Origin of the sequence: Flavobacterium poyangense (genome assembly GCF_011751075.1) — a bacterium.
In the GTDB taxonomy this organism is placed as follows: Bacteria; Bacteroidota; Bacteroidia; order Flavobacteriales; family Flavobacteriaceae; genus Flavobacterium; species Flavobacterium poyangense.
Window position 1 is genome coordinate 173,015 of record NZ_JAALLN010000005.1, and the last position, 99,853, is coordinate 272,867.

Consider the following 99,853-nt stretch of genomic DNA (forward strand, 5'->3'; position numbering starts at 1 on the left):
GTTTACCTTCTAATTGTTTTTCTAAACTTTCAAGATTGATGGGGCTCTTTGAAAGGGCAATAGTATTTTTCATTTATAACAAAATCAATTTTTATCAGGTATACTGTAGCTATATTTCTAGAAAAAGAGTTCTATAATTCGCTTAATGCCTGATCTAATAAAGCTACCATTTCATCTGCATTTTGTTTGTTAAAAGGCATCGGTGGTTTTATTTTTAAAACATTATGTAAAGGGCCATCTGTACTTAACAAATATCCTTTTTCTTTCATTTTTTCAACTATACTGTCAATTTCAGCAAGTGCAGGTTCCATTGTAGTTCTGTCTTTTACCATTTCTGCACCAATAAACAAACCATGACCTCGAACATCGCTGATAATCGGATATTTAGCCATTAGTTCTCTCAGGCCATTCATTAGATGATTTCCGACCTCCAGAGCATGTTGTTGCATTTCTTCTTCCTGAATAACATCTAAAACTGCCAAACCTGCTGTCATAGATACAGGATTACCGCCAAAGGTGTTAAAGTATTCCAGACCATTGTTAAAGGCATCAGCAATTTCGTTGGTAACAATTACGGCTGCCAGAGGATGACCGTTTCCTATTGGTTTTCCCAAGACAACAATATCGGGAACTACATCCTGTAGTTCAAAACCCCAAAAATGGTCACCAATTCGTCCAAAACCAACCTGAACCTCATCAGCAATACAAACGCCTCCCGCTGCTCTGACAGATTGATAAACTGTTTTTAAATAGTTTTCAGGAAGCGGAATCTGCCCCCCAACACCTAAAAGAGTTTCGCAAATAAAAACAGCCGGAGCTTTCCCTTGGGTTTTTAAATCTTCAATAATGCGTTGTACATCGGCTGCATATTTCTCACCTGCATTTGCATCTCCGTATTGATATGGACCACGGTATAAATCGGGATTAATAGCTTTATGGATCCATGGCATTTGGCCAGAACCGCCTTTACTGTCAAATTTGTAAGGGCTCATTTCCATAGCAACAGTAGAAGTTCCGTGATAGGCATGATCTAAAACAATCAGGTCTTTCTGTTTGGTGTAATGACGACTCATACGAATCGCAAGGTCATTGGCTTCACTGCCGGAATTCACAAAATAACAAACACTTAGAGCAGGAGGTAAGGTTGCTGTAAGCTTTGCTGCATATTCTATAATAGTATCATTTAAATAGCGGGTATTGGTATTTAAAGTAGCAATTTGTTTTTGCATTCTTCGAACAACTACTGGGTGACAGTGTCCTACGTGTGAAGGGTTATTTACACAATCAACAAAAGTTCTTCCCTGATCATCATAAAGGTATTGCAAGGCTCCTTTTACAATTTTTAGTTTGTCTTTGTAGCCAATACTCAAATTGCGACCAATATTTTCCTGACGTGCCTTTAAGAGATCGCTATAATCATTTTCTTTAATACTACCTTCAAAACCACAAGCTTTTCTAAAAGTGTCCTGTGCTTTGATCGGGTTAATTTTGATGAGCTGATACAGTAAATCCCAAGCCGGTCTTTCGGTAATAAAATGATGTTCATTGTTACTGTCCAAAGAGGCATTATAGGCAGATTGTGTAACGCTGATGCAAAGTCTTCCGGCTATTAAATAATACAATAAATCGGTTTCTGTTTCCGTAAGGGCGTATGCTTTATGATAGCCTTCCACAATTAAAGCAGCGCATGCCAATGGATCTTTTTGATCCAGCATAGCATAAGTACAGGCGATCGCAAGATTGTTGATCAGAGCGGTAAAAACCATATCTCCAAAATCAATTAGCCCGCTTATCTGATCGTTCTGTACAAGTACATTGTAATCATTGGCATCATTGTGAATGTAGGCATGACGTAACTGATGTATTTTAGGAGCAACTTCGGTATCAAACTGTAGCAAGAAATAAGAAGCGATACGTCTTTTTTCGTGATTTAAAATGTATTTTAGACTATCATTTGCTTCACTGGCACGACTGATATCCCAGATATAACTGCGATGCATTGCCGGGTGTGAAAAATCCTGAAGCGCTTTATCCATGCTCCCTAAGAAGGAACCTAAATTAGAAAATAACTGATTTGATTTGTTCTCCTTTTCAACCCAAAAAGTGCCTTCCAGAAAATTTAAAATTCTCAGGTAATAGATTTTAGAATCTTTTTCAATTCTGGTCAGTTCTTCTCCATCTTTATTGAGGGAAAAATGTTGAAACAGAGGCGCTATATTACTTTTAGACAAATGTCTGATAATTTTGACCTGAGCTTCCAAAAAGGGAAAGGAATGACTTTCGTTGGATATTTTTAGAATGTATTTTTCATTTTGATCATTAGACAGTAGAAAATTTAATTCATCATATCCATTTAATGATTTTACACTAACGTTTAATCCGTAATGTTCCTTTACTAAGGTTTGAATAGCTGCTTCTGAAAAAGTCATCATTTTAGTATTTATTTTAACGCATTGGGTGTATGTGTAAAATATAATTTTTATCATTTACACCCAACAAGTTTATTTTTATATTTCTTTTTATTGGTCCCGCAAGTAATAATAAGCACACACTTTAGTTTTTTTTGCCACAGATTAAAGGATTAAAAAGATTTAATCTGTGGGAATCTGTGCAATCAGTGGCATTTTTTTTAACTGTGTTGACTCTAACTTGTTAGTTCAGACTAAACGGGTTTATTTCCAAATTACCGCTTGTGCCGGTTGTAACGGGTTTTGACCAACGAGTATTTTACTACCTTGCGGAATAGGTAAAGTAACAGCTTCGTTGGTATAATTTACACCTACATAAAAACCGTCTCTCCATTCAATAAAAACACCTTTTGGCAAATTCTCGATCGCGATATTGGCACGGGAATATACGTTGCGGACAATTTCTCTTTCTAAGTTTCCATCATTGCTTTCAACACCAATGTAGGTTATGGTTCCTTTACCCAGTTTTCTTGTTACGACCGCTGCTTTTCCTTTATAAAATTGATCATCATAGGTTGCTAAAACTTCTGTCCCTTGTTTTGGTGTAAGCACATCAGCCCAGGTATTCCATTGAAAAGTGGTGTTTCCTGCTTTTATTGCTCCATTTACGTCCGTAACCAGCATATCAAAGAAATCCACGTCAGCACCTATTAACGGTACGATAGGGGCATTCCAGTTGGCTTCAAAAAAATGTCCGTTTCTGTCTTTTTGCCCTGTACGACAAGATAAGATTAGGTGGCCCCCGTTTTCAACATATTTTTGCCATTTAGCAACTAACTTTTGGTCTACTAGCTGATAAGCCGGTGCAACAATCACCGGATAGTTGTCAAAATTGTCCTCTTCGGTAATAAAATCCATCGGAGCTCCGGTTGATTTTATAGCGGCTGTGTATGTATTTCTATGTTTCCAGGTATTCCAGTATTTGGTTTGTTTTTGGTTTTCTAAATCCCAAAGATTGTCATGGCTCCATAAAAAACCTGTTTTTCTTTTTGCCAGATTTTGAGGTTGTACCGCTTTAGGATCGTATTCCTTGCGCAAGAGTTTCATATCCTGTATCGACTCAACAAATTCTTTTCCTCCTTGAGTAAGTGTGACACCATCTGTTCCCACTATACCATCGTGATACATTTCACTGCTTCCCAGCGGATGTCTGTATCGGTACGTACAAGTAAAGGAGCAGTTACCACCAAATGCCTGAGAAAGCCACATGTGCACCGTTCCCGGCAATAATTGCGGATTGATACCGGCCCAGTTTACTTGTCCCGGTTGCAGCTCCATAACCCCTGTAACACCATTTATAGAACGATAATAATCGTTTGCTTCATAAATTTTACTAGGATTACCCATTCTGAAATTTTGACCACCGAGCTGATTTTGCCCGCTTACAGGATACATGGTGTAGGTAACGAAGTCCATTTTGTTGGCACTGCGAGGATCAGCATCATAAATTACATTGGTAAAGTTTGTGGTGATCCATTGTTTCGGATCAACATATTTGCGCAATATTTCAGCTTGTCTGTTTAGATAATTGGCTTGTGCATCTGAAGTAAATCGTTTGAAGTCTAAAACCGCATGCGGACTTAGTTTGTCTTCAAAATAAATTTCGGCATTCGGTAAAACGATTTGTTCGAAGTTCGAATAGCGTGTACTCCAAAAACTACCAACCCATTCTGTATTTAATTTTTCGATCGTACCATATTTTGCTTTTAACCAAATTTGAAAAGCTTTGCGGGCGGAAGGACTAAAATCGGCTGTAGCCAAAGGCTCATTATCGATTTGCCAACCCATGATATTTTTGTTTTTACCATAACGTTTTCCCAATTCAGCTACAATCTGATCGGTAAATTCGCGGTATTTTTCGTTGGTTACAGATACATTGGCTCTATTACCGTGTTCTCTGCGACGACCATTTGCATCGGTCAGATAGATCTCAGGATATTTGTCACCCATCCATGCCGGTGGGGTTGGGGTTGGGGTGCAAAGGATCACTTTTAAACCTTGTTTTTCGGCTATTGCCAAAGCATCGTCAAGCCATTTAAAATCATATTTACCTTCTTCAGGTTCCATATAAGTCCAGGCAAATTCGGCAAAATGGGTAAATTCAAAACCTAATTTTTTAATGTTTTTTAAATCGCGTTCCCATTGTTCCCTTGGCCATTGTTCGGGATAATAATAAACTCCGATCTGCATTAAATCAGATTTGGTAAAAAAGCGTTTTGGGTCTGCTTTTTCTGTCACCGGAGTTTTCTTTTCCTGCGCGAATAAGGAAGTTGAGCAACCTCCCGATAGCAGTACTATTGATGCTATAAACGTAGTTAATTTCGAACTGTAATGATTCATTTCTTAATTGGTTTTATCAATTTTATATTGTTGTCGTGTTTTGGACGCGGATGATACTGATTCGCTATCGCGAAGACGCGGATGGACGCGGATTTTATTATTATTTTTTACTTCAATTTTTTATTGTGACTGAATTTCAGACTAAGATAGAAACAGATTAAGCTTAAAAAGTGTTTTTATCTGAGATACATTCTATAAAATCATACAAGTACTTTTGAATAGCTAGTATTGCTTAGTTTCAATTTTTATTTGTAAAAAATTTTAACCGCACCAATAAAAACATCCAGTATAAAAAAAAATCCGTTTTTTTTCCGCGTCTTCGCAATAGCGAATCCGCGCAATCCGCGTCCCATTCCGCATGTTCTTTATACCTTATTCGTCTAAAAGTAAAAGTAAGTAATGTGCCGCAGACCAGCTGAAATTTTCTGATTCTAATCCTTTCCCCGTCAATGGGTGGTAATTCTCACGAATTGATTTTCCTTTTTCGAAAGCGCCTTCTGCATTGTGAATAAGTTTATCCGAAAGTTGATTGGCTTCGTTCACATATCCATATTTTAGTAATCCATCAATTCCAAAGTAACTTTGATCGAGCCAGTTTGGACCTCTCCAGTACCCATTGTCGGGTTTGAATTTAGGATGATTTGCAGCTAAAGTCGGTAACGGAACAAAAGTATTGAAAGATAGGGGGTCTAATAAGTTGTTTTTTATAGCTTTTGCCTGTTCGTTGGTTGCTGCTTGTACCCAAAGAGGTAAATAGCCTTCACAGCCCATATCTTTCACAAAATTCTTTCCATCGATTGTGGTGTCATAAAACCAGCCTGAGCTGGCATCCCAAAATTGAGTTTGAATCTGAGTTTTTAATTTATCGCTTTCCGATTTCCAGTTTTTCTCTTCGTCTGCCAATTTTAAAACTTTAGCCATCAGAGCCAAATAGTTTTTTTCGGCGTATAAAAAAGAGTTTAAATCAACACTTTCCTGATCGATAGAATAGGCATTTTCGCCGTTTTTTAATATTTTACTGTTGTCAAATCGTACGGCATTGTCCATACCGCTTTCCCACTTCCCGGCAATTAAAGTACCGTCTGTAGAGCCAAATTCACAAATTCCATCCTGATCATGATCGCGTTCTTTGTACCACCAAGCGTGATATTTTTTTAATTTAGGATAAAATTCTTTGATAAATTTAGCGTCCTTAGTCTGTTTGTAAATTTCCCAAACTGCCCAGGCAGCAAGTGGAGATTTGGTATTTCTGTAATTATTAGGCTCGATTAAAGTATCTCTGTAAATACAATCCGGAATAAAACCATTTGGCTTTTGGTAATCGAATAAAGCACGCATTTGATTTTTGGCTAATTCGGAGTCAAAGTGGGCTGCCGCTGCGGCATGTTTCCAGCTGTCCCATGCCCAGAATCCATGAAACCATTCGTAATGATAACTTGGAAATATACCTTCATGTTTTAATCCTTCGGCTGCAATTCGGGTATTGTTTTGTAAAGTTAGAACTAGTTTTGCAAGGAAAACAGAATAATCGGCTCCTTTATATAGTGGTCTCTTTTTCGAAATTAACTGAGTCAGTTGTTTTTCTTTCTCGCGTTTTGTATTTTCTAAAAGGGTATTGAATTTTATTTTTAATAAATTTTCCTTTTCTTTTTTCCAATCGTATTGTGGAAAAATATAGGTTTGGGAAACTACGATTTCTTTAGTTTCATTTGGTTTTAAGGTGAGTTCAGCTGATTTTGCAGAAAAACCATTTTTTGTGATTTCAATGGTGTTTTTTTCGTTAAGAAACTGAATATGTCCTATAGCATTACTTTTTGAAGAAACAATTTGGATTGCATTTTCTTCAGCACTTAGTTTTAGATTATCGAGATATAGTGTAGAATGAAAAACCGGAGTAAGAGTAATTGTTTTTGATGATCGATTTTTGATTGTTGTTTTTTGAATAGCTGATTGACCGGATGCAAACACTAATTCTTGTGTAACGTCCAGGTTATCGTTTTGAAATTGTTGTTCTAAATGACTGTTGTAACTATTTTGATTTTTTAAAGCAGTTTTCCAGTCGATAAGCTCTTGTTGTTTGTTGTCAAGAAGGTGTAAAGAAATAAAAGAAGCACTTAACCAAACTCCGTTTTGCTCCGTCATTAAAAAAGGGCCTGAGAATCCACCTTGGGCTGCAGCGGGTTCCAGAAAGCCAAATCCAAACCAGGCTCCTTTATCAGAAAAGGCTAATGCTTTACGATCGGTTGCATTTTTTGGGTCTCCTTTGTAGTCCAGACTATTTTTGCTCGCTTCTAAGTTGGTGTATTTATTTTGAGCAAAAGTACTCTGCATCAGTAAAAAGAACAAAAAAATATAAAATGCTTCTTTTTTGTACATGATATATAAGTTATTTGGTGTTTTTGAAATAATTACCCTGAAAGATTTTAGTAATGCTTTCAGGGTAAAAATAAGTCTAATTATTTTGTATTTCCGTTAAAGGAACAGGATAAAAGTTATTTTTTGCAGCATCAAAATTGTTGCGTCCAACAGCATCAAGAGCCGCTTTGGTTTTCCCCCAACGACGTAAATCGTAAAAACGGAAGTTTTCTAAAGGAAACTCAATGATTCTTTCGTGTTCAATTTGAGCTTTTACAGCATCATAAGTCGTACCGGTCATGTTTGGCATGTCTGCACGCTCACGAACTGTATTGATAAACGGGATTGCTTCAGCCGGACGTTGTAATTCGTTTAAGGCTTCTGCTTTCATCAAAAGAACATTCGAATAACGCATTAAAGGAACGTTAAGCCCTAAAAACTCGGTATCCATTTGTTCCTGAGTAGGAGGCAGGTATTTGCGGAAAACCGGTTTGTCTAAAGTACCAAATTTTTGATCATAGGTAGCTCCAAAGATTCTTGGATTGGCAGCATCATTAAAATAAGGATCTTTGAAGAAAATAGTAGCGTATAAACGTGAGTCGTAATTTCCAGTAGTGGCAATTTTTCCTTCTTTTTTAAATTCGTTCATCAACATGGTTGTTGGCAGGATTTCATCCCAGCCTCCTAATTCGCTGGCAGCCATCCAGAAGTGTAATGCCGTACGATAGAAAGCACCATTAGAAGTGTTCTCTGTAAACTGAAGTTCAAAAATAGACTCTTTAGAGTTTTTATTTGTTCCGTTAAACATACTCACATAATCCTTTACAAGATCATAACCCTGAACTTTATTTAAAGCAGCAAGTGATTCCGTAAGAAAGGTTTGTTTTTGTGCTGTTTCTTCATACGCTCTGGTCAAATAAGCAAAACCAAGATAGCTGTTTGCTGCTCCACTTGTTGCACGACCTGTTTTTTCTGCCGGTTGTGTTGCCGGAAGGATGGCAGCAACTGCTTTTAGTTCGCCAATAATAAAATCCCATGCTTCTGCACGTTCAGAAATCGGAATGCTAATTTGATTCTGATCGGTGATGTACTTGTTTCTGATTTTAATTTTTTCCCAGTTCAAAATTAATTTTAAATGGTAATAAGCTCTTAGAAATCGTGCTTCTGCAATAATTTGGTTTCTGTCTGCATCGTTGATAGAGGAAGAGGACATTTCACCAACTTTAGTGATAACCTGATTGGCATTACTAATACCACGGTAGTTGTATTTCCAATAGCTTGTAAACTGAGTATTACCATTGGTGTAGGTAAAATCAGCAAGTTCTACCCAACTTTGATAGTTAAGGGCATCGCTTCCTAGTTTGCAAATGTCTTCGCGATAAGCTTCTACTGGCCATTTAATTTCAGAGAAGGCGTATTCGTCGATTGACGCTTCCAGGAAGGCATAAGTAGCTGAAAGACCCGCTTCTGCATCTGCTTTATTTCTCCAAAATGTAGAAGAGTTTAATTGATCCGGTGATTGTTGTTCCAGGAAATCATTACTACATGCTGTTACTGTTAGTAAACCTAAAACAGTAAAAAATTTGAATATCTTTTTCATGATTGTTTCTTTATAAATTTCTTAAAATACGTACTGTACACCAAAAATGAATGATCTGGTAAACGGGTACACAAAACGGTCTACTCCGGTATTTAATAGTTCACGTCTTGAGAATTCAGGATCAGTACCGGTATATTTAGTGATGGTAAATAAGTTTTCAGCACTGATGTAAAATCTTAATTTATCTATTTTAGCAGTTTCTAACAATTCTTGTGGTAAAGAATACCCGATTTGTAACTGACGCATACGAACGAAATTTCCACTTTCAAGAAAACGATCTGACTCTCTGCTGTTTCCATTTGGATCTCCAAGTACGGCACGTGGCGTGTTGCTGCGGTTTTCCGGTGTCCAGGAGTTAAGAGTAGAAGCCAGCATATTGGTTCCTGAACTCATAGATTCGTAAAAATAGCGGTTTCCGTTGTACAGTTTATTACCCCAGCCACTTCCAATTAAAGCACTGAAATCAAAACCTTTGTAGCTGGCTCCTAAAGTTAAATTGGCTTCTACTTTTGGTAAACCTGTACCGGTGTATTCTTTGTCTTTTTCATTAATTACACCATCATTGTTTAAATCTTTAAACCTGATATCTCCGGGTTTCGCATTTGGCTGAATCAGATTGCCATTATTAGTATAACTGTTTACCTCAGCCTGAGATTGGAAAATTCCATCGGTGCGGTACAAATAAAAGGCACTGATCGGAGTACCAACACGCGCTTGAGTAGGGAAGTGTTCGGCGTTAAATTTAAGACCTTCTCCGTAGATCGCCTGATCAGCGTTGGCAAGAGATTCAACATTATTACGAAGAGTTGACAAATTAAAACCTACGTTGTATTTGAACTCATTACTTTGTTCGCTGTAGTTAATTTCGAATTCAAATCCGCTGTTACTTACTTTACCTACGTTAAGAATTGGATCATCGATTCCTGCTGAAGGAGCCAGTCTTTTTGTAATTAACAAGTCGTTAGTAACGTTGCGATAGTAGTTGATAGAACCGCTAATTTTTCCGTTTTTAAGGGTGTAATCAATACCAATGTTTTTAGAGTCTGTAGTCTCCCATTTTAATTTTCTGTTTTCCAATGTTGTGGCAATACTTCCCGGCCATGGATTACCTCCGGTTCCTTGTACATAACCCGAATTTAAATAATTTCCAGAAGTAATTAAAGAACTTGATGCATAGTAACCTAAAGCGGCTTCATTACCCAATTGTCCCCAGCTGGCACGTAATTTTAATTTAGAAACAAAGAAATCTTCCGGGAAGAAATTTTCTTTATCAATTTTCCAACCTAATGCAACAGATGGGAAGGATCCCCAACGGCTGTCTTTTCCAAATTTTGATGAACCGTCATAACGCAAAGTTGCCTGAGCTAAATAACGATCTTTGTACGAGTAGTTAACACGACCGTAATAAGAAAGTCTGTTGTATTGGTATTTAGATCCGTCAGCAGAATACGTTCCGCCTTTTCCGGCTCCAATAGTTTCGAATCCGGGATCCAAGAATCCTGAAGGACGTTCTGTAGAGACAAGTTGCCCGTTTTCTACAGTATGATCAATTGTTTTTCCTTCTGCTAAAATATCGTTCCAGTTGGAAGAAGAAGGGTTGATGGTAGCACCCAAAAGTAAATCAAAAGAATGATCTCCAAAAGTTTTTGCTACTGTAAGGGTATTTTCGAAAATCTGCTCATCCCAGAAAGCTCTTCTTTCTCTGTGTACTGTATATTTTTCCGGTGCTTGTATGTTGGCAATAAAAGGCGGATTGTGAGCCTCAAGCTGTGTATTTATTTCATGATAAGAATAAGCTGTTTTGAATTTTAACCAAGGAGCCAGATTAGCCGTTATCGAGATATTAGCCGTTAAATCCTGTGCTTTTACAACTCCGCTTCTAAAATGCTCGTCTGCTACCGGGTTAGTGTTAAATGGCAGACCGTCTTTGTTGGTTAAACCGTAACCGTATGTTTCATTTGAATCGTAAACAGGTACTAATGGCGAAATTGCATAAACTTCTTTTAATTGAAAGTTTGGCTGTTCGTTTTTAGTATTAAGGTAAGATAATTTGGTATCAACATCAAAGATTGATTTTTTGAAATTTACTCTGGCACTTGCATTTCGTTGTCCAAAGTTATTATCAATAACGATTCCTTTTTCGGTAGAGTAGTTTCCATAAAGTGCAAATTTCACTACTCCTTGACGGCCTTGAACACCTAAACCGTAATTCTGAGCCAGTCCCGAACGGAAAACCTGATCCTGCCAATCTGTATTGTATTGTCCCGGTTTTGTAATATAAGCCGGTAAAGCAACAGGAGTATTAGCATATTTATTGTACTCATCGTACATTCTTTTGTGTACGGTCTGATAACCTTGAGCATCTAATAAATCAAGTGTTTTAGCCGTTGAAGTACCTTTCACAAAAGAAGTAAAATCAACTTTTATTCCTTCTTTCTGACCGCCTTTAGTAGTCACGATAATTACTCCGTTGGCAGCAACAGATCCGTAAATAGCAGCAGCAGCGCCATCTTTAAGAACTTCCATCGATTCGATGTTCGTTGGATTTACAGAGGCTATATCTCCCTGAAAACCATCAATAATGTAGAGCGGTTCAGTGCTTCCAAAAGTATTGATACCACGAATTTTAACCTTTACGGTCGCTCCGGCGGTTCCTCCACTTTTTTGAACATTTACCCCGGCTACTAAACCTTGCAGGGCTTCTGCGGCGTTGTTAGTACCTCTGGTTTCGATACTTTCTTTCTTTACAGAAGAAATCGCTCCGGTAACATTACCTTTTTTAATGGTACCGTAACCGATGACCACTACTTCGTCTAATTTATTGTTTTCTTCCTGCATTACAATACTTAGTTCTTTGTTTGTATTTGCAGGCACTGTTATACCGGTAAAACCAATGTAAGAGAAGGTTAAAGTCGGTGTTTTTAAATCTGAAGGAATTTGTAAGGTGAATTTTCCGTTTTCATCACTGTTTGTGCTGATGTTAGTGGCGTCTAAGGTTACATTTACGCCCGGAAGCGTATTGCCTTTGTTATCTGTTATTTTACCGGAAACGCTTTTTTGCGCCTGATTCGCTTGTGCAAAACCGATAGCTGGTAGCCACAAGCATAGAAATAAGACGATATAGCTTATTTCTCTACTTAATAAAATTGGTTTTTTCATTTGATAGTGGTTTTAGTTAATTTTTTTTGATGATTTATAGGTCAAATTTAATTCCCTGAGCCAGTGGAACGCTGGTGGTATAATTGATGGTATTGGTTTGACGTCTCATGTAGATTTTCCAGGCATCAGATCCTGATTCGCGACCGCCTCCGGTTTCTTTTTCGCCACCAAAAGCACCTCCGATTTCAGCTCCCGAAGTCCCGATATTGACATTGGCAATACCACAGTCAGAACCTGTTACAGATAAAAATCTTTCGGCTTCACGCAAATTATTAGTCATAATAGCTGATGATAAGCCTTGTGCAACTCCATTCTGAAGCGCAATAGCATCCTCTACGTCGCCTGAGTATTTTAGTAAGTATAAAACCGGAGCAAAAGTCTCGTGTTGTACAATTTCAAACGAATTTTGCGCTTCGGCAATGGCAGGTTTTACATAACAACCGCTCTCGTAGCCTTCTCCCGAAAGTACGCCACCTTCTACCAAAACAGTACCTCCTTCAGCTACTACTTTCTGTAAAGCCTGAGTGTACATTTCGACAGCATGGGTGTCAATTAGTGGTCCAACGTGATTGTTCTCGTCCAATGGATTACCGATGCGCAATTGTTTGTAAGCAGCCACTAAGGCATCTCTAACTTTATCGTAAATACTTTCGTGAATAATTAATCTTCTGGTTGATGTACAACGTTGCCCGGCTGTACCAACGGCACCAAAAACAGCACCGATAACAGTCATTTTTATATCAGCATCAGGAGTCACGATAATCGCGTTGTTTCCTCCTAATTCCAGTAATGATTTTCCTAAACGTCCTGCAACGGTTTGTGCTACAATTTTCCCCATACGAGTTGAACCTGTAGCAGAAACTAATGGAATACGAGTATCGGCAGTCATTAACTCGCCAATTTTATAATCTCCATTGATCAGGCAGGAAATCCCTTCCGGTAAATTATTTTCTTTAATAACCTGTGCCATGATGTTTTGACAGGCGACACTACAAATAGGTGTTTTTTCTGAAGGTTTCCAAACACAAACATCACCCGAGATCCAGGCTAGTGCTGTATTCCATGCCCAAACGGCAACCGGAAAATTAAAGGCAGAAATGATCCCTACAATTCCTAAGGAATGATATTGTTCATACATACGGTGACCCGGTCTTTCAGAATGCATAGTCAATCCGTGAAGCTGACGTGATAATCCAACCGCAAAATCGCAGATGTCAATCATTTCCTGTACTTCACCATAACCTTCCTGAAGGGACTTACCCATTTCATAAGAAACCAATTTACCAAGTGCTTCTTTGTTCTCACGTAATTTTTCTCCAAACTGACGTACAATTTCGCCACGTTGCGGAGCCGGAATCAATCGAAATGTTTTGAAAGCTTCTGTTGCAGATTGCATTACTTTTTCATAATCGGCAGCGGTTGACATTTTTACAGAAGCAATTAATTTTCCGTCAACCGGAGAATAGCTTTCTAAAATACCTCCTGACGAAAAGTTTTGCAAACCTGTAGATGTTCCTTCGTTTATTGCTTTGATGCCCAATTTTTCCAGAGCTTCATTCATGCCAAATTGCGATGTTATTGATGTCATGTTTTGTATGTGCTTTATAATTTAAAAGAAAGAGGAGTGGAATAAAATCTTCTTTTAAAGTATATTATTATTTATTGTGTTGTAATTGTACGTCTGTACTTTCAAATATTTTGTCGGCAGAAGATGCGACAAAGCCTTGGTACAATTCACCGTTTGCCATTGGATAACGAAGTGCAAATTCGTAATAACAAGACGGGATTTCTAAAGCACCTTCTTCAAAAGTAACGAGATGTAAATCTGCTAAAGTGCTGGATTGTTCTAACAATTGCTCAGGTGTTCCTTTAATTTTTCCTCCTGATGCATTCAATTTCCATCCATTTTCTTCTAAAAAGGCATTTAAATCCTGTAAAGTATCGAAGGCTTTTAAAGCGTTGGTGTTTATTGTAAAATGGTTGGCACGAAATCCGTACACATACATCCATGCTGCATATTCAGATTCGGCCAATAAAGATTGATAAGTAGCATGCGAATTAGCGTTCCATACAGTTCCGCTCAATACCAGTTCCGGATTGTCAAATAGCTTTTGATCACAGCTGTCTAAAATGTTTTTTACTGTTGCTTGTAATTCAGGAGAGCATTTTTCTAACTCCAATTCAGAAATGAAAATTCTGGGTGCATTTTTATCAGTAGCATGTTCGTAATGTTTGGCGAACAATTTTTTTGTTTCAAAATGATAGTCACCTTTTGCTTCGTAACCAAGGTTTACAAAAAGCTTTTCTAATACTGTAATATTTATTCTCTTATCATTGAATGTGCGGATCGCAATATGATCGTTTTTTATCTCTTCTCCTTTTTGTTCTAATAAGTCATGAATCTTTTTTGCTGATGGGGTAATTTCAGCGTATTGTTCCCATAATTTTGACAGTAATTGCGTCTTGTCCATCTGTAAAAAATTTTAAATGTTATTATTACACAAATCTATATATATAACTGTTATGTTATTATTATTATGATACGATTATTTATAAATAAATGGATTAGCTGTTTTTTTTTGTAGATTTGACACTTATAAAAACAGTTTTAATCTTAAAGTTGTCAAAATAATAGAATCCGGTAAATCACTTGCAGCTATGTCAATCATAAAACACAACGAAAACACTGACTTTTTAGATCAGGAAATTTTACAAAAGCTTGATGAAAATGGTAGAATCCCTTTTTCTGAAATAGCAAAAGATTTAAATATTTCTAATTCATTAGTGCATTTGCGTGTTCGAAAAATGCAGGAATCGGGAATAATTAAAGGATTTTCTGTTAAATTAGACGCAAAAGGAATTGGTTTTGAAACCATAACTTACACCGGAATTTCAACTAAAGAAGCTCGTTTTGCCTATTCAATTTCGGAACAATTGGAGAAAATCCCTGAGGTGGTAGAATGCCATTGGGTTTCCGGTAAATATGCACTGTTTATAAAAATTGTTGCTGCTAATAATGAAGAGCTTCGCAAAATTTTATACGAGCAAATTCATCAGATTGAGGGAGTAGGAGGAACGGATTCTTTTATTTCATTCGGTTCGGCATTCGAGAAAAATCTTCCTGTGAAGTAAGTTTTTTTGCACGCAGATTTAGGAGATCGGGCCGATATTTTTGTTTTGCAATTGGATAAAAGCAATCTGCTAAATCTGCGTGAGACAATTTCTCGCAAAGTCGCCAAGTCGCTAAGTTTTTTTGCACGCAGATTTAGCAGATTGGGTTGATTTTTTTGTTTTGCAATTGGATAAAAGCAATCTGCTAAATCTGCTTGAGATAATTTCTCGCAAAGTCGCCAAGTCGCTAAGTTTTTTTGCACGCAGATTTAGCAGATCGGGCTGATATTTTTGTTTTGCAATTGGATAAAAGCAATCTGCTAAATCTGCGTGAGACAATTTCTCGCAAAGCCGCTAAGTCGCTAAGTTTTGTGATTGATTTTTTAAACTTTGCGCTTTTGCGACTTTGCGAGATTTTTTTTGCGTTACTAAAAACAGCTATTTACTTCTGTAATTGCTTAATAAACAATATTTCCATTGTGAATTAGAGAGCGTATCGGAGACATTCTGGATACAGCCTCAGCTGAGCAGCTCGCTTCTATCAATACTACATCTGCGGAATCACCTGCTTTTGGCCATTGCTGAATTCCTTTGTCATCTAGGGGTAACGGGCCAGCGGTCGCCAGTTTAAGCATTCGGGACAATCCAAATTCTGTGACTTGTCCGTACAATTGGGCTGCAAGATTGGCTTTTTGCAATACACTGCCGGTACCAAAAGTATTCCATTGATCAATTATACTGTCATTTCCGGTCAATACTTTTACGTCGTATTTCATTAAAGTAGGGATTGGCATTACAAGATTACCGAAAGGGACAGTAGAGACAATACCTATTTGAGCGGCAGCCAGTTTTTGTGCCATTTCTTCCTGCTTAGGTTTATCGAGTTTTCCAAGAATAAAACAATGGCTTACAAAGGTTTTTCCTTTCAGACTTGTATTTTCGTTAACTTTATCAATTAGATATTCAACGGTTTTTAGCCCCGATTCCCCTGATTCATGTAAATGAATATCAATTCCCTTGTTATTGTCCAATGCCAGTTGTACCGTAAAATCTATTGTTTTTTCGATCGAACCGTCAATCGTGAAGGGATCAACCCCTCCGATAAAATCAATATCCATTTTAGCCGCTTCTTTTAAATACGGAACGGTATCGGTATAAAAAACGCCATGTTGCGGAAATGCTACTATTTCGGCACCAAAGCCCTTTTTTTTATTTTCTAAAGCAAGCTGTAAGTTTTTTAACGATTGTAGCTTAGAAGTAGGTTCAATGTTTACGTGGCTACGGGCAAAAGAAGTTCCGTGTGATTGTAGCAGCTCGATTAGTTTTTCAGCTTTATAGGTTGATTTTTTTAGTATTTCGGGCAAGATTTGTTGCTCTAATGCAATCATGCCTTTTACGCCGCCACTTCTTTTTTTTACGGCTTGCCAATGATCGCCATAAAAGGTTTTATCTAAGTGAATGTGCATATCACGAAAAGCCGGTAGCATTAAAAGTCCTTTTGCATCGATGGCTTCAGAGTTGGGTTTATTTGGTGAAATGGCTTTGATTTTGCCATCACTAATTTCTACACAAAACAGGGCCGTTTTGGTGTGTACAATTTCTTCCTCTAGATAATCAAAACCTGTTTCTAATCTGACATTTTTTAGCATGTATGATTTACCTGCTGCTATTTTTATTTTAGAATCTGTAGAAAGAGGAGCGGCCTCTGCCGAATTTAAAAATCCTGAGCCAATCGCCAGTCCGGCAACGCTTAATGCTGAGTTTCTTAAAAAATCTTTACGGGATATTCCGGAGTTTTTCATGGTAGTTATAGTTTTTACAAATATAGACGGCATAGAGAATCCGAATGTGAAGGATTTATTCCAAGGCTTGTAAAATTTATAACAAATCCCTAAAATCGGTTGGTGTTGTTCCGGTGTGGGTTTTAAAGAAATTGGAAAAATAAGCGTGATCAACAAATCCCAGTTCAAAAGCAATTTCCTTAACAGAGATGGCGCTGGTTTTGAGAAGACGTTTAGCTTCCAATACGGTTCTTTGCTGAATTACTTGTGTCGCAGAAATTTTTAAATACTTTTTGCAGAGTATATTGAGATAGTTGGCTGAGATATGAAGTTTTGCGGCATAAAAGGAAACCAGTTTTTCTTCTTTAAAAGAAATATCAATCAATTGTTGAAATTTGACGATGCGGGGCTCAACTTGATAGTTGTTCAGATCGGTAAAAATTTTAGCAGCAGATTTACTTATAATAGAAGCAATGACGGCAGTACGGGAACTAATCAATTCTGAAAGAGAATCTACTGCTGCCAGTTCATTTTTAATCGCATCAAATTCGTAGCGGATCAGTTGGAAGGAATCCGGGTCGAGATCAATAACAGGCTGGTTGTGATATTCGACAGATGAAAACCTGAAACTGAGAGAAAAACGCTCAAAAAAATGTCGATCAATCATCAATTGATATCCTGTTGTATCGGGTTCGATACTCCAGGTATGAACCTGTCCGGGGAATAAAAGATGGATTTGTTGGTTGTCAATTTTATAGTCTTTAAAATCAATGGTGTGAATGCCTTTTGCCTGATCAAAAAGGACGATGATAAAAAAATCGTGTTGATGTGGTTTGTGGATGTGTCGTTCACCATGCAATTCATTAAACAAAAGCGGTTCTTTAGTATTGATCCGGTCTTTTCTAAATTCTTCTAAACCCAGTAGCGGAATATGTTTGTTTTTTTTATTTAGCATGATAGCTGGTTAACTTCCTTGTAAAGTTAATTATAATCAGGTGATTTTACAAAAGGGAATATAGTATGAATTGATTTTGTGGTTACCTTAAAAAATCAAAAATAAGGAGCAAAAAAAACCTGACAATTTTATTGTCAGGTTCATAACGCTTTCCTTTGAGGTTAAACCAAATAACAAATAATCAAATTCATAGCATTTATTTAAAATAAAAATTAAAAAAACTATTTTTAATCTAAAGGAACTTTCTTCTTAGTTTAAGAAGTTTAGCACTTTGAATGATTTTTTGTTTCCTGCTTTGTTTGTTACTACAACAATAAATAATTGTTTAGTTGAGAAACTGCGGTTGTGTAGCAGAATTTCTTTATTATTCATTATGTTTTTGTAATTGACTAAAGACTGTCCCAATATATTGAATACTTGAACCTGAGCAATGTCTACCATTTCGTTTGTGATCACTAATGCATTGTTTTTAAAGTAAACGAGGGTATTATTTTTTGCCTCAAATTTATCCAGAGACAGTTGTGAATTAAAATAATTGTGGTAAGCATCAGAGAACTCGTATCCTGTTGTACAAGCGGCATCCCAGTTGACAGACCAAGTCATAACTCCTCTCATATCAGGATGAGTACTACCTCTCAATGTATATTTTCTTCCTGGAAACGAAATACCTTTTTTTAAGTAATCAAAAGCCTGAATTCCTTTATCAGGAGGTAAATATCCTCCTGCCGGAGCTGCCAGACTACAAGCCGGGATTGCGATTACAACTTTAGAGGCTGGTAATGGCGCGAAATGATATCCGGTGTTCGCAACATTAAATCCCTTTAGTAGCATGTCCGACATGGATACTAAAAAATCAGGTGTTCCTTGAGAATAAGCAACGTTGTCAAGCGCGACTATAGATCCTGTATTGTACAATTGCACCATCAGGAGATCCAATTCATTACGTAAATTCTGAATTACAGGTAAGAAAGAACCAACTCCGCTTGCATAAGTATTGTAACCGGCCTGAACATAATAGGCTTCGGGAGCTGCGGTTAGGATAAATTCGTTTCCGTAATGCGCTTTCAATTCTTTAAAGGCATCTACAACATTTTTTAACTTTGGATAAGCCGAAATAGAGGCATAAGAGAAATCCTTTAGATTACCTGCGTCAAAATTCATTGATGATCCTTCAAAGTCAATATCAACACCGTCAAAATGATACTGGTCAACGATCGCTTTTACTCCGTTTACAAAAATATCTTTTTGAGCGGTCGTCTGTAATACAACGTGGCCATTTTGTCCTCCTATAGAAACCAGAACAGGAATTCCTTTATCTCTTAAGAATTTAATATCATTTTTTAGCAATTGAGGATCAAAAACGCCATTCGTCATATATCTGGGCTCGTTTACTACCAGGAGTGGTGTGAAGCCATCTCTGTTTTTGGTTTCTATGAAAGAATAAATAATGACATTGAATTTTTTATCTCCTAATTGATTGAAGTATAAAAAGGGTGCACTGGTGTTTTCCCAACCGTGAGTATACCCAACAATGACTTTGGGTGGTAGTTGATTGAAAATAGAATTAATAATAGTAATAGATTGATTTAAGGTGTTCTCACCACCGGAGTTATCTGTTGCTTTTACCACTATTGCATACGTTTTGTAGGCATTTGGGGTGAAAGTATAGCTGTAAACACTTCCATTACCTTTTGTCATTGGGTAAGAAACTCCGTCAATACTAATAGAAACAGTTGCGACTGTACCATCTTTATCTTTGACATCTACGCTAATCGGTATTGTCTTAAATCCGGAAACCTGATTGATAGTGTTTGACGTAGGGGTACCCCAGGTTATTTCCGGTACTACATTTGGGCAGTTTGCTCCTGAGCATTCTAAATAGAATGTTTTTGTGTTTTCTGCGGTAGTATTATTGGAGGCTGTTGCCGTTGCTTTTAGAGTATAATTTTTATTTAAATCTGCTAAGGTAGGTGTCCAACTGGCAGTATATTCTTTCCCTGTTGTATGTGTTCCTGTGATGTCCTTTCCATTAATAGTAAATACAACAGAAGAAATTGTTACTGCCGGATCTGAAAATGTTAAGTCGGCATTGGCTTTAAATTGAATAGCTGTTCCCGGTACAATCGGCACAGTTGCAGATGATGGACTAGTAATCGTAATTTGTGGTGCAACAGCACTTGAATTGAAATTATAAACTTGTGATGTTGCCGGAATTGGAAAGTTTGCCAAATCTGTTGGGAAATAAATAATTCCCTTATTTTCCCATTCGTTTAGTTTTAAAGATTCTACCCTTGAATAACCAGCGAGAACTGAATCGTCATAGCTGAAATTACCTTGAGCATCTGTGGTCGCGATTATGGATTGATAACCATGAGTGGAGTCTGTCCAGGGTAAAACCAGTTGAACTTTTGCTCCTGAAACCGGTATAGAACCATTTTTAACCGAACCACTAATTTTATTTGTAATAAGATTTTGTGTAAAGTGCAATGTTTTATCTTCATTAATTGCCGTATAGATGGTAGAAGCGGGAGCATAGGTCATTCCCGGTTTAGCAGCGATTACAAGATAATCTAGTCCTGCAACTAAATTTGGTATGGTGTAATTACCCGAAGCATCTGATGTCGCACTTAGGGACGTAGTTCCTGAAGTTGCCATAATAACAACTCCTGAAACCGGAGCTGTTCCATTTTTAACTGTTCCGCTAAGAGTGTGAGTAGGCAGTGCTGTTCCCTGAATCTCTACAGCGGTTTGACTAACTGTTACATTTGTTAATGTTACGGCTGTAAAAGTATAAGCCGGATGCGATGCTGTTAAGGTGTAATTTTGCCCGGGATTTACATTATTAAAAGTAAAAGTACCAGTTGGACTAACAGAAGCTTCCAAAACCACATCGTTTGAATCTCTTAATTCAACTATGACGTTAGTAATTAAATTTGTTCCGTTTTTTACAGAGCCGCTAATAGATACAGTTCCCGGTAAGATAGTTCCAAAAGAAGTATCGATCTGCTTTAATAAGGAATTTGTAATAGCACCTCTGGTATCTTGAGAAAGTTCCCAAATCATACCTCCGGCTAAGTTTTTGGATTTTAGATATTGTACTTTTAAGTCTATCGATTGTTTGTCTTCATAGCTTATAAACTGTTGTGTACGGGCATTATACAGGTAAGGGACTTTAGTTCTGTTGTCAAAATATCTTACCCATCCATCAGCTGCTGCTTTTGGTGTCACCAACATTGTATTTGGATCTAAATAAGGGTGTGGGACTGTTACCTGATTTCCTACTAAGTCACAAATTTCAATACTTCCTGAGTTCTCGCATCTGGCTCCGGTATCCCAAGTACCTAGAGGACTCTGAGGATTACAACCCGATACAGCATCTCTGGGAGCAGTAACAAATAGTCCCGGATAGTTTGGATCTGTTCCGTTGTTAGCAACATTATTAAAGATTTTACCATAAAATGGGATCCCCATGATTAATTTATTCGCGGGATATCCCACAACATTTAGATAGATATTGGTTAACTCATCTAGTGATTCCGATTGGGCTGCTCCATATAAGGGGGCGTTTGGGTTTTGGCTTGCATATAATGGTGCATTGTAACATGTTTTATCGTACCAGTTACCACCAAAATCATATCCAAAATAGGTGATATAATCGCAATAGGTCGAAATATCGTCAGTCATTCCAAATCGGGCTCTGTTTTTTGGGCCTATGTATTGGTCGGGTACATTTCTGACATTGTTCCCCAAGGCTGCCGTAACTAATTTATTGGGCATAGCCTGACGCATGTCTTTTAGTAAATACACTAAATTTTTGTGATCGTCCGGGCTGTGTAATTGGGCACGAACAGGACCTCCTTTTAGTATTTCAGTACCATCTGTACCTCCTTTAACAGGATATTCCCAATCAATATCAAACCCGTCTATGAAGGAATAAGTAGTCATAAATTTTACCATATCTGCAACTAAGGCCTTTCTGGATACAGGATTTGCTGCAATGGGAGAAAGATCCTGACCTTCTGTCCATCCACCAATAGAAATTAGAACTTTTAGATGCGGGTACTTTTGTTTTAACTTCATTAAATCATAGAAATTTCCTTTTACAGAAGCATCCCACGGTATTCCGCCTTCGGTATGATCAAAATCAGCATGCGGATCTAGGGATCGTAACTTTGTATTTTCGGGACGGGCAGGATCATAAGCTGTTCCGAAAAAGGCATAATTTAAATGCGTTAGCTTGTCTCCGTCTATTGCAGGAATATTGTAATTCCGATCATAAATAGACCATTGTGCATAATAGCCGACTACTTTTTTGCCGTGTGACGGTTGTGCTGAAATCAGTAAAGGAAATAGTAATAAAAAAACTAGTTGGTAATACTGTTTAATAAACTTGTAGTACTGTTTCATAAATTTAATTTTTGATTGTAAAAAAAATAAAAGGCTATTGATTTATTAGATGTAAGATGTGATCAATTAAAGAGGATAGATATCCTAAATCGTTTTGTAAATCGGTTCTGTACAATATTCGAGCGATTATAACTTCATATTATTGTCGATATTTTAATTATATTTTATGCAAAAATATTTAGTAAGAGCAGTAAAGGATTTGATTGATCTATATCTGTTATGTTTAAAATTATAATTGTAGGTGAAAAATATACTAGATCTAAAAATGATACACTGCAGAATTAAAAATTGCGAATGTTGTTATTGCCTTAGTAAGGAGTAGACGTTTTTTTGTGTGCTGGTAAATAGATTTACAGCGCAATACCTTTGATAAAAGAGGTTTTTTAGTTGCGAAATTTTTGTATAGGAAGAATTTATAAAATAAAAAAAACAGCTACAAGATTATTGTAGCTGTTTTTTAGTATTTAATCAGCATCATCTATTTATGAGCTGTCTTATGTTTGAAGTTAATTAGTTGTTCCTGCAGCACTTTTGTCTACCAGAAACAATAGTTCACCGCTAACAGGCTTAATTAACTGCATCGGATAGGTAGCAGGATTGTAATCTCCATGAAGGACTTCTTTCAATGCGTGTGCTTTTTTTTCTCCAAACGCCACTACGACAATTTGCTCTGCCTTATTAATCAAAGGAGCGGTTAGTGTAATGCGATGCATATTTTGAGATTCTAAACGGTAAGCAGCTACCCATTTTAGTTGTTCTTGTAAAACGGCTTCACCCGGAAAAAGAGAGGCGGTGTGTCCGTCATCTCCAAGGCCAAGTAAAATTAGATCAAATTTTCCGTCGGGTCCCAGTATTTCTCTTACGGCTTGTTCATATGCTACAGCATAGTCTTCCGCTGAAACACCATCTTTGTACATTGGAAAGATATTGTTTTGTGGTATAGGTACGTGGCTCAATAGGGTATCAAAAGACATTTTTGCATTACTGCGGTCATCCTCAAGAGGCACCCAGCGCTCATCACCCCAGAAAATATACACCTTGCTCCAGTCTATTTTTGATTGATAATCAGGAGAAGCTAAGAGTTTGTAAAGGCCTGCAGGTGAAGAACCACCGGTAAGTACTGCGGTAAATTTTCCTTTTTGCTGTATGGCTTTCTGTGCTGACACTACGAAAAGATCAGCAGCTTTACTATTGATTTCTTCTATGGTGTTAAAAATCTGTATCATTTTAATTTTCTTCTTTTACGATAGTTGATGTGTTAGAAACCCAGGCATGTCCCTGACGCGCCAATAGTTCGTCTGCGGCTTCAGGTCCCCAGCTTCCGGCTTTATAATTAGGGAAATTGGCCGGAGCATTGTTTTTCCAGAATTCCTGAATAGTATCGATAGCATCCCAGGCTTGTTCGACCTGATCCCAACGCATAAATAGGGTAGGATCTCCTGCTAATGCATCTGAAAGCAGGGTTTCATAAGCTTCCGGTGACATAGTAGAACATTGAAAATAGTCAAAAACCATTTCTGCAGGTCGCAAAGAAAGAGAAAGCCCCGGTTTTTTAGTCATAAACTGTAGTTTAATGTCCATTGCCGGTTGAATGTTTATGATAAGTCTGTTTGGTGTCATTCCTTCATTTCCGTAAGAGAAGGAGGAATGCGGTACCGGTTTGAACTGAATGACAATCGAAGACTGCTTTTCCTGCATTCTTTTTCCTGTTCTTAGATAAAAAGGAACACCTTGCCATCTCCAGTTGTCCAGATAAATTTTCATCGCTACATAGGTTTCTGTATTCGAATCCGGTGCGACACCTTTATCTTTTCGGTATTCCGGAACAGGATTTCCTTTTATAAATCCTGCATCGTATTGACCTCTTACGGTATAATGGTCGACTTCATTTGGTTTAATGCGACGAATAGAGCGCAGCACATCAGCTTTTCTGCTTCGGATATCATCAGCATCTAATGAGGCCGGTGCTTCCATCGCAGTCATACATAAAATTTGAAGCAGGTGATTTTGTATCATATCCTTCAAAGCTCCAACACCTTCATAAAATCCGCCACGATCTTCAACTCCCACTTCTTCGGCTACCGTAATCTGTACAAAATCAATGAAATTACGGCTCCATAATGGCTCAAACATCGAATTTCCAAAACGGAAAGCAAGGATATTCTGAACGGTTTCTTTACCCAGATAATGGTCAATACGGTAAATCTGTTCTTCTTTAAATGTTTGCGAAAGCATTTCATTAAGTTCAATCGCAGAAGTTTTATCGTATCCGAATGGTTTTTCGATAATAATGCGATCTTGTTTGGCATTGGCAGCAAGACCAATTTTCTTAATATTACTGGATATAGTAGTAATAAAAGAAGGCGCTATAGAAAGGTAAAAAAGACGATTGGCACGTAAACCAAAAGACTCATCGATAGCATTTAATTTCGAATCTAATTCAAGATAAGATTCTTCTTTGTCAATGTCATGTCTGAGATAACTTATATGTGAAATAAATTTTTGAGTGTCTTCAAGGGAAAGTCCTGATTTTCTCGAAAATTTGTTTAAATTTTCCAAAACATAACTGCGAAAGTCCTCATTCGTTTTTTCGGCTCTTCCCAGTGCTATAATCTGAAATTTTTCATCCATACGACCATCGAGATACAAATTTTGAAAGGCCGGGAAAAGCTTTCTTTTAGCTAAGTCACCCGAGGCTCCAAAAATAACAATGATCGTTGGGTTAATATTTTTAACAATACTCATTTTTCTTTTGCTTAAAGGTTCTTAATCATTCCATTGGGTATGAAAGATGCCCGGAGCATCAATACGTTCATAAGTATGCGCTCCAAAATAATCACGTTGCGCCTGTATTAGGTTGGTTGGAAGATTTTCAGACCTGTATGCATCAAAATAAGCCAGAGAATTCATTAGTCCGGCTGCAGGTAAACCATTTTGCACAGCAAATTGAATAATGGTTCTGATACCTTTCTGAGTTTCATTAAGTTTTGCCGCAATAGTGGAATCTAAAAGTATGTTTGGTAAGTCTGCATTCTGAGCAAATGCTTTTCTGAAATCTTCCAGTACCTCAGCACGAATGATACAGCCACCACGCCATATTTTTGTTACGATCTCTAAATTTAACTCATAGTTGTATTCTTTAGAAGCCGTTTTTAGCATTGCCAGTCCTTGTGCATAAGTGATTAAGGTAGAGAAGTATAAAGCAGACTTTAAAGAAGCAATTACTTCAGGGATGTTCACCGTAGTTTTTGTATGCTCCCAAATTAATTTTGTCGCAGCCTCAATTCTTTCCGGTTTAGTTTTAGACATATCACGCATTATTACTGCGGCATCGATAGTAGGAACAGGTACTTGCAGATCCATCGCATTTTGAGAGGTCCATTTTCCGGTTCCTTTAGATTTTGCCCAATCTGATATGTGATTGATTAGTCTTGAGCCATCCGGTTCTGTTTTTTTAAGAATGTGTGCAGTTATTTCGACTAAGAATGATTTAAGATCGCTCTCATTCCATTCTTCAAAAGTTTTTTGAATAGTGTCTTCATCCAGATTATAACCGCGTTTCATCAGGTCATAAATTTCTGAAATAAGTTGCATAATTCCATATTCGATTCCATTATGAACCATTTTCACATAATTCCCGGCTGATCCGTTACCCAGATATTCCACACAAGGCTCTCCATCAACTTTTGCTGCAATGGCTTCAAAAATCGGACGAAGTCTTTCGTAGGCTTTTTTATCTCCTCCCGGCATCATACTTGGGCCAAATCTTGCTCCTTTTTCTCCTCCTGAAATTCCCATACCAAAGAAATGAATTCCTTTTGCAGACAATTCAAGGAATCTTCGGTCTGTATCAGTAAAGTAGGTATTACCGCCATCAATCAGAATGTCTCCTTGATCTAAGTGTGGTAAAAGGCTTTGAATTGCGCTATCGACAGGCTTACCGGCTGGTACCAAAAGCATAATAGCTCTAGGGCGTTGGATAAGCTCCACAAAATGCTTAACGTCTGTTGTTGCTTCGAGTGTATGCTCCGCATCGGCTTCCTGCTGAAGGGAGTTAACTTTTTCGGCATCTAAATCTAAGCCCGCTGCGGCGAATTTTTGGCTGGCAATGTTTAAAAGTAGGTTACGGCCCATTACGCCGAGCCCAACAATGCCAAAATCAAATGTGTTCATAATTTTTAAGTAACTAAATGTTAGTGTGTTGTTGTTTGCAATACCACAAGGAAATGCTGTATTGTTAATGTCGCGCTAAATTAGTCAAAAAGGTTGGAATATTATAAAATAAACTCGGGGCTTTAAGGGTTTGCCACGAATTTCACGAATTTAATTTTAAAACGCAGAAATAATCGCTTTATTCATTTAAATCTGTGGCAAAAAAATGAACTGCCACAGATTTCACAGATTAAAAAGATTTTCTTTGGATGCTTAGATCGACGTAAAAAATAAAGCAATTCGTGAAAATTAGCGAAATTAGTGGCTAAAAAAAGTTGCCGCGAATTACACGAATTTTCCCGAATTTAATTTTAAAATGTAGAAATAATCACTTTAATCTGTGGAATCTGTGGCAAAACAAAAGAACAGCCACAGATTTCAGTAATTTATAAGGACTTCTTTTCTAACCTGCAGTTACGCTTCAACAATCAAAGTAAAAACAAAACAATTCGTGAAAATTCGTGCAATTAGTGGCAAAACACACACAGTTAAGAGTAAAAAAAATTAGTAAAAATCCGTGCAATTCGTGTTTGAATCAGGGTAGTGGTTTCGAACACAGATATTAATAAATCATTAAATGAATGCGTTGTTAAAATAAGGAAAGTCAGTTTAAGGTAATTTTGTAAGTATACCCTACACCTTTTAAAATTGCATTATGAATACCATTCTGATTACCCGATTGCGTGACGGAGACGACTCTTGTTTTAAAGAAATCTATGAGCTATATCATTTCAAAGTATATTGTTTTGTTAAAAAGTATGCTGCCCAGCCGGTAGATGCCGAAGATATTACACAGAATGTTTTTATTCATATTTGGAAATATCGCACCAAGATTGATCCAGCCATTCCTTTAGACTCGATTTTATTTAAAAGTAGTAAGCAGGAAATTTCAAAATGGTATAAAAAACAGAATGAAATGCTCTCACTTGAATATGAACAATTGGTAAAAGAATTAGATGAGACAGAAGAAGCAGAGGAGGCCGTTTCTTTAAATCTGGAAAAAATAGAAATACTATTGCAGCAGATTCCGGAGAAAAGAAGAAAAATATTCACCCTGCATAAGTTTGACGAGATGAGCTACAAGGAAATTGCGATCGAAATGGGAATGTCACAAAGCGCAGTAGCCAACCAGATCTCTAAAACGCTACAATATCTTAAGAAGAATTCTGTAAAGAGCCATGAACTTTATTGGTTTCTTTTGGTGTTTATCAACCACAATTAAATTTCGATTTTTCCGAATCCATCGAAAATAGAGATATGTTATAGAATTGCATCGGGTGTGTAAATTAAATGTAACTTATTTTTAGTTAGTTTTTTGTAATGAATTGTTTTTTAATTGGTTTAACTGTTTTTTGTTTTTTTAGGCATTAACAAATCGTTAAGTGTCTTGTACCCCCGTGATTTTTTGAAGTAGAATTATCTATTGTAGTCAGAAAGGAGAAATTTTTGAATTTTTCCTTAAATACTAATTTTTACTAAGAAAAAATGAAATCGTACAGACTACGCGAAGAATGGGATGAATTGCCACAAAAGGGATTATTTTCGGAGGAGGCAAAACTCAGAATGTGGAAAAATATTCTCCGTGCAACAAACAACAAACGTAGCCGTAATTATCAAAGAGCGATCGCGGCTTGTGCGGTACTTTTTATAGCCATTGCGGCGTATTTCTCTTTTCTGGCATCTGACTTCTCTAAGCAGCCGGAAATTATCACACAGACATTTCCTCAGGACATAAGACTATTGCGTCTGTCTGACGGTACCCGTGTTTGGGTAAATGAAAACACTCAGATTGAATACCCGGAACATTTTGCGGCTAATGAGCGTATTGTAAAATTAAAAGGAGAAGCTTTTTTTGAAGTGGCACGAGATACTACACGGCCTTTTATAATTAGTTCCGGTGATATAAAAACAACGGTTTTGGGAACGTCATTTAATGTAAAAGCATACGGGAAAATAGCAGAAGTAAATGTGAGAACCGGAAAGGTAAAAGTAGAAAGTACCGAAAATGCTGTTTTTTTAGAGCGGGGAGATGCGGCATTATTGGCTCCGGAAGATAATAAAGTTAGAAAACACAAAACGACGATGTTGGAACCGCAATGGAAAAAAGCATTGCTTGATGTTGATGGTTTAACGCTCGTTGCCGTGATGGAGAAACTTAAATCCGATCATGTTTTTGAATTGCAATATGCTACCGAAGATTTAAAACAACTCCAAATAAAAGGAACATTAGATACCAGACAAGGCATTTCAGAAATACTGCAGACAATTGCATTTGCTTTAGACGTAAAAATCAAACCAATTGGGGAGAATAAATTTTTAGTGAGCAAATAGGTCTTTATCCTCTAAAAAAAACATACGATTTCATATAACCTAATACACCATTAAAACAAACTATTTACTTATGAGTGATTTTTTTAGGCAATTTCCGATTGCCATACAAATTCTGTTTTTTAGCCTATTCCTCAGTACAACAAGTACCTATGCACAATCCGGCACTGTGTCGGTAGATTTTAAAAATGCTTCACCAAAAGAAATTTTCGAAAATTTAGAATCCCGAACCCCTTATCGTTTTATTTATCAAAAAGATACAGATTTTAGTAAACCGCTTATCAATCTCAAAAAAGACAATGTAACCATTGATGAAGTATTAAAAGAATTGCAGTTGCTCACCAATCTTAATTTTAGAAGAAACAATACCAATATTGCTGTTAATAAAAAGATGGCATCGACAAAAAAAGTTGGGGGTATTTCCGGGAAAATTGTCGACAAAAACGGTTTGGCTTTGCCGGGAGCTTCTGTAAAAGTGGTAGAAACAGCAAATGCTATTGTTTCTGATTTTGATGGGAATTATTCTTTTGCCTTAGAAGATGGATCTTACACCTTAGAAGTAAGTTATGTTTCGTTTCAAAGCCAGAAAATTACAGATGTAAAAGTGTTGGAAGGAGCAGAAATAGTATTGAATGTAGTACTTAAAGACGATGCTGAATCGTTGAATGAGGTTATCATTACACAAACCTATCAAAAAGCAACTGCTTCTACAGAGGGAATGCTGCTTCAACAAAAGAAAGCCGCTCAGTTTTCTGACGGAATTTCTGCCGAACAAATTGCCAGAACACCGGATAAGGATGTCGGAAGCACTTTAAAGCGTATTACGGGAGTAACCACAATTGATGATAAATATGTGGTCGTGCGTTCTATGGGTGAACGTTGGAATCAAGCTGTAATGGATGGGGTTAATTTGCCGAGTACAGATCCTAATGTGCAGCAGTTTAATTTTGATATTATTCCTACGGCAATGGTAGAAAGTGTTGTGGTTAGCAAAAATGCAACTCCGGATATGAATGCTAATTTTGCCGGGGGATATGTAGAAGTAAAAACAAAAGACATTCCAAAGAAAAATTTTATGTCCTTTAGCGTAGGAAGTTCTTATAATAGCAGAAGTACTTTTAAAGATCGTCTGACAAAACAAGAAGGTTCAAAGGATTATATCGGATTTGACGATGGTACAAGAGATTACCCATCGGGTTTGGTAAATATTGGAATACCTACTACAGAAGCAACATCAGGGCCATTTTTAGAGCAGTCAAAAAGATTTACCCAGGATAATTTCAGTACTTATAAAACCTACGCAGCTCCCGGAACTTCATTGCAATTTGCTGTAGGGAAGGTTTATGAATTGAAAGACAATAATAAAATTGGTTTCGTAGGCTCTGCTATTTTCAAAAACACTCAGGATCAGTTGCAAATAGACCACACCGAAAGGGGAACTTATATGACGAATTCGGAGTTTACTCCTGAAGCGGAAAATGGGTATTCGACCTTTAAAAAATACGGATTTAAAAATTCAGGAGCTTCTTATAACTTCAATTCTACCCTGGGCGGAATGTTTAATGCCGGTATTCAACTGGGAAATCATAAAATCGCCATTCGCAATACGTACATGCATATGTATGACAATCAGCTTACTCAAATCACGGGTTGGAATTTCTATGCCGGAAATGTAGAAGGAATTGTAAACGGCAGTTATTTGCCTTTTACCAAAGAAACGGATTATCCGGTTTATCAGACTTTTATTCAGAATAAAATAGAAGGAAATCACCGTTTTGAGAATTTTGAGATCAATTGGTTTGGTGCTTTCGCTAGTACATCAAAAGATACTAAAGATGCTACTTTTCTAACAAGTTATAGAAGAAAAGTAGGAAGTGATGTTCAGTTGTATCAGCAGATCTACAATGCTGATCCGGATGCTTTTAAAAGATCAAATTTTAAAAACAGCCAGAAAGATTATAATGTGGGGATCAATTTTAATTATGCTTTTGATTTTGGTGAGACGTTCAAAAACAATGTAAAAGCCGGTTATTTCGGGACGTATAAAAAAGCAACCAATCAACAGGAGTCATCCGCTCTGAGTGTTGTTGGACAAGGTTCGGATAAGGCTATTGTTGATTTCCCTATTTCGCAATTGTTGGATGGATCTTATTATCGCTGGGGCGGTTATGGCTGGAACAGGATTACGACTTATGGTAATGAATATGTGGGAGATGTCAAAATTCATTCTCCTTTTTTAATGCTTGATAATAAAATTTCTCAGTACGTAAGATTGGTTTGGGGACTGCGTGCCGAAAGTTATGTGTACACCCAGATTGCCAGTCAGTCTGATAATTCAGGTAGTTTTGAGACGGCACAAAAAGATGATGATGTATGGCAATATCTGCCTTCTGCAAATCTGACTATTAGTCCAACGAATAAAATGAATATTAGATTGGGTTATACCAAATCGGTATTGCGACCACAGTTTGCCGAAAGAATTAATATGCCGTATTACGATCCTATACGCGATGCAAAAGTCCTGAATTATACGGGTGGAATTGTTTCTACTCTGGTTGATAATTTCGATTTTAAAACAGAATGGTATCCTTCTCAGGGCGAGATTCTGTCTTTCGGATTGTATCATAAAAATATAAAACACCCGATTGAAGGTGTTACTCAGATTGGTAATGATGGAGGTTCCCGCACCATCTTTAATATGAACTCCGACAGCGCCAAACTATTTGGAGTAGAATTTGAAATTTACAAAAACCTCTCTTTTTTAGGTGAAGGCGATCTTTTGAAAAAAATCTTCCTGTGCGGAAATGCCGCTTTTAATGATACCAAAGTCACGGGATATGTAAACATTGACGGTACAGGCGGACTTTACGAAGCCAATCGCCCTTTGTACGGACAGGCTCCTTATAATTACAATTTAGGATTGGATTATATCGGGGAACGTCTGGGGTTTGGTATCAGACACAATGCTATTGGAGATCAGTATATTCTGGTTGGGTTTGATTATCAGGCAGAAGAAATCCGAATGCCGTATGCCGTTACAGATGCTCAGGTGAGTTATAAGTTTTTTAAAGAACGAAACTTAGAAATAAAACTCGGAATCAGAAATCTTTTTGATACTGCGATCGAAACGTATAACAATGCCAATAGCTACTCAAAAAATGTCGATTACGATTATGGTTCAAATCCAAGGGATCAAAAAGTGCTAGGGGCTGGAGCAACGGATAAATATGATGCTGATATGGACCGAAAAATGTTCAAAGCCTGGAGTGGAAGAAGTTTTAATTTTTCTCTGAATTATTCTTTTTAGTAACATTAGATTGCTGATTTTAGTAATAAAAGACTACTAAAATTAAGAAAATGTTAAGGAAAGATTTTGACGTGATTTTTTTACGTTTTGAAATCTAATGTATATAAAGAGACGATCAATTTTAGAAATAAAGCCAATCTGTTTCGATATTAATTTCTTTGAAAAACTGTTACAAGTAAACACTACACATTACAGACGTACACAATCTGCAAAAAAAATCCAGACCGAAAAAGCGTGTCAGAATGGTACAATTGATTTTACGTTCTCTATTATTTATAGTATGGTTTGTTTCAGATTTTAAAGAAAATTATCCTTTCACCGGAACCCTAAAAGTGAGAGAAGAATACCCAGGGATAGTCTCCGGAGGTAAGACGGAAAACCTATTAAAAGCATTACCAAAAAAAGGAAAGGTCAAAGGGAAGAAAATTTGCTGCTCCTCCCAAAGACCTCAAGTGTAAAATATTAGCAGCAAAGTTAATCAAAATTCAGTTATCATGAAAAAAGTTTTTTTGTTCGCGATTGCCATTCTTTTCTTCAATTCTTGTCAAAATGATGAAGCAAGTGCTGATTCTTCATTTGCAATGAAATCTGCAAGTGCAGATTATTCAGGTTACCCAACTGCAGTACAAACAGTAAGTGGTAACATTACAACTAATACTACTTGGACAAACGACAGAGTTTGGGAAGTTAGTGGAGTAGTTCGTGTTATAGGGGCAAAATTAACGATACAACCGGGAACTTTCATTAAAGCTAAAGTATTAGGTTCAGGAGTTGCTACAGGAGTATTGGTAATTACAAAAACAGGTCAGATTGATGCTCAGGGTACTGCTGCAGCTCCGGTTATTTTTACAAGTTACAATTTGCTAGATGGTAATGCTGCAACAAAAGCTGCACCTGGAGATTTTGGTGGTGTAGTTCTTTTAGGAGATGCTCAGGTAAATACCGGAGTAACTACTAATATTATTGAAGGTTTAGGTGATCAGCCAACTCCTTCTGATTTTTACTATGGAGGAACAAACAATGCTCACAACGCAGGAGCTTTAAACTATGTTCGTATCGAGTTTGCTGGTCGTATCTTAGATGCTACAACTGGTGTTGAGATCAATGGTCTTACTTTTGGTGGTGTAGGTAGCGGAACTGTTGTTGATCACGTTCAGGTATCTTACGGAAGAGATGATTCATTCGAATTTTTCGGAGGAACAGTAAATGCAAGTCACTTAGTTTCTTTTGCTCCGGACGATGATAACTTTGATTTCGATTTTGGTTACACAGGATCTATCACTAAAGCAATCGCTATTGCAGATAAAGACTCTACACACAGTTTAAGCGGTGGAAACCCGGATTCAAACGGTATCGAACTAGATAACAATGCAACTGGTACAAGTACAACAATCATTACAAGACCAGTTATCTCTCAATTGTCTATTATTGGTGCTAGTTCTGCTACAAATGCTGCTCTTTATGAGAATGCAATACACGTACGTAGATTAGGTCAAATCAGTCTTTCTAATGTAACTGTTACCGGATATGTAACCGGAATCAGATGGGAAAGCCCTTCATTGCCTGCTAACTCTACATGGAATCTTTTATCAGTACATGCTTTCACAAATCCGGTATTGCCTGTTGGTACTGCTTTAGGTTTAGGTAGCACTACATCTACTGTTAGCCCAGCTACTGCATGGGGATTAACGCAACCATTCTTTAATGATGGAGCTTTAAATTTATCAGGTTCAACTGGTGCATTTAAAACGGAAGCAAACTGGACAAACTCTTGGACTAAGTTTACTAACTTTTAATAGTACTGTAAATTAATAAATAAATGAACGGGGCTGTCTAAAGAGTTTTTTATTGTTTTTTTTATGAAGAGTAGGATGATGGTTTGCATCCTCACTTTTTAGGCAGCCTTTGTTTTAAATAGATAAAAATGAAGAAAAAATTACTTGTATTGGTTTTTATACTGATCTCCGGAATGGCATCTGCACAGTATGCGATTTGGGAAGATGATTTTGATGATGCTGAGGCATCTGACTGGACTTTTTTGGACGCTGATGGAGATGCGAAAAATTGGATTACACGAACCAATATTCAGATCAATGAAAATGGGGTTATCACAGATGGAACTTATAAAGTATTAGGAACTTATAATATTGATATGGCCTCAGGAGCTCCTCTTGGTGTAGAGCAGAAAAACTGGGCTATCATGCCGGAAATAGACTTATCATTTTACGGTGGAAGCATGCAATTGGTTTTAAATGCTCAAAAAGCGATCTATGACGGGCCTGATAATTTATACGTTTATGCATCTACAACAGATAAAGACCCGAAATCTTTTACTCAGATTGGAGCCATAGAATTAACAAGAGCAACAACTTTAGATGCCGAATTTAAAGATTATACGGTAGATATTTCTCAGTTTGCCGGAAAAACAAAGGTGTATTTCGCAGTTTTAAACGCACCCAACTTTGTTGTAGGTTATGAAATAGATAAAGTATCAATTACAGTAGCTTCCTTAGGATTGAAAGACGTATTGGGGAAAAAGGAAATAGCATTAAAACAAAACCCGGTTGAAAATGACTTGCAATTAGAGTTAGATTCAACTATTAATGAAGAAGAAATTACATTAAAAGTATACAATACAACAGGTGTATTGGTTAAAGAATCGAAATATAATAAAGCAGGAATTTCGATTAGCAACTTAACGGCTGGAGTTTATTTCCTGGTCATTAAATACGGTGATGCAGCTGAAAGAATAAAATTTATCAAAAAATAGAAAAGGCTATAGCAATGTCAATAGCAATAAAATAATCGCAATATCAATTTCAATAAAAACAATACCAATAACAACAGAATCATTTTAACAGTTTACAACTCATGACGAATATATTTAAAGCAGTATTTCTTTTTTTTATTACAAGCCTTTTGATTTCCGCTTGCAGCAACGATGAATTGGTACCCTTGTATCAGGAACAAAAAGCCGGAAAAGTTGTGATACGTGCTTATAATGGATTGCAAGATTCTATTCAGGTTTCCTTAAATGGTAAGTTTCTAGTGGTGGATAAACGCAATGCTTTTTTGAAAAAAACAGAGAGCAATTACGAATTCGTATTTTACGGTCAGAGCACTAAAACAGTAACTATCAGTAATAAAAAAACGAAAAAAATTCTACATTCCTATACTTTTACTACCGCAAAACCATTAGACACACTCTCTTTTTATACTAAAGAAAACATTTGGATTGAAAATATCCTTTCTAATAAACCGGGAACGCTTAGTACATCAGGGCGTGTAGGCTATAAATTTATTTTCCCATCGGTAAACCAGTATTCTAAAAGTGGTTATAGTGGCGCTCTAGATCTTATTTTAAGAAAAACGAATGGTCAGCAAATAGGTAGAATAGAGAACATAAAGAAAGACCGTTTTAGCACTTTTTTTGAGTTTCCTTTTAGTTCACCTCCAATCGTGAATGCGGAACTTGTTAAACATGGAACGGACGAATCATATATACCGGGGAAAAAAGTCATTTTTCAGATGGTGATTCAGAATAATAAATCAAAATTAATCGTACTTGAAGAAAAAGCAGATGCTAGCGGTGTTTTTTCAGGTGTAGAGGGGATTATTAATTTGACGGATTATTTTTCTTTTTAATACTTGAGCACTAATTTTTGAATGCCTTTGTCCATGAAAAAATATCATTTTGCTTTGCGGTTTGTTTTGCTTGTTTTTTCTCTAATGGTTTCCTGTCAGACAGACGATACTTCTGTTACTTATGAAGAAGGAAGTAATGAATATGTAAATGACTGGATGTACGAACAAATGAAAAAATATTATTTGTGGAATGAAAGTCTGCCAAAAAATACTGCTAAGACTCTCAATCCGAAAGAGTATTTTGGAGAATTATTACATACGGAGGATCGTTTTTCTTATGCAACAAGTGTGGCGTTGCCTGAAACAGCTCCAAAAAGCATTAGAATCTCCTATGGATTTGATATTTCTTTTATAGAATATGAAGGACAAGTTTATGGTGTTATTTTATATGTACTTTCCGATTCGCCTGCTGAGCGATCGGGGCTTAAAAGAGGTCAATATATAAAAGCAATAAACGGGGTTTCATTAAACAATCAAAATTTTGAAAGTTTGTATGCAGGTTTGGTCCACTCTGACCGAGCCAAATTACAATGGCTCGAATATTCGTTACAGTCCGGTTTTTCTACCGCAAAAGAAATAGAAATTATTCGAGGTTTTACTTTTTCTCAATCCATAATTCATAAAGTTATTTCAAATAATAAGGAGAAAACGGGTTATATCGCAATCGCTCATTTTGACAGCGGACTTGCATCAACCTTGCTATCTGTATTTAAAGAGTTTAAAAATGAAGCAGTAACCAAAGTAATCGTCGATTTAAGATATAATGGAGGTGGCGATGTCTCATCAGCTACAGCATTGAGCATTCTTCTGGCTCCAAACATTAAACAGGACGATTTGTTTATAAGATTTAAAGGAAATAAAAACGGGGGTTTTGTAAATAAGTCTTTTAAAGAGGCACTGGAAATGAATGAACTTCAAATACATTTTGAAACATTGAGAACAGCGCATCCATTATTAATTCAGGAGCTGTATGTATTGTGCGGAAAGCATACTGCTTCAGCTTCTGAAATAATTATCAATAATTTAAAGCCGTTTATGCCGGTAATTTCTATAGGCGAAAAAACAGTAGGAAAGGATGTTGCGGGCTTTGCAATAGAAGATGAGCGGACTAAAGACAAAAAAGGATGGATTTTATATCCGGTGATTTATAAGTTATTTAATGCCAATAATGAAGGTAATTACACAAGCGGAATAACTCCAACGGTTTCTCTAAATGAACTTCAAGAAATGGAGATTTTTGCATTGGGAGATCCCAGAGAAATTTTAATCAATAGGGCTTTGAATGGAGGAATACACGCCAAACAAAATAGAAATACCGCTGCAAAAAAGCTATCATTAAAAGCAATCCCAACAGATGCAGACCCATTTCTGTTGGTTAAATTTTAACCGAAAAAAGGAAAAATTTTCACGCAAAGTCGCCAAGTTTTTTTTCACGCAGATTTAGGAGATTGTTTTTGTCAAAATAATAACGCAAAAAAATCTGCAAAATCTGCGTGAAAAAAAATTTCGCAAATAGTTGAGAATGCGCAAAGCTTTACCGAAACAACTTTCGTTATCTTAGCGACCCTTGCGGTTAGATAAACGCAATAGGATAAACAGCTTTACTTTTTGTCGTAGTTTGTAGAAATTTTATCTACAATATACCATTCACCATTTTGTTTAATCATATTGAAGTAATCGGTGAACACCTTTTTGGGAGTTTCAATCTCGCATTTTGCAGAGGCAACATTTTTTGTAAGATTGATATCGAGTATGCTACCTTTTGTATTTTCCATTTTTGGGCGAGGTTTAAATCCGCTCAGATAGTTTTTTCTGGTAATTATTACGATCTGGCCGTCTCTAATAAGTTTTAAATTGCAGGACGAATGCATTACTTTTCCAAGTTTTAGAGTGTCACCCGTCATCCAGCCGTCAAAATAGGTTTCAATGGTTTGTTTAATTAAATCTTTTTCATCCTTTTGAGCGTGACCGACTAAAGAAAAGAATAGCGTCAGAGTCAGGCATAAAATTTTTGTCGTTTTCATTTGTAAGTGTTTAATAATTAAAAATTATAATAAACTTCTATCAGGAGTAAGCTATATCTCTGGGGATTAGAAAACAAGTACAAGCAATGGGTTATATCAAACCTAATTTTTTTGCCTTGTCAATTAGGTCTTTATCTCCTCCTTTGCCTTCTAAAAGCTGGTCTTTTATATTGGCTTTGCGTTTTTCAATTGCACTCATAGAAAGGGGGATGTAATTGGGCAGATTAACCGTTTTTACTCCATCTGCTAATAAAATTAGAATCTGACTGTCATGGTGATCCCAACTTATATTCTTTTTTAGCAATTCTCTTTGTGACTCAATTATGGTGGGGCTTTTGTACAGTTCTCCACTTAAAACCTTTTGGCATATAACGGGAAATAATTCAAAATTTATATCGCTTTTTGAGATAAACCCTTCCGGTTTTATTTCTTTAATTATTTTATCAACTGTCAAAGCTTCACTGTGCATGGTAAGAAGGACTACTTTACAGAAAGGGAATTTTTTCCGGAGTAGCGAAGCCAGATCAACTCCATTATTAATGTGCAAATCTTTATAAGGAGGGATGCTGATGTCCAGTAACGCAAAGTGTATTAAAATATTTTGTTTTTCGTATAAGTTTATTTTATTAAAGGCCTCTTCACAATTATAACTTTTTATAAAATGCAAATTTTCTTCTTGTAAGCTACTGTATGACAGCAGGTTGATGTAACTATCAACGGTCATTGGATGATCGTCAACTATTAAAATGTTTAATCCCATAATTTGTAATCTCAATTTACATCAAATCTAGTTAAAATATTACGGAAATCCCGTACAATTTAGAAAAAATAAAGCTTTTTTTTTACAAAATATTCACAATTAATTATAAAAGCAATATTTATGAGGACTAAATTCTACTTTCTGGGACTTGTTTTGATTTCATTATCAATGGCTTCGTGCTCAAATGACGAGCTTGAAAATGAGCAAGTTAAATCTTTTAAAAAACCAACTGATACATTCGGACGAAAAATCGATTCAACCAACACCAAACCAGGGATGAGACCGGCGAGTTTTGATGGTGAAAATTATGGAGACCCAAGTAATCCGAAACCACCAAGACACTAAAAATTTTATTTGCTGATTATTAATATCATTAAAGTTTTGATTTATTTCAAAATGTTATATTTGAAATAATAAACAACAATTGTATTTTGACCATTTCGACTAGGATTTCTTATTATTTTATTTTTGTATTTTTTTTCTCCTGTAGAAAAAATGACAGTTCGAGCTCTGAAAGTACCCCTACTGATTTATTTGATAAAGATTACGTTTGCAATCTGGAAAATAATAAAAAAGAGGCATATTTAGATCGTCGGGTTCTTCTTTTGAACAAGAAAAAGAATGAATCAATAGTAAGAGATGCTTATTTAGAAATTGCATCAGAATATTACTATATTAATAATTCAAAAAAATCTTTAGAGATTAGTTTAAAAGCTTTAGAATTATCAAAATTGGCCAATGATAGTGTTAGAATGGCAAAAGCCTCTTATTTTGTAGGCGACGGTTATGAAAACACAAAAAAAGACAGTGCCTATTTCTATTATCTCAAAGCAGAAAAAATATACCATAAAATTCATGACAATGATAATGTTGCCAGAATGTTGTTTAATAAAGGGTATGTTTTATTTTATGATGGAAATTATATAGAAAGTACTGTTGAAATTTCTAAAGCTTTACAAAACTTAAAAAAATCCAAAGATTACGAACTGATTTATAGTTGCAATACCTTAATGGGTAATTGTCTTGAGAAACTGGTTAAGTATGATCAGGCCTTAAAATACCATGCTATGGCTTTGGATGTAGTTGGTAAAATGAAAATTACAGATAAAGCACACGTAAATAATTACAACGTCAGTTCTATTATTAATGTTTGTAATTTGTATGATTTGCAAGGTCAGTATTCTAAGTCGATAAGAATGCTTACTCCTTTAGTAACTGAAGACTTAAAAAAGAAATGGCCTAAATTGTATGCTAACGTTTTGAGTAACCTGGCTTATTCAAAAATGAAAAGCAAAGACTATAAAAATGTGAATTCAATGTTGTTTGAATCCTTAAAAATAGTCGATAGTATAGGTTTAGAGCCCGATATTTTATATAAAAAGATACGTATAGGAGAGTATTATTTGTCACAAAAAGATACGCTCAGAGCCATTAGAACTCTGGTGGAAGCGAATCGATTGGCTGTTAAATTAAAAAACAGCAATGAGACTTTGACTACGTTGCGATTACTGTACAAAATCGATAAAAAGAAAATTTTATTTTATACCAATGAGTATATTAAATTAAGTGACAGTATCAATGCCGTGCAAAAAAATGCACATGACAAATACTCCAGAATCGAATACGAAACATCCAGAATCGAGGATGAAAATAAGATTCTTACCAAAAGAAATTTCTATATTTTAATCACATCCTTTGTAGTAATTCTGGGGCTACTGATAATTTTTCTTTTCCGATATTTAAAATATAAGAATCAGGAAATGCGATTTTTTAAAAAGGAACAGCTCGCAAATGAAGTAATCTATCAATTATTGACTGACCAACAGGAAAAAATAAATACTGCAAGGGAAGACGAAAAGACGAAAATAGCAAAAGAATTGCATGATGGTATAATGAATAAAATTTATAGTGTCAGAATGAATTTGGGCTTTTTTAATACGCAAAACAATGCAGAGATAATAGAAAAGAGACGTTATTATATTATTGAATTGCAAAATATTGAGAATGAAATTCGTACGGTTTCACACGGTTTAAGTCACAGTTCATTTCTGGAGCATAGTGATTTTAATATCTTGTTAATGGCTCTTATAGAAAATCAAAAAGAAATTACGGAAACCCAATTCACTTATTTGGATAATGATACTATTGAGTGGAGAAGCATTCAAATTATTTATAAAATAAATTTATATCGAATAATTCAGGAGGCTATTTTGAATGTCAACAAATACGCTAATGCGAAAAATTGCGAAGTAAAAATCAGTAAAAAGAAAAATAATACGCTAAAACTTACCATTACGGATGATGGTGACGGATTTGATGTGCGCAGTAAAAAAGCAGGGATTGGATTAAGTAATATGAGAGACAGAGTAACTTCTTTGAATGGTAAGTTCGACGTAATTTCAAAAATGAATTCCGGTACTAAAATCGAAGTTACAATTAACCTTCAGGCGCGAAAACGACAGGGATTGTTCTGATCCTTAGATAATTTTTAACGAAACTCAAATTGAGAGTGATGGCAAACCTTTTTCGGAATGTACTATTCCGGATTTCTTTCCTTTTTTAGTATTGATTTCCCTTTAAAACCTCAGCGTAGAGTAAATTTATTTTACCGATGCTGTCGCTACAAGTTTGTTAAATCCGTAATTATTATACGAAAAGTCCGTAATTTTTAAGCTTATATCTCTGTTACCTTAGTATAAAATATGTTACCTGAGAATAATGTGTACAAACATTTGAAATAGAGTGTAATGTGTTTAAAAATGAAAATAAGATAGTCACGATTTTTTGTGAAAGTATCCAAAGAATAGTATAGGTATCCTATTGAATTAAATAGCAAAAAATTGCGAAGAGGTTATTTAAAATGTGTTTTACTTTATCATTTACAATACAGTTTTTTTTTGCACTTTTAATTTTTCTGTCCTATTTACCTTTTGTTAGTGAGATAATTAAATTAAATACCAAAGACAAATGCAACAAATCAATCAGATAAATAGTAGAGAAAATTGGTATAAAGAGACAAGTAAAATTGCTCCTTATAGAGGAAATCTTTCTGAAGTTTCTTCGGTAGATTGTATTATAATAAGCGCTGCAGATCTTTCTTATTTCTATAAATTAACAGGTGAGAATACAATCGCCGAATACACGGTTTTAATTGGTTTATATAACATACTGCTTCAGCATTACTTTGAAGACTGTAACAGGGTATCCGCAAATATGGTTTTAGATTTTAATACAATATCGGTTTGTTACGAATTTGAATCAATTGCTCAGAAATCAATAAAAGAATTTTTGCAGGAAGTCAGAGAAGAAGTGCAGACGGTATATAAATGTATTAACTATTGTGAAGATGATTTTGTTTTGACAGCAGATGCAAATCATGTCCCTTTTCATTTCAATTACGGAGCAGAGGAAACGGAAGAGGGATTAAATTATGGCCTTTCTTTTCAAATAGAAAAGCTCAGAAATAAAGATTATGAAATTCTAATAAGCCATTCTCCAAAATTTATTGACAGCGCAATTGTCTCCCATTTTTTAATGAATTTTAAAAATTGGTTGAAAAATTTAGAAGAGAATATTGATGCTCCTATTTCTAAAATTCCGTTACTTTCAGATAGAGAAAGGGAAAAACTTACAGATAATCTTAATGCGGTAAATTTTTGCAGTGAAACTGCCGTTTTTTTTGATGACTTTATTGCTGAAAGAAAATTAAATAAGATTCCACAGGACATTGATTTTATCTATAGACAAAGTTTTTTCTTATTTTGATTGTGAACTTAGAATAGTTGAAAAAACGACTACTAAAAAAGATACTATAGATATAGTTAAAAACTACTCTGCACAAAAAGCACAGAGTAGTTTAGTTATAATTTGGTTAGTGGTATACGATAAGTTAATTGCATAAAACGATAAAGGACAACAGATCCGTTAGACGCCTAGTAGCAAGATACTATTTGTATTGCCTCTTTTGGTAAAAGTAAAGATTTGTTTTTCCCCCGTTACTGCAGGAGTGCCAAATAACCAGGTGTGAGGTGCAGTAATGGCCCAGGTTACACTTACTCCGGCTAATGTGATACCGTTGAAAATAAAACTTTGTGCTAATGTAGCCGGTACCGTAATTGTGCAATTGGCAGTAAACAAAACGGTTTTACCATGCCATGAATTCTGCACAGTTCCGGAATTCGAAATCTCGATTTGATTCGCAATATCTTGTTTGGTATCAATAGTATCTTTTAGAACTTTACCTTGTCTAGCGTCAAGGGCTTTACCTTCCAAACTATAATCCAATGCATTGTAACTCTCTGTTTTGACACGATTTATATCCCTAAATTCTAATTCACCATTCAGGTTTGTGATTAAAATTTTGTCCTGTTGGTTTTTTTCTAAGTCAGCGACTTTTATTCTGTTGTAAGTTGTACTCATTTTTTATTTTTTTTGATTTGTAATTTTATTTCTGGATTTAGAGAAAAGATTTTTTAAATTGATTTAATTGTAGTAAAGAGATTTCCTGATGTATCTAATCTAATGAGATTTTTTTTTGAATTACGCTTCAAAGCCGCCATCAATTATTTGCCAGGCCGGTGACCTGCTTGTAAGGGCATTTCTTGCAATCCGGCCTGACGCATCATATTTAGAAAGTCCTCCATCAATTCTTAGTCCTGTGCTAACATTGTAGGTGTTTAAGTCAATTAGTAATTGCGAGTATCTCGCTTTATTTAAAGTGACCTGATAAAACATGTTTTCACCATTCGTTAATTTTGAAAATGTGATTGTGTTGGGTAATGTAGTTATAGGGGCTGCCCAAAACATCTGCTTGCAATTAACAATATTGGCAAATGTCACCGTATTTGGAAGAGAAGTTAGTAAAGAACTTCGAAACATTTGAGCTCCGGTCGTTAGATCTGCAAAAGTTATATTAGTTGTAAATGTTGTAATTTTGCCATACCAGAACATTCCATCAGCATTTGTTAAACTTGCAAAAGTCACGCTGCTTGGTAATGAAGACAGAGAACTGCTGTGAAACATCGAGCCACCATAAATCAATGCACTAAATGTGACAGTATTAGGAAATGTTGTTATTTTTGAATTTCTAAACATTCCCGAACCATCAACCAAATTAGCAAATGTTACGGTGCTCGGTAAGGCAGTAAAATCGGTTGTATTGAACATATCGTTTGCCGTTACTAAACTACCAAAAGTCACACCTTCAGGAAAGGCTGCGATTTTCGTATTGAAAAACATGGCACTGCCGGTTATTAAACTATTAATCCATGTCATATCATTTGCAACATTTGTTAGATTTTCACATCCCCAGAACGCAGCCGATTGAATAGTTGCCCAGCCGACTTCACCCCATTGATCAACTGATTTTATCTTTAATCGGTCGCCCGTATTATTGAAAAAAATGCGGGGAAAAGTTCCCTTGATTTCAATTTGATAAATTCCCGGATTTGTATAAATATGTGTAGCATTACCGGTATGACCTGAGGTTGTAATTCCATCCCCCCATTTTACGGAGTAAGAAAAAAGACCTCCTCGCGTTGGTATTGTAAAACTTGTGCCTTCACCCAAATTTGTGTCAATTGTGAACTTAAAAGTTTTAAAATCGTTTTTTGTTCTTCCAAAAATTGTGTTTTGTAGTATAGATCCCATAAAAGAAATTATTAGGTATTAGAATTTAGTTCTCGCTCTTGCATGAGAACGATTTGTTTTTTTAAGAGAACTAACTATGTTGGTTATATAATTTAAGTAAGGACTAATGTTCCTTTAATATCAAAAGGTTTGCTTAATTCAAATCGATAGATACTGGAAAAATAAACGCCGATAAACAGGTATAAGCCATTATCGCTAAAATGAATACTTTCAAAATTTCCTAAAGGGATTACCGACGAAACATTTAAATATGCTGTAGCTTCTACAGTTGCTAAATCCCAGGGTACTGCCAAACTCTTTTTGATGACAACCCGGTTATTACCATTATAAGTAAAGAAACAGGAACCATCCTCTGTAAAATAAACATCATAACCATCAAATGTATCTGATGCCGTTTGAGTTAGTATAGCTGTAGTGATGTCCCAGTTAGTGCTTAAAGTATATTTTTGAAGCTGGATTCCATTATTTTTTAAAAACATAAACCTGCCGTCAGGACTAAAATGGATGGAATTTATATTTATTGGTAATGATAGAAAAGTTACATATACTGCAGTGCTAACATCCCATGCCGTGCTGAGGGTATAATACAAAATACTTTTAGAAGTAGAGCCGCCAACATATAGTTTTGTACCATCGGGCGAAAGGTAGTGTCCGCGAGGGCTTGATTCCCCATTTTGATTAATTACTAAAGAGTTACTGAGATAAGAGGCAGTAGTAACATTCCAAGGTGTATTCAATTTGTATTGAGCAACCGCATCAGGACTGTTGTGTAAGGTGGTATACAATAAGGTCCCGGTTGGATTAAGAGAAGTGCCTAAATGTTGGAACAAATCAGTTTTGAAATTTTGACTGTAAGTTATGGTATTGGTTTGTTTTGTACCAAAGTCGTATTGAATAAATGGATTAAACATAATTTAGTTGTTTGAGATTCGTAAGCCGGTAATTAATTCAAGTTGTGAGTTGTGAGATGCTGAATACGTGACGATTTGGTTATAGGAACCAAACGCTTTTGAATACGATATTAGAAGTATAAAAATCGATTAAATAAAATGGAACACCTTCCAGATTTACATTTTACATTTTTCAACTATCAACTATCAACTTGAATCCAGTAGATTCAATACTTAAAATTATTACGGTAGCTGTTTGTAATAGTTTGAAAGTCCTGCAAGGATCACAAAATCTTGCAGGAGCTAACACAATAAAAGTAGTTGATCCTAACGGGACAATATACTTTGATGAGTCTTTGACGTTATATTGGCGCTTTAAAATTGTGGGTCAAAATCCCATTAGCAAAGTAGGTGTGAAAAGGATTTAAAGTTAGCGGATAGATCTTTCTTTCTGCTAAGTTGACGGATACAGTTGTAACGGGTATAATTTTCTTGTCAATAGTATATAAATGATCACCTATGCGAATATCTTCCAAAGCAATAAATTTCCATATACCATCACGTTGTATCAATTGAGAGTGGCTTGGAGTAGCTTCCAACAATCCATCGTTGACCACAATAGTTTTATGCGCTACTTTTTGCATAATTTTGGTTATGGGAGAAATGATTCTGTTCTCTGCTAAATAGTCACAGGACCATTTGTAAAGTTCTTCAATATCGTTAGTATCAATTAAGGTTTCAATTTCAGCAGAAAGTAACAATTGATCAAGGGCTAAATTTTCGATTGTTTCTTGTGTTCCGTCAGGTAGTGTAATTAAAGTGCCTTCTACAAAACAACCGCCTGATCCACCACCTGTAAAGGATCCTGTTGTTTGAGATACTTCGTTACTGTATTCCGACCAATTTCCCATGGCATCTTTTGCTCTGATTTTATAAAAATACTGTGATTGAGGAAGCAGGTCAAAATCCTGAATAGAATTTGTAGATCCGTTGTTCAGACTATAACCAAGGCTCCAGCTATCTCCCAATCGCTTTTTATAGATTTGATATCCGGTAACGCCGACATCATCTAAGGGTATAGTCCATAATAAATCGATCCTTCTGTAGTTTCCTAAAGTACTATGTAAAAGAGGCGCATCCGGAGGATAGATATCACCTGCAAGTTCGCAGCTACCTGACCTGTTAGCGTGATCCTGAACATTTGCTGTAAGCCATGCATCCGCTTTGGCATCGGCATCGGCCACGCTGATATCGGAAACAAACTGGTTCGGATAAGCTACAAGTGTAACATTGCTACCCCTGTGTTCTCTTCCACAATCGTTTTTTACCGCGCTCATTTTCCTTTCGGTATTGTAATATCTCGGACTCGGAGCGCAAGTCACAGTATCGAGTACCGGAGCAATATAATCCGGGTCGCTGACTACATTTGGTTTTCTTTCACCTGCATAACTGTCATCATCTTCATAATATAATTCCAGTTCGGCGAATGATTTGTATCCTGTATTTCCCATGTTTTAAATTTTTAGTAGTGTATTACAATTTTTCCGGTCGAAGAGTCTTTGATATACGTAATGTAACCAAGGTTGGTGACCGCTTCGATATTTTTGGAGAGGTTGGTGCCCTGAATAGGCACTGTTGTAGAGGAGTTAAGCTGTTGTATCAAGTCTCCTCCGACATTTACAATATCATAACCGGATTTTTCCATTATCCCTCCGCGATACGTGCTGATTTCGATATCGATATTTCCGGTTTTTACTTCAGTGTACCAGGAACCGGCCATTCTTACCTGTATGGTAGACAAAGTAGGGTAGTCCGCCACTATTTTGCTGAAATTTATCAGGCAGCTTTCTACACCGTTATCCTGCATATTGTCTCCGGCCCACATGATATAGGCATTTTCTGCAGTTGCCTGTTTCGGGATTTCATAATCATTTCCATGTCCATAGCCCATCCATTTGTTATCCAGAGCGGTTCCGGTATTGATGATACCGGTATAGGTGTCAAAATCTTTTCCGGCGCCTAGCGCCCATTTATAACGGACCACCATATAATTAAAAGGCGCTAATTCGGTTGTAGGTTCCAGAACACAGGAGGGACTGGCTCCACGCCAGAGCGTTTTTCTGCAGGTACCGGAATTGTTGGCATAGGCCTGCACATTGGCTGCAAGCCAGGCATCGGCTTTGGCATTTGCATCTTCTACACTGACCGTAGAAACAAACTGACCTGCTGTAGCCGTAAGCGTTACAGCGGTGCCCATAACTCCCGAAGCACAGTCATTTTTAGTCGCAATCAGTGATTTGCTTATATTGTAATATTCCATATTGGTTTGTAGGTGTTTGATTTGTCAATTTATTTTTTATAACCCATAGTAACATAACTTTGAAAACGCAAAATGGCGTTTCACATATCTAAATCCTTATCGTAGGATGGTGTGATGGAAATATGTTTCCTTTTTAAGCTCTTTTTTTGCAGGTAAAAGTGATGTCGCTATGGGTATAGTATTATTTTATGAAGTACACCAATGCGTTAGATTTTTGGTAGGTACTTAAAATAGATTGTAGAATGTTAGATGACTTATAATAAAGACTAGGCAGCTAACCCGCCATCGGTGATTTGCCAATTGTTTGGCGCTCCCGTAAGTATGGCTCTGGCGGCTGCACTTGCGGACGTATATTTGATCGTTCCAAATGAAATAGTTACTCTAGGTTTTACCGGTTGCACGCTCCAGCTATTATAGAGGGCATCTAAATTGGACGCCGAAAAGTTTGATGCTGATTTGTCGGCCATGAAATCTGTAAAATCGGTTACATTAGTGATATTCCATGCACTAATGTTTTGATTAAAGCTTGTTGCAAAACGGAACATTCCGTTAATATTTATTGCGGCTGCAGTATTCCAATTGTTTAAGGTTTGATTAAACGCTTGGGCATTATGAAACATATACAGAAAATTTGTAACTGCTGTTGTATTCCAATTGTTTAAGGGTTGATTAAACACTGGCGCATTATAAAACATATGTTGCATATTTGTAACCATTGCTGTATTCCAATTGCTTATAGACTGATTGAAGCTGGAAGTATTTGAAAACATCCAAGACATATCGGTAACCGCTGCAGTATTCCAATTGTTTAGAGGTTGATTGAAGGCAAAACACCCATTAAACATTTTAGTCATGTTAGTTACTTTAGAGGTATTCCAATCGTTTAAAGGCTGATTAAATACTTGGGCTAAAGAAAACATTCCAGACATAGTAACAGGTGTATTTACATTTAAAATCCAATTATTAATATCAGGGCTGCCCCCATTATTAAATGCAATAGCTTGGTTAAACATAGAGTTAAAATTAGTTACTTTACTGACATTCCATGTACTAATGTTTTGATTAAAGTTTGACGCGAATGAAAACTGATTAGTCATTGCTGTAACCTCCGCAGTATTCCAATTGCTTAAAGGTTGATTGAATACTTGCGCTGACGAAAACATACCGTCCATGCGAAGGGGTGCACTCGTATTCAAAATCCAATTATTGATATCAGGACTACCGCCGTTGTTAAAAGAACTTGCTAAAGTAAACATAAAGGTAAAACTAGTTACTTTGCTGACATTCCATGCCCCTATATTTTGATTAAAGTTTATAGCTGATGTGAACATATTATCCATATTCGTTACTTCAGCTGTATTCCAGTTGTTTAAAGGCTGATTGAATGCTTTTGCACTTTGAAACATAGCCGTCATATTTTTAGCAGCTCTTGTATTCCACTTATTTAAAGGTTGGTTGAATACAGTTGCAGAGCTAAACATGGAGTAGAAGTTAAGTACTTTACTAACATTCCAGTTTTCTATGTTTTGATTGAAATTTGTTGCTGTATTAAACATAGAATGCAAGCTGGTCACGTCTGCTGTATTCCATTCATTTATCTTATTCACAGTAGTCAATGAGAAACAATCTCTAAAAAAACTATATAAGTCTCTTACTCCTGCTAAATCTAATACATCTGATACAGTAGATAGATCTAAATTAGCACATCCGTAAAAACATTCCCCTCCGTAATTTCCTAGCCTTAATATTCCCCAAGAGCTTACCGATAGTATTTTTAACCGGTCTCCTTTATTTGAAAATTTCCACCCGCTGCAAGTTCCATTTATAGTGATGGTGTAGGTACCCCCAGAAGCATAGGTATGTAAAACTTCAGCTTGATTATGGGAAGTTATATAATTGGATGAACCATCACCCCAGTTTACATGAAAGGCATAGGTCCCTCCGGCAACCAATGGTAATTTTACCTGTAAAGCAGTACTGGATCCTGTTGATACATTGTCAGTCTTCCAGGTCGAGACAAATGCGGTGGCAGCTTTGCTTATTCCATATTCATAAAATAATGATGGATTCATATCTTATACGTTTGAAATTCTTAAATAGTCTGTAGTTCCGATACTTGAAATCGTGGCAGTACTTCCGGCTGCACCATTTAGAACAGCTGTGGCATTAACTAATACTAAAGTTCTGCCTGCTGCTTGTACAAAGGTTACCGCTCCGGCACCATGTTTTAAATACGAAGCACAAAAATCAGTTCCGCCATTTACTGTTAGGTTTAGGGCAGTTGCTCCATGGTTAAGGATTACGTTTTTACCAAGCTGACTTTTACCGTTTGCATCAAGAGTATCAGTTGTAATAGCTGTAGTAGTAGAAATGGTAATTTGTGTTGGTTCTGGTACTGCAGTATTGTCGCCAATTTTCTTTTCGACCCCATCACTGCCCATAACATACAGATCGGTTGTACCAACAGTTTTGGCATATAATTTTGCCTGACCCGGTGCTGCTTGTTGTGACCCTGCACCGGTTAAGGTTAATGAGGCATCTGAAAGGTTGGCTCGGGAACTTAGTGTGGTAAAAGAGCGTGCCGTAACATCACCTTCGTGTGTGATAAAGGCATTTTCCTGTGCTAGCTTTTGAATGCTGATTGCTTTTCTGTCGGCATTAGCTGTGGTGGTATCCCAGGTAGAAGTGGTTTGGTTTGAATTGGAATTTTGAATCAATTTTAGACAGTTGGCACTATTGTTTTTACTAATTGTTAAAACAGTATTTGCCGAAGTGTCGTGCGTCAATGTTAAGGCTCCGTCTTTAGTTTCGTTTCCGGTTTTGTGTAGGACGTCGGTATCTTCTGCGTAAACAGTAGGATCTAATGAACCATCGCCTTTTACAAATTGAGACGCTGTTCCGTTAACCGTAATGTATTTTTGAGCTGTTACAACACCATTGGTGTCAATTTTGGTTTTGACAACATTGTCTTTTGCTACTTGCAGCACGTCTCCTGTTGCTGTTAAACTCGAATTGATATAAGTACCAACTCCGGCTCCTGAATTAGATAGTTTAAAACCGGTTCCTGTTGCTGCGTTTTGTATGGCAATTCCGTTTCCGGCACCGCTTACATTGATGTCAAGTGAGGCAGAAGCAGTACCTGTACCGCTGTTTGTAAGTACAATTCCACTTGTAGCAGCGGGAGTGGTGTTGTTAAAAGTTAGCAGACCATTTTTAGTTTCGTTGCCTGTGGTATGCAGGAAACTGGTAAAATCGATTTGTCCGCCCGTTCCGCTTCCCGGATTAGGGGTTAGGTTTTTAAACCAATAATCTACCTCAATATTTCTGCCGTTTATAGGGGAAGAAAAAGTAATTACGGCCGTACTGTAGTTTACCGTGTAATCCTGATCTTCCTGTAATAATTGTCCGTTTTTAAAAAGTTTGATACTTTGTGGGATCGGTGATTTTTCAAGAGGTAGTGTTGAATCGCTAAACGTACTTCCAAAATATTCTTTATGCGGCATATAACTGTTACCGGTAATAATACCAATGTTTTGTAATCCTACTTTTAGTAGGGCAGGGGTTACAAAACGTTCATTATCTCTACCTTCTTCGACCATTTGATAATCGGCTTTGTCTTCGGTTTTATGTACGAAACTTTCAAAAATTTCGGCAAAGTCGCCTTGTGTCGGGATATCACCGTTCTGAAATTTACTTCCAATGTTAATTCTGTTTGTTATCATGTTATTTAATTTTATTGCTTTAAATAGTGTTTAATAAGACCTGAGGGGAATACCAATGTCACAGGGATATTGGTATTTAGTGTTTTTTAAAGAGTCAGTATTTTTTCTTCACTGCTGAACATACCCGACGAGTTTTCGGCTATTACTTTAAAATGATGGTAGATTCTTTCGCCTTCTTCATTTTTGATAAGGAGCTCATCCGTTGCCGGTTTAGTTTGCAGTAGTGGCAGTGTTATTTTTTTGTCATTGGAAACAATCTCATGGTGTTTCTCCCAATTGCCCTGATTGTTCATTTTATAGAGATGGTATTTTCCATTATGTGTTGTTTTATTCCAACTGAAAACAACCGGTTTCAGGATTGCTCCGTTTGTTCCTGTCACTACTCCTGTAGCTTCTAAAACAGGAGACTGAGGCGAAACACTATCAGCAATGATGGTAGCTGTAATTTTTGAAGGCTGTGACGGTGCATAATCGATATTGAGGATCGGATTTAATAATGTCGAAGAAGCATCTTCATATTCAATTTCTCTGGAAACCGTAATTCGATAAAAAAGACCTTCGGCAAACGGAACAAACTCCTGATCACTAAAATCGTCATAGACAGTCCAGACATTGTCAAAATGATTGGATAAAGTATCTTTGGTAATCAAAATTTCTTTGACGGGAGTCATGGTTCGTATGGATTGTGCAAGCTGTAAAGAAGCGGCACGATAGATGTTTATCTTTTTTATATTGTACTCAGTCTCATACGCATTCAGTTCGATCTGAACCGAAGGTTTTATTCCCAAAACCTTATTTTCCGGAATTGGCATGATTCGTTTGATCTCGGGCGTTTGCGGAGGATTTGAGGCGACCAGTTTTACAGGTCCCAAAACTTTGCTGAGCTGACTGAAATTCATTTTTATATCCATTTCACGAACTGCATAGAAATAGATATTTTGTGAGTTCCCATCCAGGTTAAAGTCCGTAAACTGAGTAATGTTATTAGCCGGATCTGCAATTTTCATCATCGGCGCTATGTCAAAATCAGGGTCAGTCGGTTTTAAGATGTAGCCGTTTTTATCTTTGATGGTCTGTTTTTTACCAATTGGCACATAGTTATTTCCTTTGATGTGCTCGTATACCACAGGTACCTCCGTTAGCGGTACAAAAGCGGTATGAATGGCTTGTTCAATAAAATGAATGGCGAGTAAATTTTGCTCAATTCCCTGCTGTGTGGAAATAATTACCTGATTAAGGGCTGTTATCGCAGTGATTTCAGGAACTGTTTTGCCTTGTGCTTTATTATGCCATTTTACAAATTCATTAATTGCTTCTATTAATTGTTGATGATCGGGTAACGGAAAACGATATTGATTTTCCGGTAAAGCAGTCGTTGGATAAAACTCATAATTGGTTTTTGACTGCAGCATATCAAAATTCAGGAAGTTTTCCCATCGGTTACCGAAGTTTACTTCATTATTTCCTCCAAGTTTTTTTAATGCCTCTCTGATATTGTTAATCGTTTCCTTTTTGTATAAGACATTTAACAAGTCTTCATCATTGGCTCTGTAGTGCAGTACTCCGTAAGGCTTGTGCTTGTATTTGGTTGTAAAAGTATAAGTAGAACGGTTGTAAAAATCAGGACGTGTTGCATACAAACTACCTTTAACCTCTTCCGGTCTGGCCGGTTCTGTAACTTTTACCGAATACATAGGACTCGGGACACTGATTTTGGAGTCGTAATCAAAGTGATTCGAATGCGTACTGATTCCGAAGATCGAGTAGTGGGTACTTTCATTTTCTCTCGGCAGAATATTGGCTGCGGTAATTCCGTTGGCCGGATTAGCATACAAATACACTCTGTAACTTGGGTAATAGTTGACCTTTTGCTCTCCTAAAAGGATTTCATCATAATTTTCGGCTATGGTTTGATTGACATAATCTCCCAGTTTAAAATTCGTATCATTGATATAGAGAACTAAATTTCCGGTTCCACCGCTGTTTTCTGTTCGGACTACTTTGAATTCTTTTCTGGTTTTTACCGGAATGGTGCTTCCTGCTCTTACAGCACTTTTGGTAAACAATCGGATCGTACCGTTAAACCATTCAACTGAATTTTCGTTCCCCGCTTTAAATTGCGGATGCTGTGCGAGTGTATAATTAGAGAAGACGATTTTGTAAAGACCCAAATGTTTTTGGTCCTGCAGTGGGATTCTTTTTCCATCAGTATCTAACTTAAAGCTGCCGTCACTGTTCATTTCATAAGCGTCTTTTATTATTAATGGAATTGTATTCCCCTCAGCATCCAACTCAAAGCTTCCGTTACTTTTCATTTTAAAAGTGTTTTCCAATTCCCTGGAGATAACGGCATTTTCCCAGATCCCCCTTGTCTTTTCAATTTGCAATTCACCATTTCCTTCCTTGTCCAGATATTGAACAATTTCTTTATTGACTTTACCGACAATTGCAGGGCATTCTACCCGAAAATCAAGAGGTAAGGAGCGATGCCAGTTAGAAAGGGTAAGCATATTTTGAACTAAAGTACACAAACCGTTTACCGGTTTTTTGATTGGTTTAATTTGTTCAGAATCTATAGTCGCATCGCCATTTGACTGAATACTTTCGGCTACTTCTTTTTTCAGGACTTCAACAAGAGCATAATTAAATACATCCTGGTCTTTGTCATTTTTCTTAAAGAAAACGTCAATGCCTTTTATCACATAATTTTGATCGTCAATAGTTAGGATACCTCCAATGAATCTGGTTTTATTTGTATTATTCAGTGTTAGCTTAACTTCTTCACCACTGCTTAGCATCTTATAATCTCCGATTGTAATAATGGCCGTAAGATTATCTGCAGCTACGTCGTCAATAGCTTTGATTTCAGCATGTTCTACTGCTGGTAAACCGTCTTTATAATAAATTTTGAAATTGTCAGCAAATGTTTCTTCATCAGGATTTACAGGATCCGGTTTTACGGCATTTTCAGGTGTCATTCCGTCCGGAACAGGATAGTTCTCCATTTCCTGAATACTATAATAGTCAAATAGAATTCGAACCAATGTTTTATCGGCGGCTGTAATGGCATTGTAACGCGTTTGTTCCGTTTGCGAAGTAAACATCAGTGGGTTTTCTTTTGTAATCAAATGCGAGTTAATGCTTGTTGGAGGCATTAAAGTATTGGCAGGTTTAATGTTGGATTCGACACTTATCTGGCGACCCGATGATGCTCTGGAGAAAATATTGATTCCGTATCCCTGATAATAATAAGTATTGGTACCTGTTTTTTCCTGACGAACATTCATAATCGATTTTCCGGGTTCAGGAATGATAATCGGAGTCGGTTCGTAATTCGATGGTTTTAAATCTTTACCAATATTGTAATAAGCTGTATCAACTGATAACTCTTGTTTTTCCCAGTTAGCTGCGGAACCAATTTTATAGTCAACTCCCAAATAAATCGGAAATGTAAACGAACTTCCGTCATATTCCTGCGCCGATTTAAAAAAGTTATAAGAAGGGTTGATGTTAGTTTCCGTATCAATTTCGTAGTCCATAACATCATCCATAAACAAACTCAGATACCTTTTCTTTCCGTCAAGGCTGTATCCGTCCGGATTTGTAATTTTAGCAGACTGTCCTTCTTCTGAATTATTGTTTAAACCGGGAACAAGTTTGCTTAACTGAACCGGAATTGGCAAACGCTCCGTATTTACAGAAGTCGGAATACTCATAGAAAGGTGAAGTACTTCCTTTTCGGCAGTTCCACCTTCCAGATTGCCAAATGTGGTGTATTCAGTAAGATAAATAAATTCTCCAGAAAGAACTTCATCATCTATATCAAGGCATCCCAAACCTAACATACGCGCAATATGATAGTCGTTTGCAGCAATGTTTAGCATATCCAGATTTGAAATTTCAGTTTCGTTTTTATCGTATAACTGTTCTTCTCCGGGCTTAGGCTCATTTATCGGAATCGGATTTCCAAGTGAAACCGGCTCTTTTGCAGTTGGATTATTCGGGTTTTGACTTAACGTGATGTATTGGTTTACTATACTTTTAATACTTTTTTCCTGAGTTGTTACCGGTTTGTCCCACCTGTCTTTGTAGTTGGCAATATTTACATATTCGTCGTCATTGTATTTTAACCATTTTCCGTGTACGGCATTTAATTTAGGTTCTAATTGCTCAAATACTTTAGTATTGTTATCGCTTAAGGCATATTGCCCTTTATAGTCCCAAAGCCCGTTAGTATTGGCATTGGAAATAAAATCGGAATAAAGTTCAAAGTGAATCGAACTTAGTTGACAGCGCAAGGATTTGAGTCGGATGCTTCTTCCATTTTCTGCGACTACACGAACGTTATTGAGCTGATCAGAAGAAAAGGTTTTACGATTGGTAATTCTCTTGGTTGCAGCCATAGTGTTTTCAGAAACAGAAAGCGTTTCTAATTGTAGATTACTATTGCTGTTAACTGAAGATAAATTTAGTGTTGCAGCAAAAAACAGTTCACTTTTGTTTTCAATTTCCAGTAAGTGACCTGAGTATTGCCCAATAAACCATGCGGGATTAATCAAAGGGTTATGTTGAATACTGTTATACGCTTCTTTATTTCTAAAATAGACGTAAAACAAGCCTCCTTTATTGGTTTTATAAATCCATAATGCTTTTTCAGCATCTACTACCTGAGGGGGTGTAGTAAAATCTATAGTAGTCACAACTTTGGTATAAGGCGCTCTGTACAGTTTAACAAAATCATTTGGTTTGTTAAAATTGGATCTTTCACCGGTAAACAAATTTCCTTTCGGAAGATGGTTATCTCCCAATTTTCCGGCCAGCATCCAACGCAGGTGGATTCCTTTTGTGCTGTCAATTCCTTTTGAACCCGCCGCAGCGATTTGCAAACTTGTCGACTGTAAAGCTTTAGCTCCGGTAGTAGTTCCTACTACATATAATTCTTTGGTTACAGTAAAATTAATGCGGTATCCGGCCAAATTTTTAACTTTGTTTAAAGCGATAGGAGCATTAAAGTTGCCGGTAGCCAATGGAGTTCCCTCAACACGGATGATAGCTTCAACCTGAGAAGATCCTGCAATTGTAATTGTATCTTGCAGTTTGAAAACCAAGCCACTTAAATTGCTGACATCATGAATTTTTGTCCCGGCATTTAGAGTAAGGGCAACACGGCTTTTGTTTTTAAGAACCAGGGTTCCAATTTCCTGATTGATAGCCAGTCCTTTTTTTAAAGTCGGGTAAACTAATTTGTTCTGAATAATGCTAACATTCGAAATACAGCCAATTTGCTCGGCAGCCAGATCAGCAGTAAGTTGGTTTAATTCATTTCCCAATGTACTAAAATCAGGAACTCTGATATAATCGGATTTGAGTATAGAACTTCCGTTTGTTTTTAGAACCGGGGCTTTTCCAAGAAAAGAAGTTAGTGGCGTTATTAATTCATTGATATTGTTTTCGGTACTGGTAACTCCGTACACAAAAAGCTGCGAGTTCCAATTTAGTTCTGTATACAACTCTTTTAGCGCATCAGAATTGTTTGATTGTAGTCCATCGGTAACAACAACAATAATATCCGGTATTACAGATAGATTTTTTACAGCTTGTAAACCCGATGCCCAATAATCGGATTGTTTGTCAGCTCTGCCTGAACCAAATAAATTGGTCCAGGTTAGAAATGCTGTTTTATGGTCTGCTATTCTTTTTTGAAGAATATTATCAGGTCTTGTGGCACTATCGCTGTGCGACATTCCAATTAAAGAGAGTGTTATGTTACTCTGAGCCTGAGAATTGATAAATGAAGTCAGTCCGTCTTTAATTTGCTGTGCTTCGGTTGTATTGATCGAACCGGATTCGTCTACAACTATTGCTATATGGGTTTCGCAGCCTGAGAGCGGGCTTGCTTGAAGATTTATAGAACTCATTTTTTTCTTATTTTTTTAAAGATTTATATTTCCAACAATTGTTTAGCAACAGACAATGTCAGTGGCGTTTTGGTTCCTTCCTGAATACCTTCATTATTCCACATTCTGTATTCAAACAGGATGTTTAAGTCCATTTTTGGTATTTTTTTATTATCATGTACAAGCAATACCTGCGCGTAATCTTTAGAATACAGTACTTTATATTGCTCGTTATACTCATTAAGCACCTTGGTCGGATCAGCAGCGACATCAGCAGCGGAATACACTACTTTTATGCTGTCTTTAAGTTCTTTCAATGGTATTTTAGGAATATTAAAAGGTTCCGGATTACGAATCAAAAGTGCAATGACTTCATTGGTATTGGTGTTGATAATTTTATTGACCTCCGTAGTTTGAGCAGGATCCAAAGGAGACATTTTCAAAATTCCTTCGATAGCACGGTCAAACGGGTGCTGGTATTTTAGCGCCATACCGTCACTCAGCGTATTAGGCTGAGCATTACTTACAGCCCATAAAGCTTCAATCTGATCCGGCGCCAGGTTTAATTTTACATCATACAAGGCTTTGTGTGACCCGTCAGAAGCTTTGTAACTTAGTACCTGCTCTTTAAAATCTTTATAACGCGAGGTCTGGAATCCAAATTGATGTACCAGAGTGTTTTTAGTCTCTTCTATTGTACTGTTTGGGTTCATTTTATAATAGTTGTTTGCTAAAACCGTATAAAGTTTAGAAGGTTTTAAATTTGTTAATTGAACAACATATCCGAACGATTTTGGTTTTAAAGGTTTACCCAATACGAGCGTACAATCCATTTTTGGATTACCCGTGATAAAGTTGTTTATCATTTGAATACCCAACGGAATTTTAGGGTCATTATCAGAAACCCAATCCGACTCTTTTTCTTCCGGTTTAGGGTAGGATGTAGGAGTCTTAGGAAGCGGAAACGGAATAAGAACGTCATTTAGCGGGTCTTTAATGATCAGATTTAGCTTAGCTTCAATTTTATCTCTGTTTCCGTAGACATCCCAATCTTTAAACATATGATAGACATAAGGATTGGAGAAAAATAAGGCGATCTTACATTGCTCATTTCCGTAGAAAACGGGCTTTGCCTGTAGTAAACTTCCATCGGCATTCGGATACGAACGGTTGTAATCTAAATATTGCCTCAAAGAAGTCAATGGCGACTTCGATAAATTAGTAAGTTCATTAGTTGCCGTAGTTGGCTGCCCTACTGGATCCGGAACCGAATAGTGACCCATTGGTCCCATAGTTTTAAAGCCATAGAAATAGGTAAACTCTGTCGTTTTTTTATCGTTTACCGTATCTGTTAAGACAAAATCTAGGCAATAGGTTGTGTTTGGTCTCCATATTGGCTGAACTGTATTTTGTACAGCGGCCTGCATAGCTTTATTGTCTGCTTGTACGGCTTCTATAAGTGGAATAGTTGAATTATGGAAATGACTTTCTTTACTTAACCATTCGATACTTTGTACAGAAGTTTTATAATAAAGTTCTTCATCTTTATCATTGCTGCCTGCATTGGTACAGAGGATATCATTAGTGGTGATATAATTGGACGATTTCAGTTTATTCGCATAAATAAATTCATCCATAAGTGTCAGATTGCTTGATGTAATGTTTGAATTGGTTAATGTTCCTATAGTTGAAATTAACGAAACAGTCGCTTGGGGACGCAAGGCACAGTTGTCAAATTGATCATTGAATAGTGAGAAATAGATCCCTTTTTCTTTAGGTTTAGAAGAAAGCATTATGATTTCATTTGACAGCGCTTCATTTTGAGCTTTGATGATGGTATTCTTTTCTTCCGGACTTCCTCTTTCAATTAATCGTTTTAGCTGCATCGTAAAATCAAAAGCAAACAGATACTTGGCATTATGTGCGAAAATTGATTCGTTATTTAATACATTTCCGGACAGCTGAATAGCAGAATCAAAAATGGTATCGTTTGTAATCATTTTTGTTGTCGTGCCGTCAATTTCTACAAGCGCGAATTTCTCATTCGTTTTTTTCACCGAAAGCAGGATTTTTCCATTTGCAAAAGCGGCATCTGTAATTTCGCTTATGGTCGTATCCGACAATAGCTTAGTATCGGTAATAGTAATGGTCTTTCTCTGTATATCAGTATGTAAATAAATAAGTTTCTTGTCTTTTGTAATTAAACAGGATTCAGTATCATTAAGTTTTATCGCTTTTACTACAACAACGTCAATTTTTAAACGCTTCATATTAGTGCCGGCAGCCAACCAGTTAATATGGGTTTCGTTTTGGAGTGTGTTTATCCACAACTTGTCTTCTTCACCAACATACAACAGATCATTATATCCAAGTGAGGAATTAGTAAAGTATTGTGTAGAATAAAGTGGCTCCAGCGAAGGATCCAGGTCCGCTAATAGAGTAGAAGCTTCCGGAATCTGACAGCCTACTATAAAATCATCGTTAACAACCGCTTGTCCAATTGTTTTACATTGTTTAGCATTAAGAGATTGCATTATTGTTAAATATCCTATTTGTTCTGTAGAAATTACAGTTACAATACCGTCCAGTAAACGTTCTCTCAGGATATTTCCTTTGGCGTCTAACTGTAGTAAAACCGTTTTATCAGCTTGTGGCTGAAAAGTGATAATGTAAGTGTCTCTGTACTTAATCATTCTGTCAAAAACAAAAGGTTCTTTTCCTTTGTATCCGTAGTAGCGGGTAAAACTCAAAGTATTATTTGGTGCTTCGCTTGGTATAACATCATTTCCTGCTTCTATTTTTAATACATTTAATTCTGTCAGTAATTGGTTGTATTTTGCTGTATCAGTAGGAACTGAGATGGTAGAATTACCGTTTGCAGCGTTATAGGTTGTATTGAATAATGCTGCGATTTCATTTCGGATTGCCTTAATACGTTGTGCTTTTGCAGCAATAGGAGTAATTACAATTTTATCAATTTTGGTTTTTGAGATAGGATCAACTTTTTCATCATATATGGTTATTGCTTTTAAGAGTTCCGCTTTGGTGTAGCTAAGCTCTTCAACAATTGGATCTGTTGGCGATTTTCTGATTTTAACAGGTTCGTAAGTAATCAGTTTATCACCTTCCTTTTTAACAATAGCGGTGTAGGCTTTTATTTTAACTTCTCTGGCTTGAGTGGTAATTTTTAATATTGGTTCAATTGCAGATTCCGGGAAAATAATTTCCAGCTCATTATAATTTTCAAAGCTTAATGATTTGCGATAGTTGTGCGGGTTTCTTCCGCCTGTAATGCTCATAAAATCGCCACCTTCGATTCTGTTGTTTTCGATAATTTCGGGAGCTTCGCCAATTAGCTTAAAGTACAATCCGTTAATTTTATCAGCTTCATATTGTGTTGGAACATAATAACGCTTTCCAATTGGTTTGTTTAAGAAATTGGTTTGCTCGTTTTTAATACTTTCAGATTTACAGAATAGTTTAGACGGCGTGATGCCAAATTGCTCCGGAACTTGCCATCCGGGTTCTCCTGCACTTAAGAATGAAAAAGGATCCGTTGCTAAAACACGAATACTGTCGTATTGATCGATAGCTTTTTGCCATTGCGCCCAAGGTAAGTTCTGTACAAGTTCTCTTGTTGCCGTTTTATTTTCTACAACAGCTTCAAACGGATGATAGTTTTCCCAGGCGGTCCCATTCCATGATTTAATGGCAATAGATTTAATAGCATATTGATGTTTGACCTGACGCAGTTTTCTTCCTGCCTGAGTGCTCACCGGAGGCATCATATCGGTATAGTTTTTGGCGTCACCGGTATAACCTCCAATTTTTGTAGATAAATCGGAATTTGGCAATAGCCCTTTGGCCATTTTAATATCGATGTAAGTATCCAAAGGAATAACTTTTTTAATAGCGTTTCCATCCGGGAGCGTAGGGAAATAATCAAGGGCGAAGGCTTGATTGGTAAGCATATGAACTCCTTTTACATTTTCGAGTGTTCTGTTGTCTTCTCCGTCACCTTCTGTGCCCATTGGAAGCGGACTGTAAGGAGTAAGGTCAACAGTTCGGTTAATGTCCCATTGAAGTTCTACTACAAAGTTTCTACGAACTCTTACAAAGGCAATTTTTACACGAACACTTAATTCCAGTTTCGCATAAATCAAAAATGGTCTGAATGATTCTACAGAGAATATGGTGTCTAGGGCAATTTCAACATTAATGATCCATAGTTTGATCTGAATACCTCCGCCGGCAGCAATATAACCTCCCATTTGCGGACGCTTGAACGAAATTTTTCCTCCCAACTCCAGATAGGCCCATAACTTTACTTTGGCCGGACCAAAACTTTGTTGCAGTTTAAATTCCAATCGGGCACCAGCTTCAATTCCCTGAGCTGAAAGCATAATATAGGCTTTCGCAGTAAAGAGCGTTAAGATTCGGGCCGTGATCGGGTCCTTTTTCGATCCGATGTTAACATACCATGGTTTTTGATTTTTAAAGAAAAAACCGGCCTCTAGCAATGCATGAAGCTGAAAAATTTGCCCACTGTCTTTTGGAATGCTGAAATCTGCTCCGGCAGCTAACTCTAACGAATCGTCACCAAACGCCACCATTGCAAAGAAAGGCGGGTTACTAGGGTCGGTTTCGATAAGCCCCAGTCGTCCGGAAATAACATTTAATCCTGCCTCAATATAAAATAAAGTAGGAAGTGATAATAACAACATAGCTCTTAAAGACAACACATGTCCACCGTCTGCCACCGTCCCGAAGGTCGCTCCGGCACCAATAGAGAAGGGGGTACTATACTGCATAGAATCAGGAGGTCCGCTGAACTTTCTGATGTTAATTCCCGGTTTCGGATGTTTGTAATAGTCGTACCAGGAATCCTCTTTTTTTAATCCCGCTGCTTCTTTTGTGGCGACATATCTAAAACCTAATAAACCTCTGAATGCAGAAATCGCAAGGAATCCCAACGGAATAGGCACCGGCAGATCAATATTAGCATCGATTAAAAACGCCGGATATTTAGGCATAAAACGCATGCCTACACCACCGGAAATTTTTGCTTTTGGCAGTTTTAAGGAAACCTCTCCCATAAATTCCTTAGATTTTCCCGGTTCAGGAAGTGAAATCATACCGTGAATGATAGCCATAGCAGAGGCTTCGGTTGCAGTTCCCGGAATAATAAGATCGACTTCAATGGTTTGTATCCTTAAGAAGGAATCTTTTGGTCCCCCATCGGTAGAATAGTAGTATTTTATACCTTCACCACGAGCATCTACCCCAAGCGGGTTGATACTGATAGCGCCATCAAATCCCCAGAAATTATATTTGCGGTTGTTAATTTGTGTAGAACCAAAGTTAATGTTCGTGACTGACATTTTAACCGGTCCCAGATTGACAGCGAGACTCACAGGAATAGGAATGGAACCTCCTTCAACTTCAATATTACCATCACTGTAAAGACGCAGTTTTTCAACTTTAAATCCTTTTCCCTCCATTAAGGTTCCCATTAAAGTTGTTTCAGGGAAAGAAACCGTACAGGAAGTACCTAAATAGTAATCGTCATCTTGTTTCCCAAGTTCAAAACTATGGAAATCAAGATCTACCAAATCAAACAAATTGGCTTTTTGCGGATTTTCCTTAGAGAATGAAGCTGTAAGATTAAAATCACCATCGTCATACAAATGCCCTTCAACACCAACAAGAAACGGATTATCGCCTTTTTTAAGCTTAGGAATTTCAATGGCTCCCTTAATATTGGACTCGACAACTTTGTTTTGTTTGAAAGTTATGTCAAATTTATTGAAGCCTACTTTGAATCCATTTTCAGAAGAACCAATAGTTTTCCAAAGTGTGTTATCAGGATATAATGCTGATAAAAAGGTTTGATATTCTTTAGCATCATTAAAAGAGTAAGTTGTAGCCGGTTTAACAGTAGTAGAATCTATCGTTGGCAATGTTTTTAACGATAAAGGGTAATCGAAAGAATAAGGTAGATTTTTACTGTTTAATTCTTGTAAGAAGACAAGTAATGATTGGTAGTTGCTTATTTCTTTTTTATGAGCAACATCATCTGCACCTCTTTCGAACATCTTAATTGGGTAGTTGAAACCGAATTTGTCATTGAAATAGTTAAATGTATTGGTGGTATCCGGTATGGTCTCCAAATAAATTTTTCCAGAAAGTCCACCGGTACCCACTAATAATTCTGAAGCGCCTATTCTTATTGTTTTGTTGGCTTTTTCATCTGGATTGCGAAACCATTTTGAAGGCAACGCAACCGAAACCGCACGTGCATAAACACCAACAAAATCATTTGGACGGCCATCGATATCAGCTTCAGGGATATTTGTTTTTTTACTTAGATCTACTTTTAAAGTATCCAACTGAAGAATTAATCCCGTATTACCAATCATAGCATATTTAGAAGGGGCTAGTGATCCTCCTAATTCTAACTGATAACCAATCCCTTCTTCGGTATCGGCATACAATTGTGCTTTGCCAAAAACAAACATCGATTTTGCTTGCTCTTCTCCAAAAGGAGCACCATTGTCAGTAACAGGTTTTAGTATGCTTCGAGGGAATTCAATCCCTGCACTCAAAGCTAAGGACGCTTTGGCCTTTGGAGTAATAATTCTTTTAATATGAGCCTCAATACCATCAGGAACCATAATATTATAGAATTCCTGTAGTTTTTGCTTGGTTTCGCCTAGATCTGATTTTAAAATATAGATAGCAAACAATAGCAAAGGAATAGATTCTTTAATGAATGTACTGTTGTTAATAAGAGTAACAATACCATTGATCGATTGTTCTACACCTTCAGGGAATTTTAATTCAGTAAAGCCAGGAGCAGCAACAAGCTCCGGTAATGTGTTGATATCGGCTAAAAGCTGCTCGTATTTTGTTTTTCCTGCCTGAGCGACAACAAAAGTATTTAACATGTGAGCTATAACTTGTTCTTCGCTAATGCGAAAAACCTGCAATCCCACAGAATAAAAATCTTTGACAGAAAAAGAAAAAGTACTTGAACTAAAAGTTTTGAGGAAGGCCAGAATTTCCCATTGGTATTCTAGGGTAATTGGAAATGATGAAATAGAAGAGTTTCCATTAAGATCTGGATTAAGTATAAGTCCCAGACCAAAAGGCAAAGGAATAGCTAGTTTTTCGCCTGTTACAATATCAAGGCTGTAAAAAGCAGAATCACCGCGATATCCTTTTGAGTATTGAAGGTTTTTGTAATGGATTTTATCAAAGATGGAATTCAAACCATTTTCGACAAACGATAAAAATTCAGGTAAATCATCTACAGTGACTATCTCGGATAATCGGGGATAATATCTTGCTGTAGGAATTGGAACTGCAGGAATTGGATTAGTTGGCATATTCTAATTTGTTTTTTGACTTTAGTTTTGTTTGTATTCTGGAATAGTAAATAGTAGTTGTGTTAAAATTGGATCAGTTTTCCGTAGTAGACTGTCTTGATCCATTTAGGTCTAGAGCCACTATCAGATCGATTTTTTATTGTTTTTCAATCGTTTATTTCTTCTGATAGTGTAAAGATGGACTTAAAAGCGGGCTTTGAAAAATAGCTGCTTAGTGGTTTGACATTGATGTTCCGGGGCTTTACAAAGTTGTACAGTGAACGGATAAAATTGAAAAATAGTTTTTGGAAAAAGCTAATAGGAAAAAGGGAAGCTAATCGTTTAAATCCGTTCTATATTCAATAGGGCTATCTTATTTGTAAAGACTTAAATGATGTTTTAATAAGCAGGATGCTCGAATGGAATTATTAGTTGGCATCCTGCCATTAGAATTCTTTAATTAAACTAGAAGAAAATGTTTTACCTGGAGTAAAATGATATCTTCAACAAGCTTAGTATGGAAGCTATAAAGTTTTTCTCCAGATTGTATTTTAATTGTATTGGTTTACCAAGTATTACAAGCGCAATTGATTTTATTAAACTTTCGTTCCATTTAACGGATGAGTTAATAAAAAATCACGCCAGCCAATTACTATTTGCTTAAAATCTGTAGTTGGTAATTCATAGACAAATGCATTATCATCATAAAGTTCAACCCTGTCTTGATATATCATAATGCTAATATTCTCACTGGCATTACTTTCTTCATAATTGGTATCCAGTAAAGCAGATTCAATATCGGGTAACAAATCTTCATTAATTTCTTGAGGATTTGACCATTCGTATACAAATAAGTTTAAATGTTTATTTTGAATGTTTGGATATTTGGCTATTCTCCTGGGGCCGTTACCCAATTGTTCTACTGAATTTACAAAGTTAATTTTGTATTTATTTATTAAATCAGGATTCATATAATTAAAATTTTAGGTTAATTAAAACTTGGATAAACAGATTTTATAATTCCATTCTCAGTATAAAAAACAACTTCAACATTATCAGACATACGTCCTTTTAAATGCCCGTTTTTAAGCGCTCTATTATTATATGCAAAAGCTAATTCTTCGTGTAGTTTTTGTTTTGTCCAGGTATTAGGAAAAAAGGTACTGTTTTTCTTCTTTATAATCCAACCTCCATTGATTGGACAATTTGGATCATATATTTTGACTTTAGCTTTATAATAACCGAGGCCTTGTGGACCAACAGTAGTTGTATTACCTATTATTACTGCAGTTCCATTTTGGATCGCATCATTGTGGTGGACCCCTTTGGCAATCCATTGATATTGATTATCGGTATAAGGAGGAGCTGAATTGTGATACTTTTTAAGTAATTTGGATTTGATTTGACCTTTAAAAATCCCGATTTCTATTTCATTAGAATTACTGATGATACGATATGCTTCTAAAAAGTCAACAGTTCTTTGATTTTTTAAAAATTTAATTTCATTTTCCCAAATGTCAACAAGATTATATTGTTTTGGAATACCATTTACAATTCGGGTGTGAAGAAAATTTAGCTTTGCCCAGTCTGTCCTTTTTTTAAGGTTGAAAAAACAGACAAAGAAATCATATTTTTCTTCATCGGTAAAAGTGTTAAATCTATCTATAATGTTATTGGAAACATTAGATGGTAAGTTATTTAGTTTCTGAAGCATTTCAGTAATTAAAGCGGCTGCATCGTAGACAGATTTGATTGCATTCATTACCTCAGCATTCAATCCGGACGATTTGCCTACTTCAATTAGTTTTACTTCCTCTAACATTAAATCTGCTGTAGCATCAAAAAGTTTCTTTTTTACTATGATATCTGTACTCAATGTAACTACTGCTAAAGTGTTAAACCATACATTAGCTTTTTCTGTAAATGCTTTTATATCAGGATCAGTCGTTGTAGTATTGATGTAATCATTAAGGGATGATAAATTATCTGCGGTGAATGTTACTGCATTGTGCGATCCTTCTACCGCTCTCCAAAACAATACCGTTTCTGCGGCAGTAGCCGTCCCCGTGTAAACAGATCTTACTTTTGATAAATATGTCAAATACTTTAGATTGTTTAAAGCTCCAATTCCACTTAAACTTGTTGCTACAGCATAAACAAGAGCAAGACCGAAATCTATTTTCTTTAAATCGCTGTAATCTTGCATATAATATAAAAAGAATACAGGAATATTTGGAATAGGATTGTTTAGATTAATCTGCGTTTCGGGATCTTTAAAAGTTTCAACTAAATCTGAATCAGGTTTAAAACCTATAATCGAAATGGGTTGATAGAGGTCATAGGTACCATATAAATAAGTAAAACTTGTTACCCTTTGATTGTTTTCTTTTAAGCTTTTAAAATTAGTTTCTCTTGTTGTACTTTTTTTGCGGATCTCTATTTTTTTGCCCTTAATTTCACCCAAAATGTATTCATCTGTTGTTGATATTAAAGAGGAATCTGTTTGATGATTGGTAGCCGAGTCGTATGCCAGAATTGCTGGAGAAGTTACATTATCATAATACTTTGTTCTTTGAATTGTATTTCCTTCATCACTAACTAATTTCATATAATATGATTCAGGATATACTCCAAAAATATTTGCAGGTTGAGAGTAGGATGGATCTGCATAGATAGGATTGTATTCTGATTTTTTCCATATTTGATATAACATCAAAATAAATTTCTTTCTATTATCTTCAGTTTCGAGTAATCCAAAAGTATATTCTAGTGGTCCAAAATTATACCTCCCCGTTCTGTTATCGTCTATTTTTAAATATAATACTTCAAAAAGGGTTTGTTTAGTATCATAAGTACTTTTTTGGTTATATGTATTTGTAAGCTGATATACTTGAATTTCCATTAGCATTTGCAGTAAATAGTTTCTTTCTGCTGCCGATACTGAGTCAAAAGTGAAAGATTGTATAATTTTTAATGCTAGTTCTTCTCCATTATTCCATTCCGTTAAAAGATGACTATAATCACTAATCTTTTTCAGTAAGTTAACTTTATCATATGAAGGAACTGTTGCCAACGCTTCAGCAGAAAGACATCTTGCTAACCAGTAGAATTGTTCTCTTTTAGTAGCCTTTTTAATCGAAATGTAATTTGCATAGAAACTTTTATAAAAATGGGTTAAATTTAGCATGTAATCCTCCAAGACTGAAATAGTTGGATTTGCAAATATTGGTTGGTTACTCCATTCGAATCTTTGACTATTTATGTACCGACCAAAATCAGTATCTATATTTAGTTCAACTAAATTAAAGATATTTTCTATAGAGTGGATTTGTATTGCCATTTTGGCAAGTAAAAAGGCCTTAGCCTGTTTGTCATTTACATCTGAAAGCGGTGTAACAAACAACCCGATTTTATGGCTGTAAAATTGCATTGCAGTACTGCTTAACTCAATGTTTTTTGCTACCAGATTTGGAAAAGCTTCGGGCGGAATACTAATCTGCCAGGTTGCATAATCTACAATAGGAACATTAGGCTGGTATAGCCATTTATAGGTTTCAATTTTGCAGAAATCTGTATACGGAGAAGCAACTTTTAGTTTTTTAACAATTATTTCATCTCCCGCTGATGCTGATTTGAATGTGTATTTGTGATTTTTTAATTGATGAAGTTTTTCTTTAGTTTCATCTAAAAAATATTCCAGAAAAAAAGTTTCTTCATAGAAACCACCAATTACGTCTTTGTCTATTTGGCCCGCTAAATCGATAGCCCTGAAATCTTCTTTTACTGTTTCTTTAAATTTTTTTGTAACGCCATCAACGACAGTTTCAAATGAATTTAAGAAGCCATATATGGTATATTTGGGGTTAATTAAACCAGTAAGTTTAACAACATTTCCGGATTTTAAAATTGCAGCTTGTTCCATTATAAAGATAAGTCTAGGTCTAACATTAATTCTTTTTTTACGTCTTCTTTTACATGCTCACTATATCCCCTAGTAAAATGATAGTTTCGATCAAGTGAGTAAATATAAATTGGAGCTTCCGGCTGTATTAATTCATTTTTACCTTCAGCATTTTCGGCCACGATTGCAGCCTTGTATTTCTGGTATTTGATGTTTTCTTGAGATAATAATTCACTACCATCTTCAAAGAGATCTATTAAAAAGAGACGAGGATTCTTTTTGTCAGATGTAATTAACGCTCTCAATGATTCATTTTCGCTTTTGGTTAATCCCAGAATAATTTTATTTGGAGTAGAATTATCTAGTGTTTTTAATTCCAACCCTGTAATGATTTGTAAATTATCAGTGAAGATTTTTATATTATAATAATAGGGATCCGGCAAAATATAGGTTTTATTTTTCGTTACCGAACCGCTTGCACTAGCTGTTGTTTTGGTACTTGAGGTTGTATTTCCGGTTGCAGAAACAGCATTATTCATTGTATCACTTACTTCTGTTAGATATGTGACACGGGAAACTGCGGGGGGTAATTCAATTCCGGTTTCAATAATATCATTTACCCTAAGAGTTTGCACTATTGAAATGCCTTGTTGTTTTTTATCGTAAAATTCATTGACAATATTTAATTTTTCAGAAGTCAATCTGGAATAACTATCGGTATCACTTAATTTTAATAAAGGTTGAGCGTTAATTAAATGGAAGACATTATCAAAAAAGTTTGTTTCTTTATATAGAGTAACAGAATTTTCATTTTCATCAAATGTCGTTCCCACAGCATATTTATCCGTTTTTCCTTGGTAAAGTAAGATAGTAAGTGTCGCAATATTTTTGCCTTGTACAGCAGGTGTTGTTAGTTGAATAGTTGAGGTTAGATTACTGTAATTTCCGGATTCATCAGGAGGTAATTGTAAACCATCGGCATTAATGAAATTGTCCTTTTGGGCATTAGCAATTTTAGCAATCTGCCCATAAAAAGCTGCATTTTTATTGTTGTCGGTTGTAAACTGCAGATAGAGATTATTTGCTGTAATCGTATTTGCCTGTACTTGATTGTTAATCATAACCGGCCACCCGAAAGTTCCATAAGTTATGGACGTCATTGGAACAATTCCGGTTTCTGAATCTGCCAATAAACCTATTTTTAAGTTAGCGGAATCTATAGGATTTATTTTATAATTAATCTCGCTATCATCATAGAAACCATAACTACGTGTACGATCACTTTGAATGTAGAGGTACCAGCTATTTTTGGTGTAGAAATTATTGATTATACTGTTAAAAATTTCAGTGTCCTTTTTAGAATTTTTAACTCCTTCACTAACAATGTTTACATTGCCTTTAGGAACAAAAAGCCCATAAAAAGCGGCGATATCAATAAATTGTATGATTTGTTCTCTTTGTAGTTTTTTTTGCAAATCAGTACCGGAGAGTATGATCTTAGCATCGGTTTGACGAGCATATTCTAGATCAAAAACAAATTCTCCATTGTCAAAATTATTTTTGTAATCGCCATAGTTTAAAACAACATCAATACCGCATTCGCCTTGTGCAAAATTGCCAAGTGATTTACCTATATCAATTAAGGGAAGTTCGAAATTATTTTTTTCGTTAAAAGTGCCGTTAATCTCTATAAATTCAGATTCTTTAAAAAAGAAATCGGACAATGAAGTTGTGAGGTCAGTTATGGTTTCATCATAACCAATATACTTAGCAGAAAAATCCGGTATGGGAATTAGAGTACCTTGTGCATCTTTGCGATTGCGGTGAAAATCATTAAAATCTTTGTTTATGTGAGCGATAAAATCTGATGTTAGTACTCCATTGTCGGGAATAATTTTTGGATTAGCGGCTGTTGTAAAAAAATCACTTTTTTGCAGGCCTCTGTATACAAAGTATTTGATATTTAGTCCCGGAAATGGTTGTTTGTATGGACGAAGAATAAGATTTACTTTTTCAGCATTGGCAGTTTGAGGTTGTATCAGAACAACTCCTTTACAGATTGCATAAGCCTTTTTAGGAGCATCTAAAGTGAATTTGGAGGTCAGGTTAAATTCGGTGTCCGAATGGGGACCAAAGGCTTGTTGCTGATTTTGCACAAACCCTCCTGACTCCACGAAAAAATGAGATAGTGAAGACATATTTTGATTGGATTTTTTAAGAATTATTATTTAAACCAGAACCGGCTTATAGATTTTATAAACAAATCGCAGAAGCAAAAAGACCATTACCAGAAGTAGCGATCTCCCCATCCAGATTTGTATCTTCTGCCAAAAAGTTAAGTGATTGACAAACTTGGTAATCGTAATTGTTTTTTCCTGTACTTCTTTAACTTGTTTCGATTTCCAGGCGGCGTATAGTTCCTGTTCTTTGAGGTGACAGTCTACCGAAAGTGCTTGCTTGTCAAGTCGAACCTTTGGGCTTTTTAAGATGCGTCCCGCTTCGGCCTGAATAACATTTTTAAGGACTACTTTTCCGTTAAGGCATTCCAGTAGTGCCTTGTAGGAACTACTGTCATTTGCTATTTTAAAAACAGTGTCATGTAAAGTTTCGGTGATGGTGATGGTCTGGATTTTATTTTCGTTTTGTACCGGTTTCGGACTTCGACAGGAAATGAGGATCAGGACAAGAATGAATAAAAGCCATGGTAATTTTAGTTTTTGAGTCATAGAGAATAGGGTTTAAGAGTTTGATTTTATAAGCGTAAAAAGCCTGTCATGTTTGTAAGGTCACGTTTTCTTCTGGCAACTTTATAACCTTCTCGGCTGCCGGAATTGTTGGTATTTCCTTCAATTGTGAATGCAGTATTTCCTGTGATTTTTTCAATAAAGCCGGTGTGTCCCGTCCCATTTTTGAAATTCATAATAAAAACATCCCCGCGCTGAGGTGTTTTTTGCACCAAAAGAGGTCTCGAATTATATTGATCCAACACACCCGCGGTTTTCTTTAAAGGATTTTTTTGATTGGTTTGCTGCGAAGCTTTCTGATTACACCAGTAAACAAAAGCCATACACCAGGGATGTCCTTTGTCTAGTCCGACGCTTCTTAGGTAAATTTCGACTTCGGGGCCTGCATTACTGTTTCGTGGCATTTCTTCGACACCAATCTGAGCAGTGGCGATTTCTAAAGTTTTTTCGGGGAGTGTCATAACTGTTTTCCGTTTAGCTGTTTAAATTTTTGCAATTCATCAACCAGTTGTTGGTTGATGAGCATGAGTTCTTTGTGTTGTATTTCCATTTTTTTTATGGTGTCGGTAGCAGAAGTAAGCCTTGCTGTGAGATCGTCGAGAAGATCACGGTAATATTTTACGGCACTTATGGTATTGTCAAGTTCGGCTGAACGATCTTCGGCGAGTGATTTTCGCATAGAGAAAAACCAGGTGATAAATGCGGCAAAGAATGCGGTTAGAGTGGGGTATAAAAATTGCTCCATTGATAGTTATTGAAATTTGAGTATTAGGGTTTGAATTATTTTGGTCAGATTACCAGAGAGTTGTTTGACGAGGAAACGCAATCGGAGTTTTTTTTAGATGCTGAGGTGGAGTTACATCCTTTTGAGATTGCAAATATTAGGTAAAAAAAGCCCTAAAAAAAGCAAATGCAAGGAGGGTGTACATTTGTATTCTAGGACTTTACAGAGTTGTTCAGAAGAAGAACAAACCTCATTTTTAGAGTATTAAATGATGCATCTTTGCATCATCATTGCAGATTTGTTTTTTTAAGTTATGATGGTTTCCCTTGATTATTTATTAGCTCTTCAATTCTTCGCAATTCTGAAGTGATTGGTGTACAAAGAATTTCATACAAAGTAGTTCGCGAAATAGGGTAAACGGGATACACATATTTACGCCACACTACGGTAGTGGGAATATCTTCCGTTTTGTGTTTTTGATACAATTCTTTAACAAGTTTGTAGCGTAATAGTTTATTTTTTTGAATTCCGAGGCTTCTGCTTGAAGATATAGACATAAGATGTGGTATTTAGAATGATAGAAAAGGATGAAAGGTTCTTGAAAATGAGAGAGTAGTTTAAATAATGATGCAATCAGAATTAGAAATTATTTGAATAATGAGAATTGTGATATAGTAAATAAAACAGCCAAAACCATTTGATCATTTTTAATAAATGGTTTTACACTTCTCTAAAGCCATTTGGCATCGGACCCTGTTCTGGGGCCGTGTTCGTTATTTTTTAACAATTTGAGTCAGCAATTCCCGCGTAAGAACTCCGTTTCCGGAATTTTTTCAAATCCGGATTCTAAAAAAAGGATGCGTTTTTGGCTGTTTGTTCTTAAAGCAGAAATTGCTTGCTTCTCGGTTCTTGTTTCTCCTCATGAGGAAAAAGAGGAACCGCTTTTTACTGTTGGAGGACTGTTTTTTTACCTTATACTCGGAACATTAGAGTATTTTTTAATCCATGATTTTTAAGTACGATGCTTTAATAGTAGTTAACAATCTGGTGTTGTTTAGTAGAGAAGTCAATACTGAAATTTTAGTTTTTGAACTCATTTATAATTATTTATTCGTCAGGTTTTGAGACTGATAACTGACTTTGGTTTTAAGTTTACTTAAATAGAGTTTTAAGATTATTCTCATTCTAAAATAGAACCATTCTCTGAATAAAAGTATTGGTTTTAAATTTGTTGCAATCAATAGAATTGTTAAAATTACGGAGATGTATATATCGTCATTAAGCTGCATGATTTTGTTTGTTTTGCTGATTAAAGAAATTAAATGCGTATCCCTGTAAAAAATCTACTGAAGAGATTGACAGCGGAATATTGGTTTTTGTACCATTTTCTGCAATTCGGCTTGCTTCGATAAACCAACTGGAACGCACAGGTCTGAAAGAAGAAGCAATAATTTCAACACCGTCGGTAAATTCTTCATTGTTAAATTCTTTTGTCAGTTTTTGAAGCTCCAAAACGCGCGAACCTTTTAAGTTTCCCTTGGCATCTTTTTTAAGCAAGTTAAAAACAATCTTGACCAACGATGCCGTTTCTTTGCTTGTTGAAAGTGATGCAATATATTGCTGTACTTTTTCAATACCAATAGTAACAGTATCGTCCCAGCCTTCATTGATGCGATATCCGATTGTGATTTCTTCGCGGTCATTAGAGAAAGTATGCGACATTTGTTTTTCTTTAAAGCCATAAACCTGATTTTTTAAATCAAGAATGGTTTCAAACAATTTGAAGGTCTCTGTTTTTGCATTTCGCATCATTTCTGAGGTTTCATGTAACCTTGAAAGTGCTTTTGGAATTGTTTCGGCTACCAGTTTTTTGTAAGTGTCTCTTTCTTCATTTTTTTTACTTTCAATTTGATGCAAAGCTTCTTTTAATTGTTGGGCTGAAAATTGCGATAAATCCAGAACCGGCGTTGTTGGGTTTGTTAAAGGAGTGCTCATAATAGGTGGTTTTTTAGTATATTAAAATTTCGTCTTTAAACGGATCTCCGTAATAAGGTTTGAAGTTGTATTGAACAGCAAGTTTCGAAACTTCTTTTAGTTTATTTTCAATAGTCGGTGAAACGGGGCGAGGAGTAGCGCTTTCACCGTCGAGAATATGCATCCATTGAAAACGTTCCTGATTGATGCAGATTCTTTCTCCGGATGTGAAAGTTTTTCTTCTTTCTGAGCAGTACTGAAGTGCAAGATATAATTGTGCAATTCTTGTTTCGATTTGATTTTTATTCATGATTTCTTTCTAATAAGGTTTACAAGTATTTGATATTAGGTTCTGATGTTTTTTTTCGGATTGATAGTATTTCAATTAAGCGGTTTTTTAAATGGTGAAGTTTAATGAAATTCGAATATTCTCATCATATTTAAGTAATTAACTAAGGAATATTTGTTGCGTTTTTTGGTTATTGATGGATAATACTACATGTGATTCGTAGTTTTGTTACCGGTTAGCGTAATGACTTATTATTTGTTTTTTGATTCTTGAAAAGAGTTTACATGTTTGTTTATTAGTTGTTTGTGTTTATTTGAAGCGGCTTGGTTTGTTTTTGTATTCCATAAATTTGTATGCATTGGTATTGTTTTTGAGAATTATTTTTCTTTACTTTGCAAATATAATGTAAAATAATACATTAAAACAAATAATTAACGTAGAAAAATACATCTTTTTATGGGGTCAACGGAAAGAATGCGTGAGTATCTTGATTTTAAAGGGATTAGTAAGTATAAGTTTTGTAATGACTTGGGCTTTTCTAATAAGTTTTTGGATAATAGCAGCAATATGGGTACCGACAAGGCGTGTAAAATATTACAGTATTACGCTGATATTAATTCAGAGTGGTTGTTAACCGGAAATGGGCCTATGATTAAGGAAGATAATGCTAATATTGTAATTATGAATAAAGACAGAAAAACGATGGACTCGTTGTATGTAAATCAAGAGATACCTTTATATGATTTGGAAGCAGTAGCGGGATTAAGGGAATTGTTTAAAAGTGGAAAACCGCAGCGAATTCTGGATACGATCAAAATTCCAAATCTTCCAAAATGTGATGGGGCTATTTCTGTGACTGGAGATAGTATGTATCCGCTACTCAAATCCGGAGATATTGTTTTGTATAAAGAAACGGAGTTCGAAAATATCTTTTTTGGAGAAATGTATTTGTTAAGTGTTAAGTTAAATGACTGGGAAGAATACATTACGGTTAAGTATGTTCAGAAATCTGAGCAAGGTCAGGAGTTTGTAAAACTGGTTAGTCAGAATTCACATCATCAGCCTAAAGACATTCACATCTCAAAAATTTCGGCATTGGCACTTATTAAAGCAAGTATTCGAATCAATACGATGATGTAGAGAACTAATCATGTATTAAGTATAAAAAAACGAAATTTCATTGATTTGGAATTTCGTTTTTTTTATTCTATAATGTACTTAACGAATGGATCTATCTCTATTTTTTAGGAGTACGTCCCTGCAGTTTAAGTAGAAAGTTGTTGTTGGTTACTTTTATAAATAGCCTCTTCTATTTTTTTTAGTTCAGTAGTTATCGGTGTACACAAAACTTCATATAGTGTAGTTCGTGAAATAGGATAGATTGGACAAATGTATTTTCGCCAGACAACAGTGGTGGGAATATCTTCTGTTTTGTGTTTGTTGTAAAGATCTTTTATTAGTTTGTAGCGAAGCAGTTTGTTTCTTTGCGTGCCTAGACTTCGGTTTGTTGATTGTGCCATGTAGTTGTGAAAGTAAAGTTTGTTTGTAACAAGATTAATTTGTGATACTAAATTTGCTTTTGATATCGAGAACAAATTTAAAACTCAAGGGTGCGGTTTCCAATTTTTTCGATTAGCAAAGTCAGTAGTTTCAGTCTTTTATGTCCTGATTTTAAAAGAGAATCCTCCGTTTAGGATTGCGTAGCCTGTATGGACTGTCAGTAACAAAGTTTCGGATAGTTTTAAAGTATGCAATTTTCATTTGTTTAGCTTGATAGCTAATTCCTCATCTCTGGTTAAAACTGAAGTTAATTGATACAGACCGGTCAAAGATTCAATATTGTTTTATTCAGGTATTTCTACTTAGAGGCGATTTCGAAAAATGTTATAAGTTCGATTTTCTGAATATTCAACGATTTTAAATCATTAAAAAAATCCCCGCTGATGAATAAAAAAATATGTGCCGCAATTTTTCTTATTAGCTTAATTCTAAATGCCCAAAACTTATTAGCACAAGATGAGGCTTTAAAAATACTGCCTAACGGTAATGTTGGTATTGGAGTAGCAACTCCATTAGAACCATTACATGTAAACGGAAAAATTAAAGCCGAAGGAAGAATTGCTGACAAAACGGGGAATGTTTCACCTGTGGGATCCATTATGATTTTTGCCGGAAATACTGCACCACCGGGCTGGTTGTTCTGCGATGGGGCTTCTTACGACAGAAATGGTGATAAAAATGAACTCTATAATGTAATTGGAATCGTTTACGGTAGCCCTGACAACAATAGATTTAATGTTCCGGATTTAAGAGAGAGATTTGTTATGGGAGGAGATAATCGGGTTCCGGCTGAAAAGTTGGGAAGCAAGGGAGAACCGGATTTGCATAATCATGCGATAAATGCTTTTTCGAATAGTTTTAAAACCAGTTCAGATGGTTTTCATGCACATAAGTTTCCCAAAAGCTGGTATAAAAGAGACTTTGGCGGTAGCAGTTATTCTGGAATTGATACTGGTGGAGAGAATATTAAAAATACCGCTACCGAACCTGGTGGTGAGCATGATCATTCTGTACTAGTTTCTTTTCCTGCTAGTGTTAGCGGCTCTTCTCAAGGCCCAAATCGCCCAAAATGGATGAGTCTTAATTATATAATCAAATATTAGTTTAACCTTTAAAATCAATAGACAATCATGGCAGTAACAATTAAAGAAATTAAAAATCTGACTAATTCAGCTTTAGTACCGGATACCGATTTAGGTAAATTCGACAATAAAACAGATTTTTCACCTATAATTTCGGCGGACGGAATCGCTACATTAAATTGGAAACCTTCAGATAATATTCAGGTGACCTGGAGTGATGGTACTACGGTAAAAGCAAGAGCTGTTAATGGCAGTATCAGCCAAGAGGGCACTAAATATACCATAAGCGGATTAACAGATGTTTCAAAATACAGCTTTGGTATTAACGGAGAACTGGAAATTGGCCCGACGGATAATTCAGAGCCTGCAGCTACTGTTAGCGTGAGAATTGGAAACTTGCCTTCTGCCAAGAATAAAAAAGCGGACTGGCTAATTGATTTTAGTGACAAAGAAGGAGGGCAACACGGATCGAATATTAAACTGAAAAGTCTGGTCAACTGGATTCAGAACAAAACAGGAGATAGCAGTACACCAACTTATCCGGAACTCGGAGGAGGTAAAAAACCGGCAGAAATGACGATTGTTTTTAATGAATTTTATTTTAATATCACTCAAAATACATTTGATTTTGATGTAACGACTAAACAGGGAGAAGAAATTACATTCGGAAACTTCACCATAAAAAATGCAGGGTTCAGAGTGACCAATAACCCGATAGCCTTTGAAACGAAGGCCTTAGATAAGTAATATTTGCTGTTGGGTGCAAGCCTCGTAAAAAGGGCCTATAAAGAAATAATCAAATGATTCTTCGATTGCATTTGCTCATAGCTTAACATGTTTAAGATTGAGCTTATTAGACAAATGGCAATATAGACAGCAATATGCCGAATTTAAAATCTTTTTTAGTAGAAATAACAGGGCAGACAGAATTTCATTTAGGAAACCCGTCTGCTCCTTTGGCTGTGGCTATTGCTATAGGTTACAGGAGTAGAATCATAGAAGAAGGAAGTAAAGAAAGCTTTTTATATGCCACTTTAGAATCCGAAAAGAAAAGCGGAATTAGCGTACAGGATATCATCAATTGTTGTACGACAGAGGATATAACGATTCCTGAAATCTTAAATGTTGTTACGCTAAAAAGATTTTCTGTAAGTTATGGTCAAGGAGATCTTAATAGTTCTGAATTTAAAATTGAATTTGATTGCAAAATCAGTATAAATGATAAACTTTTTGATGCCGAAATAGCAATATTATCTCAGAAGAAGGGAAATAGAAAAATCATTTCTTTCGAAGGTATTCTCAAGGTAGACAACCATCGTTTTGATTTGCAATTTACTAAAAATGAAGAAACGAACTATGTTTATGCCCGTTATCAGCATTCGGGAGAGGTTACTATTGATCTCAGGGCTTTAGCAATAAAATTTTTCGGAACCGAAGCACTTTATAAAATGCCGGAGCTTTCGTTTAAACTAAAAGAGTTTAAAGCCTTTTTACTGTATAAAAAAGAGAAAAAACAATCCGGATTATTTTTCGGAATGGGAGCCGGAATCCATTTAGATTTAAATGATCTTCCGTTGGCAGGGCCAATTATAACGCAGAATAATGCTTTTGCCTTTAAAGAAGTTTTAGCCATTTATGCCAAGGGGCAATTTGAAAAAGAAGAATTTAAAGAGTTTATGGGTTTACCGCCTGTAGCCATCACTTCGGGTTTCAATATTACAACTCAGCTCCAAATTAATGGTAAAGAGGAGTACTATGTTTTAAACAACGGAACCGATGAGGAGTATAAAGAAGCCGTAGAAATTAAGGAAACAGACAGCACAGCTGTAGTACCGTTAGAAGGCAGTGTGTCTTCTAAAGCAAAATGGAAGAAATTAGATAAAAAAATTGGTCCGGTAACAATTCAGCGATTGGGTTTTGTTTATCAGAACAGTGAAGTAGTTTTACTGCTTGATGCGTCTATGGAGATGAAGGGTATGGGGCTTCAGCTTATGGGCTTTGGATTGGGTTTTAAACTGCAATGGCCACCCGGTGTACCTGATTTTTACTTAGACGGATTAGGTCTTTCTTATAAATCACCACCCATCGAAATATCGGGAGCCTTTTTGCATGCAACAGCTCTTTACGAAGGCAAAACTATTGATGTTTACAATGGTGGTGCAATTATAAAAGTAAGCCGTTTTACTATTGCCGCCATCGGATCTTATGCCAATGTAAACGATCAGGCATCGTTATTTATTTACGGCGTCTACGATGGGCCGATTGGAGGTCCTGCCTTCTTTTTTGTAACGGGAATAGCGGCCGGATTTGGGTACAATCGTAAAGTGAATGTACCATCGATCAATGAGGTGGCTTTATTTCCGCTCGTAGCTTTAGCCATGAGACCCGAGAGTGATATTGGATTGTTGCCTTTATTGGCTTCGCTTGAAACGCCAATGAAAAATGGCAAAAAACCAATAGAAATTTCGGTTGGGGATTATTGGCTGGCTATAGGTATAAAGTTTACTTCTTTTAAACTTATTGAGACTTTTGTTTTGGTAACTGTAAATTTTGGTACCCAATTGGAGTTTGCCATTTTAGGTCTTTCCAGATTGAGCTGGCCCGAAAAATCGATGCATTCGGAGCCAATCGTATATATCGAACTGGCTATTCTCGCTCATTTCGGAACGAATAGCGACGTACTTTCCGTGGAGGCGGTTATTACTCCTAATTCATATGTTCTTTCAAAAGATTGTAAATTATCCGGCGGTTTTGCTTTTTATACTTGGGTCAAAGGAGTACATGAAGGAGATTTTGTAATTACATTAGGAGGATATCATCCGAAATTTATAAAACCGGCTCATTATCCTGATGTACCGCGTCTGGCATTAAGCTGGAGAGTCAATGATTATGTATCGATTAAAGGAGAAATGTATTATGCGCTTACTTCATCGGCTATTATGGCGGGGGGTAAATGGGAAGTACTTTTTTCAACTTCTATTCTAAAAGTAACCGTTAGAGTTTGGGCAGATATGCTCATCTCTTGGGCTCCTTTCCAGTATTATATCGATATGGGAATTACTGTTAAAATAGAAGCCGATATTAAAATCTGGTTTGTTAGAATTCATTTCAGTTTCGAAATGGGAGCACAGCTGCATATCTGGGGACCACCATTTGCGGGCGAAGCTTATGTTGACTGGGTGATATTTTCGTTTACAATACCTTTTGGAGATCATTCGAAAACAAAACCGAAAAAACTCAAATGGGAGGAATTTTCGACCGGTTTTCTGCCACGCCAACAACAAAGTGTTTCAACGTCAAATCAATTCAAATCCGGTGCGTCTGAAACTGCGACAATTTCAAATCCGGAACCGATAAACATAACCATCAGCAATGGTTTGATGGAAGTAAAAGGGGATGATAAATTTCCCGTAATTAATCCTTCTCAATTGGCTATTACAATTGATTCTTTTGTGCCGGTATTGACTTTAAAAGTTAATGATGCAAAAGTTTCAGATGCAACGATAATGAAATCAGAGGCAGGTGATACCATTTATGGAGCAAGAGAGACAAATATTGGAGTTAGGCCTTGTGGTTTTGGAAAAGGTGCTGTGTCATTTGAAATGACTGTTGAAGTTCTGTTACATGCAAACGGAGCTAACCGGGTAGAGATGAAATATTCCTGTTTAGCAAAAGGGGCGGCTGAAGCCTTGTGGAGCGGGGAAGAATCGAAAAGCAGTAATTCAAATCCCGGTACTGCAAAAGTAATTAGCAATGTGCTTAGTGGTTTGATTTTACACCCCAAAGATGTACCGCAAGTTTCCCAGATCAGAACATTTGATTTTTCAAAACTGGTAGACGCATCATTTATAGGATTTGAGTGGTATTTTGAATTGGCACGATCCGGAGAAGCCTATTCGAGTTTGAAGGTATTAGGATATTATGATACGATAAATAAAATTAAAGTGACCGGTATCCTTGAGCAAACTTATGAGGAGAAAATAGAAAAGAGGACGAAGATATTTTCACTTCTTAAAGAAACTTTCGATGACAGTTTTCATCAAATTGATGAAGAAGATATGAAGGATATTATGACAAACGAAGGCGGCTATTTTACCGGTATTCCGATACTGTGTGAAATAGGACAATTACCGCAATACAGTACAGATGTACAGTAATACAGTACGAATAAATTAAAGAAAAATGGCTGAGAATACTAAAATAGTACAATGTTTTTTACCTGCTATGACCGCAGGTATCTATTCGACCAAAGTACAGCAACGTTTGGTAAAGGACAATGCGAACCTTTTAGATGTAGAGAAAACATTTGATTTTGGTGTTGATGCGGCGCGATTTACAATCAATTCTAATGATATTTATTCGGTTTATCCCCCAACAAATAAATCCGGTACTTATTCGGAGTCCTTACCTCATTTGGTTTTTACAAGAAAAACATTGCCTTGGGAACGTACTATAGACGGCAAACTACCCTTATTTCAGCGAGATGAAACTCCGGTAGAGAAGCGCAATCCACAAGATTCACCACCGGTTCCGTGGATGGCCTTGCTACTTTTTGATGAAGAAGAAATGAAAAACTTGCAGATAAGTAAAAATACTATTGCAGCACTTGTTCAGCCAAATTTGTCGGATGGAATTATTCGCCCTGAAATTTTTGATAAAAATACAACTACTCAGGATGTATTAAAGTTAATGGAATGGGAGAAAGTAACCGATGGATGTTTTACAATTGAGCTAACCAAAGAGCAATTTGAAAAAAATGTACCTTCTATGGACAGCCTTTCTTTCTTGGCTCATGCCAAAGAAGTTAGCATCACAGATAAGGACAAAGCCGGAATCACCGATTTAAATGACGATGGAGCAGGAGTTTTTTCTGTTATTGTGGGCAATCGTTTGCCAAGCAAGGGCAAACAAAATACAGCAATATTAGTATCTCTTGAAGGCTTTACGGCTTATTTGAAAGGGGCTAATCCAATGAAGAAAATTCCTTCCGAGCATAAAGCAAGACTTGCCGTACTGGCAAGTTGGAATTTTATAGACGATGGAGAACTCAGTTTTTCGCAGTTAATAGATAGTGTAGAAATAAAAAGTATGAAAGTTCAAAGAAAAGAGGAAGCTTCTGATTTAGTTCCTTTTTTCGATTCAGGATACATACCAATTGAGCATTTAACGCGTACCGGAGCCAGCACATTGTCCTGGTATCACGGTCCGCTTGTTCCAAAATTATTTCCAGCTTCTACAAAGAATATTTCTTTTTCTACTTCAGATGCGGCATTGCGATATGATAAAACTACGGGTTTTTTTGATATTTCTTTTGCTGCCGCCTGGCAGTTAGGCCGCATACTGGCTCTGCAAAATCAGGAGTTTTCCAAAACAATTTTAAACTGGCGAATAACACAGAATCAGCTCGAAGCCGGTAAAGAAAAAGAAGAGAGTATCAATGTAATTTTGAGCAATACTGATGGAGCAGATTTAAAAGATAAAGTAATCCGTTATCTAGGTCAATTAAATGAACTTGAAATTCCGATTTCGACAGAAAAGACCTCAGCGGTATCCGAAGAAATTCCTAAGACAGTGCAGCATTTTTTAAATGATTTGTATCAATTAAAAGGAATTCCATTTCCTTATTTGGTTCCGCATGAGTTGCTTTTAGAAAAAGAGCATGAAGCTTTTACAGGAACACTTTCTTTATTTTATGTAGATCCCAATTGGGTTGAAGCCTTACTTGACGGGGCTCTGAGTATTGGAAGAATACAAAACAATGACACATTACTTCAATTAGCAATAAACGGTGAATTTATAACGGGCTATAATACGCAATCTATAGTAATCGATGAAAAAAAGAAAGAAAAGGAAGAAGTAAAAGGGAGAAGATTAAATACGACAGGTTTTTTGTTCCGATCCAATCTTGTATCGGGCTGGAGAGGATTAGAAATCAAGGCTTTTGATGGCGAAGGTACAAAACTTCCTGCTTTGCGTTTTGAACGAATCGATGCGGACATTTTTCTGGGAATTTTTAATGGAAATATAGCCAGTATTACCATCACACAACCCTATGAAGGACTTCATTTTGGGATAAAATATAGCAATAATAAGTATCAGAAGAATTTGAAAAATGAAGACGGTACAAATCAAAAAGTAAAAGATGGTACTGCCGATGTAGACAAAGAACTTAATGAGGGATTGATAGAAAATGGCATTTTAGATATAAGTGCTTTGGCTGCCATCATGAAACAAAAATTAATAAACAAAAAATGGATGAATACACTGGGAGAAAGCAAGGGAAAATATTTTACTTCTGCTGAATTTGCTTATCAGATGGTAGACAGTCCGGTGCAAAGAACTATTTCTGTAAACGTCTTAAATGTAAAAAATCATGGGTAACACTGCTAAACTTTTTGTTCCTATGTATATGGAAGCACTGGTGTTAAGTTCAGATAAAGACGATTGTTTGGATTTGGGACCTCAATTGAAAAATTACGATCAGAGTATTTTGGGAAATGTTTTACAACCCGATACGAATCAAGAGGTAACACTAAAAAAAGGAATCCATCTGCATTGGACGTTGCCGAAAGCTTTAAAACATTCCTTCGTCAAAGAAAATGAAGAAACAAAATTCCCTTATGTTCCAAACCGATGGATGATCATTCGCGTCCAGACCAGTAAAGGAATCACAGCGATGCCCTCGAGAATCTGGATGATTAAAAGTGATGAGAAAAATGCCCTTAAAAGCAATGAAACTGCTCCAAATTGGATAGTTTTAAAAGACAATAAACTTGATTTTAGTAATCTGGGGAAAGCTGTAGAATGGAGTTCGGATTATACGGAGGAAACTGAGCAACCAATCTTAACCGGAGTAGGAGCTTTAAACCCCTATTTTGCTTCCTTTTATTTGAGTAGTAAGAACGTTTTTGGTTTTCACGATGATATGAAAGAGGTCGAAGCTAATACGACATTCACTTATGTTGTGGCAGGCTGGTACAGTGATCCTACTGTTGATCCGATTGGTTCCGGAAATTTTAATGCAGGAACTGATGCAGATGCAGAGCAAAAAAGAGTATCAGATTGGTTTAAACAGCAATGGAAATGCGATCAGGAAGCATATCCCGATTCGTGTTTATTGCATGCTTCGATACACAGCGTGCAATGGAATGCTGATGTAAGAAGTGGTGTTCCCGACGGAGAGGTACAAGTGTATGCAGGCAATACGGCAGTAGAAGCATTAAGTGCTCAGATTATAAAAAGCAGTGGTAAAGAAAAGTCGGGTTTAGAAGAGTTGATGAATGCTTTGCAGTATCAGCTTTTGGATGATAACAGGAACGAACCTGGTCTGAAATCGATTCAAACCGAAATTCATAAGAGAGGATTTACACCTAAGAATAGAGGTTTTATATGGGAAATAGTTCGGGCAGAGGCAACAGATCAGGATTTAGAAAGCAAGCAGGAAGAACGAGCCCACTTTCCGGAAAACAGTTCGATTTTAAGTGAGTTTAATGCACTAAATCAAACTCAGATTATTTGTAATAGAATCAATCAGGAAGTCGCGAGCCTTCAACAAGAGTATTATTTTCTTTGGTACAAAGAAGCGCGTAAAACAGTTCGTAACGCCAAGGTTAAGGATTTTGATTATGTTGCTTTGAGAGCAGCACTATTAGACCAACTTGTGGCTAAAAAAGTAGAGCGTGATGCCTTAAATACAGAGACCAGACAGCAAGTTGCCAGTTTAAAGATGTATAAAGAATTGTCAGGTGAGCAAGCTGAATTTGAACTTAAAGAAAAGTTAGAAGATCGTTTTTGGGAACCTAATGATCCGGTTTTATTGTTTTGCGGATCGGGTATTGGAGATACAGCGAAACCCGGTTTTCAAATTTCCGATAAAGAAATTTTTTGCCGGACTGAAGAACAATTGTTGACGAAACTTTACTTGAATGTGCCCTATAATGCTACTGTTATCCCGGTTAGTATCCCAGCTACGGCATTTGATGTTCCAAAAGTAAAGGAACTAGATCATGAAAATATTCCTTTTGAAGGAGTAAAAGCATTGGTTTATGAAACGTTGCTTTTAGATCAGGCACTTTCAGTAGATATTGCTTTGGCTGCCTATACAGAAGCGCAATTGGAAGAAGGAAAAGATAAAAAAAGTCCTGTGATCAAAAGCTTTGCTAAAACAGTGGTTGCCAAACAACTCAAACCGGATTATGACGAAAAAGAGAAAGCGCATGAGCCATTTTCAATTACCAAATGGTCACAGGCATGGTCACCCTTATTTATGGTATGGGAAGCGGACTATATTTCAAATACTCCCAATATAAGAGAGTTGGATTTAATTGAGAATACAGACCAATGGAAATTACAGGATAGGTTACATTTTAAGATGCAATCAGCAGTAGGAACCGGGCAAAGCATACCCGTTAATGGTATAAGTCCGTTTTCGAGTTCTGTTTTTGCGAACCTAAAGAGAGTTTTACCAGATAGCATTGTAAATAAGTATGGAAACCTAAATCTGGTTGCACAAGCATTGAGTGGTCTGCATAAAATTCTGGTAATGCAAAGCCCCGATATTCAGTTTCCACCATTTCAATATACCAGTGATAGAATAAACAATTTTGCTACAGATTATTTGATCGATCAGGAGGAGCTAAATGTGATTGGAGAAGATGGTTATAAACTGGGTTGTAATCCAGGTAATGTAAATGGTACAGATGGCGAGGTTTTTAATCCGTTGCGTTCCGGTTTTATCAAAATAAAAAAGCTCTTGATTGTTGATGTTTTTGGGCAGGTAAAAAAAGTAATAGTAGATAAAGATGCTGCTAATCCAACGATAACAGCTGCTGTTACACTAAGAGGAGATTTGGAAAGTTCAGGAACTATAATTCCGCTTCCGCCAAGAATAATCCAGCCTTCACGATTGCAATTTAATTGGTTAAACGCAAAGGACGAGATTATCTATCAGGACACAGGTAAAACCGATAATCCGGTTTTAGGATGGCTCGTTCCCAATTATTTAGACAAAAGCATCTTGGTGTATGACGGCGATGGTAAGGAAGTGCTAATGCTTCGTATCACAACAGACAGCACTAAAGACAATGGACTTCAGCTTCTAAAAAGTCCTTTCCCGGGCGGGCATCCCATTCCCGATTTAGCAGCTAATCCACAATTAAAAAAACTGTTGGATATGATAAATAAAGGCAGTATTGCATCGGGAATTATGGATCTGGCTTATAAAATAAGTGCAAACCTAACAGGGAATACTGCTTTACAGAACAATACAGCTGCCTTATTGTGCGGACAGCCTTTGGCCTTAGTACGCTGTTCGATTGGACTAGAATTATTGGGATCTCCCTATAACAACCAGCGATGGGATAAATCCGGAAAAGAAGATATAGGAGGTATAGATACGGTTAATTTTCCACTTGCGATTGGTGATTATAGTATGGAAAAAGAGGGCTTAGTGGGCTATTTTACAGATGTGGATGGTACTGCATTTTATACTGCTGCCAATGCCCCTGAGTTTATTTTTAGTAGTGACGCTTTTTTTAAGAAAGGTGCAATAGTAAAACTGGCACTTCATCAGGAACCTTTAAAAGTGACTTTACTAATGGATCCTTCTGCCGGAGTGCATCTGGCGACAGGTATTCTGCCAACAAAACAGGTGACATTATTTGATCACAATTCAAGCCGTTTGTTGTCACAGTTGAATATAGGTTTTATGGTAGCGCCCTTTATTGCCGAAAAAGTAGCTCCGGACATCCCGATACCCACTAGTATTAACGCAAACTGGAAGTGGACTCACAAATCTGATGTGGTAACCTGGCAGGATGATGTTGCTTTGGCTGAAGGGAAAAACAAACAAATTTCAGGTTTTAAGAAACAACAGGTCTATGAAGGCTGGCTGAGATTGAACAATTTGAAAACGAACAATTAACATATAAAATAAAAAAATATGGAGTATGTAACGGATGGCAGCAGCAATTCAGTAACCAATGGCGAAGCACTGGTGCTGGACATAGTAATTTCAAAGAAGAATTCGGAAACTATTTTGTTAAAGGGAATTTTTACAGTCGAAGGTATTGCAGATATAGCTGTGGGTGATGATTTAAAAAACCTCAGTTGTGAACTTTGGGAAAAAGCAGATGATGGTGAAAATGCAAGTACATCACCGGTAAAAATTTGTAATCTTCTCCATGATCCTGATAATCCCAATGTAATGTATCATAGTATTCCGAAAGATTATGACCAGAAGTACAAAAAAATAGAATTGAAAATAAGAGCTAAAAAATGTACGATCAATTCAGAAACGGCTGTGCTCAATATTACATTTATAGATCAAAATGTTGCCGCTGAGGTTAATTTTACAGTGGTTGCTGCAGCCATTAAACCCGAGATAATCAAGTTTGAGGCGAGCGTTACTGTTCTGCAAAGTAATAAAACGGTCAGATTATCATGGTATGCTAAAGGAGACAAATACATCTTATGGGAAGGATTCAAAAAACTAAAAGAGGGAGAGTTAAAGGATCTTGAAGAAAGTTATACGATTGACAAAATTGCAACCGGAGACCATTCTTATACACTCGAAGTACAACGCGGTAATGCTTCTGTAACCCAAACGATACAGGTGAGAGCCTTAGGGGAATCAAAATTTTATTCCAATTGCAATCCAACCGGAGCTGATTCCATTTATAAAATTGGTAATTTCTGCGTGAGTCAGGATTCTTCCTATTTGTTTAGCTTGATGCTTAAAACGGAAAACGGCAAAACGCAATTAGACCATATTGGCTATACAAATGCGATTGAAGGTTTTTCCGGAAATTGGAATCGAATCTTACTTTCAGATACAGATAAAAAGGTACTCGAACCTTTTGCAACTTCTCCATTACTGCACATGAAAAGTACAGGTGAATTACACGGACGTTTGTTTTTTGTAGGAGGCAGTTACGTAAAACCAATGATTACCAGTAACGCTACAGCAGTAGTTTATCTGGATCTGGACTTATATGATGACAGCGAAAAAGATAAGGAGAAAGCAAAGAACAGAGTGAAACTTATTACAGAGCTGTCCTGGTCTTCACGTATGGGACATGCATGCGCTCTTTTTCCCTCTGGTGATCAGGAAAAAATATGGCTTTTGGGAGGTGTTGATGAGTGGGGTAAAGCCTTAGATGATGTATGGGTTTCCGGTGACGGCGAAACATGGACAAACAATAATACAGACGGAAGTGTAAACGAAAACCCGAAAATACCTGTAAAAATGCCCTGGAAAAAAAGATGTCTGAGCGGAATTACAGTGGAACTGAAAGACAATGGACAAAAAAAAGCGATATGGTTTGGTGGCGGCTTTTCTGAAATAGGAGGAACCGAAACATCGGATATCTGGAAATGGGAAGACAACAACTGGGGGGAAATTAAACCTCTTACCATCAATAATAGCTCTTATTTGTCTTCCGGAATTTCTTTTGTAGGGAAAGATAATGTTGACAGCACCGGTATTTTTCTGTTAGGAGGTTATCAGGACAATCAAAACAAGAAAAAATATTTTTATAGAGTAACACTCAATAATGGTAATTACAGAACCGACGAACTCGATACATCTTCGGGTGTAGATAGTCTCGCGACCACTAAACAATCCAAAATAGTGACCGGATTTTTTAAGGGATGTATGTGGTATATGGTTTTTACTAACGAAGGTGATTTAGGAATAACCTATTCGAATTTGTTTTACTGGGTACAGGTCGCAACCAGCAGGACTTTAATTTTAAGCTAGTTTTTTAATTAAAAAAAAAGAATCATGAACATTTTATCTAAAAAACAGTGTCTGGGCTGCCTGATTTTTTCGCTGTTCTTAATTGTAGCAACACCGAATTTATTCGCCCAATCCAAATACACGGTTTTATTGCCAACTATTGACAAGGCGATACCGGGAGAAAGCAATAATAATTTGCGGGTAGCAGGAGATGAAAAAGGAATCGAAACGACAAAGTCATTTTTTAAGTTCGATATCAATCCTTTACCCATTAATGCTAAGGTCGCAGAGGTGAATTTAAAATTGTACACTATTTTCAATGCCGCTATTTCTGATTTCTCTGTTCAAACCATTACACTTTTAAGAGGAGATAATTTATGGACAGGGGATGAAACCAGTTTAGCAAATCCCGCATTAAAATGGGCCAACATTAACGAAAATGCAGAAGGGCCAATTGGGCGTGCTGAGGTAAAAAAGAAGACCACATCCATAACGATGAAACTTAAATTCCCGGAGTCGTTATCTTATGTTTCTAATCTCCCTGGAGGTGGTGTGCTTTCTTTAGCGGCACGTTCTCCCGAGAAAGGACAGAGTACTCAGTTTTTCTCAACGATAACAGCAGCAACGCCTTCCAATTTCTCAAAAAAACCGAAGTTACTGGTGAGTTATGAGGTAGACCCGTATCCGTTTAGAGAAGATTGGGCACAGCCTTTTGCAAATGCGCAACACAATAGTCTGCTGAATTGGAGTACAAATACTTCTATTGTGACAGCACAAGCCAGAGCGTTACCCAATACAGGAAATGAATACATGCAGGATATAGGTAATAGAGGAGCACTGTTGATTTACAAAAACCAGCCTATTGTTTTTACTTTAACTACTACAGGAACAAATTCTGCTTTTTATGTGAAACAATTAGATTCCAAAGGCACTATTTTATGGAGCACCGAGGTTGATGGACCAGCTAAAACCTGCCCTTTAATCGACGAAAAAGGGTTGTTGTACTATATTTCTACCGCAGGAATTTTAACTATGATAGATTTAAAGAATCCTAACAGTACTTTAAACCCTCCAAAAAAAATGAAACTGACCGATATCACTAACAATCAAATAACAGTATTAAGTAATGATGTTGTCACCAGTGCTATATTAGGTTATGACCGTACACTTTATCTGTCATCAGATACTAGTACACTAGCGCTTTCTGCTTATCCGGAGTTCCAGATAAGATGGAATTATGAATTGAGAAATAATGAAACTAATGGCCCGGTTTCACTAAGTGCGGACGAAAGGAGAGCATTTCTAATCAATGTAGACAAACAACAAAAAAAGGGCAGGTTGTTGGTATTGGATAATTTTGACGGTTCTGTAATCGCTGCATCCGATTATGTTTTGGGAGGCTATCAGGACGGAACAAATTCCTTTATTCCTGCTCCAATTGTTCAGAATGATTCAACTGTTTTTGTCCTTAATGGGTTTGACAGAAGCAGCAAACTTTTTGTTTTTGATACAGATAACAAAGAAGGAATTTTGGTTAAGAAATCTATAGAGTCCGGAGCAACGGTTAATGATGGTATTTCGCAACCAGCTATAGATGCAAAAAGCAATGTGTTTTTTGTCTACAATAATAAACTGGCAAAATATGACCCGCAGGAAAACAAAGTAGTTCCTTTTGATAAATCGGATACGTTGGATAATGGTTCCATATTGGTTTGCGATGCTTCGTCCGATATTTATGCCAATGACCCGTATGGCACTACAAAAAGAGTATTGGGTTTTAAAAATGATAGTGAAGATCCAAATTCTTTTTCAGTTGGGTTTAGCTCCGATAGTGAGTATACTAAGAGAAATCTAATATTAGCGCCGGACGGCACACTCTATACGGTCACGGCAAAAGACTTAATTGCCATAACGGCGGTCAAGGTCGGGATTAATGATGTAACAATTGCAGCATCAGATTTAAAAACTAATACGCTATATCGGGCATCAAACACCATTACGGTTGACGGATCCAGGGTCTCGAAAATGATTGACACCATCCTTAATTCAGGGGGAACGATCGGTTTTAAACCCGGATTTTCGTGGATTACAGGAGCGAAGTTGACCTGTAAGACGGGGCATTAAAAAACAAATTTCAACTAAATTAAAAATTATTATAATGAAAAAAATACAACAGTTAGTAGCAATTGCACTATTTATAATTTCGACTCAGGTAAACGCACAAGTTGCAGATGCATTGACAATTCTTCCAAATGGCAATGTAGGGATTGGTACCAATGATCCTCATCAGGCAAAATTGGTTGTAGATGGAAAGCAAAGTGACTCTTATAAAACTAAAATATTTGTTTATGGTTATGGAACATCTAGTACTATTCTGCCTAATGTTCCGATTGAAAATTCTATTTATGCTTCTGATGCGATTATTTCAGGTCAATTAAATGTGATGTCCGATAGTCGAATAAAAAAAATAATAGGGAAAAGTGATAGGGATAAAGATCTTGAAATTCTTTCAAAAATTGCTGTGACAGATTATAAAATGATAGATTCTATTGAAAAAGGGAATCAACATTACAAAAAAGTAATCGCCCAACAGGTAGAAAAAGTGTACCCAATGGCAGTAAGTTCAAATTTGACCGAAATTATTCCAAATATATACCAATTAAGTCGCGTCAACAAAGGTTGGATAGATTTAGAAACGAAGGATCTGGTTGCAGGTGATAAAGTAAAACTTGTTTTTAGTGAAGAGACAATTATTGTTACTGTATTGGAGATAGAGAAAGCGAGGATCAGGGTAAATTGTTCGAAAGAAGGAGCTGTTTTTGTCTATGGAAAAGAAGTGCATGATTTTCGTTCAGTAGATTATGAGGCAATAGCAATGCTTAATGTAAGCGCCACTCAGGCCTTGCTGAAACGTGTTGAGGTACTGGAAGCCAATGAAGCTGCATTAAATAAAACCATTGGTGAATTAAAAGCAGAACAACTACAGACCAATCAACGATTGCAGAGGATCGAACAATTTCTTTTACCAAGAATCGCTGATAAGTAAGTACGATAGTAACCTTAGTAGGGAACTTATTTTTTGACAGTCGGAAGCTGCAAAGTTTCTCATGCAGATATCAAAAGGGAAAGACGGAGTAAATCGAAAATCCGATAAAGAGTAGATAAATTTAAAATAAAAATAGTATGATAGGAAGTTTTACACAAGTACCAATTGGAACCATTATTGCATATCCTTCAGATGTGCTGCCCGGAAAAGGATGGCTGAGATGTGACGGTACGAGAATCGAAGAAAAATATACAGAGCTGATAAACATTTTAGGAGGTATGACCTTAACTCCAAATCTTGTCGGACGAACACTTATTGGTAGTGGTAAACCTTATAATGAGAAACAATCAGACAATCGATATCCAAATTTTGATGCAAATACGAGTTGGAAGGCGAGAGATACAGGCGGAGAATACCAGCATCAATTAACGATAAATGAAATGCCCGTTCATAATCATCCAATAAACAATGGTGATTTTGGATTGCATTATCAAAGTTTTTCCGGTAGTAGTGAAACCAAGGGAGGATATCCCTTTAAGACGGTGTATCCACCATATAAGAAGGATGATAAGATAATAAGTAGTACAAATACAAGTGGTGGTAATGGCGCCCATAATACCATGCAGCCTTATTTTGCGGTTAACTATATCATTTTTGCAGGTTATGATAGCAGTGAGAAAAATCCAACACATTTATAATCAGGATAGAATTTGTTATTTAAAAAGGAATCTGGAATTCAAAGAGTATTTATAAATTAAAAAGATACAATTATGAGCATTGTTTTTACACAAGTCCCAATGGGAACTATTTTGGCTTCAGTATTAAACGATACTTACATACCGGAGGGATGGCTTAGGTGCGATGGGAAAAGTATACCGTCAAAGTATAAAGCTTTGATAAATGCCATCGGCAATGTCACTCCAAATTTATGTGGCAGAACCCTTATTGGCTATGGAGATGCGGTTAACAATTATGGGAGTATAAACCCAAATTTTGAGCCCAATCAGCATTTTTCAATTCATGATAAAGGGGGAGAATACAAGCATCAGTTAACCACAAACGAGATGCCGACCCATGCCCATCTCATAAATTCGGGAAACTTCGCAATACATCACCGAAGTTTTGAGGGAGAAAAAGGAGATGACCGCCCGTTTAAGACCAATCCAGGAAGTGATGATGTACCAATAAGAACTACAAATGAAAGCGGAGGCAATGGTTTTCACAACACGATGCAACCCTATTATGTAATTAATTATATTATTTATGCAGGGATGGAGGAATAAGTAATTATTTGAACATTAATTGTTTATCTTTATACTGAGTTGGAGGAGTATAAATTCTTGGCCCTTAATGTAATGCTGCTGACAATTAGATTTTTATACTATAAGTATTTTTAAGTTCGTAAAAAGTATATTTAACACATAGAAACATAGATTTTACTTCTTACCAGACTATGTTCCTATGTGTTAAAAATAAACTCACTCCATAAGTTAATTTTATATGAGTATAGAAGAACAAATCAAAATGCATATTGCCGACTTACCGGAGCCAAAACGTAGTGAAGTACAAGAGTTACACCAAATGACACTTGAAGCGTTACCGGGATGTAAACTATGGTTTTTTGACGGTAAAAACGACGAAAATAAAATTGTGGCAAACCCCAATATCGGATATGGATTTCAGATTTTGGAATATGCGGACGGCAAAACCAAAGAGTGGTTTCAAATTGGTATCAGTGCCAATAAAACCGGAATCTCTGTTTATATTTTGGGTATCAAAGACAAGACCTATCTGTCAAAAACATTTGGAGAGAAACTGGGCAAAGCGAGTGTCACAGGGTATTGCATCAAATTTAAAACGATAAAAGATATTGACCTTGCTATTCTTAAATCGGCAATCCAATATGGAGGTAGGAACGGTTAATTTAGGGATGTCATTTCTGTCATTTTGGATAACTATTTTTTTTAGCATTGCCAGTCAATAAATTATTTTTACCGGATAATCTGATAGTCAGTCGATAAATCGGTTTATTGACTTTTTATAGAAATATTTTTAAGCTTATTTTTTTTAATGGCATGATTAATGCAAAGAAGCCAATGATTTGCCTTTTTAATAGCAGATCAAGTTTAAACTCAATTGTAGATAGAGACAAAAGTCTAAAGTCTATAATTGAATATTTTATAATCAAATACTTATGAGTATTAAAAAAAATGAAACGATTTAAGAAGATGTACGTTTTTGTGACGCTGTTGTTAGTATCAGCATTTACTTATGGACAGGAAACTTTAAAAATGACTGTCAAAGAAAACAAAGTACCATGTCAGGGTGTAGCTCCGATGGAATGTTTAGAAGTGAAGTATGATAACGCAAAGGAATGGCAGTTATTTTACGATCATATCGAAGGCTTTAACTTTGAAAAAGGGAATCGCTATGAAATTATAGTGATCAGAACAAAAAGGCAAGGAGATATCCCGGCAGATGCTTCTTCTTATCTTTATAAGTTAAAAAGTATTGTTTCGAAAAAATCGGTAACAGCATCTAACGGAATTTATAACAAAAAGATGATCTTAACTCGTTTGAACGGTAAAGCGGTTATTGCCAATGGTGTATCTATAACTATTGATCCAAGTACCGAAACGATTAGCGGGAAAAGCGGATGCAATAATTTTAATGCAAAGTATAAAAAACTGAATTCAAAAAACTGGATTCAGATCAATGCCGGTATGGCAACTTTAATGGCTTGTGACGATGCAGCAATGAAATTAGAAGGAGATTTTCTTAATGCGATAAGAGATAAAAAGTATAAAATCGTAAAGAAGAAAAATGTTGTTCAGTTTAAAAATGCCAAAAATAAAACGGTAATGGAGTTTTCAATTCCGACACAAAATAGTCTTTGGAGTTATATTGAAAAAAATGACTGGAAATTGATTGCGCTTGAGAATGTAGGACAAGATTATGGAAAAGCCAGAATTAAATTCAATACTGCTGAAAAGAAAGTAAGTGGAAATAGCGGATGCAATAATTTTTTCGGAAGTTATACAGTTAGTGGTGATGATACCATTCAGTTTAGCAAAATTGCATCTACTAAAATGGGATGCCTGAATGAAGAAGCGAATAAAACAGAGCAAAAAATTCTATCGTTTCTAAATGATAAAAAATTACGTTTTGATGTAGCAGACCAAACCCTTAATTTCTATCTTGACAACAAGTTAGTAATGATGTTTGGAACAGTTAGATAAAAAAGTTCAGACCTACTGAACTGATAAAAAGCTCGGCAATTGCCGGGTTTTTTTGTTTTTTATACTGAACAAAAAAGGAGGCGCTTTATGGATCAGTACTAAAATCGATGTCGAAGTAACCCCAAGCGCAAAATGAGAGTAAGCCAAAAAAGAAATCCCTTTAATCTGTGAAATCTGTGGCTAGTCTTTTTTTTTGCCACAGATTTCACAGATTATGGAGATTAAAAAGTGGTGATTTTTATTGCTATTTCACAATCTTCTCTTACCAGTCAAAGAACGATTTTAGTAAAAACTCGCAACTTTTGGATTTCTCCAAGTTATTCCGACAACATATAAATTCACCACTAACTTGAAACTTGAAACTTGAAATTTTAAATTAATACAAAAGTACACCGATAGTCTTAATGTTTTGAACAATGAATCAGCCTTTTATATGCCCCAAAAGAGCGAGTAGAATCAGGGAAAACCACTATTTATTGAACAAAACTTTTATCGCTTATTTGTACTATGGTAGATATTGCATTTTTTGAAGGCCAACCTATTGTATGTGATGGTCTTAACAGTTTTTTTTCAAATCAAAGTGATCTGAAAGTTCTTTTTTACGCTATGAATAAGCAGGAGTTATATGCTAAAATTCAACAAAATGCTGCACTTGATGTCATTATTGTTGATTTGATTGTAAATGACGTACGAGGATTAGAAGTCTTCGAATACCTTCACAAGAATCACCCAAACTTAAAAGTTATTGCTTTTACCTCGCTTTCGAGTCCAATTCTGATTGAGAATTTGTTGGCAATGGGAGTGAAGGGATATGTTAACAAAAATCAGCAGATTGGAGTACTGTTCGAAGCAATAATAAAAGTCTACCACGGTGGTCTCTATATACCGGAGGATTATTCTTTTTTATGCGTGCAAAATAGAGTAGGTGTTCCTATTACCCTTGCCGGTAAAACGTCTTGTCAGGCAACTCATTATTAGAGTATTTAGTAAAGAAGATAAGACAAATATGTTACGACTTTCGATAAATACAATAAATCACAGGAAAAATGTTTGCGATAATTCCCATGTAAATGATGCAAGGGTGCTTTGGTGAGCATTAAAATCCGAAAACAGATAAGGATATAATAATTTCAATTGTGATCATTACACAATTAACTTATCTGATTAGAATACAGTTTTTTAGATATATAATGAATATCTCAGATAATACTTGTTTTTCAAATTTTATAATAGTTTTTAATTTATGGTGAACTTTACTTTTTTTAAAACCCGGTTTTTTGTTAAAAGAAGCGCTCTGAAGGAGGGTTTCTTAATCCCCTTTACTTCGCTTGATTTTGATGCTTTTATCCGAAAAAGTAATCGTTTTTCCCCCGATACATTTGTTAAAAACCATTTTTTTACGCTGATGCATGCGTTACAGCAGCAGGAGTTAAAATTGAATTCAAATTCTTATCAGGAGATAAATACTATACCAGTTACTAATAATCAAAACTATTAAAATGTTGAATAAAATTACATTAAAATTAAGGCAATTACAGCTGAATTTTTTGCTGTGTTTCCTTTCTCTTTTCAGTGGATTGAATGTCTTTGCCGAAGGGTCTAAAGACTTGTTTCCCAGCGGAGCAACGGGAAATAGGAGTTGGCTGACCAGTTCGACTCAAAATATTAGATTGAGTTCAGGAATGTTTATTGGGGGTGTTAACCAAGGCCGGCATTATGTTTATGTTAATGCGGGTGAAACTATTTATGTAGGTTCAAGTGCTCAGGGAATTGGTTCAGGTACAATCAATTTCAAGACACCAAGTGGAACCGTCTATACGTCTGGAACCAGCAAAACAGTTGGTTTAATTGCTAATCGTACCCAAGAGTTAGCTGGGCCATCAGCATTAGGCTCTGGTGGATATAATGCGTATTCAAAAGTGGTAGGAGCTACAGAAGCCGGAATTTGGCAGATTGAATTTGTTTCAGCTGCTCCGAATGAAAGTCCAAATACTTCAATGAACGCGTTAGGGGCTAATGCCAATTGGTCTTCAACTGACACAGCGCAACAACCAGATGATAATTCATTGATTTTAGCCTGGGACATTACGGTTGCTTCAGGTACAGTAGTAAAACCGGGACGTACATTTTTAAATGTATTTACAGGAAATATGGGAGCAAATAGTCGAAGTTTTCAAGGAAAATTTCGAGTTTTAACTATTGACGGCTATCGTTATTTAGTGAGTGCAAATGGAATGGATCCGTATGTTTTTGCTTTCTTTTCAAATAATAATGGGGTTAAATCCAGAGCTACCGGTATGCCAATTTACAAGAGTGTAGCTATGGTCGATGTAGAGAATAATACCAATTCTGCATCCCCTTCGAGTACTCCCTATTTGTATTATCCGCCTGAAAATTTTGGTTCAGGGAATGATGTTACAAATAAATTATTTTATCAGAACCCTGATTTGACAATGCCAACTTCAGCTTCGGTAAATGTTGGTGGTTCAACTGTAACAACCTGGCTGTTGAATAATGTGGTAACAGCTGCTATCTCTGATATTTTTATTTCGGGATCTGAAGGTTCTATAGGTGTTGGTGCACCTCCTTTAGGAAGTTATATCAATTTTACAGCCAGTACAAATGGTAATGCATTAGTTCAGATAGATGGAGATAATGATGGTGTGTATACAGGAAACAAAGATCGAGTTATACTTATAGCTGCCAAAACGGGTGAAAATAAGATATACTGGGACGGTAAATTTAAAGATGGAACTTATGCTTCTACGGGTTTAAACTTAAATTTAAATGTAGTTATTTTTAATGGAGAGGTACATTTCCCTTATGTAGATGCAGAAAATAATTCGAGTGGTTTTTTAGTTTCCAGATTAAACGGAAACAGTCCTGATGATAAAATTTATTGGGATGATTCTTTGTTTACTACAGCAACAGGAGAATCTAGCCCGAAAATAAATACTACTTTTCCTGGTTTGTCCAGTGCTTCTAACGGACATAAATGGTCTAGTTCCTACGGTGATAACAGAACATTGGATTCATGGGCTTATATGACAACAACGTCGCCTGTAGTTACTGTGCCTGTTGTTCAGAATGCTGCCGATTTAGCCGTAACAAGTATCAGCGATGTAACTACCGGTATTGTAGGATCAGATGTTACCTATACAGTAGTTGTAAAGAATATCGCAGGACCTAACAATGTAGTTGGAGCAAAATTTAAATTTTCAGATTTAGTCTCAGGGGCAAATTTGGCAGTTCAATCCTTTACTTCTTCTTCTACCTTAGGAGGTGCAATTACTGCACAAACGATTAGCGGTGGTGTACTTGATGCTACGGTAGACTTGCCAAAAGATGCAACTATTACTTTTACGATTATCGGAAAAGTATTGGCAGCTGCGGGAAGCAATACTACTGTCAAAGCAAGTATTATGCGTCCGGGAGATTTAACAGATCCGGATGCAACTGCAGATACACACGTCGGAACACCACCGGTAGACCCAGATGTTGAATGTGACGGAACGCCTAGTGGTGTCGGTTGTAACAATATAAAAACGGATGTTTTTACGGTTACAAGTTCACCTTTACCATTTCCATCCACTACAAATTCTTGTTTGGGAGTATTTTTAAGCGATACTTTTTCTTCAAATCCGCCAACGAGCATATATAAACCGGCAACTTTTACCGGGAATTTTATTGGTCGTGATAACGCAATTAACTTTGCCGTTGGAGGGAATCTTACCATTACAAATGGTGCTGAATACGAAGGACGTACTTTTGTTTACGGGAATTTTACGATGAACAAAACCAGTGGCTTCAATCTTGGAGTAGCGGGAGTAGGTTCTTTTATTGTACCGGATGATAACAAAAATATTTTAACCATAGGAGGTAACTTTAATGCTTCAGTAGCTTCGGGTAATTTAATACTTGGAGGAGAAAGCGGTGGCCAAATGTCTTATGGAAATATAGTGTATAAAGGAACTAAATCTCCTAATGTTAAAATTACCGGAGATGCGGGTAAAGTAATTAATGAATCTACATTAGATTTAACACCTTACAATGATGCTTTCAATGCTTTGCAGGTTTCAAGTACAGCTTGGAATCAGTTGCCAAGTGATTCAAATGTTACTTTCGTAAATGATGGTTTTGGAACTTATACGTTTACTTGTTTGACACCTGCTGTTTCTAAAACGTATGTGATAAACATTGCAAATGTTTTAGCTTCAAAGTCAAATGGTACTGTTAATTTTGTAGGTTTTCCGGATACAGCGAGTTTATTAATCAACGTTCCTGGTACAACTGTAAATTTAAACATTGCTACTTTTCAGTTTAATGGCGTAACTCAGGCTGTAGGTAGCGGAAACAAAATACCGGCTAATGAAGTAACTCCTTTTTCATTGCGAATTTTATGGAATTTACCTACTGCAACTACCGTTTCTTTAAAAGGGGCTCAGTTTTGGGGAAGTATGGTTATTCCACAACGTACCGGTACTGTTACCAACGAAATGATTGGTATGAACGGTCGTTTTATTGTTGGTGGAGATTTAATTCAAAACATAGGTGGTTCAGAAACACACAATTATCCTTTTAAAGGAGAGATCAGTACGACTACTACTCCGGTAGTTACGTCACCTGTAAATTACTGTCAGGATGCAGTAGCCACAGCTTTAAGTGCAACAGGTTCAAACCTGAAATGGTACACAGCTCAGACAGGTGGTGTTGGAAGTGCAACTGCACCAACACCTGTAACAACTGCCGTTGGTACGATTACTTATTATGTAACTCAAACGATTGGAAATTGCGAAAGTGGCAGAATCGGAATTGATGTTATCGTAAAAGAAAAACCTGTAAAACCAACAGCAGGAACTGTAACGCAACCTACTTGCTCAGTTGCTACAGGAAGTTTTGCTATTTCAAATTATAATGCAGCTTATACATATGCAGTAAATCCATCAACAGGAGTTACTATTTCAGGTGCTACTGTGACAGCTCCTGCAGGAACGTATAGTGTGACAGCTACATTAGGAGCTTGTATTTCCGTAGTTTCTGATGATGTTGTGATCAATGCACAACCAACAACCCCAGTAAAACCAACAGCAGGAACCGTAACGCAGCCTACTTGCTTAGTTGCTACAGGAAGTTTTGCTATTTCAAATTATAATGCAGCTTACACATACGCAGTAAATCCATCAACAGGAGTTACTATTTCAGGCGCTACTGTGACAGCTCCTGCGGGAACGTATAGTGTGACTGCTACATTAGGATCTTG

General features: G+C 36.3%; 62 protein-coding genes (1 of these 62 only partly in view). 27 read left to right on the forward strand and 35 right to left on the reverse strand.

What is annotated here, in order from left to right:
- The 8 genes from G3A47_RS11450 to G3A47_RS11485 all read right to left on the reverse strand — a co-directional run.
- On the reverse strand, positions 1-73 hold the 5' end (the start) of the coding sequence (locus G3A47_RS11450; RefSeq protein WP_166922373.1) for an FAD-binding and (Fe-S)-binding domain-containing protein. The gene continues 2,879 nt to the left of window position 1, outside the view; the window shows 73 of its 2,952 coding nt (coding positions 1-73); its start codon is at positions 71-73; its stop codon lies beyond the left edge, outside the window.
- Between the two features lie 58 nt (positions 74-131).
- On the reverse strand, positions 132-2,432 hold the full coding sequence (locus G3A47_RS11455; protein WP_243860422.1) for an aminotransferase class III-fold pyridoxal phosphate-dependent enzyme: 2,301 nt from the start codon (positions 2,430-2,432) through the stop codon (positions 132-134).
- A 240-nt stretch (positions 2,433-2,672) separates the two neighbouring features.
- Entirely contained in the window at positions 2,673-4,808 is a 2,136-nt protein-coding gene (locus G3A47_RS11460) for a beta-galactosidase (protein WP_166922375.1), read from the reverse strand.
- A 372-nt stretch (positions 4,809-5,180) separates the two neighbouring features.
- Positions 5,181-7,184, reverse strand: a complete 2,004-nt coding sequence (locus tag G3A47_RS11465; RefSeq protein WP_166922377.1) for an MGH1-like glycoside hydrolase domain-containing protein — start codon at positions 7,182-7,184, stop codon at positions 5,181-5,183.
- Between the two features lie 76 nt (positions 7,185-7,260).
- Positions 7,261-8,763 carry a RagB/SusD family nutrient uptake outer membrane protein gene (locus G3A47_RS11470; RefSeq protein ID WP_166922379.1) on the reverse strand — a complete coding sequence of 501 codons (1,503 nt, stop codon included), beginning with the start codon at positions 8,761-8,763 and terminating at the stop codon, positions 7,261-7,263.
- 21 nt (positions 8,764-8,784) lie between these two features.
- A complete protein-coding gene (locus G3A47_RS11475) occupies positions 8,785-11,922 on the reverse strand; it encodes a SusC/RagA family TonB-linked outer membrane protein (RefSeq protein ID WP_166922381.1) in 3,138 nt (1,045 codons plus the stop codon).
- A gap of 34 nt (positions 11,923-11,956) precedes the next feature.
- On the reverse strand, positions 11,957-13,510 hold the full coding sequence (amaB, locus tag G3A47_RS11480) for an L-piperidine-6-carboxylate dehydrogenase (protein WP_166922383.1): 1,554 nt from the start codon (positions 13,508-13,510) through the stop codon (positions 11,957-11,959).
- Between the two features lie 67 nt (positions 13,511-13,577).
- Complete coding sequence (locus G3A47_RS11485; protein WP_166922385.1) at positions 13,578-14,393, reverse strand: DUF1338 domain-containing protein; 816 nt, start codon at positions 14,391-14,393, stop codon at positions 13,578-13,580.
- A gap of 187 nt (positions 14,394-14,580) precedes the next feature.
- Here G3A47_RS11485 and G3A47_RS11490 point away from each other — a divergent pair, with 187 nt between their 5' ends.
- Positions 14,581-15,054, forward strand: a complete 474-nt coding sequence (locus G3A47_RS11490) for an Lrp/AsnC family transcriptional regulator (protein WP_166922387.1) — start codon at positions 14,581-14,583, stop codon at positions 15,052-15,054.
- A gap of 437 nt (positions 15,055-15,491) precedes the next feature.
- On the opposite strand, the gene G3A47_RS11495 is transcribed toward G3A47_RS11490, so the two are convergent.
- From G3A47_RS11495 to gndA, 6 genes are all read right to left on the reverse strand, one after another.
- Positions 15,492-16,835 carry an amidohydrolase gene (locus G3A47_RS11495; RefSeq protein ID WP_166922389.1) on the reverse strand — a complete coding sequence of 448 codons (1,344 nt, stop codon included), beginning with the start codon at positions 16,833-16,835 and terminating at the stop codon, positions 15,492-15,494.
- Positions 16,836-16,911: 76 nt separating this feature from the next.
- Complete coding sequence (locus G3A47_RS11500; protein WP_166922391.1) at positions 16,912-17,769, reverse strand: AraC family transcriptional regulator; 858 nt, start codon at positions 17,767-17,769, stop codon at positions 16,912-16,914.
- A 249-nt stretch (positions 17,770-18,018) separates the two neighbouring features.
- On the reverse strand, positions 18,019-22,176 hold the full coding sequence (locus tag G3A47_RS11505) for a glycosyl hydrolase family 18 protein (RefSeq protein WP_306783634.1): 4,158 nt from the start codon (positions 22,174-22,176) through the stop codon (positions 18,019-18,021).
- Positions 22,177-22,682: 506 nt separating this feature from the next.
- On the reverse strand, positions 22,683-23,402 hold the full coding sequence (gene pgl / locus G3A47_RS11510) for a 6-phosphogluconolactonase (protein ID WP_166922393.1): 720 nt from the start codon (positions 23,400-23,402) through the stop codon (positions 22,683-22,685).
- Between the two features lies 1 nt (position 23,403).
- Positions 23,404-24,921, reverse strand: coding sequence for a glucose-6-phosphate dehydrogenase (gene zwf, locus G3A47_RS11515; RefSeq protein WP_166922395.1), 1,518 nt, complete (start codon positions 24,919-24,921; stop codon positions 23,404-23,406).
- Positions 24,922-24,942: 21 nt separating this feature from the next.
- Entirely contained in the window at positions 24,943-26,349 is a 1,407-nt protein-coding gene (gndA, locus tag G3A47_RS11520) for an NADP-dependent phosphogluconate dehydrogenase (RefSeq protein ID WP_166922396.1), read from the reverse strand.
- Positions 26,350-27,043: 694 nt separating this feature from the next.
- On the opposite strand from gndA, the gene G3A47_RS11525 reads away from it, so the two are divergent.
- The 8 genes from G3A47_RS11525 (at position 27,044) to G3A47_RS11560 (ending at position 37,054) form a co-directional block, all read left to right on the forward strand.
- A complete protein-coding gene (locus tag G3A47_RS11525; protein ID WP_166922399.1) occupies positions 27,044-27,610 on the forward strand; it encodes an RNA polymerase sigma factor in 567 nt (188 codons plus the stop codon).
- A 263-nt stretch (positions 27,611-27,873) separates the two neighbouring features.
- A complete protein-coding gene (locus tag G3A47_RS11530) occupies positions 27,874-28,719 on the forward strand; it encodes a FecR family protein (protein WP_166922401.1) in 846 nt (281 codons plus the stop codon).
- 70 nt (positions 28,720-28,789) lie between these two features.
- Positions 28,790-32,023, forward strand: a complete 3,234-nt coding sequence (locus tag G3A47_RS11535) for a TonB-dependent receptor domain-containing protein (RefSeq protein ID WP_166922403.1) — start codon at positions 28,790-28,792, stop codon at positions 32,021-32,023.
- Positions 32,024-32,265: 242 nt separating this feature from the next.
- On the forward strand, positions 32,266-32,481 hold the full coding sequence (locus G3A47_RS11540) for a hypothetical protein (protein WP_166922405.1): 216 nt from the start codon (positions 32,266-32,268) through the stop codon (positions 32,479-32,481).
- A 36-nt stretch (positions 32,482-32,517) separates the two neighbouring features.
- Complete coding sequence (locus tag G3A47_RS11545; RefSeq protein ID WP_166922410.1) at positions 32,518-33,819, forward strand: hypothetical protein; 1,302 nt, start codon at positions 32,518-32,520, stop codon at positions 33,817-33,819.
- A 128-nt stretch (positions 33,820-33,947) separates the two neighbouring features.
- Positions 33,948-34,793: a T9SS-dependent choice-of-anchor J family protein gene (locus tag G3A47_RS11550; protein WP_166922412.1), complete on the forward strand. Its 846-nt coding sequence runs from the start codon at positions 33,948-33,950 to the stop codon at positions 34,791-34,793.
- Positions 34,794-34,894: 101 nt separating this feature from the next.
- Positions 34,895-35,668 (forward strand): hypothetical protein, encoded by a 774-nt coding sequence (locus G3A47_RS11555; RefSeq protein WP_166922414.1) that lies wholly within the window; start codon positions 34,895-34,897, stop codon positions 35,666-35,668.
- Between the two features lie 33 nt (positions 35,669-35,701).
- The gene (locus tag G3A47_RS11560) at positions 35,702-37,054 is read left to right on the forward strand and encodes a S41 family peptidase (protein WP_166922416.1); all 1,353 of its coding nucleotides are present in this window, start codon (positions 35,702-35,704) and stop codon (positions 37,052-37,054) included.
- A gap of 215 nt (positions 37,055-37,269) precedes the next feature.
- On the opposite strand, the gene G3A47_RS11565 is transcribed toward G3A47_RS11560, so the two are convergent.
- Positions 37,270-37,692: a nuclear transport factor 2 family protein gene (locus tag G3A47_RS11565; RefSeq protein WP_166922418.1), complete on the reverse strand. Its 423-nt coding sequence runs from the start codon at positions 37,690-37,692 to the stop codon at positions 37,270-37,272.
- 91 nt (positions 37,693-37,783) lie between these two features.
- Positions 37,784-38,452 carry a response regulator gene (locus G3A47_RS11570; RefSeq protein ID WP_166922420.1) on the reverse strand — a complete coding sequence of 223 codons (669 nt, stop codon included), beginning with the start codon at positions 38,450-38,452 and terminating at the stop codon, positions 37,784-37,786.
- Between the two features lie 120 nt (positions 38,453-38,572).
- Here G3A47_RS11570 and G3A47_RS11575 point away from each other — a divergent pair, with 120 nt between their 5' ends.
- The 3 genes from G3A47_RS11575 to G3A47_RS11585 all read left to right on the forward strand — a co-directional run bounded on the left by G3A47_RS11575 (position 38,573) and on the right by G3A47_RS11585 (position 42,217).
- A complete protein-coding gene (locus G3A47_RS11575; RefSeq protein WP_166922422.1) occupies positions 38,573-38,797 on the forward strand; it encodes a hypothetical protein in 225 nt (74 codons plus the stop codon).
- Positions 38,798-39,057: 260 nt separating this feature from the next.
- Positions 39,058-40,926: a tetratricopeptide repeat-containing sensor histidine kinase gene (locus tag G3A47_RS11580; protein ID WP_243860424.1), complete on the forward strand. Its 1,869-nt coding sequence runs from the start codon at positions 39,058-39,060 to the stop codon at positions 40,924-40,926.
- A gap of 493 nt (positions 40,927-41,419) precedes the next feature.
- The gene (locus G3A47_RS11585; protein ID WP_166922424.1) at positions 41,420-42,217 is read left to right on the forward strand and encodes a hypothetical protein; all 798 of its coding nucleotides are present in this window, start codon (positions 41,420-41,422) and stop codon (positions 42,215-42,217) included.
- Positions 42,218-42,376: 159 nt separating this feature from the next.
- On the opposite strand, the gene G3A47_RS11590 is transcribed toward G3A47_RS11585, so the two are convergent.
- The 18 genes from G3A47_RS11590 to G3A47_RS11675 form a co-directional block, all read right to left on the reverse strand.
- Positions 42,377-42,871: a hypothetical protein gene (locus tag G3A47_RS11590; RefSeq protein WP_166922426.1), complete on the reverse strand. Its 495-nt coding sequence runs from the start codon at positions 42,869-42,871 to the stop codon at positions 42,377-42,379.
- 120 nt (positions 42,872-42,991) lie between these two features.
- Positions 42,992-44,101, reverse strand: a complete 1,110-nt coding sequence (locus G3A47_RS11595; RefSeq protein ID WP_166922428.1) for a PKD domain-containing protein — start codon at positions 44,099-44,101, stop codon at positions 42,992-42,994.
- A 92-nt stretch (positions 44,102-44,193) separates the two neighbouring features.
- Positions 44,194-45,012: a WD40 repeat domain-containing protein gene (locus tag G3A47_RS11600; RefSeq protein ID WP_166922430.1), complete on the reverse strand. Its 819-nt coding sequence runs from the start codon at positions 45,010-45,012 to the stop codon at positions 44,194-44,196.
- Between the two features lie 341 nt (positions 45,013-45,353).
- Positions 45,354-46,502 carry a Hint domain-containing protein gene (locus G3A47_RS11605; RefSeq protein WP_166922432.1) on the reverse strand — a complete coding sequence of 383 codons (1,149 nt, stop codon included), beginning with the start codon at positions 46,500-46,502 and terminating at the stop codon, positions 45,354-45,356.
- An 11-nt stretch (positions 46,503-46,513) separates the two neighbouring features.
- Positions 46,514-47,311, reverse strand: a complete 798-nt coding sequence (locus tag G3A47_RS11610) for a DUF5977 domain-containing protein (protein WP_166922434.1) — start codon at positions 47,309-47,311, stop codon at positions 46,514-46,516.
- Positions 47,312-47,577: 266 nt separating this feature from the next.
- Positions 47,578-49,383 (reverse strand): BspA family leucine-rich repeat surface protein, encoded by a 1,806-nt coding sequence (locus tag G3A47_RS11615; protein ID WP_166922436.1) that lies wholly within the window; start codon positions 49,381-49,383, stop codon positions 47,578-47,580.
- 3 nt (positions 49,384-49,386) lie between these two features.
- Positions 49,387-51,033 carry a hypothetical protein gene (locus tag G3A47_RS11620; RefSeq protein ID WP_166922438.1) on the reverse strand — a complete coding sequence of 549 codons (1,647 nt, stop codon included), beginning with the start codon at positions 51,031-51,033 and terminating at the stop codon, positions 49,387-49,389.
- Between the two features lie 86 nt (positions 51,034-51,119).
- The gene (locus G3A47_RS11625; RefSeq protein ID WP_166922440.1) at positions 51,120-56,951 is read right to left on the reverse strand and encodes a VWA domain-containing protein; all 5,832 of its coding nucleotides are present in this window, start codon (positions 56,949-56,951) and stop codon (positions 51,120-51,122) included.
- 23 nt (positions 56,952-56,974) lie between these two features.
- On the reverse strand, positions 56,975-64,318 hold the full coding sequence (locus G3A47_RS11630) for a hypothetical protein (RefSeq protein WP_166922442.1): 7,344 nt from the start codon (positions 64,316-64,318) through the stop codon (positions 56,975-56,977).
- A 575-nt stretch (positions 64,319-64,893) separates the two neighbouring features.
- The gene (locus G3A47_RS11635; protein ID WP_166922444.1) at positions 64,894-65,268 is read right to left on the reverse strand and encodes a hypothetical protein; all 375 of its coding nucleotides are present in this window, start codon (positions 65,266-65,268) and stop codon (positions 64,894-64,896) included.
- 17 nt (positions 65,269-65,285) lie between these two features.
- The gene (locus G3A47_RS11640; RefSeq protein ID WP_166922445.1) at positions 65,286-68,219 is read right to left on the reverse strand and encodes an EndoU domain-containing protein; all 2,934 of its coding nucleotides are present in this window, start codon (positions 68,217-68,219) and stop codon (positions 65,286-65,288) included.
- Positions 68,219-70,396: a hypothetical protein gene (locus tag G3A47_RS11645; RefSeq protein ID WP_166922447.1), complete on the reverse strand. Its 2,178-nt coding sequence runs from the start codon at positions 70,394-70,396 to the stop codon at positions 68,219-68,221. Before G3A47_RS11645 ends, G3A47_RS11640 begins: the two co-directional genes overlap by 1 nt.
- 30 nt (positions 70,397-70,426) lie before the next feature.
- Positions 70,427-70,924 (reverse strand): hypothetical protein, encoded by a 498-nt coding sequence (locus tag G3A47_RS11650; RefSeq protein ID WP_166922449.1) that lies wholly within the window; start codon positions 70,922-70,924, stop codon positions 70,427-70,429.
- A 26-nt stretch (positions 70,925-70,950) separates the two neighbouring features.
- Positions 70,951-71,403, reverse strand: coding sequence for a CHAP domain-containing protein (locus tag G3A47_RS11655; RefSeq protein WP_166922451.1), 453 nt, complete (start codon positions 71,401-71,403; stop codon positions 70,951-70,953).
- On the reverse strand, positions 71,400-71,687 hold the full coding sequence (locus G3A47_RS11660; RefSeq protein WP_166922453.1) for a methyl-accepting chemotaxis protein: 288 nt from the start codon (positions 71,685-71,687) through the stop codon (positions 71,400-71,402). Before G3A47_RS11660 ends, G3A47_RS11655 begins: the two co-directional genes overlap by 4 nt.
- 290 nt (positions 71,688-71,977) lie before the next feature.
- Positions 71,978-72,223 carry a hypothetical protein gene (locus G3A47_RS11665; RefSeq protein WP_166922455.1) on the reverse strand — a complete coding sequence of 82 codons (246 nt, stop codon included), beginning with the start codon at positions 72,221-72,223 and terminating at the stop codon, positions 71,978-71,980.
- 721 nt (positions 72,224-72,944) lie between these two features.
- Entirely contained in the window at positions 72,945-73,661 is a 717-nt protein-coding gene (locus G3A47_RS11670) for a DUF3164 family protein (RefSeq protein ID WP_166922457.1), read from the reverse strand.
- Between the two features lie 13 nt (positions 73,662-73,674).
- On the reverse strand, positions 73,675-73,950 hold the full coding sequence (locus G3A47_RS11675; protein ID WP_166922459.1) for a hypothetical protein: 276 nt from the start codon (positions 73,948-73,950) through the stop codon (positions 73,675-73,677).
- A gap of 435 nt (positions 73,951-74,385) precedes the next feature.
- On the opposite strand from G3A47_RS11675, the gene G3A47_RS11680 reads away from it, so the two are divergent.
- Entirely contained in the window at positions 74,386-75,069 is a 684-nt protein-coding gene (locus G3A47_RS11680) for a S24 family peptidase (RefSeq protein ID WP_243860426.1), read from the forward strand.
- Positions 75,070-75,194: 125 nt separating this feature from the next.
- Here the strand turns inward: G3A47_RS11680 and G3A47_RS11685 are convergent, their stop codons facing one another.
- Positions 75,195-75,449, reverse strand: a complete 255-nt coding sequence (locus G3A47_RS11685; RefSeq protein ID WP_166922461.1) for a hypothetical protein — start codon at positions 75,447-75,449, stop codon at positions 75,195-75,197.
- 423 nt (positions 75,450-75,872) lie between these two features.
- Here G3A47_RS11685 and G3A47_RS11690 point away from each other — a divergent pair, with 423 nt between their 5' ends.
- The 14 genes from G3A47_RS11690 to G3A47_RS11755 all read left to right on the forward strand — a co-directional run.
- Entirely contained in the window at positions 75,873-76,592 is a 720-nt protein-coding gene (locus G3A47_RS11690; protein WP_166922463.1) for a tail fiber protein, read from the forward strand.
- Positions 76,593-76,619: 27 nt separating this feature from the next.
- Positions 76,620-77,318 carry a hypothetical protein gene (locus G3A47_RS11695; RefSeq protein ID WP_166922465.1) on the forward strand — a complete coding sequence of 233 codons (699 nt, stop codon included), beginning with the start codon at positions 76,620-76,622 and terminating at the stop codon, positions 77,316-77,318.
- A gap of 134 nt (positions 77,319-77,452) precedes the next feature.
- A complete protein-coding gene (locus G3A47_RS11700) occupies positions 77,453-80,728 on the forward strand; it encodes a DUF6603 domain-containing protein (RefSeq protein ID WP_166922466.1) in 3,276 nt (1,091 codons plus the stop codon).
- A 25-nt stretch (positions 80,729-80,753) separates the two neighbouring features.
- On the forward strand, positions 80,754-82,952 hold the full coding sequence (locus G3A47_RS11705) for a hypothetical protein (protein WP_166922468.1): 2,199 nt from the start codon (positions 80,754-80,756) through the stop codon (positions 82,950-82,952).
- The gene (locus G3A47_RS11710; protein ID WP_166922470.1) at positions 82,945-86,493 is read left to right on the forward strand and encodes a hypothetical protein; all 3,549 of its coding nucleotides are present in this window, start codon (positions 82,945-82,947) and stop codon (positions 86,491-86,493) included. The genes G3A47_RS11705 and G3A47_RS11710 overlap by 8 nt, the downstream gene beginning before the upstream one ends.
- 18 nt (positions 86,494-86,511) lie before the next feature.
- On the forward strand, positions 86,512-88,329 hold the full coding sequence (locus tag G3A47_RS11715; protein ID WP_166922472.1) for a hypothetical protein: 1,818 nt from the start codon (positions 86,512-86,514) through the stop codon (positions 88,327-88,329).
- Positions 88,330-88,353: 24 nt separating this feature from the next.
- Complete coding sequence (locus G3A47_RS11720; RefSeq protein WP_166922474.1) at positions 88,354-90,432, forward strand: PQQ-binding-like beta-propeller repeat protein; 2,079 nt, start codon at positions 88,354-88,356, stop codon at positions 90,430-90,432.
- Between the two features lie 34 nt (positions 90,433-90,466).
- Positions 90,467-91,354, forward strand: a complete 888-nt coding sequence (locus tag G3A47_RS11725; RefSeq protein WP_166922476.1) for a tail fiber domain-containing protein — start codon at positions 90,467-90,469, stop codon at positions 91,352-91,354.
- A 137-nt stretch (positions 91,355-91,491) separates the two neighbouring features.
- A complete protein-coding gene (locus G3A47_RS11730; protein ID WP_166922478.1) occupies positions 91,492-92,052 on the forward strand; it encodes a phage tail protein in 561 nt (186 codons plus the stop codon).
- 72 nt (positions 92,053-92,124) lie between these two features.
- Positions 92,125-92,637 (forward strand): phage tail protein, encoded by a 513-nt coding sequence (locus tag G3A47_RS11735; RefSeq protein ID WP_166922480.1) that lies wholly within the window; start codon positions 92,125-92,127, stop codon positions 92,635-92,637.
- 217 nt (positions 92,638-92,854) lie between these two features.
- A complete protein-coding gene (locus G3A47_RS11740) occupies positions 92,855-93,277 on the forward strand; it encodes a DUF1801 domain-containing protein (protein WP_166922482.1) in 423 nt (140 codons plus the stop codon).
- Between the two features lie 287 nt (positions 93,278-93,564).
- Positions 93,565-94,593, forward strand: coding sequence for an META domain-containing protein (locus tag G3A47_RS11745; protein WP_166922484.1), 1,029 nt, complete (start codon positions 93,565-93,567; stop codon positions 94,591-94,593).
- Positions 94,594-95,100: 507 nt separating this feature from the next.
- Positions 95,101-95,571, forward strand: coding sequence for a response regulator (locus G3A47_RS11750; RefSeq protein ID WP_166922486.1), 471 nt, complete (start codon positions 95,101-95,103; stop codon positions 95,569-95,571).
- Between the two features lie 521 nt (positions 95,572-96,092).
- Positions 96,093-99,853, forward strand: a 3,761-nt coding sequence (locus tag G3A47_RS11755) for a choice-of-anchor A family protein (protein WP_166922488.1), incomplete at its 3' end; no start/stop codon positions are given.

Bases quoted from the DNA above. Each gene is read 5' to 3' on its own strand.
- G3A47_RS11455 (WP_243860422.1), bottom strand. From the start codon at position 2,432: ATGATGACTTTTTCAGAAGCAGCTATTCAAACCTTAGTAAAGGAACAT.
- G3A47_RS11460 (WP_166922375.1), bottom strand. From the start codon at position 4,808: ATGAATCATTACAGTTCGAAATTAACTACGTTTATAGCATCAATAGTA.
- G3A47_RS11465 (WP_166922377.1), bottom strand. From the start codon at position 7,184: ATGTACAAAAAAGAAGCATTTTATATTTTTTTGTTCTTTTTACTGATG.
- G3A47_RS11470 (WP_166922379.1), bottom strand. From the start codon at position 8,763: ATGAAAAAGATATTCAAATTTTTTACTGTTTTAGGTTTACTAACAGTA.
- G3A47_RS11475 (WP_166922381.1), bottom strand. From the start codon at position 11,922: ATGAAAAAACCAATTTTATTAAGTAGAGAAATAAGCTATATCGTCTTA.
- amaB (WP_166922383.1), bottom strand. From the start codon at position 13,510: ATGACATCAATAACATCGCAATTTGGCATGAATGAAGCTCTGGAAAAA.
- G3A47_RS11485 (WP_166922385.1), bottom strand. From the start codon at position 14,393: ATGGACAAGACGCAATTACTGTCAAAATTATGGGAACAATACGCTGAA.
- G3A47_RS11490 (WP_166922387.1), top strand. From the start codon at position 14,581: ATGTCAATCATAAAACACAACGAAAACACTGACTTTTTAGATCAGGAA.
- G3A47_RS11495 (WP_166922389.1), bottom strand. From the start codon at position 16,835: ATGAAAAACTCCGGAATATCCCGTAAAGATTTTTTAAGAAACTCAGCA.
- G3A47_RS11500 (WP_166922391.1), bottom strand. From the start codon at position 17,769: ATGCTAAATAAAAAAAACAAACATATTCCGCTACTGGGTTTAGAAGAA.
- G3A47_RS11505 (WP_306783634.1), bottom strand. From the start codon at position 22,176: ATGAAACAGTACTACAAGTTTATTAAACAGTATTACCAACTAGTTTTT.
- pgl (WP_166922393.1), bottom strand. From the start codon at position 23,402: ATGATACAGATTTTTAACACCATAGAAGAAATCAATAGTAAAGCTGCT.
- zwf (WP_166922395.1), bottom strand. From the start codon at position 24,921: ATGAGTATTGTTAAAAATATTAACCCAACGATCATTGTTATTTTTGGA.
- gndA (WP_166922396.1), bottom strand. From the start codon at position 26,349: ATGAACACATTTGATTTTGGCATTGTTGGGCTCGGCGTAATGGGCCGT.
- G3A47_RS11525 (WP_166922399.1), top strand. From the start codon at position 27,044: ATGAATACCATTCTGATTACCCGATTGCGTGACGGAGACGACTCTTGT.
- G3A47_RS11530 (WP_166922401.1), top strand. From the start codon at position 27,874: ATGAAATCGTACAGACTACGCGAAGAATGGGATGAATTGCCACAAAAG.
- G3A47_RS11535 (WP_166922403.1), top strand. From the start codon at position 28,790: ATGAGTGATTTTTTTAGGCAATTTCCGATTGCCATACAAATTCTGTTT.
- G3A47_RS11540 (WP_166922405.1), top strand. From the start codon at position 32,266: ATGGTACAATTGATTTTACGTTCTCTATTATTTATAGTATGGTTTGTT.
- G3A47_RS11545 (WP_166922410.1), top strand. From the start codon at position 32,518: ATGAAAAAAGTTTTTTTGTTCGCGATTGCCATTCTTTTCTTCAATTCT.
- G3A47_RS11550 (WP_166922412.1), top strand. From the start codon at position 33,948: ATGAAGAAAAAATTACTTGTATTGGTTTTTATACTGATCTCCGGAATG.
- G3A47_RS11555 (WP_166922414.1), top strand. From the start codon at position 34,895: ATGACGAATATATTTAAAGCAGTATTTCTTTTTTTTATTACAAGCCTT.
- G3A47_RS11560 (WP_166922416.1), top strand. From the start codon at position 35,702: ATGAAAAAATATCATTTTGCTTTGCGGTTTGTTTTGCTTGTTTTTTCT.
- G3A47_RS11565 (WP_166922418.1), bottom strand. From the start codon at position 37,692: ATGAAAACGACAAAAATTTTATGCCTGACTCTGACGCTATTCTTTTCT.
- G3A47_RS11570 (WP_166922420.1), bottom strand. From the start codon at position 38,452: ATGGGATTAAACATTTTAATAGTTGACGATCATCCAATGACCGTTGAT.
- G3A47_RS11575 (WP_166922422.1), top strand. From the start codon at position 38,573: ATGAGGACTAAATTCTACTTTCTGGGACTTGTTTTGATTTCATTATCA.
- G3A47_RS11585 (WP_166922424.1), top strand. From the start codon at position 41,420: ATGCAACAAATCAATCAGATAAATAGTAGAGAAAATTGGTATAAAGAG.
- G3A47_RS11590 (WP_166922426.1), bottom strand. From the start codon at position 42,871: ATGAGTACAACTTACAACAGAATAAAAGTCGCTGACTTAGAAAAAAAC.
- G3A47_RS11595 (WP_166922428.1), bottom strand. From the start codon at position 44,101: ATGGGATCTATACTACAAAACACAATTTTTGGAAGAACAAAAAACGAT.
- G3A47_RS11600 (WP_166922430.1), bottom strand. From the start codon at position 45,012: ATGTTTAATCCATTTATTCAATACGACTTTGGTACAAAACAAACCAAT.
- G3A47_RS11605 (WP_166922432.1), bottom strand. From the start codon at position 46,502: ATGGGAAATACAGGATACAAATCATTCGCCGAACTGGAATTATATTAT.
- G3A47_RS11610 (WP_166922434.1), bottom strand. From the start codon at position 47,311: ATGGAATATTACAATATAAGCAAATCACTGATTGCGACTAAAAATGAC.
- G3A47_RS11615 (WP_166922436.1), bottom strand. From the start codon at position 49,383: ATGAATCCATCATTATTTTATGAATATGGAATAAGCAAAGCTGCCACC.
- G3A47_RS11620 (WP_166922438.1), bottom strand. From the start codon at position 51,033: ATGATAACAAACAGAATTAACATTGGAAGTAAATTTCAGAACGGTGAT.
- G3A47_RS11625 (WP_166922440.1), bottom strand. From the start codon at position 56,951: ATGAGTTCTATAAATCTTCAAGCAAGCCCGCTCTCAGGCTGCGAAACC.
- G3A47_RS11630 (WP_166922442.1), bottom strand. From the start codon at position 64,318: ATGCCAACTAATCCAATTCCTGCAGTTCCAATTCCTACAGCAAGATAT.
- G3A47_RS11635 (WP_166922444.1), bottom strand. From the start codon at position 65,268: ATGAATCCTGATTTAATAAATAAATACAAAATTAACTTTGTAAATTCA.
- G3A47_RS11640 (WP_166922445.1), bottom strand. From the start codon at position 68,219: ATGGAACAAGCTGCAATTTTAAAATCCGGAAATGTTGTTAAACTTACT.
- G3A47_RS11645 (WP_166922447.1), bottom strand. From the start codon at position 70,396: ATGTCTTCACTATCTCATTTTTTCGTGGAGTCAGGAGGGTTTGTGCAA.
- G3A47_RS11650 (WP_166922449.1), bottom strand. From the start codon at position 70,924: ATGACTCAAAAACTAAAATTACCATGGCTTTTATTCATTCTTGTCCTG.
- G3A47_RS11655 (WP_166922451.1), bottom strand. From the start codon at position 71,403: ATGACACTCCCCGAAAAAACTTTAGAAATCGCCACTGCTCAGATTGGT.
- G3A47_RS11660 (WP_166922453.1), bottom strand. From the start codon at position 71,687: ATGGAGCAATTTTTATACCCCACTCTAACCGCATTCTTTGCCGCATTT.
- G3A47_RS11665 (WP_166922455.1), bottom strand. From the start codon at position 72,223: ATGTCTATATCTTCAAGCAGAAGCCTCGGAATTCAAAAAAATAAACTA.
- G3A47_RS11670 (WP_166922457.1), bottom strand. From the start codon at position 73,661: ATGAGCACTCCTTTAACAAACCCAACAACGCCGGTTCTGGATTTATCG.
- G3A47_RS11675 (WP_166922459.1), bottom strand. From the start codon at position 73,950: ATGAATAAAAATCAAATCGAAACAAGAATTGCACAATTATATCTTGCA.
- G3A47_RS11680 (WP_243860426.1), top strand. From the start codon at position 74,386: ATGGGGTCAACGGAAAGAATGCGTGAGTATCTTGATTTTAAAGGGATT.
- G3A47_RS11685 (WP_166922461.1), bottom strand. From the start codon at position 75,449: ATGGCACAATCAACAAACCGAAGTCTAGGCACGCAAAGAAACAAACTG.
- G3A47_RS11690 (WP_166922463.1), top strand. From the start codon at position 75,873: ATGAATAAAAAAATATGTGCCGCAATTTTTCTTATTAGCTTAATTCTA.
- G3A47_RS11695 (WP_166922465.1), top strand. From the start codon at position 76,620: ATGGCAGTAACAATTAAAGAAATTAAAAATCTGACTAATTCAGCTTTA.
- G3A47_RS11700 (WP_166922466.1), top strand. From the start codon at position 77,453: ATGCCGAATTTAAAATCTTTTTTAGTAGAAATAACAGGGCAGACAGAA.
- G3A47_RS11705 (WP_166922468.1), top strand. From the start codon at position 80,754: ATGGCTGAGAATACTAAAATAGTACAATGTTTTTTACCTGCTATGACC.
- G3A47_RS11710 (WP_166922470.1), top strand. From the start codon at position 82,945: ATGGGTAACACTGCTAAACTTTTTGTTCCTATGTATATGGAAGCACTG.
- G3A47_RS11715 (WP_166922472.1), top strand. From the start codon at position 86,512: ATGGAGTATGTAACGGATGGCAGCAGCAATTCAGTAACCAATGGCGAA.
- G3A47_RS11720 (WP_166922474.1), top strand. From the start codon at position 88,354: ATGAACATTTTATCTAAAAAACAGTGTCTGGGCTGCCTGATTTTTTCG.
- G3A47_RS11725 (WP_166922476.1), top strand. From the start codon at position 90,467: ATGAAAAAAATACAACAGTTAGTAGCAATTGCACTATTTATAATTTCG.
- G3A47_RS11730 (WP_166922478.1), top strand. From the start codon at position 91,492: ATGATAGGAAGTTTTACACAAGTACCAATTGGAACCATTATTGCATAT.
- G3A47_RS11735 (WP_166922480.1), top strand. From the start codon at position 92,125: ATGAGCATTGTTTTTACACAAGTCCCAATGGGAACTATTTTGGCTTCA.
- G3A47_RS11740 (WP_166922482.1), top strand. From the start codon at position 92,855: ATGAGTATAGAAGAACAAATCAAAATGCATATTGCCGACTTACCGGAG.
- G3A47_RS11745 (WP_166922484.1), top strand. From the start codon at position 93,565: ATGAAACGATTTAAGAAGATGTACGTTTTTGTGACGCTGTTGTTAGTA.
- G3A47_RS11750 (WP_166922486.1), top strand. From the start codon at position 95,101: ATGGTAGATATTGCATTTTTTGAAGGCCAACCTATTGTATGTGATGGT.